The organism is Ruminococcus sp. AM43-6 (genome assembly GCF_003461785.1).
Classification (GTDB): Bacteria; Bacillota; Clostridia; order Oscillospirales; family Ruminococcaceae; genus Hominimerdicola; species Hominimerdicola aceti.
The window spans coordinates 98,859-184,572 of sequence record NZ_QTXU01000003.1; the positions used below are offsets into that span (position 1 = coordinate 98,859).

Sequence of the window (85,714 nt, forward strand, 5' to 3'; positions counted from 1 at the left end):
GCGCCGCTCCCCTACATGGTTGTTGCGTTGCCGTAAGATTGTGGTTTTGTACGATTTTTATTCAATTTTCAAGCTTCAAACAAGGTGCAGGAAGTGCTTTTCTGTGCGATCAGAACCTCTCATCGTGTTCACCTAACTCACGTTGACAAAATGTTTCCTCATACACTGCTACCTTGCAGGATATTCGATTTGGGATAATACCCTTATACTTATCCCGAAAAAGGGGTGCTTTGTTGCATAAAAAATGCAACAATTGCAGAAATGTTGCCAAATTAAAACATAAATCATTTGTTTGCACAATTTGTTAAGTGATTTTTTGTTGGATATGACAAGTAAATCGGATTTATTATGTAATGGCAGACAAGTTGGTGCAGATAGTGATGAAATAAAGGGTAGGTCAGGGCGGAGGTAATGAGGCGGGGGGTGATAAAAGCAGGTGAGTAAACGAAAAATTTACGATTTGATAACACATTGGTAATAGTAGAAGTTTCTGCGTCGAATTGTGCGATTTTTGTTCAAATCGGAGAAAATGGGAAAATCGGTGAGATGTGTAAGCTAAAATGCTTGACAAGGGCTTGCTAATATTATATAATAGTATACTGTATCATAATGGAGTTTTCCACCTATTTCATGCGTTTTTGAGTGCAGAAAATCATGGAAAACACCGCCAAAACCACTGGCGAATACGATTGTTATATAGTATTATATAAATGTATTTTCCAAATAAATTAAGGAGTGATTGAGCCTATGGTGAATGTCAAGGACGTAAAACTTGGTAAGAACACGAGAAAGAGCTTTGCCAAGATCAATGAGGTTCTGGAGATGCCTAACCTTATTGAAGTGCAGAAGAACTCTTATCAGTGGTTCCTCGATGAAGGTCTGAAGGAGGTCTTCAGAGATGTTTCAGCTATTACTGATTATAATGGTACGCTGGAGCTGACTTTTGTTGGATACCATTTCGACGAAGAGGCTAAGTATTCTGTTGCAGAGTGCAAGGCGAGAGATGTAACTTATGCAGTGCCACTGAGAGTTACTGCAAGACTTAACAATACCGAGACCGGCGAGATCAAGGAGTCCGAGGTATTTATGGGTGACTTCCCTAAAATGACCGACAGCGGAACTTTTGTTATCAACGGTGCAGAGCGTGTTATCGTTTCTCAGTTGGTGCGTTCACCAGGTGTTTATTACGCTTTTGATAAGGACAAGACCGGTAAGGATCTTTTCAAGACAACTGTTATCCCTAACAGAGGCGCTTGGCTTGAATATGAAATGGATTCTAACGACGTGGTTTATGTCAGAATCGATAAAAACAGAAAGATCCCTCTTACTACTTTCCTGAGATCGCTCGGTATTGGTACTAACGAGGAGATCGAGGAAGTTTTCGGTCCTGATGAAAGACTTACTCAGACTATCATGCAGAAGGATCAGACTGCTAACAGAGAGGAAGCTCTTCTTGAAGTTTACAAGAAGCTTCGTCCGGGCGAGCCTCCTACAGTAGATTCTGCAGTTACTCACCTGAACAACTTGTTCTTTGACGCTAAGAGATACGATCTTTCAAGATTTGGCAGATATAAGTACAACAAGAAGCTTGGCGTTGGTTCAAGACTTTCAGGCCACAGACTTTCAAGACCTGTTGTAAATCCTATGACAGGCGAGGTAATGGCTGAGGCTGGCGATCTTATCAGCTTTGATAAGGCTATGGAGATCGAGACCGCAGGTGTTATGGAGGCTTACGTTGACGTTGAGGTAAAGGAGCATCTTACTTCCGCAACAGGCGAGGCTGTTACAAAGCTTGAAGAGTGCGAAGTTAAGATCATAGGCAACGGCATGGTAGACATCAACGCTTATGTTGATTTTGACTGCACTGAGCTTGGCATCAACGAAAAGGTATCTTTCAAGGCTCTCAAGGAAATTCTTGAAGATTCTGAGAATGAGGAAGAGCTTAAGGAGAACATCAGACTTAAGGCTGACGACCTCGTTCCAAAGCACATCACTATCGATGATATTATCGCTACGGTTTCTTACTTCCTCAACCTTTGCGAGGGCGTTGGTACTGTTGACGATATCGACCATCTTGGCAACAGAAGAATCCGTTCAGTAGGCGAGCTTCTTCAGAACCAGTTCAGGATCGGTTTCACAAGAATGGAAAGAGTTATCCGTGAGAGAATGAACATTCAGTCACAGGGCACTGAGGTCGTTACTCCTACAGCTCTTATCAATATAAGACCTATCACTGCGGCTATCAGAGAGTTCTTCGGTTCTTCTCCACTGTCACAGTTCATGGATCAGAACAACCCTCTGGCTGAGCTTACTCATAAGAGAAGACTTTCAGCCCTCGGCCCTGGCGGTCTTTCAAGAGACCGTGCCGGATTTGAGGTCCGTGACGTTCACTATACTCACTACGGCAGAATGTGTCCTATCGAGACGCCTGAAGGTCCTAACATCGGACTTATCTCTTACCTTGCTTCTTTCGCAAGGATAAACGAGTACGGCTTTATCGAAGCTCCTTACAGACGTGTTGACAAGGAAACAGGCGTTGTAACTGACGAAGTTGTTTATATGACGGCTGACGTTGAAGATAACTACATGGTCGCTCAGGCAAACGAGCCTCTTACTGAGGATAACAAGTTTGCCAGACCTAAGGTAAACGGCAGATACAGAGATCAGATCCTCGAGATAGAGAGAGAGAAGATCGACTTCATGGACGTTTCACCTAAAATGGTAGTTTCTGTGGCTACTGCTTGTATCCCATTCCTTGAGAACGATGACGCTAACCGTGCGCTCATGGGTTCAAACATGCAGAGACAGGCTGTGCCGCTGCTCAAGACTGAGTCTCCTATCGTTGGTACCGGTATGGAGTACAAGGCTTGTCTTGATTCAGGCGTTGCTGTTGTTTCTAAGAACGCAGGTGTTGTTGAGAGCGTTGACGCTGACAAGATCGTTATCCGTGAGGACAGCGGTATGCTCAGAACTTATGAGCTGACTAAGTTCAAGCGTTCAAACGCAGGTACTTGCACAAACCAGAGACCTATCGTCAATAAGGGCGAGAGAATTGAAGCTAATCAGATAATCGGTGACGGCCCTGCTACCTCAAACGGTGAGCTTTCACTTGGTAAGAACGCTCTTATCGGCTTCATGACTTGGGAAGGTTACAACTACGAGGACGCCGTTCTTCTGAACGAAAACCTTGTAAAGCAGGATAAGTACACTTCTATCCATATTGAAGAATATGAGACAGAAGCCAGAGATACAAAGCTCGGACCTGAGGAGATCACAAGAGATATCCCTAACGTTGGCGAGGACGCTCTTAAGGATCTGGACGAGAACGGTATCATCAGAATAGGCGCAGAGGTTCGCTCAGGAGATATACTTGTTGGTAAGGTAACACCTAAGGGTGAAACTGAGCTGACAGCTGAGGAAAGACTTCTGAGAGCTATCTTCGGCGAAAAGGCTAGAGAAGTCAGAGATAATTCTCTTAAGGTACCTCACGGCGAGGCCGGTACTATCATTGATGTTAAGATATTCACAAGAGAGAACTGCGACGAGCTTTCTCCTGGAGTAAATATGCTCGTTAGATGCTACATCGCACAGAAGAGAAAGATCTCTGTGGGCGATAAAATGGCGGGTCGTCACGGTAACAAGGGTGTCGTTTCAAGAATACTCCCACAGGAGGATATGCCATTCCTTGAGGACGGTACTCCGCTTGATATCTGTCTTAACCCATTGGGCGTACCTTCTCGTATGAACATTGGTCAGGTGCTTGAGGTTCATCTTGGTATGGCGGCAAAGGCTCTTGGCTGGAAGATAATGACCCCTGTATTCGACGGTGCTCACGAGGCAGACATCAGAGAATGCTTCAAAATGGCTCAGCAGAATTATCTGGAGCATAAGGACGATGAGTTCACTCTCCACACAATGGACGAGGTCATCAACCCTAACGCTCTGAGCATGAGCGAGGACGGCAAGTTCACTGTTTATGACGGAAGAACAGGCGAGAAGTTCGATAACAGAGTTACAGTCGGTTATATGTACTACCTGAAGCTCCACCACCTCGTAGACGATAAGATACACGCACGTTCAGTTGGTCCTTACTCACTGGTAACACAGCAGCCACTCGGCGGTAAGGCTCAGTTCGGTGGTCAGAGATTCGGAGAAATGGAAGTTTGGGCGCTCGAAGCTTACGGTGCTGCTTACACACTTCAGGAGATCCTTACAGTTAAGTCTGACGATACTGTGGGAAGAGTCAAGACATACGAGGCTATCGTTAAGGGACAGAATGTTCCTAAGCCTGGTGTTCCTGAGGCGTTCAAGGTACTTGTTAAGGAGCTTCAGTCACTTGGTCTGGATCTCAAGGTACTCAACATCAATAACGAGGAAATAGATCTTAAGCAGTCGTTTGACGAGGACGAGGAGCTTGTTCCACAGCCTGCTATCGAAGATCATATCGATTTCGGCGTTGACGAGGGCGATCTCGACGAGGGCTTCATGGCTGAAGACGAGAACGGCACTTCCGAACTGGAGGGCAGCGCAGCTTCCGACGAGTCTGATCTGTTCCTTAATGACGGTGAATAATTTTGCACAGTAACTAAATAAGCTGAGGTCAAAGGGCGGAAGGCTCCGCCCTTGCGACCGTTTCATATAGAAGTCGGCTGTTGCCGTGCTTCAAACTAAACAGGAAGAGGGTACTGCTGTTGGAATTCAATGAGTTTGCATCAATCAAGATCGGTCTTGCATCGCCTCAGAAGATCCGTGAGTGGTCTTACGGCGTTGTTACCAGACCTGAAACAATAAACTATCGTACTCAGAAGCCGGAAAAGGACGGATTGTTCTGCGAAAAGATATTCGGACCTTCAAAGGACTGGGAGTGTCACTGCGGTAAATATAAGAAAATTCGCTTTAAAGGCAAAGTCTGCGAGCGCTGCGGCGTTGAGGTAACAAGAGCCAAGGTTCGTAGAGAGAGAATGGGTCACATCGAGCTTGCTGCACCTGTTTCTCACATTTGGTATTTCAAGGGAACTCCGTCAAGAATAGGACAGATGCTTGAAATATCACAGAAAAGACTTGAAGAAGTTCTTTACTTCACAAAATACATCGTTATAGATCCAGGTAACACTGAGCTTATCAAGGGTCAGCTCCTTACTGAAAAGGATTATAGCGAAATGCAGGAAAAGTATGACGAGGACGAGTTCAGAGCCGGCATGGGCGCTGAGGCTATCAAGGAGCTTCTTGAAGAGATCGACCTCGATAAGCTTTCAGAAGAGCTTAAAACTGAGCTGAAGGATCTTCCTGCGGGTCAGAAGCGTATCAAGCTTCTGAAAAGACTTGAGATCGTTGAGGCTTTCAGAACATCAGGCAACAGACCTGAGTGGATGATACTGGAGGCTATACCTGTTATACCACCTGATATCAGACCTATGGTACTGCTGGACGGCGGAAGATACGCAACCAGTGACCTTAATGACCTTTACAGACGTGTTATCAACAGAAATAACCGTCTTAAGAAAATGCTGGAGCTTGAAGCACCTGACATCATCGTTAGAAACGAAAAGAGAATGCTTCAGGAAGCTGTTGACGCACTTATCGACAACGGCAGACACGGCAGACCTGTTACAGGTCCTAACAACAGAGCATACAAGTCACTTTCAGATATGCTCAAAGGTAAGCAGGGACGTTTCAGACAGAACCTTCTTGGTAAGCGTGTTGACTATTCAGGACGTTCTGTTATTGTCGTAGGTCCTGAGCTTAAGATGTATCAGTGCGGTCTGCCAAAGGAAATGGCTCTTGAGCTGTTCAAGCCTTTCGTTATGAAAAGACTTGTTGACACCAATCCTACTATCAATATCAAGTCTGCAAGGAAAAAGGTAGACAGAGCTGAGCCAGAGGTTTGGGACGCACTTGAAAATGTTATTCAGGGTCACCCTGTAATGCTCAACCGTGCGCCTACACTTCACAGACTTGGTATTCAGGCATTCGAGCCTATCCTTGTAGAGGGCAGAGCTATCAAGCTTCACCCACTGGTTTGTACAGCGTTCAACGCTGACTTCGACGGCGACCAGATGGCTGTTCACCTGCCGATCTCAGCAGAGGCTCAGGCTGAGGCAAGATTCCTTATGCTGGCTGCCAACAACCTGTTGAAGCCTTCAGACGGACGCCCTGTTGCAGTTCCTACACAGGATATGATACTTGGTTCTTACTACCTGACACTGAAGAAGGACGGCGAGCCTGGCGAGGGCAAGGTGTTCAGAGATGTGAACGAGGCTCTTATGGCTTACGATCAGCACATCGTTTCACTTCACGCTGCTATTAAGGTAAGGATAACCAAGCAGATAGGCGACAAGCAGGTATCAAAGGTGATAGACGCTACAGTCGGAAGACTTATCTTCAACTCTATCATTCCTCAGAACCTTGGCTTTGTTGACAGAACAAATTCAGAAAAGCAGTTCGATCTTGAGATAAGCTTCCTTGTAAAGAAAAAGCAGCTTTCTGATATCATTGATAAATGTATCCAGAAGCACGGTACTACTACTACTTCCGAAGTTCTCGACAACATCAAGAGCCTTGGTTATAAGTATTCTACAAAGTCTGCTATCACAGTTGCTGTTTGCGACGCTTCTATCCCTGAGGCTAAGAAGGATATCCTTGCAAAGGCTGACGGACTTGTTGACAAGATAGACAAGCAGTATAAGAGAGGTTATATCTCAAGAGAAGAGAAGTCAAAGAAGTTCATCGAGATCTGGAACAACGCTACAGACGAAGTTACAGAGGCTCTGAAAGCTAACCTTGACCCATACAACCCAATCAACATGATGGCTGACTCAGGTGCCCGTGGTTCTATCAACCAGATCAGACAGCTGGCAGGTATGCGTGGACTTATCGCCAACACATCAGGTTCAACTATCGAGATGCCTATCAGAGCTAACTACCGTGAAGGTCTTAACATTCTGGAATACTTCATTTCTTCCAGAGGTGCGAGAAAGGGACTTGCCGATACTGCTCTGCGTACTGCTGACTCAGGTTACCTTACAAGACGTCTTGTTGACGTTTCTCAGGACGTTATCATTCGTCAGGAGGATTGCGGTACTCACGTTGGTATCGAGATATTCGACATTAAGAACGGAAACGAAATGATCGAGCCTCTCAGCGAGAGACTTGTGGGCAGATACCTTGTTGAGGACCTCAAGGATCCTAAGACAGGCGAGATGATATGCTCAAGAAACAAGCTCATAAACGTTCATGACGCTGAAAGAATAGTTGCTGCACTCGAAGCTGAGGGCAGGGATTCTATCTCTATCAGATCAGTTCTTCAGTGTCAGGCTAAGCATGGCGTTTGTGCTAAGTGCTACGGTGCCAACCTTGCAAACGGAAATATCGTTCAGGTCGGCGAGGCTGTCGGCGTAATCTCCGCTCAGTCTATCGGTGAGCCTGGTACACAGCTTACAATGAGAACCTTCCACACAGGTGGTATCGCATCTGCGGAAGATATCACACAGGGTCTTCCTAGAGTCGAGGAACTGTTTGAGAGCAGACGTCCAAAGGGTGCTGCTATCATCACAAGGATCGACGGCGTAGTTAGGATCGAGGAGGTCAAGAAGACCAAGCAGATCACTGTTACAAGTGAGGACACTGAAAATCCTGAGCAGGAGTCTTATGCTATCCCATACGGCTACAAGATAAGAGTTCGTGAGGGACAGGCTGTTACAGCCGGTGAGCCACTCACAGAGGGTTCTATCAACCCAGCTGATATCCTTGCAGTTAATGGTCCTAAGGCTGTTCAGAACTACATCATCACCGAAGTTCAGAAGGTTTACCGTCTGCAGGGTGTTGATATCAACGATAAGCATATCGAAGTTATCGTTCGTCAGATGATGAGAAAGGTCAAGATCGACGACTCCGGTTCAAGCTATCTGCTCCCTGGTTCACTTATTGACAGAGGAGAGGTCGCAAGACTCAACGAGGAGATACAGGCTCAGATCGACGCTGGCGACGAGAACGCAAGACTTATCACAACTGTTCCTGTTCTTCAGGGTATCACAAAGGCTTCAAGCTACTCGGATTCATTCCTGTCGGCTGCTTCATTCCAGGAGACAACTAAGGCTCTTACAGACGCAGCTATCAGAGGCAAGACCGATAAGCTCATGGGTCTTAAGGAAAATGTTATTATCGGTAAGCTCATTCCTGCCGGCACCGGTATGGACGTTTACAACAACGTTCAGGTGGTCAAGAATGAGAGTGCGGCTAACCATAACACCGCAGAAACACCGTTGTACTAATGACTTTTATATCAGCCTGCATGGTTCATTCATGCGGGCTGATTTTTTTATTTTGTATGAAACCTTTTTGCCTGCCACGGCGTTTTAGTATATGAAGGGAAGTGAAAGCATGAAGAATATGACCGAAAGCAAATACCGCCAACTTGTAGAGGAGTATTCGGATATGGTAACAAGGCTTTGCGTGGTGCACACGGGAAATTTTTCCGACGCTGAGGACTGCTATCAGAACGTGTTCTTCAAGCTTTTCAAGCAGATGAAAAAAGGCAGTCTGCCAAACCCGAAAGCGTGGCTCATCAGAGTGGCTCTCAACGAATGCCGGAGTGTTTTGCGGTATCGTTTGAGGAAAAACACAGTCGATCTGAACAGCATAACGTCTTTCTCAAAGGACGGCAGCGACATAGAGATACTTGACCTTATTTTCAGACTTCCCCCGAAATATCGGGATAGTATTTATCTTTATTACTTTGAGGAGCTGTCAGTGCAGGAGATCGCTGAGCTGACAAATATCAAGGAAAACACGATAAAAACACATCTCAAACGTGGAAGAGAACAACTGAAGGATATGATAATGTTGTGAACTATATAAATGTCAATAAAAAACTAGGGCATTGGGACGTCGCATTTCTGTGAAACAGAAATTGAGCCGCTCCCCTACAAAAGAGGTAAAAACTATTATGTAGGGGCTGGACTTTCATCATAACATTGACTAAAGGTATAGTTTGCAATGAGGATATCACAGAAAGGAGCAGCAAATGAAAAAGATAAATGCTTTTTACTGTATAAAAACTCCTTCGGATTGGAAGGAGAGTGTGCTTATGTATGACAAGCCTACAGAGAAAAAGAAAACAAAACTTACAGGCTTTCAGCTTGCAGGTGCGGTGCTTGCGGCTTTGCTTCTGGTGGTGGGCGGTGCGCTGACGCTTTATCGCAGCGGTGATGAGCATAAGATCAATGTCGGTATGCAGCAGCCAAGTATAGACAGTTCGGAAAGCCTTGACAGCACTGAGCTTACGGCTGATTTAGAACAGGCACAAAATGCGCTTAAGCAGGTCGTTAAAGACAAAGAGATAACGGCGGTCGGAACGTATGCAGGCTGCGGCTCGGACGGAACGGGATATCTTTTTGTCGATAAGATATATGTTGAGAAATACACTGTTAAAAAGGGCGAATTGATCGACTATGTTACTGTGAATGAATATGAATACCTGAAATACCACTCTTACGCTGCGTTTAAACTTGATTTCAGAGCGAAAAATGTTACCACAGGGAAGTTTGCTTATATTGACGAACTGAAAGTGGGCGAAAAAATCGCAGTCGGCACAAACTGCGATAATCTGAGTAATTGGAACTCGGATGAGATCGCAACAGGTCTTGACGAAACGGTCGGTGGCGACAGCTTTGGAACAGACTTCTATTATTCACTGAGATCATCAATAGCCTATGCTTATGATATCGATACCACAAAAGACACCGGTATTGAAAAGCTTGATAAGCTTGTGCTTGACAGCGTGCAGCATATGTACGAAGATATGATACTGCAAGCTGACGACTTCAGCATTGTGCTAAATCCTGTTGAAAAGGACTGGGGATTTAAAATTGATACGCTGGTAAATTCTGTTAAGCATATCAATTATGATGCTGACAATTACGAAAGGGATATTATCTATCCGCTGATAATAACACCAATTCAAAAGGGTAAAGCCATAAACGTTTCCACAGCAGGAGGGTCAAAGGAAGGCATAATTATCAAGGTGGACGGAAGATATTTCAGTATAACTTCCAATTATAAGGATATTGTGGAGCAGGATGATACTAAAAATGAATGGTACGGTTCCGAAAGTGCGACGGTAAAGAACAACAGAAATTACTTCTTTGATGAAAATGAATGGCTCGTTGCAATTAAATTCGCAACGGGTGCAAACACCTATTTTAGTGATGATCTGAAACTTTATATCAATGAAGTACAAAACGATATAACCTATTCGGACAAGACTGACGACAGCGATTGTGTTATAACTTATCATAGATTCAGCGAGACAGAGGTCGAAGTGGCGGATAAAGGAGAAATTTTAGATACAGACAGCAAGACGGAATGAGGGAATATATTTGCAGGGCAGGGCGTGAAAAGCCGCTGCCCTGTGCTTTTTATAGCTTTTGACAGAAAATTTAACTGAAATTTTCAAAAAGTTAAAAAAGTCAAGAAAAAGTGCTTGACAAGCGACGGAGAATGGTGTATAATATCAAGGTATGCTGATGTATTGTATATCGGCGTATAGTATCAAATCTATGAAAGGAGAGAAAATATGCCAACCTTTAACCAGTTAGTAAGAAAAGGAAGAAATGTCCTTGCAGACAAGTCTACAGCTCCTGCTCTTCAGAAGGGTTTCAACTCAAAGAAGAAGGTAGTTATCGATCAGAGCTGCCCACAGAAGCGTGGCGTTTGCACAGTAGTAAGAACTGCTACACCTAAAAAGCCAAACTCAGCTATGAGAAAGGTTGCCAGAGTTAAGCTCACAAACGGAAACGAAGTTACAGCTTACATTCCTGGTATCGGACACAATCTTCAGGAGCACTCCGTTGTTCTTATCAGAGGCGGACGTGTTAAGGACCTCCCTGGTGTAAGATATCACATCATCAGAGGCACTCTCGACGCTCAGGGCGTTGCTAAGAGAATGCAGGCGAGATCCAAGTACGGTGCTAAGAGACCAAAGGCAGGAGCAGCCAAGTAATCAAAAACTGAAAAGCTCATTTTAGTAACAAGGTAATAACTCATTGTCGCATATTGCGAAGACCACAGTTTATGTGGAGTGATTAATATATATTAGTTGACTCTACAAGGAACTGACGGGGCTGTAAAACGGCTGTGCGCCGTGGTTACAGAGCGAGTACCTGTGAATTCATTATTTGTGAAGGAGGGAATTAAAGTGCCAAGAAGAGGTAGAGTTACAAAGAGAGACGTGCTTCAGGATCCAGTATACAATTCTAAGCTTGTTACACGTCTTGTAAACAACATCATGCTCGACGGTAAGAAGGGTGTTGCCCAGAAGATCGTTTACGGAGCATTTGAAATTGTCGAAGAAAAGACAGGCAGACCTGCTCTTGAAGTATTCCAGGAGGCTATGGATAACATCATGCCTGAGCTGGAGGTCAAGGCTCGCCGTGTAGGCGGTGCGACTTACCAGGTACCAATGGAGGTTCGTCCTGACAGAAGACAGACACTTGGTCTGAGATGGATAACAAAGTATTCTCGTGAGAGAAACGAGGACACAATGAGAGAGAGACTCGCAGCAGAGATCCTTGACGCTCTTAACGGCGTTGGCGGCTCATGCAAGAAGCGTGACGAAACTCATAAGATGGCTGAAGCTAACAAGGCTTTTGCTCATTACAGATGGTAAGAGGTATAAAGGAGGATATATATGGCAAGAGAATGTAAATTGCAGGATTACCGTAATATCGGTATCATGGCACACATCGACGCCGGCAAGACTACTACTACAGAGCGTATCCTGTTTTATACCGGTGTAAACTATAAGATCGGTGAAACACACGACGGTGCATCTACAATGGACTGGATGGCACAGGAGAAGGAGAGAGGTATCACAATTACTTCTGCTGCTACTACTTGCTACTGGAAGGGTCACAGACTCAACATTATAGATACTCCAGGCCACGTTGACTTTACAGTTGAGGTTGAGCGTTCACTTCGTGTACTCGACGGTTCTGTAACAGTTCTTTGTGCTAAGGGTGGTGTTGAGCCTCAGACTGAAACAGTTTGGAGACAGGCTGACAACTATCAGGTACCAAGAATGGTATATGTCAACAAGATGGATATCATGGGCGCAGACTTCTACAACGTTTTGAATATGCTCCATGAAAGACTTCATTGTAATGCCGTTCCTATCCAGCTCCCTATCGGTGCTGAGGACGACTTCAAGGGTATCGTCGATCTGCTTGAAATGAAGGCTTATGTATACTATGATGACCTTGGAAAGGATATCCGTCAGGAAGAGATCCCTGAGGACCTCAAGGAAAAGGCTGAACAGTATCATGCTGACCTTATCGAGCATCTTGCAGAAGTTGATGACGATCTCGCTGAGAAGTATTTCGCAGACGAAGAGATCACTATCGACGAGATGAAGAAGGTAATCAGAAAGAGTACTATCGCTAACACAATGGTACCTGTTACCTGCGGAACTTCATACAGAAACAAGGGCGTTCAGAAGCTTCTTGACGCTATTGTAGATTATATGCCTTCACCTATCGACGTACCACACATCAAGGGTACTGACGTAAATACAGGTGAGGAAGTTGAGAGAATTTCAGGCGACGATCAGCCATTCGCTGCTCTCGCATTCAAGATCGCTACAGACCCATTCGTTGGTAAGCTCTGCTACTTCAGAGTTTATTCAGGTGTTCTGACAGCCGGTTCTACAGTTTATAACTCCACTAAGGACAAGGACGAAAGAATCGGAAGAATCGTTCAGATGCACTCTAACGCTAGAAAGGATATCGATACTATCTACGCTGGTGATATCGGTGCCGCTATCGGTCTGAAGAACACAACAACAGGTGACACTCTTTGTGATGAAGAGCATCCTGTACTTCTTGAGTCAATGGAATTCCCTGAGCCTGTTATCCAGCTCGCTATCGAGCCTAAGACTAAGGCAGGTCAGGAAAAGATGGGTATAGCTCTTGCAAAGCTTGCTGAAGAGGACCCAACATTCAGAACTTATACTTCTGAGGAAACAGGTCAGACAATTATCGCCGGAATGGGCGAGCTGCACCTTGAGATCATCGTAGACAGACTTCTCCGTGAGTTCAAGGTAGAGGCTAATGTCGGCGCTCCTCAGGTTTCATATAAGGAAACAATCACTGCTCCTGCAAGCGTTGATTACAAGTACGCTAAGCAGTCAGGTGGTAAGGGTCAGTACGGTCACGTTAAGATCAACGTTGAGCCAAACGAGTCCGGTAAGGGCTATGAGTTCATCAACAAGGTTGTCGGCGGTGCTATTCCTAAGGAATACATCCCAGCAGTTGATGCAGGTATCAGGGGTGCTATGGAGAATGGTGTTCTCGCAGGCTTCCAGGTAGTTGACGTTAAGGTCGAGCTGTACGATGGATCTTACCACGAAGTCGACTCTTCTGAAATGGCATTTAAGATCGCCGGTTCTATGGCGTTCAAGGAGGCTATGAGAAAGGCTTCACCAATCATTCTTGAGCCTATCATGAAGGTTTGCGTTATCGCTCCTGATGATTATCTCGGAACAGTTATAGGCGACCTCAACTCCCGTCGTGGACAGATCCTCGGTCAGGAGCAGAGAACCGGTGCTGTTCAGGTAGACGCTCTCGTTCCACTGTCTGAAATGTTTGGTTACTCAAATGACCTGCGTTCTAAGACACAGGGTCGTGGACAGTACACAATGGAGCCTGACAGCTACATTCAGGTACCAAAGTCTATCTCTGAGAAGATCATGGCTTCAAGAAACAAGGACTAATAAATTTGCGGAAAATTTTCTGCTTTTTCTATTGCAAATTTGCTTTTTATTTGATATAATTATACTACGGTATGTTAAATCGGAAACTATTAAATTTTAAGGAGGAAAATTCCTATGGCAAAGGCACATTTCGAAAGAACCAAACCACACGTTAACATTGGTACAATCGGTCACGTTGACCACGGTAAGACAACTCTTACTGCTGCTATCACAAAGACTCTTGCTCTTGAAGGTCTTGCTGAGAAGAAGGATTACAACAACATCGACTCAGCTCCAGAGGAGAGAGAGAGAGGAATTACAATTAACACAGCTCACGTTGAGTATGAGACAAAGAACCGTCACTATGCTCACGTTGACTGCCCAGGCCACGCTGACTATGTAAAGAACATGATCACTGGTGCTGCTCAGATGGACGGCGCTATCCTCGTAGTTGCTGCTTCTGACGGTCCTATGGCTCAGACAAGAGAGCACCTTCTCCTTGCTAGACAGGTAGGCGTTCCAGCTATCGTTGTTTTCATGAACAAGGCTGACCAGGTTGACGATGAAGAGCTTCTCGATCTCGTTGAGATGGATATTAGAGAGCTCCTCGACAAGTATGATTTCCCTGGCGATGAGACTCCAATCATCAAGGGTTCAGCTCTTGCAGCTCTTGAGGCTCCAGATGATCTTTCAGATCCAGCTTACAAGCCAATCCTTGACCTTATGGACGCTGTTGACTCATTCATTCCAACACCAGACAGAAAGTCTGATCTTCCATTCCTGATGCCTGTTGAGGACGTATTCACAATCACAGGCCGTGGTACAGTTGCTACTGGTAGAGTTGAAAGAGGTCAGCTCAAGACTGGTGACGAAGTTGAGATCCTCGGACTTTCAACTGAGAGACCAAAGACTGTTGTAACAGGTATCGAGATGTTCAGAAAGATCCTTGACTACGCTGAGGCAGGCGACAACATCGGTGCACTTCTCCGTGGTATCCAGAGATCTGACATTCAGAGAGGCCAGGTTCTTTGTAAGCCAGGTTCCATTCACCCATACACAAAGTTCTCAGGTCAGGTTTACGTTCTGAAGAAGGAAGAGGGCGGCCGTCATACTCCATTCTTCAACAACTACAGACCACAGTTCTATTTCAGAACAACAGACGTTACTGGCGTTATCACACTTCCTGCTGACAAGGAAATGTGCATGCCTGGCGATAACGTAGAGATGGATGTTGAGCTTATCACTCCAATCGCTATCGAAGAGGGACTTCGTTTCGCTATCCGTGAGGGTGGTAGAACAGTAGGTTCTGGCGTCGTTACAGCTGTTAGAGACTAATTTTTAGTTCGCTATATAAAGATCGGGTACAATATGTATCCGATCTTTTTTTTGTCTTAAAATATTATGAATAATAAGTTAAATGATATTTGCATGCTTTAAAAAAGTACGGTGATATGCTATAATTAGTATATCGGAGGTGAGAATTTGAACGATACAAATACTAAAGATTATATGATTGACGTTGCCCAGGATACCACTTATCAAAATCAGAGTGATGATTATAAGAAGTCGTTTGCAAAGTGGCGTTCAAATCCTCAGAATTCTTTTGGATTCCAGTTTATACATGATACAAGAGAACACTCATACATTGATGGCGAGGGTTTTGTGCCTCATAAGGCAGAGGTAGCAGAGAGGATCTCTATGCTAAAATGTTGTAGTTTGTTGGGCATTTGTCTTGTGGTAATGCTTGCTATTGATTTTCTTAACTATTTTATAGTGAATAAATACGCGCCGGATACAACTGGTACATTTGTGTATTTTTCTCAAACAGATGGCGGATATGGCAGATATGGTGTTGGAATGACTTTTATTTTAGGTCTGTTGTTTGCCGCAAAGTTTGTTGTGCCTGGTCTTATTTTTAAGATCGTTACTAAGATCCCTAATAAAGTCGTTTTTGCAAATTCAAAGGGCTACGAAAAAATGCGTGGAACTGCTGTGGTAATTATGATGGTCATAATCGTTGTGGGCAGAGTTGGACAATATATCCTTAGTCTGCTGTTTTCAGCTGTGCATTTAGATGGGATATATTCTATTTTTGTATTCTCTGAAGATCCTGTTGTAGCTCTTGTTTCTTTTGCTTTCTTTGCGATCATTGTTCCTATAATGCAAGAGATAGTATTTCGAGGAGTTTTTTTGCAGACTTTTCGTCAATTTGGCGACACCTTCGCTATTATGATCACTGCTGTTGTGAACGGTTTATGCTACTACGATATTACATATCTGCCTTTTGTTGTATGCTGTACTGCGGTTCTTGGACTTTTTACTATACGAACAGGCTCGGTTTTTACTGCAATTTTAATGAGTATTTGCGCCCATATCACGAATTTTGTATTAAGTTACATTGTTCTCTATGATCTTCCTTATGCCAAAATAGCAGAAGTCATAATCTGTACAGTGATCGTTGGTGTATCACTTGTGATGTACTCAAAGCTTACAAGCTTTGGTGACTGGACATTCAACATTGAAAATGATAGTTCTTTTATGACGATGTCAAAGCGAGTTAAATCTTTCATTGCAACTAACTCGATCGCAGTGTGGATAGCCGCAATTCTTGTGACCATGTTTGTGTGTGCGAGGATAATATGACGAGAGATGAGCTTTACATGAAAAAAGCGTTGGAGCTTGCGGAAATTGCCGCAGAGCAGGGGGAAGTACCTGTGGGTGCGATAGTTGTGAAGCGTTCCAGCGGTGAAATAATCGGCAGGGGATTCAATCGTCGTGAGTATGGGCGTTCCCCTTTGACTCATGCCGAACTTGTGGCTATTGAGGAAGCAAGTCGCAATCTTGGGGGTTGGCGGCTTATGGGTTGTGAGCTTTTTGTTACTCTCGAGCCTTGTCCTATGTGTACGGGTGCGATAATAAATTCTCGAATTGAGCGTGTTGTTTTTGGTGCGTATGACAAAAAGGCTGGTTCTTGCGGGTCGGTGGTAAATCTTTTTGAGCTACCCTATAATCACAGACCTCTTTGCACAGGCGGTATACTGCAAGAGCGATGTGCTGATACACTGACGGAATTTTTCAAAAATCTTAGACGTAAAAAAAACCTCTCCGAATAGTTCGGGGAGGTTTTTTCTTATATTTCGTTTCGATTTTCCAAAGCCTTATAAAGCGTCACTTCATCAGCATATTCAAGCACTCCGCCAACGGGTAGGCCGAACGCCAAACGTGTGACCTTTACACCAAGGGGCTTCAGCAGCCTTGAAATGTAAATTGCCGTAGCTTCGCCATTAACTGTAGGATTAGTAGCCATAATGACTTCTTTAACATTCTCAGGCTCTATCCTCGCAAGCAGTTCTTTTATTTTAAGCTTGTCAGGGGAAATGTCGTCCATAGGGGAGAGAAGTCCATGCAAAACATGGTAAACGCCTTTGTACTCCTTAGTACGCTCGAAAGCGGCTATATCCTTTGGGTCTTCTACTACGCAGACCGTTGTGTGGTCACGTCTTGGGTCGGCACAGATAGGACACTTTGGCTTGTCAGTAAAGTTTTGGCAAACGCTGCAAAGATGAACGCTTTTGTGGGCATTAGTGATAGCCGCTGCAAAAGCCGATGCTTCCTCGTCTGTCATGGACATAACATAGTAGGCAAGGCGCTGTGCGGACTTCATGCCTATACCGGGGAGCTTTGCAAATTGCTCTGCCAGAAGTACCAAAGGCAGTGCGTTTGACTCAGCCATTAAAACAGACCTGGGAATGATACTCCGCCTGTGAGTTTCTGCATTTCAGTGTCGCTTACTTCATCGAGGTTAGCAACAGCCTGATTGAAAGCTGCCATAACGAGGTCCTGAAGTGTTTCAACGTCCTCTGGATCAACTACCTCAGGCTTGATATCAAGCTTAAGGACGTTTCTCTTGCCGTTGATAGTTACCTCAACAACTCCGCCGCCTGCTGTACCTGTGAACTCTCTCTGCTCAAGGTCTGCCTGAAGAGCTGTGATCTCGTCCTGCATTTTCTGAGCCTGCTTGAGCATCTGATTCATGTTATTGGAAGGACCTTTGCCCATTCCCTGTGGAAGTCTTGCTTTCATTTTAAAAACTCCTTATATTCAAAATTATTTTTTTATATCAACTTCAATATCAAGTTTTTTCGCCTTGTCAAGCAACTGATTTATAGGATTTTCCGTATCCTCAGGTGCGACATTTTTGGCTGATTTGACTTTGATAGTGAAGTTTTGTCCGAAATTATTTTTCAGTATCTCATTAAGCACCGTAGCATCGCCGCTTGCTTTGAACTTTTTGAGATAAAAGTCATTGTGTACTATCATAAGCAACACATTCTGACACATATAAGCCTTTGAATTGACTAAGAAACAGCCTATGGCAGGATTTGTCTGCTTGACCTGCTCCACAATGTTGTCCCAAGTCTGCACAAGCTTGAAGTCGCTTGCTTTCATTTTCTTGAAATCCGGGTCAAAAGGCTTTGGTGGTGGAGCTTGTTCCTGCTGAACCGGTGTGGCGATCTGCGGTTGAGTTTGCAAAACGGCACCATTTTTTAGTGCATTCTCAAGCTGAGTTATTCTGTTAAGAAGCACTGTGATCTCAGCATTGCCTGATACAGCCTGCACAGTTGCACCTGCTTTTTGAGCAGCTCCGCACAGCTTTATGATACACATTTCAAGCTCGATACGCTTTGATGTGCTTTTTGCAAAACGCTCACTGCACTCCTGCAAAGTATTTATATCCCCGAGTATCTCGTCCAGCTTCATGCGTTCTGCAAGGGCTTTAAGTCTTTCATACTCGTCAGGCAGACAAGTTATAAGATCCTTGTTGTTGTCGATAGTTTTGATTATCATGACATTTCTCATCTGAGCGAGCAGTTCACCTGCCAAGACTTTCAGATCTTTTGACATATCATAAAGCTTGTCAACGACCCTGAGTGCGCCTGCGGCGTCCTTTTCGGCTATCTTTTCGAGAATATCAAAAAGATAATCACGTCCTGCAATGCCGGAAGCTGAGGACACAACGTCAAGGGTGATGTCATTTTCATAGGCAACGCACTGGTCTAAAAGAGAAAGAGCGTCACGCATACCACCGTCAGAAAGCCTTGCTATCATGCCTGCGGCATCTTCGTGGAGGGTAAAGCCCTCCTGAGAAGCAATATACATAAGCCTTGAAACGATGTCCTCGTTTCTTATCCTGTGAAAGTCGAAATGCTGGCATCTCGACACGATAGTTGCAGGAACTTTATGTATCTCCGTAGTGGCAAGAATAAACTTGACATGCGGAGGAGGTTCTTCCATAGTTTTCAGCAGGGCGTTGAATGCGCCCGCGGAAAGCATATGCACCTCGTCTATGATATATACCTTATATTTACATCTTTCAGGAGTATAGACAACGCCTTCACGCAGTTCTCTGATATCGTCTACTTTAGAATTTGAAGCAGCGTCAATCTCGATAATATCGGAAAGAGTGCCGTTGTCAGCGTCTTTGCATATCTCACATTCAAGGCATGGCTCACCGTCATGTGGGTCAAGGCAATTGATAGCCTTTGCAAAAATTCTTGCGCAGGTGGTCTTTCCCGTACCTCTCGAGCCTGTGAAAAGATAGGCATGAGCGGTCTTGCCGCTTTTTATCTGATTTTTGAGAGTAGTTGTAATATGCGGTTGTGAAACAACATCGTCAAATGACATTGGACGCCATTTTCTGTACAATGCCTGATACAAAACTCTCACTCCAATCAAGAAAATAAAAAAATCAATCCGACATATGGGCGTGCGGGCGGAACTGTGACACACGAAACAAACCGCTTAATGCTGCTCGGTTCCCCGCCTGACATGGTTCACAGCGTTTCATTGCACAGGACCCGCACACCTATATCTCGGATTGATGAGGAACAATAACTGAATCATATCAATCTAACTTTTGTTACCTTACTATTATAACATACTTCCAATGAAATTTCAAGTGTTTTTGAAAAAAAGTTATAAAAAAGGCAAAGAACATCAACGCCGCTGAACAAAGCTGGACAGCGGCGGATATTATGTGCTTGTAAAATTATATCAGGTGGCAATGATGAAATTCAGCTTGCCAAACGGATAGTTCACAGGGATACAGAATGCAGTGCCTGACAGGGCAAGCTCACCATTTTCCAAAAATTCCTGCGGTGTGAGTGTAAGCTCAACGCCGTGCTCGTTTGACTCATTTACAACGAACAGACCGTCGTTTACGTTCAGAAATTCGCCTGCTGTAGCGTTTACAAAGTCATCGACCTCCGTGAAACTCTCTTTGGCAAACCTCTCAGCGAAAGCCATATATGTCTTTGAATCTGTGGCAATGCAAGCCTCAGCGTTATATTTTCCATTTATTTTTTGGATAACGATATGTTCTGCTGCAAAATTCTTTATAACTGACGCTTCCATAGGAGTGAAATCGTCACCGATAAATCTGATAAGATTTTTGAAAAGCAAAGTAACATAATCAGTACAGATACGAGCATTTTCATCATTGTCAAAATGATAGAACTCATTGATAAGGTTATGTAGAGTTTCTGTTTGATTGTCTGAAATATCGTCGGTTATCTGATTTTCAGCCTTATAGTCTTTAAGTGCCTTTTCAAATTCAGCATTGGTAAGAGCACCGTTATTAACAAGGGTCTGACCCAGGAGCAGGTAATCTGTAGGCTGCTGAGCGAGAAGCTTCTCAACGTCGTCAGCGGTAACATAGCCAAGCTCCACGGCAAGGTCGCCAAAACGTTTATCGACACTCTGCTGAGTGATATTGACGTGCTCCACCTGCTCGGCTGTCATAAGACCAGCGTTTATAGCGAGAACGCCAAGGCGAAGTCTTGTATGCTTTTTAGCCTCGAAGGCCTGAGTAAGATCCTCAGCGGTACAAAGCTTATGGTTAAAGAGGTAGCCTCCAAAAAACTGCGCAAACATTTACAGTACCCCCTTTGCAACGTTCTCAAGGACTTTAAGAGCGTCATTATCAGCTATAGGTTTCTGCAAAAAGTCCACAGCTCCCGACTTAAGAGCGTCTTTCAAATGGCTCTGAGTACCAACAGAAGAAGCCATTATCACCTTAGCGTCAGGGTCTTCTGCTATTATCTGTTTGAGTGCTTCAATACCTGTTACCTTTGGCATGATGATATCCATGAAAACCACGTCAGGCTTGAACTCCTTATATTTGCTAACAGCCTCTTTACCGTCGGCTGCTTCATAAACGGCTTTTACTCCAAATCCAGAAATAGACATACTGAGCTTTTTGCGAGCGAACATAGAATCGTCGCATATAAGCACTGTCATTTCATTTATATTCACGATAGATCCCTCCCGATTATTTTGCGGCAGCAGTTCCGTAATTGCCGATGACGGAGAAAATAATTTCTTTACTGCCTTGTTTTTAATTATATCATAAAATTCTCCAAAAGTCAAGAGTCGTCTAATATGTTTTATGTTGAAAATATACAAAGGAGTAAATGCAGAATTTACTTGCAGTTTGCTTGACAAAATGAAAAAAGTATGCTATAATCATAATGTTATGTGCCGGTGTGATGGAATTGGCAGACGTGTCGGACTCAAAATCCGATGGTAGCGATACCGTACCGGTTCGACCCCGGTCACCGGCACCAGGAGAACAGGTTCTTGTATCAAGAGCCTGTTTTTTTATTAGAGTCCTCATTCTCTTCTGTCTCTGCTTCACCACCAAGAGCATTGGCGATGACCTCGGCTTGACAGTGCTCTCAGACAAACTGAAACGCCCCTCAGAGCCGTCAGAGCCTGCGGAGCGGAAAACTAACCGCCTGAAAAGAAAAGACCTGAGAAGTGCTTGTGTGAGCAAATCTCAGTTCTTTGTGAGTTATTCAGCTTCAAAAAGGGTATGCTGTCATTGTGGCGCGCCATAATGATGATATGGACTTGTGCGGAACAGATTATAGGTGCGCCATTGGACTACAGGCAAGCAGCACACATCAATATTGTGCCTTAACGAAATCTTAACACAGTAACCGTAATCTTAACAGCACTTTAACCGCTCATGTGATATAATAAAGCTATAATTTAAACGAGAGGTGTACGATGTTACATAAAAATAGAGTAAAAAACAGAACTCATATGACTTCATTTCAGGTCATCATTATCAGCTTCTTTTGCCTAATTCTGGTAGGTTCATTGCTTCTGATGCTGCCGATCTCATCAAGGCAGCGGGGTGTGACTTCATTCCCTGATGCAATGTTCACAGCCGTTTCAGCTACCTGTGTGACCGGGCTTGTTGTAAAGGATACTGCTACATACTGGTCTCTGTTCGGGCAGGCGGTCATTCTGATGCTAATTCAGATCGGAGGTATGGGCGTTATCACCGTTGGGCTTGCGATCATTAGAGCATCAGGGCGGAAAATCGGTCTGTGGCAGCGCAGTACGATGCAGGAATCCATCTCCGCACCGCAGGTAGGCGGTATTGTGAAGCTGACAGGCTTTATCCTTAAAACATCACTTATCATAGAGATGATCGGTGCGGCTTTGCTTGCACCCGTTTTCTGCAATGATCTTGGTATCGCTAAGGGACTGTGGTATTCCTTGTTTCACAGCATATCGGCTTTTTGCAATGCAGGCTTTGATCTGTTCGGCATAAAAGAACCATTCTCATCGCTGACCTTTTACCACAGCAACATCTATCTCAATATCATCATTATGCTGCTAATTATTACGGGAGGCATCGGCTTTCTCGTCTGGGGCGATATCGGAACACACAAACACAGGATCAGGCGCTTCTCTCTGCAAAGCAAGGTCGTACTGATGACATCTGCTTTCTTGATCGTTCTGCCTGCGCTGTATTTCTTTTTTTGTGAATATGACCATGAGACTATCCATGACAGGACGATCCATTCACTGTTTCAGTCTGTCACAACACGAACCGCAGGCTTTAACACAACTGATCTCGCTGCTATGGATGAATCAGGTACAGCCATTATGATCATTCTTATGCTTATAGGCGGTTCTCCAGGTTCCACCGCAGGCGGTATGAAAACAGCGACTTTTGCTGTTCTGTTCCTTTCTGCGATCACAGTGTTTAGCCGCAGAAATGATGTGCAGTGCTTCAAAAGAAGAATATCAGACGAAACTGTCCGCAGTGCAGGCGCTGTTTTGTTTATGTATCTTGTATTGTTCTTTACAAGCGGTGTTATTATCAGCAGAGTGGAAGATCTACCGCTGCTGACCTGTCTGTTTGAAACAAGCTCAGCTATCGGTACTGTAGGGCTGTCACTCGGCATTACAAGCGGTCTGTCTGCTGTATCCCGTGTGATACTGATGATACTTATGTTTTTCGGGAGAGTCGGCGGACTGACACTCATTTATGCAGCTCTGCCGTCGGCGGACAGTCAGAATTCACGCTTACCGCTTGAAAAAATATCCGTAGGATAAGGAGTTTTATATATGAAAACAGTTTTAATTATCGGAGTAGGTCAATTCGGCAGTCATATTGCCAGACGCATGGAGGAGCTTCGGTGTGAGGTCATGGCAGTAGATGAAAATGAGAAGCATATCAACGATATACTGCCTTATGTGACCAACGCAAGGATCGGTGACAGCACCAATGAGGAATTTCTCCGTTCGCTTGGTGTAGGAAACTATGATGTTTGTATCGTTGCCCTCGGCAGCCGGTTTCAGTCCTCTTTGGAAACAACGTCTTTGCTCAAGGAGCTGGGGGCAAAGAAAGTCATATCCCGTGCGACAAATGATGTACAAATGAAATTCCTGCTTAAAAACGGAGCCGATGAGGTTGTCTATCCTGAGAAGCAGATGGCACTTCGCATTGCTACAAAATATGCATCAGACAGCATACTCGACTTTATTCATCTGGATAACAATTACTCGATCTACGAACTGAAAGTACCTAAGGACTGGTTCGGAAAGTCGCTTTCACAGATCGATATACGAAAGAAATTCAAGATCAATATTCTGACGATCAAACGTGGAGAAGAGGTATTTATCCCTGCACCGGACACTGTAATTGAAACTGATGACATCGCATTTGTCATAGGTGAGGTTCGGGATATCCAGAAATGTTTCAGAATCTAGGAGATGATCGTGTGAGAGATGTTCTGCTTGCACTGTCTGTAGGAGCAATGTTTCTCTACGGCTTTTATATTATGAAAAAAGTAGATGAATTCATCGAGGAGATACAAAAGAGCAGACGTGGACACGACCTGTCAGAAGATGATGTTGACGAACACAAAAGTGATATGTTATAATAACAAGGGTGATCCTTATGACTGCTAATTCTATAAAAAGCTCTAAAGCATTTTCTGTGTTCAAAGACTCCGCTATATGTATTGTGGTGCTGACAGCCGCAACACTTGCCGGATACGCATTCAAAGCCTTTCAACTTGCCGATGCGGACATTATCATGCTGTATATTATTGCTGTGCTTGTGATATCCATTTTTACATCAAAGATGTATTTCTGCCTGATATCATCATTAGTAGGAGTAATGCTTTTCAACTGCTTCTTCACCTATCCTGAGTTTTCTCTTTCAGTTCACGATGCAGGCTATCTTGTCACATTTGTGACGATGTTTATTACAGCGTTCATTGCAGGAACGCTTGCCAATAAGCTGAAACGCAATATCCTGATCGCCGAGCAGAATGCCCGTGAAAAGGAGGAGGCGGCACTTCTGGCGCAGAATGAACAGCTTAGAGCTGATATGCTCCGTTCCATATCCCATGATCTCAGAACACCACTGACCTCCATATCAGGCAATGCCAGTACGCTCATTTCCGGCGGCGATACGCTTGATGAATCAGCACGTCAGCAGATATACACGGATATTTATTCCGAATCAATGTGGCTTATCGAAATGGTGGAAAATCTTTTATACGCTACACGAATTGAGGACGGCAGAATGCAGCTCAATATCTCGGTAGAGATACTTGATGACATTGTTCAGGAGGCTGTCAGACACACCAAACGCACTCACCCAAAGCGAAATATCATCGTTGATATGTATGACGAGATAATCCCCGTTATGGCAGATGCGAACCTTATCGTACAGGTCATAGTCAATCTTATGGATAATGCTGTCAAGTACAGTGATGAAGATTCTGATGTTACCGTCAGTGTGCGCCGAGAAAATGCGCATACTGTTGTGATATCCGTGTCCGATCACGGCACTGGTATCTCTGATGAAGAAAAAGAAAAGGTATTTGATATGTTCTATACGGGCGGCAGCCGTTCCTCAGACAGCAGAAGAAGTCTGGGACTGGGGCTTGCACTGTGCAGGTCAATTATTACTTCACACGGCGGTACTATATCTGTCAGCGACAACATACCAAACGGTACAGTTGTCAGCTTTACTCTGCCAATAGGAGAGGTCGATCTAAATGAATGAATATCTTGTTCTGGTGGTGGAGGACGACAAGCCTATCAGAAATCTTATTACAACTACTCTTAAAATGAACGACTATCGCTTTATTACTGCTGTCAGGGGCAACGAAGCGATCATGCTCAGCGCTTCGCATAAGCCTGATATTATCATACTTGACCTTGGACTGCCTGATATTGACGGCGTTGAGGTGATAGAGCATATACGCACTTGGAGCGATGTTCCTATCATCATAGTCAGTGCAAGGAGCGAGGAAAGGGACAAGATAACAGCCCTTGACAAAGGTGCAGATGATTACCTGACAAAGCCTTTCTCTGTTGATGAACTTTTCGCAAGGCTCAGGGTGATACAAAGGCGGCTTATGAAGTCCGAAAACATCTCGGTCACGGAGTTTGTCAATGGCAGACTACGGATAGACTATGTTTCGGGCTGTGTTCACCTTGATGATGAAGAAATTCACCTGACACCGATAGAATATAAGCTGCTTTGCCTGCTTGCCAAGAATGTCGGCAAGGTGCTGACGCATAAGTACATTATCCAAAGTGTATGGGGAACTCCTGCGGATAACAGCGAAGCCTCCCTGCGTGTATTTATGGCTACCCTGCGAAAAAAGCTGAGTGACAGCAGTCAGGCGCTGATACAAACACATATCGGTATTGGGTATCGTATGATGAAATTATAGTTTTAGGGAGCAGTACAAAGCAGACACTTTATTTGATGATCTGTACCGCCTTCAATGGCTGCAAGAACAATTGAACTGATTTTTTCTAAAGGAAAAAAGGGCAATGCCTTCCACTCACGGAGGACATTGCCCTTTTCCTTATGCTGTGATCATATCAGTCCTGAATCTCCTGCATCATAGTTGCGATCCTGTATAATAAAACTTGACACATACACAACAATCAAAGTATAATAAAAACAAAGGAGTGTGTCATCAATGGGAACAGGAAAACAATATGATGAAGAGTTTAAAAAGCAGGCAATAAAGCTCGCAAAGGAGGTTGGCACCTAGCTTTATGCCGCTGGGTGTATTTTTATTTGTATTGTGTATTATTTTACAGTTCACCTGCCCTAATTTGACAAAAGTACGTCAATGGAGTATAATGTAACCAGCGTTACGCAAATTAATTATAGGCAATACCACACAAGACAAGCCTATACCTATTATTATAGAAACGAGGTCATGAAAATGAGCGAGGAAAGAATACCTAAGAGAAGTGAAGTGCCTGAACAGTTCAAGTGGGCACTGGAGGATATTTATGCCACTGACGAAAAGTGGGCGGAGGACTTGCAGAAGCTTAAGGCTATGCCTGAGAGGATAGCGGCGTTCAAGGGCAGGCTTAGCGAGAGTGCTGACACGCTTTATGATTTTATGCAGCTTTCAGACGATATATCTGTGCTTTGTGACAGCCTTGGCAACTATGCTCAAAGACGTTCTGACGAGGACACTGCAAATGCAAAGTATCAGGGCTTTATCGGTCAGCTTATGAACGCTTATGTTGCAGTAAACTCAGCAGGAAGCTTTGAAACACCTGAGATAATTTCTATCGAGGAGGATAAGCTTCAGAAATTCTATGAGGATAAGCCTGAGTTGAAGATTTATAAGCGTGCGCTGGATAAGCTGCGTCGTAAAAAGGCTCATATCCTCTCTGAGGCTGAGGAGAAGATACTTGCCCTGACCGGTGAAATGGGTCAGTCCCCTGAGAATATCTACTCTATGTTTTCTGACGCAGACCTGCGTTTCCCTGACGCTGTGGATAAGGATGGCAAGGCTCATCAGGTCACACACGGAAGCTATATACCACTGGTGCAGAGCGATGACAGAGTGCTGAGAAAGTCGGCTTTCGAGTCTATGTACGGCACATTTGACAAATTCAAGAACACCTGTGCGGCAACACTGTCGGCACAGATAAAAGCGGTGAACTTCTATGCAAAGGCAAGAAGATATGATTCAAGTCTTGAAGCCGCTTTGGACGGAACAGAAGTACCTGTTTCAGTGTACAAAAATCTTATCGAGGCTGTTCATGACAATATGCACTATATGTACGATTATGTTGCTCTGAGAAAGAAGATTTTGGGCGTTGATGAGCTTCATTTCTATGATCTTTATACGCCTGTTGTTCCTGACGCAGATATGAAGATAACTTTTGAGGAGGCTAAGGAAACTGTCCTGAAAGCCCTTGCACCTATGGGAGAGGATTACCTTGCAATACTCAAAGAGGGCTTTGAAAACCGCTGGATAGACGTTTACGAGAACGAGGGCAAAACAAGTGGAGCATATTCCGCAGGTGCAAGAGTTCACCCCTATGTGCTACTCAATCATAAGGATACACTTAACTGTATGTTTACGCTGGCGCACGAAATGGGTCACGCTATACACTCGTATCTTTCAAATAAAAATCAGCCTGTGGTATATTCAGATTACGTTATCTTCGTGGCAGAGGTAGCCTCAACTTGCAATGAAGCGCTTCTTATGCAGTATCTGCTGAAAAATACCGAGGATAAAAAGCAGAGAGCGTATCTTATAAATTACTTTCTTGAACAGTTCCGCACCACACTTTACCGTCAGACAATGTTCGCAGAGTTTGAGCTGAAAATAAATGAAATGGCAGCTGCAGGGGAGAGTCTGACAGCCGAGGGGCTGAACGAGCTTTACGGCGAGCTAAACAAGCTTTATTTCGGTGACGGAATAGTGCTTGATGATGAGATAAAATTGGAGTGGGCTAGGATACCGCACTTCTATTATGACTATTATGTTTATCAGTATGCAACAGGATATTCTGCGGCTATTGCACTTTCACAGAGGATATTGAAGTATGGCGAACCTGCGGTAAAGGACTATATAGGCTTCCTGAAAGGCGGCTGCTCAACTGACCCTATCTCATTGCTTAAGGGTGCAGGTGTAGATATGGCAACAACTCAGCCTATCAATGAGGCACTTGCAATGTTCGGAGAGCTTGTAAAGGAAATGGAAGAAGCAATGGCGGAGTAAGTGAGGAGTTAGGTAAGTGAGGAGTGAGGAGTGAGGAATGAGCATAGCTGACCAGAGTTGTGCTCAAGCGGTGCAGAAAAGTAAAAAAGCACACAACAGTAAAAGAAATAATAAAGCGGTGTCGGAGAACAAATCTCTGCACCGCTTTTTCCTATCCCATTAAACAAAGTAAAACCCGCAAAGAGCGAAAGCGATTTTGCGGCACAACAAACCTGCCCGAATCATTTACCACTTCTTGTTTATATCCGCACAACGCATACCTATCTTCAACGCCCTCAGCTCAACATAACAGCCGCATAAAACGCACATTCCGTCCACAAGCTTTTCGCAGCCCTTGCAAAAATCCAACCGCCGACGATACTCTTCCTCTGATACCCTCTTGTCCGTAGGATATGCCTCAATGTGCGAACGCATATCACGGAGAAAATCATTCTCGTCCATGTCCTCAAGCAGGCACTTGCGGCACTTTATCTTCACAGCATTGTCCATACTTCCTCCATAAAAAAGCGGACAGCTCAATGCCGTCCGCCTTGTTATCTTATTCTACAGAAATGATGTAGTAGTAAACAGGCTGACCGCCGTTTATAAGGTTTACATCAAGATTTGAGAACTTCGCAGCTACCTGCTTTTGCAGTGCCTCAGCCGCCTCGTCTGTAACGTCTGAGCCGTAAAGGATAGTGATGAATGAGCTGTCACCCTTAACAAGCTTCTTTGTGAGCTTGTATGCCGCCTTTGAAACGTCTTTTTCAACAAAGCTCAGCTTGCCGTTTTCAATGCAGAGTATCTCGCCCTGCTTGATAGCGTGACCCTCATAGTCAGAATCTCTTGCCGCAAATGTTACCTGACCTGTGGCAACTCTTTCAAGTGCATTGGTCATCTCAATGCGGTTCGTATTGAAATCAGCGTCAGGGTCAAATGCCAGCATTGCTGACATTCCCTGCGGTATAGTCCTTGTCTGAAGCACGCATACCTTTCTGTCTGCAAGCTTAACAGCCTGCTCGGCCGCCATGATGATGTTCTTGTTGTTTGGCAGAACGAAAACCGTTTCAGCGGGGCATGACATTATTGCCGCAAGTATATCCTCAGTAGAAGGGTTCATGGTCTGTCCGCCCTTAACGATGCAGTCAACACCGATATCTCTGAACATTGACTCAATGCCGTTTCCTGCCGCAACCGCAACAAAGCCGTACTGCTTTTCAGGCTTTGCAGGAACGAACTCCTGTTTTGCTTCTTTTTGTCTGGCCTTGTGCTGGAGCTTCATATTTTCTATCTTTGGCAGATTGATGTAGCCAAATTCAAGACCCTTCTGGATAGCCTTACCAGGGTCGTTGGTATGAACGTGTACCTTTATTATCTCATCGTCCTCGACAACTACAACGCAGTCACCTATAGTTTCAAGATAAGCTCTCAGCTTTGATGAATCGTCAGCGTCAGCTTTCTTTGTGATTATCATTTCAGTGCAGTATGTGAAGTGTATCTCACAGTCATACTGACCAACAGTAGCCGCAAATGTGTCGACTGTTACCTGCTGTTTCTGTGCAGGAGCATCAGCCTTTACTATTTCGCCACCCTTGAATACATCTCTCATTGCTTCAAAGATAATGAGAAGTCCCTTGCCGCCTGCGTCAACAACGCCTGCCTTGGCAAGTGCAGGGAGAAGCTTTGGTGTTTCGTTCAGTGAAAGTTCAGCCTGTTTGCAAACTTCCTCCATTATAATAATAGGATCGTTTGTGGAGTGGAGCATTTCTCTTGCTTTCTCCGCAGACTCTCTTGCAACTGTCAGGATAGTTCCCTCTGTAGGCTTCATTACGCTCTTGTATGCTCCTGAAACGCCCTGCTCCAGTGATTCAACAAGTTCGTTCGCACCCATTTCCTTTTTGCCTGCAAGTCCTTTTGCAAAGCCTCTGAAAATAAGCGAAAGTATAACGCCTGAGTTTCCTCTTGCACCTCTAAGAAGTGCAGAAGCTGTTGTGCTTGCCACAACTGAGCAGTCTGTATCATCGCTGAGATTTTCAAGCTCTGCTACGGAATTTGTTATAGTCATTGACATATTAGTTCCTGTATCTCCGTCAGGTACTGGGAACACGTTAAGCTCGTCAACTGATTTTTTCTTGTTAGATATGCTGTGTGCGGCACTTATGACAGCGTCACGCAGCAAGCCTCCGTTTATCACTATAGTTTTCCTCCTATACTGTTATCAATATCCTCAGGCGGAACGTCAGCCCGTCATTTCGTCAACGTAAACGTTCACAGACTTCACATTGACTCCTGCCTGCTCTGTCAGAACATAATTGACCTTGTGAATGATACTGTCAACGATAGCACCAACGTTGATACCGTAATTCACAGTGATATGCAGGTCAACGATAAGCTCGTCGCCGTCCTGACGAATGATAACGCCCTTTGTGGTATTCTCTTTTTTTAGCATTGCAGAAACGCCCTGTTTTGCACCATAGGCGTTAAGTCCTGCCACGCCGAAACAGCTTTCGGCAGTATCCGAGATAAGCTGTCTGAGATATCCAGTGGATATACCTATAGTTCCAATGTGGTTGCGAAACTTTATCACAGAAAACAACTCCTCTTGATCGTGGCAGGATCACAAGCTTATTTCTTATGCCGCCACATAATAATTTATTTTATTATATCATAAACATTTGACTTTTGCAATAGGTTTTCGCTCTTTTGTACACCTGTCAAATTTATCCCAGAAGCCATTTTGCGGCTTCCAGAGGCGTTTCGGCTATATACACCGCACCTGCCTTCGAAAGCTCCTCTCTTGTGCCGTAGCCGTAAAGCATACCGATACAATCTATACCAAGAGCTTTTGCACCAAGCACGTCATGATGCCTGTCGCCTGCCATTATCACCTGCGAGCGGTCATTAACTCCGCAGTTTTTCAAAGTGTGCACGATAACGTCCGCCTTTACGCTCCTGGAGCCGTCAAGCTCCGCACCGCCTATGTAGTCAAAATACTGTGCAAGGTGAAAATGCTCCAGTATCTTTACCGCAAATACCTGCGGCTTTGAAGTCGCCACCGCAAGGTGAAGCCCAGCCTCTGACAGCTTTTTAAGACATTCCTCAACGCCGTCATAAACACGGTTCTCGAAAATGCCCTTGGTGGTGTAATATTCACGGTAGTATTTAACAGCCTGCTCGCATTTTTCACCATCAAAGCCGTAAAAATCCCTGAAAGAGTCTTTCAGCGGTGGACCGAGAAACTTTGTCATGGTGCTCATCTCAGGCTCTATGCCGAACTTTTTCAGTGCGTATACAGCCGAATTTATTATGCCCTCGCCCGACTCAGTAAGCGTGCCGTCAAGGTCAAAAAGAACATATCTGTAATTTTTCATGTCGTTACCTCACATAATACAATATATCAATTGCTATTATAACGCAAAATGGCTTTTTTGTCAAAGAAAATGGGCAATTACGCACAAAAAATCCTGCTGAAATACGGCATTTAGCTCATTGACAAAAATATTGTTATAAGTTAAAATTAAAAAGGTGGTTTGTGTCGGAAAAGCCGCCGAAAAGAAGTATTTTTCCTTTTGTATGGGAAAAGAATAAATATGAATGAGGTGTTATTTTGAAACTTATTTTTGATGTTTCAGACAAGCCAAAGGCTGGTCAACTGGTAGTGTTCGCACTTCAGCAGATGTTGGCTATCCTTGCGGCGACCATTGCTGTGCCGCTTATTATCGGCAACGGTCTTACTCCTGCGGCTGCAATGTTTGGTGCAGGTGTGGGAACTATAGTTTATATCCTTTTTACAAAAAGAAAAAGCCCTGTGTTCCTCGGTTCGTCATTTGCCTTTTTAGGCTCTATGGCAGCGGCCTTTGCAGGCGGCGTTTCAATGCAGCTTGGCATGCTTGGACTTATCGTTGGTGCATTCCTTGCAGGACTTGTATATGTCGTTATCGCAATAGTAGTAAAATTTGTTGGAGTAGGCTGGCTCAATAAGCTCATGCCTGCGGTGGTAATAGGACCGACCGTTGCTATAATCGGACTTTCCCTTGCAGGAAACGCTATCGGCGACCTCGTCAAAGGCGACGTAACAAAGCAGGTAACAGAGTATGCAGTCTCCACCGACAGCGGCACACCTGAGATTATAAAAACTGTATCCAATGTGCCTGTTGGTTCATCATATGTGGCTTTTGTTTGTGGACTTATTACCCTCGCAGTGGTAATGCTTTGCTCAACATATGGCAAGAAAACACCCAGACTTATACCTTTTATAATCGGTATCCTTGCAGGCTATGCAGCCGCAGCAATCTTCACTGTTATCGGCAATATATGTGATATTGACGCACTTAAAATAGTAGATTTCAGCGTTTTCAGCAGCTATATGCTCACAGACGGCAGCGTTTCACTGAAAACATTTGTTAGCCTGCCTGACTTTGCGTTCGTTTCAGGTCTGAAAGGTCTTAAGGAGTTCGACTTCACATATTTTGCTACTATATTTGTAGCCTATGTGCCGGTTGCACTTGTTGTTTTTGCAGAACACGTTGCTGACCATAAAAACCTTTCTTCTATTATCGATCATGACCTCCTTGAAGAGCCTGGTCTTACAAGAACGCTTCTCGGCGACGGTGTTGGTTCTATTGCAGGCGCACTGTTCGGTGGCTGTCCGAACACAACATACGGCGAGTCCGTTGCCTGCGTTGCTATCACAGGAAATGCTTCTGTTGTAACTATCTTTGCGGCAGCAATAGGCTGTATGCTGTTTTCATTTATCACTCCGCTTGTTGCGTTCGTTGATTCTATCCCTGCCTGCGTAATGGGTGGCGTTTGTATCGCTCTTTACGGCTTTATCGCAGTTTCAGGTCTTAAAATGATACAGGACGCAAACCTTGACGATAACAGAAATCTCTTTGTTGTGTCCGTTATCCTCATTGCAGGTATCGGCGGTCTGACACTCACATTCGGTGATATAACACTCACAGAAGTAGCGGCAGCACTTATCCTTGGCATTCTTACAAACGTTATGCTCTCAAAGAAAAAAGGCAACGCAGCCAAGAAATAATTATAACAAAATTGCAGAGGCGAACAGTGTTCGCACGTTACTGCACACAAAAAAATGCGAATTTATAAATCATTACGAAAGGAAATGGGAAAATGGGAAACGTAAATATCATCAATCACCCGCTTGTAAAGCACAAAATAACGCTTATGCGTGACGAAAAGACCGGAACAAGAGAGTTCCGTATACTTGTGGAAGAGGTAGCAATGCTCATGGGTTATGAGGCTATGAGAGATCTTCCAACAGAGGACGTTGAGGTGAAAACACCTATCACCACAAGAAAGCTCCCTATGCTTTGCGGCAAAAAGCTCGCTATCGTGCCTATCCTGAGGGCAGGTCTTGGCATGGTAAGCGGACTTCTTGCACTCGTTCCGTCTGCAAAGGTAGGACATATCGGTCTTTATCGTGACGAGGTCACACACGAGCCACATGAGTATTACTGCAAGCTCCCTGATAGAATAAACGAGCGACTTGTTATTGTCTGCGACCCAATGCTTGCGACAGGCGGATCTGCGATACAGGCTGTTGACTTTTTGAAAGACAAGGGCTGCAAGAACATCAAGTTCATGTGCATAATCGCTGCTCCTGAGGGTCTTGACGCTCTGAGAACGGCTCACCCTGATATCGACATTTATGTAGGCAACCTTGATGAAAAGCTCAACGAGGACGCTTATATCGTTCCTGGTCTTGGCGATGCAGGTGACAGAATCTTCGGCACAAAATAATGGTCTTATACTAATACTCGCTGCTCTGTATTTTGCAACAGAGCGGCAATTTTTTTGTTTTCTTCACTAAAAAAACTAAAAAAAATTCCTTCAATTTCAGTTGTTAAAATAATTGAAACTTATTTCCGTTGATGATATAATTTAAATGTAGAAATATAGAACAAAATAAAAAAACAGGGCGAACTCATGTAAAAAATATATTATGAGGATACACCCTAATAAGGAGCTAAAAATGTTTGTGAAGAAAACTGACCGATTTTTTGCGGTCACAAGCATGATCGTGTGCTGCTGTTGCACTGCAACTGTGTTTATCTCATACATAAAACGCAGTAACATACAAATGCTTTATCTTGGACCATTTTTCCTTGCGGCGGCGATAGTGTTGTATATTGCTCTGAAACGCTGTGAAAAGAAGCTTACCAAAAAGCGTGTCAGACTTATATTTGCTTTTTTCTGCCTGATTTTGCTTGCATTGCAGATATTGTTTGTGCGTTATCTTTATTACAATTACGAAATGGTTGACCCAAAAATAACAGGGGAGTTCGCAAAACGCTTTGTCATGGGTGAAGACCTGGGGAGCATCAAAGAAAGCTATCGTATTTATGCTGCAAAATACCCTAACACATGGGGCATGATATATTTGCAGATACCATTTTTCGCCTTATGGAAGCTTTTCACCGGCGGCGTGAGCATCTATGCGGGGCAGACCTTTAACGTAATTCTTATTCAACTTAGCGTAATAATGAACTTTCTCACAGGGGAGAGGATATTCAAACTTAACAGCCAAAGGCTTTTTTGCGGCATTATTTCGGCACTTATGCCTGTTATGCTTCTGTATACGCCGTTTTTTCATTCTGACACAGCAGGCATGATATTTGTAAGCTGTACCCTTTATTTTCTGACCCTTGCGGTGAAAGAAAAAAGCAAAACCAAAAGCGTTGTCTATGCTCTTATAGCAAGCCTTTTTATCGCACTTGGAAACACTGTCAAGGGAAGCATTGCAGTAATGCTGATTTCAGTGATGATATTTTTTGTGCTGAAAATGGGTGTAAAAAAGGGAGCTATCCTGAGCCTTGCGGCTGTTATGCTGTTTATTGGTGTGTCAAAGGCGGCATACTATGGCGGTCTTGCTATGGGTATCTCTGATGAAAAAATGGTAGACAGATATCGTTTCCCTGTTACACACTGGATAATGATGAGCCTTAACAGCGAATACAAGACCCACGTTGACGAGGACGTTGACTTCACAATGTCATTTGATACATATGACGCCAAAAAGCAGGCGAATATCCGGGAAATAAAAGCCCGCCTTGAAAACATAAGCACCCCTTATGAAGCCTGCAAAATGGCTTATCACAAAGTCGCCAGAACGTGGGACAGCGGTGGTTTTTCCTATGGCAAATATCTCTCACGCTCTGAACCCACAGGAGGTTTGCGAGAGGTATTGAACAGCCGCTTGCTTGGTAGCTATGTAGACGGCTATCACAGTGCAATGCTCATAGCAATGGCGTTTGGTGCAGTTTATGCCGCTGGCAAGCGTCGCCACTCTGTTTTGTTTTTCAGCATAGTGACTCTCACGGGAGTTATACTCTTTTTCCTTATATGGGAAAATCCACCTAGATATATCGTCACATTTATCCCCGTGATAATGCTTCTTTGCACTGCAGGAACAAGATTTATCACAGCGATCATTTCACGGCTTTGTAAGCGTTTGAGAGCTTCAAAATAAGATAAAAAAAGGCCTCTTATGGTTTTCCATAAGAGGTCGATTTTTTTATTGTGTAACATCAAGATAGAACGCAGGGTTCAATATATAACCCTGATAGCGTATCTCAATGTGCAGGTGGTCGCCTGTTGAAAAGCCGGTCGAACCCATTTTGCCGATAACGTCGCCTTTTTTCACCTCGTCGCCTATCTCTACATCTACCTCCGTGAGATGTCCGTAAAGAGTGATGAACTCGTTGCCGTGGTCGATAATAACATAGTTTCCATAACCGCCGCCGCAGCCGCAGGACTCCTCCTTGCCGTAGTCATGAGTGCAGGTGGTGTTTATCTTTATGACCTTGCCGCTGCATGAAGCGTGAATAGGCGTGCCGTGAGCCGCAGGAATATCAAGACCCGTGTGATATGAGCCCCATCGTGCGCCCACGCCTGATGATACGGAGTAAGCCCCCGGAACAGGCCATGCGAAGTAGTAATCAGGCTCGGTATCTCCAAGCTTTTCGCCCTTGTCAAGGCGGTCATTTATCTCCTTGTGAAGCTCCTCAAGCTTCACATCTGCAAGCGCCATTGTGGCGGAAACTTCGTTATCTCTTGCTGTTCCGCCTGAGCCTGACGATTTCAGTATGCCGGAAAGGCTGCCCTCAAACTGCTCACGCTCCGCCTCATAGGCTTCGTTCTGCTCTCTGAGCTTTTTCTGCTTAGCTTTAAGCTCTTGCTGTGTTTTTGTACTGGAGCGGTAAAGCTGACTAAGCATATCCTTCTGCTGTGTATACTGCGTATACTGAGCGTCATACTCGGCTTTCTGCTTGTCAAGGGTCTTTTGCATATCCTCATATTCAGTTTTGAGTTTTATAAGGTTATCAATGATAGTGTCATCATGGTGTGCTACACGCTTTATAAGCTCTAATCTCATGAGTATGTCATAAAAGCTGTCTGATTCCAAAAGCATTGTGGTGTAGCTGTCCGACCCTGCGATATACATTGCCCTTAATCTTTGCTTGAAGTCCTCTATACCCTTGTTTATCTCAGCCTGCTTCTTCTCGATATTTCGCTGATTGGTGTTTATCTGAAGCTCCAGTGCGGTCATGTAAGAGTTGAGAACGTCTATCTCGTCATTTATAGAATCTATCTTTTCTTTCAGAAGCTTCTGCTTTTTCTCACTTTTCTCAATGTCCTCATCATATTGGTCGAGCTGTTCGTTTATTTCCGTCTGCTTTTTTGATAGCTCTCTTAGCTGTTCTGCATACTGTGTGATGTCAAAACCTGTTGACTCCTCTTGAGAATTATCGTCATTTTCTGTTTGTTCATCGCTTTGCTGACCTCCATCAGCCACAGATTCAGTATAGCTATAGTCCTCCCCCTGTGAGCTTTCAGTGTCCGCTGAGGTTATCTTCAAAGAAGAATTGTAGCTGCTTCCTGCAATACCAGCGGTAACAGCGAATGCGATAATGAAAGTGAGAATACGTTTTAAGCTGTAAAGCCTGTTCATGAAATAAAAGACTCCTTTGGTTGTGGGGCAAGACCCTTCGTCATTGCCTGTTTATACATAATTTGACGGATTCTGAGCCACGCCGTTCAAGCGCACCTCAAAGTGCAGGTGGTCGCCCGTTGAATATCCTGTTGAGCCGACAATACCCAGAACGTCGCCCTTGTTGACGTGCTGACCCTGTGTTACGCTCATATACTGTGAGTGACCGTAAAGGGTCCAGTAGCCGTTGCCGTGGTCGATTATGCAGTAGTTTCCATAACCGCCGCCGCAGCCGCATGAGCCGTTCTTGCCATAATCGTGTGTGCAGGTGTTGCTGACCAGTATAACAGTACCCTCAGCGGCAGCGCATATCTTTGCGCCTCTTATTCCGGGAGACCAGATGTCGATACCCTTGTGATAAGCGCCCCAGCGCCAACCCACGCCGTAGGAAATATGATAATAACCCGGTACCGGCCATGTAAACTGGCTCTTGTCGGTATAATTGTAGTCACCGTTATTGGTAGAAGATTGACCGCTGTTAGAGGTGTTGCCGTTTGCATTAGAAGGTGAAGAATTGCCGTTATTATTCTGCTGTTGTCTACGTTCTTCTTCCTCTCTTCTCTTACGTTCTTCCTCTTCTTTTTTCTTACGTTCCTCTTCTTCCTTCTTTTTGATCTGCTCCTGCTCCTTGTAAAGCTTCTGGAGCTGTGTCTCGAAGTCTTCCTGCTCCTTGTTTATCTGCTCCTTATTGGCTTCATAAGCCGCCTTATCTTCCTCAAGCTGGTCGATAACAGCCTGACTTTTTGCATAAAGGTCGTCAAGCTTTTTCTTCTGCTCAGTGTGATAGGTCTTTTGCTCTTCAAGGGTAGCTTTGTTAGTTTCAAGTTCAGTCTTGTTGGCTTCAAGCTCTGCTTCCTGAGATTCATACTCGCCTTTAAGCTCAACAAGTCCGTCGATCATGGTGTTGTCATGGTCAGCCACTCTTTTGACAAGCTCTATTTTCATAAGCATATCATAAAAGTCCGTCGAACCAATAAGAATATCGGTGTATGAACTATTTCCGGCAACATACATTGCTCTAAGACGCTGTTTGAAGTCAACAACGCCATTTTCTATCTCAGTTCTCTTGTTTTTTATTTTTATTTCGCTCTTTGCGATAGCCTCTTCAAGGTCGGCTATCTCAGTTTCAAGGTCAGTGATAGAATCCTCAAGGGTCAGTATAGTTTCCTGAACAGTTTCTATCTGCTCTTGGATAGCTTTCTGATTTTCTTCCTCCTTGGAGATATCGTCCTTTGTGCTGTTTATCTGCTTGTCAAGGTCAGCCTGCTTTTGTTCAAGCTCGCTTATTTTATCCTTGGCAGAGGATATTTTTTTCTTGTTGTTCTTTATTGCCTGACTTTCTGCAGAAGCGTTCTGCGCTGTCATGACCGGCTGTGTGCCGCCTGCAAGCATTGTCATGGAAGCGACTACGGCGATAGTGAAAGCCAATACTCGCTTCATTGTGAATATACCTGTTTTCATACCTGTCCTCCGTCTTAAAAAAGACCATTTTTACACGTTTTTATCTTTCTCTAATGCATTATCCCGCACGTTCTTTCTTTTTTATCTCATGTCAGGATATGCTTTAAACTGCAACAAAAGGCAGTCTAAAAACCCCGTTGGATCATAGCCTGCCTTATGTCTATATTTGGCAAATGTATTATACTTTAAGATGCTTGCCTGTGCTTATAGAAGTACCCACCGCACCGATAACAGCGCCTGCGATAAGATAAGATGCTGCAACAGGGAGCAAGAGGGATTTGAACGAATACAAATTCTGAACACCGAGAATGCTCCAGAGCTTGAAGTCATCATTGAAGATGTTGTAAATTCCCTCGTAGGCAAACTTTGTGAGCAGCAGTGCGCCTGCTGCTGCAAGCAGACCAACTATCATACCCTCGATAAAGAAAGGTATCCTGATAAAGCTGTTGGTAGCGCCTACATATTTCATGATGTTGATCTCTTTACGTCTTGCGAAAACGCTTGCTCTGGTGGTATTTGAAATGATTATCAGACAAACCACAACAAGTGCCACAATGACCGCAAAGGCAACTATCGTAAATACTCTTCTGATACTGATAAGGATATCAGCAAATGCTGTAGGGGACTTTGTTGAGTCAACATTGTCAAAGGTCTCTATCTGAGTGGTTGTTTCGCTCATCTTCTCGATATCCTTGACCGTTACCTTGTATGTGTCCGGCAATGGGTTATCGTCAGCATACTGGAAGAAATCCTTTTCCTCGTCAGTCATGCCCTTGAGCATATTTTTCCACGCTTCGTCCTTTGAATAAAGGCTCACAGTGTTGATATTTCCGACCTCTTTGAGCTTGTTCTCAAGGGTCTGCATATCAGCCTGACTTGTGCCGTCCTTAACGATAACGATGACTTCGCTCTTGTCCTCGATACCGCCGATTATTCTTGTAAGGTTAATGGAAACCAGCACCGAAGTGCCAACCATAAGCAGGGAAACGAGCAGGATACAGAAAGAAGCGAACGTCATCATTCTGTTTTTCCAAATGCCCTTGAAGCCCTGATTTATAAGATATCTAAAACTACTTGCTTTCATTGGAGCCTCCTATCACTTCGTCAAAGGCGATCTGACCTTTGTTGATGTTGATAATTCTGCCTCCGAAATAGCGCACAAGGTCATGCTCGTGGGTAACCATAAGAATGGTAGTGCCGCACTCGTTTATGCCTTTGAGAAGTTCCACTATCTCATATGAAAGCGCAGGGTCGATATTACCTGTCGGCTCGTCGGCAATGATGAGCTGTGGGTCGTTTACAAGGGCTCTTGCAAGTGCCACACGCTGCTGCTCACCGCCTGAAAGCTCGGTCGGATAGCTTTTCGCCTTATCGGAAAGTCCCACAAGGCTTATAACATACGGAACACGGCTTCTTATGTACTTTGCAGGAGCGTCGATCACTCTCAGCACGAACGCCACGTTCTCATAAACTGTCATTGTAGGGATAAGTCTGAAATCCTGAAAAACAACTCCGATAGTTCTGCGAAGGGCAGGTATCTTTCTTCTTCTCAGCTTTTTCAGATTGAAGCCGTTTACCATTACTGTACCGCTGGTCGCATCTATTTCTTTAAGCACCAGCTTGATAAGTGTTGATTTTCCGGCGCCTGAAGGACCTACCACGAAAGCGAAGTCGCCGTCGTTTATCTTCAGGTTTACTTTGTTCAGAGCGTCCACACCGCTTGAATAGGTAACGGACACGTCTTTAAACTCTACCAAAATTTACACCGCCTTAGTTTTACAGAGGCAAGCAAGCCTCTTTTTCGCTCGTAGGACTTAGAACTTGACAGGGTTAGCGGAGAGATATTTCTTTACCATAAGAGCTATCTTGAAGATAATAGCATGGTCGAACTCTCTCAGGTCAAGACCCGTGAGCTTTTTGATCTTTTCAAGTCTGTACACAAGAGTATTTCTGTGAACAAACAGTTTTCTTGAAGTTTCAGAAACGTTCAGGTTGTTTTCAAAGAACTTCTGGATAGTGAAAAGTGTTTCATGATCCAGTGACTCGATAGAGCCTTTCTTGAAAACTTCCTTGAGGAATGTTTCGCAAAGTGTTGTAGGCAGGTGATAGATAAGTCTTGCGATACCAAGATTGTCATAAGAAACGATATTCTTGTCAGTATCGAACACCTTTCCTACCTCGAGAGCTATCTGTGCTTCCTTGAAGCTTCTTGCCAGATCCTTTACGCCCTCTACTACTGTTCCTATACCTACAGTGACTCTTGTATAGAATTCACTTGAAAGGGTATCGGAAATAGAACGTGCCAGCTTTTCAAGATCCTTTGACTCAACGCCGTTTGCCACTTCCTTAACAAGCACGATATCGCTCTCAGTGATGTTGAAAACGAAGTCCTTGGACTTGTCAGGGAAAAGGTTCTGGATAACATCGTAAGCTGAAACGTCATTTGTGGAGAGTATTCTGATAAGCAGCACGACTCTTGAAATGTCAGCGCTGAAATGCAGTTCTCTAGCTTTAACATGAACGTCGCCCGGCAGCACGTTGTCAAGCACTACGTTCTTGATGAAATTGTTTCTGTCGTATTTTTCGTCATAATACTGCTTTATGCTGGAAAGAGTAATGGCAAGTATGCTTGCATACTTTGCTGCCACCTCGTCTGTTCCCTCAACGAAAACAGCATAGTCAGGTTTCATATGAGCACCGAATGGCTTATAGGTATAACCGTCTCTAACAAAAATGTCGTGTGAATCGCCCAGATCTAACGAAACGAATTCGTTAGTCGTTCCGACCTGTGAAAGCTCAGAGCAGGCAATGATAGTTGCGTTCTCATCTATTACGCCTATGACGCAGTCGATAGTGTCACGCATCTGATGAACAACGCTCTGAAATAATCTGTTTGACATAAGTTATTCCCCTCTACTTGCAAAAATTTTCGACCTAAGTTCTGCCATGGGCATAATTACCCCATAAGGGCAGATGTCTGCACATTGTTATTATAACAAAAAACGATATGTTTTGCAAGTGTTTTATAGTGAAAATATGCAAAAAAACTTTTATACCGCAGTTTCAAGCACTGGTCTGCGGTCTGATATATTACAAATTGTAACACATTTTGCTCTCTTATGTGTGAATTTTTTGTTAAATCACAGGTTTTCATGGTGATTTTGTACAAAAGAGGGGCGTAAAGTTCGTTTTGAGTAACCGAATTGTAATTAATAAACTTTTTGTAAATATCCTGAGCTATGTGCATAACAGCGTAGTTAAAGCGTTGCAAAGGGTAAAAAAATATGTTACAATCTATAAAAAGAAAGCTGTAAGATTTGTTATCGGGAGGTAATCAAAATGGACGTAAAAAAATATCTTGAAGCTGGAAAGATAGTATCGGTGTTCGGCATAAAGGGCGAGATAAAAGTACAGCCATGGTGTGATGGACCTGAATTTCTCTGCGGATTTGACACACTATATTATAAGAGCGGTACTCCTGTGGAGATAGAGCGTTCGAGAGTTGCAAAGAATATCGTTGTAATGAAAGTCAAGGGCGTTGACACTGTGGAGGAGGCTCAGAAGCTTCGCAACAGGGTGCTTTATATCGACCGTGACGATGTGGAGCTTGATGAGGGCTGCTATTTTGTTCAGGATCTTATAGGTCTTGAAGTGGTCGACGCTGACAGCGGTGAAAGCTACGGCAAGATAACAGACGTAAGTCAGACAGGCGCAAACGATGTTTATCACATCACTGATGAAAAGGGAAACGTTAAGCTTATCCCTGCGATACCTGAAGTTGTGGCTGAAACTGATATCGAGGGTGGCGTGATGAAGATAACTCCGCTGGAGGGGCTTTTTGATTAATGAAGTTCTGCAAATACGAGGACTTAGAAAGGCTTGTCAGAGATTATTCTGACGGAATGTTCAGCCTGATATTTCCAAAGCTCAACAGCCGTGAAAAGTCGCTGAAATGTATCGAGAGAGTTTTTACAGCATACATAGATGAAAGCCCAAGGCTGAGAAGTCCCAGGGCTGAGGAAAAATGGCTTATAAAAAGGCTGAGAAAAGAGAGCGGATTCAACAGGCTTGCCAACACATATAAGGGCGAGGGGCTGAGCTTTATGGAGCTTGACAATATGCTCACAAGTCTGAGGGTATACTATAATAACGAGGGCAACAAGCCGAAGAAGCGCAGGTCTGCTTTGTGGAGTTTATTTGTGGTGATAATAATCGCTATTGTGGTGACTATCGGTGTTGTGCAGGGCATAGGATACTATGAAAAAAGCGGCGGCTCTGTGCAGGAGCATTTGAACAGTGCTTCGGAAAACTGGGCTTACCAGCCTTTTGACATGATATGGAGGAATTGATTTGAACATAGATATTGCAACGCTTTTTCCTGAAATGCTTGAGAATTATCTTTCTGAAAGCGTAGTAGGCAGGGCAAGGGCTAAGAATATTTTCACGGTAACGTGTCATAATATCAGGGACTACACTCAGGACAAGCACCGCAGAGTAGACGATACCCCTTACAGTGAAAGACAGGGTATGCTCATGCAGTGCGAGCCTATTTACAACTGCTACAAGTCGGTAACAGCTGGAAAGGCAAAGCCCCACGTTATCTATATGTCCCCACAGGGAAAAACGCTGACCCAGAAGCGTGCAAAGGAACTTTCTCGGCTTGACAGCATATTTATATTATGCGGTCATTATGAGGGAGTGGACAGCAGGGTCATCGACGAGATAGTCGATGAAGAAATATCCGTGGGGGATTATGTGCTTACCGGCGGAGAGCTTCCTGCACTGGTGCTGGTGGACTGCGTTGTGAGAATGCTGGAGGGAACGCTTTCGCAGGCGGATTGCTATGAGGACGAGAGCCATTATAATGGTCTGCTGGAATATCCACAGTACACACGTCCTGAGGTGTGGCACGGCAGGGAAGTGCCTAAAGTGCTTCTATCGGGCAATCATGCTGAGATAGCGAAATGGCGCCGTGAGGAGGCTGTAAAAGCCACCTATTTGAAGCGTCCTGAGCTGTTGGAAAGAAGTCCGCTGACGGAAAAAGATTTGGCTATTATACACAAATTAGAAGAAAAAGAGAATAAAAAGTGATATTGGTTTTCAACACTTTTCACATAATTGTTAAATGAATTTGTACAAAGTGATATAATGTAAAAATCTGTGTTGTGGATATATCACAAGTTTAATCGCAAAAGTTGCAAAGTTTAGAGCATTGTGCTGAAAATTGAGGGTTTTTCGCTTGTTTGTCTAAAATTTGCGTTGACTAAGGCAGACTTGTCGAGTATAATAAATATATCAAATAACCTGAGGGTATCTTGAAAAAGTCCCTTAATTAGGGAGTTTAACAGCATTATAATGAATGGGAGAGATCAGTATGTTCGTAAAAGACGTAGTAGTACAGAATCAGGTAGGACTTCACGCACGCCCTGCAACATTTTTCATCCAGAAGGCAAATGAATTCAAGTCATCTATCTGGGTAGAGAAAGAGGAGAGAAGAGTAAACGCAAAGAGCCTTCTTGGAATCCTTTCACTTGGCATCGTAGGCGGCACAACTATCAGGATCATTGCAGACGGTCCAGATGAGGAAGCAGCAGTAAAGGGTCTTGTTGATCTTGTTGACAGCGGCTTTGCTGAGGGTGCAAGATAATCGCTCCCTGAATATAACTAAATAGAATAGTTTGATTTAAGCGGAATGTCCTGTGTGGGGCGTTCCGCTTTTTTTGCGTTGCTTAGATTTCCATTTATTGAATATGTTTTGTTGCAAAAAAATAACTGATATGATATAATTAAAAAAAATCAAAACTTTTTAAGGTGAACTAAATGCCACTGACAATAGCAATATGCGACGATAACGAAAATCAAATAAAAGAAATGCGTCGGCTTCTCGCAGAATGGTCTGCCGACAAGCCTTTTGCGCTTGATATTGACGAATACATAAGTGCAGAAAGCTTCTTGTTTTCATATCCCGACAAGCCTTGCGACCTTATCCTGCTGGATATTGAAATGGATAGGCTCAATGGTATGGAGCTTGCCAAGCACCTTCGTTCTAATGGGGATATGCTCCCGATAGTGTTCATTACGGGCTATTCCGATTACATTGCTGAGGGGTATGACGTTGAAGCCCTGCATTACTTGCTAAAGCCCGTAGCTAAGGAAAAGCTGTTCGCTGTTCTCGATAAATATGTAGAGAAACGTTCCGACAAAGCTGACGAGCTGATTATTGAAACCACCAACGGAGCGACACATATATCAGCCGACAGAATAACTTACATTGAAGCTTTCGGCAGAAAAACAGCAGTTCACTTATCAGACGATAGGATAATAGACTGCATGGTGAGTATAAGCAGATTTTTTGCAATGAGGCTGAATGGATTTGTGAGTCCTCACCGCTCGTACATCGTAAATCTGCGGTTTATGCGGAGTATCGGCAAGACGGAAATTGCTCTTGATAACGGTACGATTATTCCGCTTTCTCGGCGACTTTATAAAGATGTAAATGAGAAATTTATTCAGTTCTATACGAAAGGATAAAGTTATGGAAAACGCAATAACAGATATAAATATAGTCGAAAGAAAATTATTAGCTAATATTAAACGACGTCCTGGTATGTATATTGGTAAAATGTCATTGGAGTTCTTACAAAACTTTTTCAACGGTTACAACTGTGCAGCTAAATTGCATTTCAATGATGAAAAACACCATATTTTGCCTGAGGGCTTTAACGATTTTGTTGCTGTCAAGTTGCTTGGTCATAACAAGACCGTATTGAATTATTGTTCATTGATTTACGAAACTGAAGGTGACGAAGATAAAGCTGTTAATATGTTTTTTGAACTACTTAATGAATGTCTAATAAGTCAAGGGTTTGAACCTATAAGTGATTGTGAGGACTAATATGAAAATAGCAATCATAATAGGTGCGGTAATCTTATTTTCAGCACTCTGCGTTGTAGGATTATTCCTAATCCGCCGCACCCTATATAACATGATAGACTGCCGAATAGAGCGCTTTCAGAGCGAGCTTATCGAAAAGCAGGTGCGTGAGATACAGAATATGTATCGTCAGGTGCGTGGCTGGCGGCACGATTACCGCAACCATATCAACAATATGAAAATTCAGCTCTCAGAGGGCAATTATGATAAGCTGTCTGACTATCTCAACGAGCTTGCGGACGATCTTGACACTGTGGATACTGTAATAAAGACGGGCAATGTTATGGCGGATGCTATCCTCAACAGCAAGCTGAATGTTGCGGAGAAAATGAACATAAAGCTTAACGTAAAAGCGAATGTTCCCGACAAACTGCCTATGAGCGATGTTGAGCTTTGTTCTATGCTTGGAAATATACTGGATAACGCAGTCGAAGCCTGTGGCACGCTTCCTGAAGAGGAACGATTTATGCGTGTGTATATCGGCAAGCTGAAAGGACAGTTGTATCTTTCTGTGCAGAACTCCGCAGGCAAAGTGCGCAAGTCGAAAAATACATATCTCTCCACCAAAGAGGGTGAACACGGCTACGGCTTATTCCGAATCGACAGAGTTGCGAAAAGGTACGGCGGATATGTTAATCGTCAGAATGAAGAGGGCGTGTTTGCCACCGAAATAATGGTGCCGCTCAATAGTTAATAGTTGATGGTGAATAGTTAATAGTTATGAGGTGACATATGAAAGCATCAGTTCCGATTGCATCGAGCTAATAAAGATACTCACATCAATAATAAAATCAACAAAATCCAACTACTAACTACTCACTATTCACTATTAACCATAAACTGTAAACTATATTGCCATTCGTGCCGTATTTTGACCGTTCGTGCAGAAATCAACACGGGCGGTCTTTTTGCTGTATGATGAATGTGAGGTGAGAATATGAAACGTGTAAAAATTGCAAAGTATACAAAAGAAAAACGCCAGAAAGCGCGTGACGAGTACAACAAAGAGCAAAGCAAGATAAAGTACAAGACCTTTGAAAATATGCGGTATACCCTTTATGAGCTTTGGAAAAGCCAGCCGATAATGCTGATGTTGATCGTATTGCATATATTTTCAAACGTTGCCGCCACGCTTTTTGATACGTTCACAAGCAAATATGTTGTTGAGCTTGCTCTGGGAACATCATCACGCATAAGGCTTGCTGTCATATGTCTGCTGCTTATAGTCGGCGAATTTATGTCAAAGTACATTGAAAATGAAACGAAAGATTACCGTGGATATGTGGGCTACTTTAAGTTTGTTCACCATATGACGAGAAAAATGCTCCGCAAGCATATGTCAACTGATTATGAAAACAACGAAAGTTGTGATAACAACAACCTAATGCAAAAAGCTCGGACAGGTTCAGACTACATAACCTATCAGACGGTTGATACTATTGAAGGCTTTCTTATGGCGCTGATACAGCTCGCAGCATATGGCGGTATACTTTCAATGCTTGACCCTATAATGATACTTATCGTTGGCGTTCCTGCCATTACGGTCTATTATCTTGAACGTCACAAAATGATGTGGGTATGGAATATGGCAGATAATTGGCAGCAGTATGACCGTGAGCTTAATTATATCGGCGACGCAGGCAGAGATTTTTCTTCGGCAAAAGATGTACGCATTTTCGGAATGGACAAATGGTTTACAAAGATCTTTGACCGCTCATATGCAAACCGCTTGAATTGGTATGAACAGCAGGACGAATGGACATTTCGCCACAATGTGGTGTCAACTATCATCTTGCAGCTTGCAGATCTTGCCGCCTATGCTTATGTTATTTATATGGTAGTTAAAGGCAATATCGGCGCAGGCGACTTTGTGCTGTATTTCAATTCCTTATGGAATTTCGGTCATTCTGTCAGAGTTGCTTTTGACAAGTTCTCAGGTTTCAAATGGCTATCAAACAATACTTCCTATGCAAGACAATATCTCGATATGCCCGATAAAACAAATCGTGGCAAGGGCGAAAAACTTCCGACAGGGGAGTGCGAGCTTGAATTTAGGAACGTCAGCTACAAATATTCAGGCGCTGAAAAGCCGACTATCCAAAATATTTCATTTATTTTGCATAAGGGCGAAAAGCTTGCACTTGTGGGACTTAACGGCGCAGGAAAGACCACGCTTATAAAGCTTATGTGCGGACTTTATGACCCTACAGAGGGCGAGATACTTCTTAACGGAAAGCCTGTGAACAGCTATAATCGTGATGAATATTTCACACTTTTCGGCGCTGTTTTTCAGGATATCGCCCTGCTTGCGGTGACTATCGCTGAAAATATCGCAGGTGCAGATGCAGATAATTTTGACCGTGAAAGAGTTTATGACTGCCTAAAAAAGGCAGGGCTTTACGATAAAGTTATGAGCCTGCCCGAAAAGGAAAACACACGGCTTGTGAAGTCAGTTTTTGAAAATGCCACAGAGCTTTCAGGCGGTCAGACGCAAAAACTTGCTCTTGCAAGGGCATTGTATAAGGACGCACCGATACTTCTTCTTGACGAGCCCACCGCCGCCCTTGACCCTATCGCAGAGCAGGAGATGTATTTGAAATACGCCGATTTCACTAAAGGCAAATCAAGCGTTTTTATATCACACCGCCTTGCCTCAACAAGGTTCTGCGACAGGATAATAATGATAGAAAACGGCACTTTAACAGAAACAGGCACTCACGCTCAGCTTATGGCGCAGGGCGGAAAATACGCCGAGCTTTTTGAACTTCAAAGTTCCTATTATAATGATAAGGGGGGTGCAGATAAATGAGTAAAAATAATAATAACAACGAAGAAAAGCTTTCCGCAAAGGAAAAACGTGAGATAATAAAGCGAACGCTGAAAGCAGTAAGGGTCGCCGACAGCGGTTATCTCATTAGAGTTACTATTGAGTATGTGCTGGGGCTTGCCACGGAATTTGTCTTTATATATCTGTCTGCCCTTGTTATCGACGGGATTACGCAGTCAAAACCTGTTGGAACGCTGCTTTCTTATGCGGCGATAGTTGTTGGCGTGCAGGCTGTGATATTTATGACAAAGATGTTTCTTTTTAGGCGTTCAAGTTCTCAGACTTTTGCCAGAAGTACCAATCTGCATAAAAATCTTTGGCAGAAAGTAATGACAATGGATTTTGTCCGCCTTGAAAATACAGACACACAAAACAGATTTTCAAACGCAGATAATCAGGTCGAGAATAATAACGCAGGCATACCGGCATTGTGCAAATATGTCATATATTCTATCGGCGGACTATTTTTGATAATCACAGGTGTTATACTTATCATACCAATGGTTTTTGTAAAGCCTGTCACCACAGCAGGCTTCAGCGGTTTCATTCAGTCTATATGGGGCTTTCTTGCGGTAGTTATAATAACTGTTTTGCTTGAAATGCTCAAATCTTTGGTCATAAACCCTAAAGCGATACTTGGTTTTGAAAAGGTACAAAATGACAAAAAGGTCATTCAGGCAAACCGTGCAGATGGCTTTTTCAGTAATTACATTCTCCGCAATTATCGAAACGGCAAAGAGATAAGAATATATTCCCAGCAAAATCTTATTGATAAAGAGCTTGATAAAGCACGAGATGAGATAGCAGAGGGTTGGTTCAAAGCTTATAAGTCAGCTATGCTGCCGAATTTTCTTTGTCAGGTGGTCAATATCCTCACAAAGGCACTTATGTACGGCTTTGCGGTCATGAGGGCGGCAAGCGGAATGTTATCTCCAGGCGAGGTGATAGCTTTTGCACTGTACTTTGAAAAGATATCCGCAGGCGTTTCAGATCTTTCAGACTTTTACGGACTGCTGAAAATAACGCCGACTTTCTGCAAGAAATATTTTGACTTTCTTGATATTCCCGACGAAAAGTACAAGGGCACTATCCCTACGGAAAAGCGTGATGATAACGAATATGAATTTGAGTTCAAGCATGTCTGGTTCAAATATCCCGACAGCGAGGAATATACTCTTAAAGACATAAATCTGAAATGGCGAATTGGCGAGAAAATGGCTCTTGTGGGCAAGAACGGCTGCGGAAAATCGACGCTTGTTAAGCTGCTTTGCAGGCTGTACGATCCCACCGAGGGCGAGATAACGCTCAACGGAATTGATATCAGAAAATATAAATACGAAGAGTATATGGAGCTTTTCTCGGTGGTGTTTCAGGACAGCAAGCTGTTTTCGTTCAGCCTTGCGGAGAATGTTGCTGCCGATACGGAATATGACCCCGAGCGTGTGACAGACTGTGTTATCCGTGCTGGTCTTGGCGACCGTCTTAAAACTATGGAGAACGGCATTGAAACCTGTCTTTACAAGGATTTTGATGAGAACGGTGTGGAAATTTCGGGCGGAGAGGCACAGAAGCTATGTCTTGCAAGGGCGATATACAAAGGCTCGCCGTTTATAGTCCTTGACGAACCCACCGCAGCACTCGACCCTATATCTGAATATGACATCTACACAAAATTTAACAGCATTGTTGGAACAAGAACGGCTATCTACATTTCACATCGTCTGTCCTCCTGCCGTTTCTGCGATGATATAACAGTTCTTGACAATGGCCACATAATAGAGCGTGGCAGCCATGAAAAGCTTATCGCCAAAGGCGGAATATATACAGCAATGTGGGCGGCACAGGCGGAGTATTATAAAGATACGGCAGGGGAACTGTTTGCGTAATTTGGTTGAAAAGCCAATGCAAAGTAAAAGGCTCACCGAGCGAAGCGAGCAAAAGGTCCAGGGGTGAAACCCATTGCAGGGTCTAGGGACAGAGTCCCTAGCGGAGTAAATTTCTTGTTCGACTTCGCTCACAAGAAATGGGCAGAGCCTCAATAGGCGCAAGCCTACTAAGCGGCGTAGAAAGCAATAGAAGAATTGCAAATGAAAAATCAATCACAAAGCGGTGTCGGAGTGTAAATTCTGCACCGCTTTTGTAGTTTGTTTTACAAACTTTTCCTGCGATATCCTCGACAGGACAAAAAAACACCCACAGAAAACTGTGGGTGCCAAAAAATAAAAAATTATAGGGGAGAAGCTAGTAGAAATTAATCTACAAGCTGTATATATGAAGGCTTGGGGTAAAAGCCTACATACCAAAGTTATTCATCGCCTTCGGAACTTTCCTCGGTGGGTCTTGTCCCTTGCGACAAATATATAATACCCTGCCCGTATGTACTGCGTATGAAAGTTTTGTGTTAGTTATGTGAACTTTGTTGAACAATTTTTGAAGGTGTGGTATACTATACCAAGAAGCGACGGAGGCGTCGTGAAAGTGCGTAAAATCGTGATTTGAGATTGGAGGACAGTGCTTGACACTGGTTGGGAATATGCCTAGATTTTTTGTTGACAGCGTATCGGGGAATACGATTTCTATCAGGGGTAATGATGCTTATCATATCGGCAGAAGTTTGCGTATGAGAATTGGAGATATCATCACTGTTTGTGCGGACAGGGTGGAATACAGGGCAAAAATTCTGTCCATTTCTGATAAGGAAGTGGTTTGCGATGTGCTTTCTGCTGAGAAAAGCGAAAACGAGCCTACTGTGAATGTGGTGCTTTATCAGGCGTTGCCTAAGTCTGATAAAATGGATCTTATAGTGCAAAAGGCTGTGGAACTTGGAGTGTACAAGATAGTGCCTGTTATTACGGCGAGGTGCGTTTCAAGACCTGCAAAAAGCGGCTACGAAAAGCGTGTGGAGAGATACAATAAGATAGCTTTGGAAGCGGCGAAACAGTCGGGCAGGGGTTATGTGCCTGAGGTGACGAATTTTATTAGCTTTGAGGAGTGCCTTGGTGAACTTAAAGAGTGCGACGAGAGCTTTATGTGTTACGAAAAGGGCGGTGTGAGCCTTAGTAAGACAGGCATTGCCCCTGTCAGTGAGGGCGAGGAAAAGACTATTGGCTTGTTTATCGGCTGTGAGGGCGGTTTCGAGAGCCATGAGGCGGAGAGTTGTAGTCAGGCAGGGGTCACTGTGGTGAGTCTAGGACCTAGGATACTGCGGTGCGAGACAGCTCCACTGGCGGCTCTTAGCGTGATAATGAGCCTTACGGGAAATATGTAGCAGTGGGCAATTTGTCAAAGCTTACTGAGATTTTTTGAGCAGGTTGTATAAAAAATCAGTATTTTTTGTAAACGTCTTGATTTTTTATAACAAATATGCTATACTGTAGATAGTCTGAACGCAGTTCAGAGTGGAATATTCAAAAAAGGAGCGTTTTATTATGGCAAGCGGATTGAAAGTTATAGCTGCACTCGGTGCGATCGCTGCAGGAGCTGCTGCTATTTTTGCATTTAAAAAGCACAAGGAGCTTGAAAACTACGATTACGAAGATCTCGACGAGGATTTCGACGATTGCTGCGGCTGCGACGAGTGTTCTGACGAGGCTGATGAAGCTGACAAGGCAGAGGACGCTGAGAAGTCTGAGGAAAAGGCTGAAGAGCCTGCTGAGGACGAGGCTGCAACTGAGGAGGACGCTGACGTTGAAGTTCAGCTCGATGCTATCGAGGAGCCTGTTGAGGACGTTGACAAGGAATAATCGAGTATCATTTATGAAAATAAAAGGACAAGCCACTGTGGTTTGTCCTTTTTTATTTGCCAATATTATTTGTGCCATTTGTATGTATTTAGGCTTTGCTCAGGCGGGTTTCTATAAAGTCGAAGACCTCGTCTTGGGATATGCCCAGGACGGCTGAAAACTCGTCAAAGAGCAGATTTTCCGCATTCTTGAAAAAACGTTCGTCCAATGAATGGAGATGTCTGCCCTTCGCAATAAGATGTTTCTGTCTGAGATACAATGTTCTTACAAGCTGTGCAAGTCGCTTTCTGTCGCCGCTTTCAAGTATCTGTGAATATAGCTCGGCACGCTCGCTGCTGCTTTCTTTCCAAAGGGAGCTCTCCTCGGGCATTTCTTTTATGATCTCCTCTATCTCATCGCCTGTGAGCAGAGGTTTGAACTTTGTTTTAAGCTCGTCATTATCTACCGGCACATACAAGGTGGAATTGATTTGGTGGACAGGCTTTAGAACTATGTAGCGCTTTTTCTGACCCTTGACGGTCTGTTCGCACTCGCCCTCGACTTTGCACACTCCGGTCGTACCATATGATATGACGTCGCCTTTTTTTAGCATTTTTAACGCTCCTTCCACATTAAATCGTGAATACAACTTTATTTTGTTTCTTATATACATTATAACACTTTTTTTCTAAAAATGTCATAGGCAATTTTAACAAATCCTGCATGGAAGAGGATTGTATAAATGTGTATGAAATGGGTTGCAAAAAAGCGGAAAGAGATGTTCTTTCCGCTTTACATATCTTTATAGTAGGTCTTGTTTTTGGTTAGTCCCAGAAGATAGTCTACATTTGTTTTGTGATATTCAGCTAGGGCTATGAGGATATCCGTGGGAATATCACGCTGTCCTAGTTCGTAGTTGCTGTAAGCTTGCTGTGAGCAATGGAGTATTTTTGCCATATCGTTTTGTTTAAGGTCTGCGTCTTCTCGCATATCTCGTATTCTTTGAAAAACCATGCGGCACTCCATTCCTTTCTGATAGTATATATTTAATATATCATACAACATTATGTTGTGCTTTTCTTACTACATTATGTTGTAAAAACACTATGGCTGTTTGTGGGTATTTAACAAAATATTTATAAATGTCGAAAATTTTGTTGACTTGCATAGGAGAATGTTGTAAAATAAATTTATTAAAGAAATATGGAGGTAACATTATGAAAAAAATATCTGCTCTTTTATTGGCAGTGGTAATGGCTTTTGGCATGGCAGGCTGTTCTGACAGCGGGTCTTCCGACAGTGATAAGGAAAGTTCGGCTGCGGCTGTGCAGACGGAAAGCAGTGCCGCTGACTCTTCGGAAGATACAACAGAAACAACGACGACCACCACAACTGCTCCTGCGGTAACGGAATCGTCACAGGCTGAGGCGGTTGACACAAGCACTGCTGACGAAAACAAGCCTGCAAGCGTTGACAGCAACGATATTGCGGCTAGTGCTATAGAGCCGTCTGAAACAAGCGAGGAAAATCTTGCACCTATCGGTCAGTGGATAAAGACTACCAGATACTGCGCTACAGACAAGATCTACCACACTATCTATACAAGGATAACAAAGGTAGTTAGCAAAAGTGAGGATGCAGATTATGTAAACAAGGCTATCGAGCTCAACAACTCTGTTGGCAGTGATTTTTCTAAGATAGACGAGAGCGAGCTGAAAATACCTGATGACTGCGAGCTTTGCGTTATGGAATATGAGGTATATGTTCCGGAGGATTTCCCTAGCAATGATTGGGGCATAATCTCTCCTGATGTAAACTATTCTGCTTCTAACAAGGGCGGCGGAGGAATACCTTCTGCTGACGGAGCTTCTACTTATATCGGCATGGGCGGAACTACTGAGCTTCTTACACAGAAAAAGAACGAATATTTTGTTGGAAATACATACAAGTATGTAAACCTTTTCCTTATGGTAAAGGGCTACAAGGATTACAAGTTCACATTCAGCTCTTATCCAGAGGGAACAACTTCTGACAGCTCTGATGACGCTGTAACGGCATATATCAGCGCAGAATAATATGTATTTTGGGGCAGGCACGTTGTGTCTGCCTTTTTTATTTGCGGAGAAATTGACAATGTGGGGCAAGCGTGTTATAATAAAGTATTATGGAAAAGTATACTTGTCTGAGAGAGGAAAATCAGTAAATGAACGAAAATAATATACGAAATTTTTGCATTATAGCTCATATAGACCACGGCAAATCTACTCTTGCCGACAGAATTTTGGAGCTTACCGATACTGTGAAGCTGAGAGATATGGAAAATCAGCTTCTCGATAATATGGATATCGAGCGTGAAAGAGGTATCACTATCAAAGCTCGTGCGGTGCGCCTGAATTATCACGCTGACGACGGGCAGGACTATGTTTTCAACCTTATTGACACCCCAGGTCACGTTGACTTCAACTATGAGGTGTCACGTTCTCTTGCCGCCTGCGAGGGTGCATTGCTTATCGTTGACGCTTCTCAGGGCATAGAAGCGCAGACCCTTGCAAACACTTATCTTGCTATCGAACATGACCTCGAGGTAGTGCCTGTTATAAACAAGATAGACCTGCCGTCTGCTGACCCTGAAAGGGCTTGCACAGAGGTAGAGAACGTTATCGGCATTCCTGCTATGGACGCTCCGAGGATATCCGCTAAAATGGGTACGAACGTCAAGGAAGTGCTTGAACGTGTTGTAAAGGATATACCATGCCCAAAGGGCGACGAGAACGCTCCGCTTAAGGCTCTTATTTTCGACAGCTATTATGACCAGTACAAGGGAGTTATAATATACTGTCGTGTGAAAGAGGGGCATATCAAGGCTGGGGATACCATCAGGCTTATGGCTACAGGGGCTGAATTTCAGACGGTGGAGATAGGCTATATGGGAGCAACTGACCTTGTGCCTGTGGGCGAGCTTCATGCAGGCGAGGTAGGATATATCGCTGCTTCTATCAAGGATATTGGCGATACCCGTGTGGGCGATACTGTGACAAATGCGGCTGAGCCTTGCGCTGAGGCACTCCCTGGATATAAGAAAGTAAACCCTATGGTATACTGTGGAATCTATCCTGCGGACGGAGCAAAATATCCTGACCTTCGTGACGCTTTGGAAAAGCTTATGCTCAATGACGCTTCACTGTCCTTCGAGCCTGAAACTTCAATTGCACTGGGCTTTGGTTTTAGATGTGGCTTCCTCGGACTTCTGCACATGGAGATAATCCAGGAGCGTTTGGAGAGAGAATATAATCTCGACCTTATCACAACTGCACCGTCGGTTATTTATAAGGTAAATCTGACTAACGGCGAAACTGTGTTCATTGATAACCCGACAAATTATCCTGATGTGGCAAATATCGCTTCGGCAGAAGAACCGATAGTTAATGCACATATTTATACGCCGTCTGAATATGTTGGAAATATAATGGAGCTTTGTCAGGACAGACGTGGCGTATACAAGGATATGAAATATATAGACGAAACTAGAGTTGACCTGCATTATCAGCTTCCACTCAACGAGATAGTTTATGACTTCTTTGACGCATTGAAATCACGCACAAAGGGCTATGCTTCATTTGACTATGAGATGATGGGCTATGCGAAGTCTAAGCTTGTGAAGCTTGATATACTCCTTAACGGCGAGGTGGTGGACGCACTTTCATTCATTGTACACGAGGATAAGGCTTATTCAAGGGGCAGAAGACTGACGGAGAAGCTTAAAGAGAATATACCAAGACAGCTCTTTGAAATACCTGTGCAGGCGGCTATCGGCGGAAAGATAATTGCCAGAGAAACTATCAAGGCTATGAGAAAAGACGTTCTTGCTAAGTGTTATGGCGGAGATATCACAAGAAAGAAGAAGCTGTTGGAGAAGCAAAAAGAAGGAAAGAAGCGAATGAGACAGCTTGGATCTGTGTCAGTGCCACAGGAAGCGTTTATGTCGGTGCTGAAGCTGGACGAGTAGAGAGTTTCAGTGAGGAGTGAGGAATGGCGGAGCCATGCCGAGCAAATCACCAATACAAAGTAGAGAAAACACCGAGCGGAGTAATTTTGGCGTAGGGGCTGGCGCCCTCGACAGCCCGTTCGGAGAGTGGATAGGTTTTGGTTTATACAAATATATCAACATTTTTTTGAAAGGAGCAGCTATGCCTGATATACAAAAGTCTATGAAATTGTCGCTGGCTTTCGGGCTGAGCGGTGCGGTGATATTGCCTGTGCTTTATGAGGTGTATGCCAATATCTCTGCGGCGGCTGGGCTTGTGCTTATCGCTGTGTGGGCGGTGTGTGCAGGAGCTAAATTCTCGGCACTTAAATTCAAGGAAGCTTTTATGGGCATGGTATGCACACTTGCTTATGCAGGTATTCTTGGCGTTATCTGCTATATCGTTATCCACCCCAAAGTTTCCGATATGCTAAACAGGCGGTCGGTGTATTTTCAGCTCAGTTTGAAACAGCAGGCTTATTTTGTGCTTTATGCGGTGCTTATAAGTCTTTGTATGTTCCTTGTGTGGGGCGGTATATTTGGCGTGAAAAAGGCGATAGAGAGATTTCGGCTCAACCGTGAAAAAACAGGAGAGTATATCGACAAGGCTTTTGATGATGACGAGGATATGCTATGACAGGAATTTATATCCATGTGCCTTTCTGTAAAAGAAAATGCCCTTACTGTGACTTCTATTCCGTTTGCAGGCCTGAGCTTTATGAGGACTACACGCAGGCTGTGTGCCGCAATATAGAGGCTTTCAAGGGCAGGGACATAAAATGCGATACTATCTACTTCGGTGGCGGTACGCCCTCTGTGCTGTCGGCTGAACAGGTTGACAGGATAATAGATACGGCAGGAAAGTGCTTTGATCTTTGCCAGCCTGAAATAACCTTGGAGGCTAATCCCAGCTCTGTGGACAGGGAGAAGATGTCAGGGTGGAGAAAATCAGGGGTAACAAGGCTTTCTTTTGGCGTTCAATCGGCTAATGACAGGGAGCTTGGCTTCTTGGGCAGGCTTCATGACTTTTCTCAGGCAAAGTCGGCTGTGGAAACGGCGGCTCAGGTGGGATTTAGGCACATCTCATGCGATATCATGCTCGGGGTAAAGGGTCAGAACCTTGAAAGCCTTTGGGATAGCATAGAAAGCCTTACGGCACTCCCTGTCGATCATATTTCGGCTTATATGCTGAAAATAGAAAAGGGTACGGCTTTTGATTGTGATGAGATGAGAAACGCTGTAGCTGATGACGATATGCTGTGCGATATGTATTTGCAAACTGTGGGACAGCTTGCAAGCAAGGGCTTCTTACAGTATGAGATATCAAATTTTGCCAAAGAGGGCGGAAGATCACGGCACAATCTTAAATATTGGCACGGGGAAGAATATATAGGCATTGGCCCGTCGGCACATTCTTTCTTTGATAATGAGAGATATTACTGCAAGAGCGATGTTGAGGAGTTTATTTCTGACAAGGTGCAGAGCATGGTGGTGCTTGAGGACGACCCTGACAAGGCAGAGGAGTATGTCATGCTGGGGTTAAGGCTCACGGAGGGCATTGACATAGGTAAAGCCGAGGAGCTTGGCGGTAAAGAGCTTGGGGAGAATATCCGCAAGAAGGCGGCTTTGTTTCAGAAGCAAGGGCTTTGCGTGGTCGAAAAGGGTATTTTAAGGCTTACGCCTGCGGGGTTTCTGGCTTCAAACTCTATTATCGGTGAACTGCTGTGGTAAACCTGTATAAATATAGGCAGACAGTGTTGTGCAGTTATACAATAGATATACGATATGTAGGGGATAAGCTTGAAAAATGACGGAAAATGTGGTATAATTCACTGCGGCGGAGTGTGTCCGCAGTTTTATATTACCGAGAGGGCTTTTTTATGAAAAGTATAAGATTTATTGCTTTGATCTCAGCAGCGGCAATGTGTTTCGGACTTTGCGCCTGCGGAAAGTCGGAGAAAAAAGACGAGATAGCTGTGCCTATTCTTGAAACTAAGGATATAACATATAAGACGGTAAAAGCTGAGATCGGAGATATATCTCAGGAGTATCATCAGGAGGGTGTTTATGATTACCCTTACAGTGAAACTGTCACCTTTAAGGCAAGCGGTCAGATAAAGTCTATAGATGTGGAGTCGCCTTGTGATGTGAAAAAGGGTGACCTGCTTTGCACACTTTATTCAGACGATGTGGACGAACAGATAGAAGAGGAAGAAATAAGGCTCAATCAGGCGAAGCAGACGGTCGCTACATTGCAGGCGAACGATGCTGACTACAGTGAGATACAGCTTTCTCAGTATGATTTACAGATAGAACAGCTCAAATATGACAGTCTTGTGGCGTCCTTGGAGGATTATAAGGTTTACGCTCCATGCGACGGACAGTTTGATCTTGCAGACAGACGTGGTCAGGAGCTGACAGCGTTCATGCCGGTGAATAAGGGCGAGGTGCTTGGGTATACTTCCGATAAATCACAAAAGGCTCTGTGCGTGTCTGTGTTTGATAACGCGCTCACAAACGTCAATTTTGGCACTGCAGTGCAGATAGTACAGGGTGCCAATACGATGGGCGGCACTGTGACGGATATAATCTACAATGAGAGCGGAGATTTCTCGGCATATGTTTATGTTATAACCCCTGACGAGGAGAACGATATGCTGGATCTTGGCGGCATAGAGGTTGTCTTTGACGTGTATTCAAGGCTTGATACTGTGATAGTTCCGCAGAAGGCGGTGAAGAAACTTGACGGACGCAACTATGTGAACCTGCTTGTGGACGGCGTAAAGATAGAGCAGGATGTAGAGCTTGGCATCGAGGACAACGACAACGTTGAGATACTTTCGGGACTCAGCGGCGGTGAAGAGATAATACTAAATTGACAGCGTTCAGCCAATTAAATACCATTTGATATGTCTGATTTGTGTTTTAAGAAAAAATAAAGAAATAAAGCACTTGATTTTTTGCGTAATTTCGTGTAAAATAAAAGAACAGAGTGTCTAGGGAGGACTAAAAATGAAGGATTTTTTATCTAACGTATGGGTGAAGCGAGCGGTGTCAGTTTTCAATGTCGCTTACTTTGCTGTAATAACTCTGCTCACTTATGCAACGTTCCTGTATGATCTGGAGTTTGCGGCAGGCAGAGAAAAGTCGTTTTTCACAGTGTATGTGGTGATTAACGTAGTTTTTATGGGACTTATGCTCTTTTCAAGACGTGAGCTTGTGACGGAGATACTGAGCATACTCATGCTTCCGGTCGTGTTCTGCATGATACTTTTCAACATGGGCGACTGGATATTGATAGTTCCGCCGTTCATTGTTGCTATCATAATGTTCTTTGCAGCAGGCACGAACGAAACTGTAAAGGTTATAATGGGTACGATATACCTGCTTATGTATGTTCTTGGAATAGTTGCTTACTTTGTGCTTAATATCCTTTTCGGCGGAACGTCTGTTGAAACTGTGCTAAATTCAGATCTTGACACATCGTCAAGTGTTTATGCTCTCTACAGAGATAACTTCAAGAAGCTCACTGAAGTAACGTCAGAATCAAATACCATATCGCCTGACGGTCAGTATCAGATAATACTTTACGATGTAAAGGACAGCGACAAGGGTGCTGTTAAGATATGCGTAGTGCCATACAATCAGGATATCGAGCTTAAATTCTTTACTCTTAAGCAGAAAGGTATCAAAAAGACAATTTCCAACAAGGGCATAAGAGGAACAGTTCCTGATGTTGGCTGGGTAGAGGAGGACGGAGTTCTCAAGGTGCAGTACAGACTTTCGGAGGCTGACGATCTGAGAGCCACTTCTGTCACAACAATGCCGGATAAGCAGTATTTCCAGTTCCTTGGTATTCAATAAGATCGCAAGACCGTCTGAGAAGGCGGTCTTTTTTTGTTAAAAATGGCTGTCAATAAGAGTTTATTCATAAAAAGCGTGTGGCTATTTTGGTGAAAACGCTTAGTTTGTATTACAAAACAGTTACATTATATGAAAAATTGTATGGTACGCTTGACAGTTTTGTTAAAAAGGTGTAAAATATTAATAGTGTTTTATAGCGTTTCGATACTTGTGTGAACGGCTATGAAAGCGTTTACATATAATAGTATCAAGGGAGGATAAGAATTAAGATGAGATCAAAGAGAATACTTGGCATGGTATCAGCGATAATGATGCTTGGCGTTTGTGCTGTGCCTGCTTATGCCGACAGTGAGGCTGAAATACCTGAATATAGTGCCGACAAGAGTATCCTTACAACAGATACTTCAGCGCCGTCCTTGTCGTTTGATATGAAGGATTGGGAGAGATATATCAAGGTGACTCCTGACGGAGAGAAGATATCAGTGGGAGCATCCCAGGAAAAGACCTATGCTTATCAGGGTGCAAGCCTTAAGATAACAGCAACGCAGCCTAATGACATAAGCGATTATTGTACTTATGCTTCGCTTATAAGAGATGACGATAAGAATTTGGTTTATCCCGGCTCTGAATCTGAAGATGCGCCTTATATAACGATGGGCGTTGAGATCGACGCCAAGGATTTTGGCATGACTTGTTTTGACGGCTGTATGATCTCTTTCAAGTATAGGATAAATCAGGACGCTCAGGGCAAGCTTATGGGAGATTCTGTGTTTGCTTTTCCTTGTACTGAGGAATACAAAAAGGTGACCAGCAATAGTGTTCAGCTTGAAATAAATACAGATGCAAGCAATAATGTTACTCAGTATGCGACAGCGCTTATACCGGTACCTGACGAGTGCGGAGCAACAAAGTTCATTTTTGAAATACCGGTTATCAAGAAAATGGATAAGACAGATGTGCTTTATATTGATAATCTTGTAATAGATACTCCGCTGCAAAAAAATGGTGAAGATCTTCAGGTAATGAATCTCGATGGCTACAATAAAAGTGCAAAGGCACAGGAGATCGTGCAGGGCTTAAAGGTACAGCCTAAGTCAAACGGACTGAGCAGCACTTCGTCATCTGAGGCTGAATCTTCAAAGGGTATCGGAGTAGTAGGCATTGTAGTTATTGTGGTCGTTGCGGCGGTTATTGTAGGTGCTGTTATTTTCGTTATCAAGAAAAAGAGATCGCAGTTCTATTGATTTTTTGATCTGACAGAGAGATGGGCATTTGGCTCATCTCTTTTTTGTTTTTTATGAATATATCTTCATCTCCGAGAAATAATAGCATTAGCCTGAAATGGCATATCTTATACTGAAAGGAACTTAATTATGAAAAAATTGATAGCTATGCTAACTTGCCTTGGCCTTTGCGGCGTTATGCTCGCAGGCTGTTCAAGAAATGACGATAACTCAGGTTCGACATCTTCCGGCGTTACTGCGACCACAACTTCCAAAAATGAGGTCACAAGCAGACGTGATGACAGCGACACTCTTGTGAGCCGTGTCGGCGATGGTATCAAGGACACAGTAAGCGGTGGTGCGGATATTATTGATGATACTGTAAGCACTGCAGAAAGCGTTGTTGACGATATCCTCAGATAAGCCGCACATATGCTTGCGGACTGCTCAGCCGTGATATTATATCGGCTTGTGGCAGTCCGTTTTTTATTGTAGAATAGTATGATAAAACTCAAACAATATCAAAAATCAAAGATTGACTATTGATAAATTATTAACGCTGAATTATAATTAACTAATTATTTGACTAACTATGAACGAAATGTAAAGCCCATGTAAAATAAATGTTTAAGTTTGCGGTTTGCTCTTTAAAAATGTAGGGCTGTGTGGTATAATGAAATACATCAGGCAGATATTTTCTGCTGTTAAGAAAATGTAAAGATTTATGGTGGATTTCTTTATGAAAATCGGAGAAAATAAGTGAAAAATATAGGCTCTGAGCTTGGCGGCTTGCTGAAAAAAATATGCTTATGGGGCGGTGTTATGGCTGCCGTATGCTGGGCATTTACTTTGCTGTGGGGCTTTGACATCACACAGCTTGCGGGCTTTGCATTGGGCTGGGGCTATATGTGCCTTTGTATGTACTACCTTGGTGTGACCTGCGAAAAGGCTGTGGAGCTTGAGGGCAAAAAGGCTAAGCGGACAATGCTTGGGTGTTACATGACTAGGTATGGAGTGCTTTTTGTGCTTTGTGCGGGGGCTATGCTCACAAAGGCGGTGAGTGCGGTGGGGATACTTCTGCCGCAGTTTTATCCGAGGATGATTCTGTATGTCATACAGATAAGAGAAAGAAGGGATAAATAAATGACGGGTATAGGAAACGGCCCTAAGATAGTGTTTGAGATAGGCAGTCTGAGGTTCACCGAAACGGTGGTGATGGGCTGGCTTATTATAGTTGCGGTGCTTATACTGTGCTTGTGGCTCACACACGATTTGAAAAAAGTGCCTGAGAAAAAGCGTCAGGTAGTTGTTGAGATGTTTGTGAACTTCGTCAACAACATGGTCAAAGAGAACATGGGCGTTAAGATGATGAAGTATGCCCCTTATATTGCTACGCTGCTTATTTATGCGGTGTTTGGCGCTCTTATCAGTATGATAGGTCTGAGGTCTATGACTGCGGACATCAATGTTACGGCAACGTGGGCTCTTATGACATTCGTGCTTATCACATACAACAAGATAAAGGCGAACGGTTTCAAGGGCTATCTTAAAAGCTTTGCTCAGCCTGTGGCTTTCATTTTGCCGCTTAATATCATCAGCGAGGTGGCTACGCCTGCATCTATGGCGTTCCGTCTGTTCGGAAACGTTGCAGGCGGCATGGTAATAACAGGACTGCTTTATGGTGCGCTCGGCTCACTGTCATCAGCGCTTGGACTGACTTTTGAGGCAGGCTCATGGGCGTTTAGTGTATTTCAGGTAGGTATACCTGCGGTGCTTAGCGTGTATTTCGACCTGTTCTCAGGGTGTATACAGGCTTATATCTTCTCCATGCTCACCATGGTAAACGTTGGTGCGGCTGCGGAAACAGAGTAAATTACCGCTTTTGCGGAAAAGTATAAAAATGTAAATAACGGAGGTTTATCATTATGGAAAAGGCTATTCTTCTTGGCTGTTCAGCAATCGGTGCAGGACTTGCAATGATCGCAGGTATCGGACCTGGTATCGGTGAGGGCTACGCAGTAGGAAAGACTATTGAGGCTATCGCAAGACAGCCTGAGGCTAAGGGCGACTGCACAAGAACAATGTTCATAGGCGTTGCTATGGCTGAGTCAACAGGTATCTACGCATTCGTAGTTGCACTTATCCTGCTATTTGCTAACCCATTTATCGGAAAGCTTTAATAAAAAGCTTCAAACAAGATTTGCTCTGCATGGATGCGGAGGGGAGGTTGGATAAATGGTATTGGCAGCAGGCGATGTGACAGAGTTTCTGTCAATAGATCTGACAACGATAATTGCGACTTTGCTCAATACGCTCATACTGTTTTTGGTGCTCAAGCATTTTCTGTTCGATAAGGTGAACAAGGTCATCGAGGACAGGAAAAATGATGTTAAGGAAACTTACAGGCAGGCTGACGAGGCAAAAGAAAATGCCGAGAAGCTTGAAGCTGAGTATACAAGCAGATTAGAGGGTGCAAAGGAAGAGTCTGCACAGATTATACAGACGGCAACAAGAAAGGCTCAACAGCGTTCTGACGAGATAATCAGCGAAGCGAGAACTGAGGCAAAGGGTCTTGTGGACAACGCTTCAAGAGAGATCGAAAGAGAAAAGAAGATCGCTGTCAACCAGATCAAGAACGAGATCACCGATATTGCTTTCTCGGCTGCGGCGGCAGTTGTGGAAAAGGATATGACAGGCGAGGACAACGAACGTCTTATCGAGAAGTTCATTGACAATGTGGGTGAGATGTAATGGCAGACAGTATCGGGAATATTTACGGCAACGCACTTTTCGAGGTGTGCTGCGAGGAAAACTGCCTTGATGAAGTCTATGGTGAGCTTGGGAGCATAAGGGATATACTTTTCTCTCAGGGTCAGGAGGAATATGTGGAGCTTCTTGCGTCACCGCTGGTGACGGAGAACGAAAAAAGGGCGGCACTGGAAAAGGTGTTTATGGGCAGGATACAGCCTGTTACGCTTAATTTTCTTTGCCTTGTGAGCGAAAAGGGCAGGATAAGGTTTCTGCCTGAGATATGCGCAAAGTTCAAGGAGCTTTATGAAAAGCATAATAATATCATAGAGGTCACTGCGGTGACGGCTATGCCTCTGTCTGAAAGGCTCAGGGACAAGCTTGTGGCTAAGCTGGAGGCTGTTTCGGGGGCAAAGATAGTGCTTGTGGAAAAGGTGGACAAAAGCCTTATGGGCGGTATCGTGCTGAGATATTCAGACACAGAAATAGACGGCAGCGTCAGAACTAAGCTTGATGATATCAAGGCTCAGATCGACGGGGTCATTGCATAGGAAAGGAACGGTATTTTAACATGAAATTACGTCCTGATGAAATAACAGGCTTGATAAAACAGCAGATCAAGGACTACCGCAGCAAGCTTGAGCTTGACGATGTGGGGACGGTCTGCACTGTTGGCGACGGAATTTCAAGAGTTCATGGACTTGACAAGTGTATGTCGGGCGAACTTCTTGAATTTTCTAACGGAACATACGGCATGGCAATGAACTTGGAGCAGGATTTTGTAGGCTGTGTACTTCTCGGCTCTGAGGACGGAATAAAAGAGGGCTCTGGAGTAAAGAGAACAGGCAGGATAGTTTCTGTGCCTGTGGGAGATGCGCTTCTTGGACGAGTTGTGAACGCTCTCGGTGCGCCTATTGACGGCAGGGGCGCTGTGCTTACAACAGAAACAAGACCTGTGGAAAGCCCTGCTTTCGGAATAATTACAAGACAATCAGTAAACAGACCATTGCAGACAGGTATCAAAGCTATCGACTCTATGATACCTATAGGAAGAGGTCAGCGAGAGCTTATTATAGGCGACAGACAGACAGGTAAAACTTCTATAGCACTTGACACTATCATAAATCAGAAAGGCAAGGACGTTATCTGTATCTATGTGGCGATAGGTCAGAAGCAGTCTACTGTGGCAAACGTGGTGGATACCCTTTCTAAGCATGGGGCTATGGATTATTCTATAGTTGTATCGGCAACGGCTTCTGAAATGGCGCCTTTGCAGTATATAGCACCATATGCAGGCGTTGCAATGGCAGAATATTTCATGCTTCAGGGCAAGGACGTGCTGTGCGTTTATGACGACCTTTCGAAGCACGCTGTGGCGTACAGAACTATGTCACTTCTGCTTCAAAGACCGACAGGACGTGAGGCTTATCCGGGAGATGTATTCTATCTCCATTCAAGACTTTTGGAGAGAGCCTGCTGTCTTAACAAGGACTACGGCGGAGGCTCTATAACCGCTCTGCCTATTATTGAAACTCAGGCAGGCGATGTTTCGGCTTATATCCCAACAAACGTTATATCTATCACTGACGGACAGATATTCCTTGAATCTGAGCTGTTCTTCTCAGGCGTCAGACCTGCGGTAAACCCTGGTATATCAGTATCCCGTGTAGGCGGTTCGGCACAGATAAAGGCTATGAAAAAGGTTTCAGGCTCGCTGAAACTGCTTTATTCTCAGTATAGAGAATTGCAGTCATTCTCGCAGTTCGGCTCTGACCTTGACAAAGACACTAAGGAAAGACTTGCACAGGGCGAACGTATCGTGGAGGTGCTCAAACAGGGCAAGACCTCGCCACTGGACGTTGAGAAGCAGGTGGTCATAATCTATGCGGTGGTAAACAACTATCTGAAAAATATCGGAGTTGAGGATATCGCTGAATTTGAGAAAGACCTTTTTGTGTATATAGATGAAACTCACCCTGATATTTTCTCATCAATAAGAGAAACAGGAGAGCTTACAAAAGAGAATGAACAGGCAATAAAGGACGTGCTTGCGGAGTATTCACAGAAGTTTCTTCAAAGCAGATAAGGAGCGCTGAGCAATGGCAACAGCTAATATGAAAGACGTCAAAAGACGTATCAAAAGCGTTGAAAGCACCATGCAGATAACAAAAGCCATGCAGCTTGTGGCGGCTTCTAAGCTCAGACGTGCCAAGGATAAGGCGGTGGCAGTTCAGCCGTTCTTTGAAACGCTTTTTAAGACAATGTGCGATATATCCTGCGACAGTGCGTTCAAGTCGGTGTATACAAAGAAGAAGTTTCTTAATTCCACACTGCTTATAGTGGTGGCAGGCGACAGGGGACTTGCAGGAGGATTTAACTCCAACGTGCTGAAAATGGCTAAGGCAAAGGCTGACGATGTGCTGTCATCAGGCGGTCAGCTTCGTGTTATGGCTGTGGGAAAAAAGGCTGTTGAGTTCTTTGAGAAGCGTGATTATGACCTTGTGTGGAAATATCCGCAGATAGCGGAGAGCATTGACGCTGACACTGTTATGGACATTGCGGAGGATATTATCGCAGGCTTCAGACATGGGGATTATGACAAGGTAGAGCTTGTGTATACCACATTCGTGTCGGCTCTGACACAAGAGCCTTGCAGCTTGCAGATACTTCCCGTGGAGGATCTTGACAAGCTTGGGGGAAGAAAGCACCCGTCAACTATCTATGACCCGTCCCCTGAGGAGGTCTTTGACGGCATGATACCGCAGTATATAGGCGGTATGCTTTATTCTGCGATAGTGGATTCTTACGCTTCTGAGCAGGCGGCAAGACGTACTGCAATGGAGTCTGCAACGGACAATGCAGGAGAAATGATAGACAACCTGTCGCTTCTTTACAACAGAGCAAGACAGGCGCAGATAACTCAGGAGCTTACGGAGATAAGCTCGGCAACTATCGGAAGATAGTATTTAAAAGACGTGACGGCTATGATGATAGCTTATATCCCTTTTTGAAAGGTGGTAAATAAATGGAAAGCAAAAACATAGGCAAGGTAGTCCAGATAGTTGGTGCGGTAGTCGATATCCGTTTTGAAAAGGACAGCCTGCCTGATCTGCTCAATGCCATTGAGATAGACAACAAGGGCGAAAAGCTCGTTGTTGAGGTGGCTCAGCATATAGGCGACGATATAGTAAGATGTATCGCCATGGGCTCTACGGACGGTCTTGTGAGAGGTATCGACGCTGTTGATACCGGCAAGGCTATTTCCGTTCCGGTGGGCAAGGAAACTCTTTCGAGAATGTTCAATCTTCTCGGCGAGCCTGTTGACAATCTGCCTGCCCCTGAAACTAAGGAGCGTTGGGAGATACACAGAGAGCCTCCGACATATGAGGAGCAGTCCGGCTCAAATGAGATACTTGAAACAGGTATCAAGGTAATCGACCTTATCGCACCATATCTGAAAGGCGGAAAGATAGGTCTTTTCGGTGGTGCAGGAGTAGGCAAGACGGTGCTTATTCAGGAGCTTATAAATAACGTTGCCAATCAGCACGGCGGTATCTCGGTATTCACAGGCGTTGGAGAGCGTACCCGTGAAGGCAACGACCTTTATTATGAAATGAAAGAGTCGGGTGTTATTGACAAGACCGTGCTTGTGTATGGTCAGATGAACGAGCCGCCTGGAGCTAGAATGAGAGTTGCACTTTCAGGTCTGACAATGGCGGAGTATTTCAGAGATGTTGAGCATCAGGACGTGCTGCTTTTTATCGACAACATATTCAGATTCACTCAGGCAGGCTCTGAGGTTTCGGCACTTCTTGGAAGAATGCCGTCAGCCGTTGGTTATCAGCCTACCCTTGCAACTGAAATGGGTCAGTTACAGGAGCGTATCACTTCAACAACAAAAGGCTCTATCACTTCCGTTCAGGCAGTTTATGTGCCTGCGGACGATTTGACAGACCCTGCGCCTGCAACTACGTTTGCTCACCTTGACGCAACAACTGTGCTTTCAAGAAGCATTTCATCACTTGGTATCTATCCTGCGGTTGACCCGTTGGAGTCAAACTCCAGGATACTTTCGCCTGAGATAGTGGGAAATGAGCATTATCAGGTAGCAAGACAGGTCCAGTCTATCTTGCAGAGGTATGTGGAGCTTCAGGATATCATCGCTATCATGGGTATGGACGAGCTTTCTGACGAGGATAAGCTCACTGTATCAAGAGCAAGAAAGATACAGCGTTTTCTGTCACAGCCGTTCTCTGTTGCGGAGCAGTTCACGGGCATGAAGGGCAAATATGTGCCTATCAAGGAAACTATCAGAGGCTTCAAGGAGATTATCGAGGGCAAGCATGACGATCTGCCTGAATCTGCTTTTCTGTTCGTGGGAACTATCGACGAGGCTGTTGAAAAGGGCAGACAGATCGCAGAAAGTGAACAGTAGTAACAGAACGTTTAAAGAAAAATACTTGACAAGAGTCGGATTATAGTATATAGTGAATGTATGTGGCAATTTTGTGCCGCATACGCTGATTTGTAAAAACTTATGGAGAAAGATTATGACGCCTTTTGATCTTAAGATAATAACCCCTGAAAAAACTTTTTTTGAGGGGAATACTGAGCAGATCATTGTGAGGACCGTATCAGGTGATATTGGTATACTTGCAGGTCATGCGCCATATGTGGCAAATATCGTTTCTTCTCCTTTCCGTATCAAAATAGAAGGTGAGTTCAGAACAGCCGCTATTTCGGGAGGGCTTATAAAGGTGTCTGCTGACGGTGTGACAGTGGTGACATCTGCTATCGAATGGGCTGATGAGATAGACGTTGCAAGAGCCGAAAAGGCAAAGGCGGCGGCAGAGAACAAGCTCAGAGAAAATGCTGGCCAGAAAGAGTTTGAAAGGGCGGAGCAGAAGCTGCGACGTGCCATGAACAGACTTGTGGTGGCAGGAAAGAAATAATTATCAAAGTCAGAGCCTTGCGGGATATCCGTGCAGGCTTTGGCTTTGTTTTATTTATTAAGTAAAATCGGCGTAAAGGTAAGGTAAGTAATGGGGTGCGCAGGGGCGTGCTCGGACGTTGTGCAGTGGAAAAAACAAGAAAAGGAATGAATTGATTTGAGTATCTTTAACATTATCGGAATGGCGGGCGGACTTGGTCTGTTTTTGTACGGAATGACCATATTGAGTTCGGGACTTGAAAAGGCTTCGGGCGGACTTATGGAGAAGGTCCTTGCGAAAATGACGGGAAACGTGTTCTCAGGAATACTTTTCGGTGCATTGGTAACAGCAGCGGTGCAGTCATCATCGGCAACTACTGTTATCGTGGTGGGACTTGTAAACGCAGGCCTTTTGAAGCTTAAGGGCGCAGTTGGAATAATCATGGGCGCAAATATCGGTACTACCATGACAACTCAGATACTGAGGCTCACAAACCTTGAGGGCGACAGCAGCGGTCCTGCTATATTACAGCTTTGCAAGCCGTCGAATTTTTCGTCTATACTTATCGTTATCGGTCTTATCATCATAATGGTGGGCAAGAAGAACAAGACAAAGAACGTGGGCGAGATAATGATGGGCATAGGTATCCTCTTTACCGGAATGATACTTATGCAGGAGAAGATCGCTCCGCTGGCAGAGCTTCCGCAGTTCGAGCAGCTTTTTGCAGTGCTTAAAAACCCTGTTCTGGGCGTATTGGTGGGTGCGATATTCACGGCTATCATACAGTCATCAGCCGCTTCTATAGGCATTTTGCAGGCGCTTTCAGTGTCAGGCGCTATCACATTCGCTTCTGCATTTCCTATCATAATGGGTACTAACATCGGTACTTGTGCTACACCTCTTATTTCAAGTATAGGTGCTTCAAAGAACGCTAAGAGAGCCGCTATGATACACTTCTATTTCAATCTTATCGGTACTATAATCTTTCTTATCGGCGTTTATATCATTCAGTATACAATAGGACTTCCGTTTTGGAATAAGAGCTTTACAACGGGAAGCATCGCAAACTTCCATACTATCTTCAATGTTGTGGTAACTATAATCTTTCTGCCGTTCTATACAGTGCTTGAAAAGCTTGCCGAATGGACTATCAGAGATAAGAAGAACGCTGAGGACGATGATACTTTCACTAAGGAGGATCTTCTTGACGACAGATTTCTTGTTACTCCAAACGTTGCTATCGCACAGGCTACAGAGGCAGTTGTTCAAATGGGCGTGCTGGCACAGAAGAATTTCATATCGGTAAGAGAGCTTTATGACAAGTATGACCTTAAGTCTATCGACAAGATAAAAGAGCGTGAGGAACTTATCGACAGGCTTGAGGACAGAGTAGGTTCATATCTTATAAAGCTTAATGACTGCGGTCTGAACGAGGATGAGTCGAGAACTGTTACAGCGCTTTTCCACCTTATCTCAGAGTATGAGAGAATAGGCGACTATACTATAAACATCTATGAAACTGCGGATGTTCTTTATGAAAAGGAGATCGGTTTTTCTGAGCAGGCGAAGCACGAGCTTGACGTTGTGTGCAACGCCATTCAGGAGATAATCGGGCTTGCTATCGAAGCCACAAAGACAGGGGATATGAACGTTCTCAAGGAGATCGAGCCACTTGAAGAAGTAGTAGACAGACTTGTTGAGGAGCTTAAGGCTGTTCATATCGACAGGTCTAAGAATGGTCTTTGCAACATCGAGGTGGGTGTGAACTTCCTTGATATACTCACAAATGTGGAGAGAATATCAGACCACTGCTCAAATATTGCGGTCTATCTTATCGCAAACCAAGAGAAATACAACAGCCTTAAAAAGCATGAATATCTTGATAAGCTTCATAGAAACGGTCCTGACTATTACGAGAAGCTGTTGGCTGAATATTCAGAAAAGTTTGCGCTTTAGTTCAGGTTTTTGCACCTGTGGCGTGATATAATATTGTAAAACAGCAAGGAGGGACATTAGTCCCTCTTGTTATAAGCTGAAAGGGAGAGAGCAAAATGGACAAATTCAATTACACTATGCTGTGCGATTTTTATGAGCTGACAATGGGAAACGGCTACTTTGTAAGCGGTATGCAGGAAAAGATATCTTATTTTGATCTGTTTTTCAGACAGATACCTGACGGCGGCGGATTCGCCATTGCCTGCGGTCTGGAGCAGGTCATAGACTATATCGAAAATCTGCATTTTGACGAAGAGGACATAGAGTTCCTGCGCTCAAAGGGCATTTTTGACGAAGGCTTCCTTGAATATCTTAAGGATTTCCGCTTCACAGGAGATATATTTGCTGTGCCGGAGGGTACGGTGGTGTTTCCTAACGAGCCTATCATCACGGTGAGAGCACCTGCGGTGCAGGCTCAGCTTGTGGAAACTTATCTTCTGCTTTGCATAAATCATCAGACACTTATTGCAACAAAGGCTAACCGTATTGTAAGGGCGGCTCAGGGCAGGGCGGTATCTGAGTTTGGTTCAAGACGTGCTCATGGTGCAGACGCTGCCATACTCGGTGCAAGAGCCGCAGGCATAGGCGGTTGCTCAGGCACAGCCTGCACTATCACAGACCAGCTTTTCGGCTTTAATGCAACAGGCACAATGGCACATTCATGGGTGCAGATGTTTGACAGCGAGCTTGAAGCTTTCAAGACTTACTGTAAGTGCTATCCTAATGGCACTGTTCTGCTTGTGGACACTTATAATGTGATGAAAAGCGGTGTGCCTAACGCAATAAAGGCTTTTGACGAGGTGCTGAAGCCTATGGGCTGCCGACCTGTGGGAATAAGGATAGACTCGGGAGATATAACTTATCTTTCCAAGAAAGCAAGAAAAATGCTTGACGAGGCAGGCTATCCTGATTGCAAAATATGTGCTTCAAACGCCCTTGACGAGTATCTTATAAGAGATATGATATATCAGGGCGCAAAGGTGGATATGTTCGGCGTGGGCGAAAGACTTATCACCGCAAAGAGCGAGCCTGTTTTCGGAGGAGTTTACAAGCTTGCGGCTGTGGAGGACGATGATGGCAATATTCAGCCTAAGATAAAGATTTCTGAAAACGTGGCGAAGATAACGACTCCGCACTTCAAAAAGCTTTACAGAATTTATGATAAGGACAATCACAAGGCTGTGGCTGACCTGCTGTGTATTCATGACGAGGTGATAGATGAAAGCAGACCCCTTACGCTTTTTGACCCGCAGTTTACATGGAAGAAAAAGGTCATCACAAACTTTGAGGCAAAGCCTATTCAACAGCAGATATTCAAGGACGGCAAGTGCGTATACAAGAAGCCTGCGTATGAGGATATCGTAAAGTATGCGGCGGCTGAGATAGACACTCTTTGGGACGAGATCACAAGATTTGAAAATCCGCACACTTATTATGTTGACCTTTCTCAGAAGCTTTGGGAAGTGAAGAATTTTCTTCTTGCGGAGAACAACAGACAAACGGCAGATTAAAATTTACATTATTGACTTGAAAAAAGCTATAGGCTGTGTTACAATAAGCGTGGTTAGCAAGTTCTAACCTATTAAGCATTGGAGGGTCAGAAATGGAAAAGATAACAGTAAAAATAGACGGAATGATGTGCGGAATGTGTGAATCGCATATGAATGACACTTTCAGGCAGAATTTCAAGGTGAAAAAGGTAAGCTCTTCCCATGCAAAGGGCGAAACTGTGGCTATAGTTGATGAAGATATCCCTGATGAAAAGCTTAAAGAAGCAGTTGAGAAAACAGGCTACACTTTTATTTCCGCTGAAAGAGAGCCTTATGAGAAAAAAGGATTTTTTGCAAAATTCAAGTAAATAGCTATGCACAAAGCCGTGGCAGATGAAAAAAGTCTGTCACGGCTTTTTTGTTTGCTTGACAAAACATATTTTCTGTGATATAATAAATACCAGTTAGTACACATTAACCGGTATTCTATGCTTTTGATACTGCACGAGAAGGGTGCGGCTAAGTTTGCAAAAAGCTTTTTGTGAAAAGGCATTTTGTTTTGATAGTCTTAGCTTCGTGGCGTGCAGTAATTTTATAGGTGCAAGTTAGCTATAGCTAACAAAGAAAGGGGCATACAAATGGGAAACATTCACACGTCTGGGGAGGACTATCTGGAGACGATACTCGTTTTATGGAACAAGCAAAACGGCGAGGTGAGGAGCATTGATGTTGCAAGGGAACTGAATGTTACAAAACCCAGCGTATCAAACGCTATGAAGATACTTCGTGAGGGAAAGTTCATCACAATGGACGAAAACGGCTTCATTACTCTCACTGACGACGGCAGATATGTTGCGGAAAAGATCTACGAAAAGCACCTTGTATTGACAGAGTGGCTTGTAAGTCTTGGTGTTGACAGAAAAATATCTGAACATGACGCCTGCAAGATAGAACACGTTTTGTCTGACGAGAGCTTTGCGGCATTGAAGAAGCATATCAGTGAAGAACAATGAGCATGACTATTTTTAAAGGCATTCTGATACCGTTTTTGGGTACATCTCTTGGTGCGGCGTGTGTGCTTTTCATGAAGAAAAATCTGCATTATCTTGTCCAGCGAGCCTTGACAGGCTTTGCGGCAGGAGTAATGGTGGCGGCAGGCGTGTGGAGCTTGCTAATACCCTCTATGGAGCAATCAGCGAAAATGGGTAGACTGAGGTTTGTTCCTGCGGCGGTGGGTTTTCTTCTTGGCATATTCTTTCTTCTGATACTGGACAGAGTTATACCGCATCTTCACATGAATGCCATTGAACCGGAGGGTGCAAAAAGCAGTTTTCAGCGCACAACGATGCTTGTGCTTGCGGTGACGCTTCACAATATCCCCGAAGGAATGGCTGTTGGCGTTGTATATGCAGGCTGGGCGGCTGACCATTATGCTATAAGCGCCGCTGGTGCGTTGGCATTATCCCTCGGTATCGCAATACAGAACTTTCCAGAGGGTGCGATAATATCCATGCCACTGCGTTCGGAGGGTATGGGAAAGGGAAAAGCCTTTGTTTACGGCGTTTTATCGGGAGTTGTCGAGCCTGTTGGGGCTGTGCTGACGATACTATTGGCACAGTTTATAATCCCTGTTTTGCCGTATCTTCTAAGCTTTGCGGCAGGTGCTATGATTTATGTCGTGGTGGAGGAGCTTATACCTGAAATGTCGGAAAAGCCACACTCCAATATTGGAACTATAGTTTTTGCGCTGGGCTTTGTGCTTATGATGATACTTGATGTGGCACTTGGATAGGTGTTTTTTATGTTTACATAGGGATCATCTTTATGCATAGTAGGTGTATTGAATATCTTTTTGTATAGCCGGGCATATCATTTTGAAATGATATGCCCGGCTTTGTTTTGTGTGTAAATTGCATTTGTTAATTTGTTTATCTTAAACGTTTGATGTTAATATGAAATGTAAACGTTTTTTAACTATTGTTTTCTTTGGCGATGAAAGATAAAAATAATATAAAATGATGATTACTTATAGCATAATTCACTAAGTTTGTGCTTCTTTATTTGTCAAAAACATTGATTTTTAAAAACTTGCTTGCTTAATCGTTTTAAGAGATTGACATTAAATTAAGTTTGTGATAAAGTAAAAACGCAATAATTATGTAAGCTAAATTAATCAAAATTAGCTAAAGTGATGAAAAAAGGAGTATGGTTATGACAGGAGTAATGAGAAGATTTTCTGCGGCTCTGGCGGCTGCTGCAATGGCTGTTAGCATTGTGCCTTTCGCAGATATCAGCGCATATGCGGAGTATGCGGCGACACACCCAGAGGGATTTGTTTATGCTGACGGCTCAAAGTTTATGTGTGACGGAAGCCCTTACTATTACGGCGGCACGAACTGCTATTATCTCACCTATAAGTCAAAGAGTGAGGTAAAGAATGTTTTCGATGACGCTTCAAAAATGGGGCTTAAAGTAATAAGAATTTGGGGAAATCTTGACGTTGGTAAGAAAACAGGCGAGATCGACTCGCAGTCTGGTCATGAGACCTTTGAGGGCAATAATGACGGAACGGGCGAAAAGGACGGAGTTTACTTCCAGTATTGTGACGATGAGGCTGGCAAGCCTATTGTGAATGAGGGCGAGGACGGCCTGAGACATCTTGATTATATTATCAAGCAGGCTGAAGAACATGATATGAAGCTTGTTATCACTTTCACGAACTATTGGGAAGCGTTCGGCGGAATGGGTCAGTATGTAAAGTGGTATCAGATGTCACAGGGCAAGAGCGTTGGCAATAGCAAAGTGGACGAAAAGGACACCTGCGATTTTTACACTAATGAAACTATCAAGGGGTGGTATAAGGATTATATCAAGACTTTGTTAAATCACACCAACTACTACACAGGCGAGAAGCTTATGGATTCTGAAGCTGTTTTTTCTTGGGAGCTTTCAAACGAGCCGAGATGTACTGTTGACGAGTTCTGCAAGGACGATATTCTTTATAACTGGGCAAAGGAAATGTCAGCATATGTAAAGTCTATCGACCCTTATCACATGGTATCTGTTGGCGACGAGGGCTTTTATAACCTTGGCTATCAGGAAGCTGCAAGGCAAGATCTTCCGTCTTCCGCATATTCAGGCTACTACGGTGTTGACTTTGACAAGCTTATGACTATCGACACTGTAGACTTTGGCACACCTCATATGTACGTTGATCAGTGGGGCTTTGACCTTGGCGATGATGACCTCGAATGGATAAAGCGCCATGCCCAGACCACATCTTCCGCTGACAAGCCTATTATCTTTGAGGAATTCGGTCTTACAGACAAAACAAAGCGTGACGCCGCTTATTCCGATTGGCTGGATATTGTAACAGGGGATTACTATGAGGGTGTCGAATATCAGGGCTTCAACTACTGGATGATAGCTTCCTATCTTGATGACGGCACTCTTTATCAGGACTATGACGGCTACACCGTTTACGGCCCTGAGGGTATCGAAAAGACGGACAGCACAAGAACTCTTATGATGAACGGTGCTGCAAAAATGGAAAAGAAGAACATTGTAAACACCACTGACAAGTCTACATACAGTTTTGACAGAAGCAAGTCAGGTAACGTTGTGGTGAATGTTTCTATGAAAGAGGGCAGCATAAGCGGTGTTGAGGTCGGCGGAAAGAAACTCTCGTCAGACGATTACACCATAAGTGGCAACGCTGTTACTATCAAGGCTTCTTATCTTAAAAGGCAGGAGCTTGCAAAGTATTCGTGCAGGATACTCACAACAGGCGGCAATCAGCCTAAGTTCAATCTGACGGTGAGCGACAGCTCTATCCCTAAGCCGATTATCTCACCTGAGATAATCTCTGTTGACGTAAACCCTAAGAAGTGCAGTGATGTTGATATCACCATGGATCGCAAGACAAGCGAGTTCAGAGGCATTGTTGCTGATGGAAAAGCACTCGAAGAGGGTTCAGATTACACTACTTCGGGCGACACTGTGACCCTTAAAAGTGCATATCTCAAGACGCTTTCAGCAGGCATTGTGACGCTTAAGTTCGATTTCTATGAGGGCGAGGATAGGGAGCTTACAATAAATGTTTCCGACACCACAGGCCTTGATGAGCTTGACACATTTGAGAGCTATTCAAATGATAAGGCACTTTGGTCGTCTTATTCAAGAAACACAAGCGGCAATGAAGTTTCACTTTCTCTTGCTGCAAAGAACGGTTCAAAGGCACTTGCTTTCGGATATGATATCGGCTCGCCAAACGGCTACTGCGGAGTAAACCACCCTATTGCAGTAAGAAATGCTTCATCATTTGCAGGCGTTGAGCTTTGGGTAGAGGGGGACGGCACAGGCAACAGCCTTACTGTTCAGCTTAGAGATGCAAACGACAATTATTTTGAAGCACAGATAGCACTTGATTTCGCAGGCGGAAAAACTATCAAGATACCATTCGCTGACTTTAAAGCGCCAAGCTGGCAGTCGGGCGGAAATCTTGATACATCAAAGCTTAACCAGTTCTCGTTCTATATGGGCGGAGATACTGCTCAAAAGACAGGTACAGTTTACATAGACGATGTTAATTTCTACGAGGACGGACAGACCGAGAAGCCACACCTTTCCACAAAGTCAGGCATATTTGACGCTGATGCTCCAAGCGGTGTGAGAACAGACCTTGTGCTTTATGGAAAGAGCGTTGAGTCTATCATAGTAAACGGCAAGAAGCTTACAGGCGGCTTAGATTATTCTACAAACGGAAGTCAGATAATGCTCAACGAAAGCTGGCTCAAGACGCTTACAAATGGTAATTACACACTTACTTACACATTCTCAGACGGAAGCACAGATACATTTGCACTCACTGTCAAGAATGTTAAGTCATCACACACTCACAGCTACACCGCAAAGGTAACAAAAGGAGCTACTTGCACAACAGATGGCGAGAGAATTTACACTTGTACTTGCGGAGACAAGTACACTGAAACTATCCCTGCAAAGGGTCACAGCTGGGTAAAGGGCGAGACAGTTGCTCCTACAGAGAACGAAAAGGGCTATACTATCTACATCTGCGCTTCCTGCGGCGAAACAAAGAAGGACGATTACACCGACCCTATCGGTCACAGGCACAGCTATACCCTCACATCAACAAAGGCTGCAACTTGCGAATCTGACGGCGAAAAGGTATACACTTGCTCATGCGGTGAAAAGTACACTGAAACTATCCCTGCGACAGGTCACAGCGAAAGCGCATGGATAATCGACAAGGCGGCTACTGCGACAGAAAATGGCTCAAAGCACACTGGGTGTACAACTTGCGGCAAGGTGATAAAGACAGAGGTTATCCCTGCAACTGGTGAGGTAAGTGACAAAAAGGAAACTGTTATCTTCACAGGCTCGGCAAAGACATCAGGCTGGGGTCAGGCTATCACACTTTCCACAACTAAGGAAGGCGGCAGCTTTGACAGCTCAGTTATCGAAAAGGACGGATATTTTGAAGTTCAGTTCAAGGGCGGCACAGACAAGGCGGAGATCATTCTCCAGAGTTGGTCAGGGGGTGCAGACTGGGCGAGAAATTCACCAACTGAGGTAACAGAAAATGACGGCATTGTATACGCAAAGTACAGCTACGACGATGTTGCGGCGGCGTTCGGAACAACAGATTTCTCTAAAGTAGACCGCTTCCATGTTGGTGCGGCTAACGGAGATATCGAAGTTCTTAGTGTTAAGTATATTGTCGAGAAGTCAACAGAGCCGGTTGATCCGGTAGATCCTGTTGACCCTGATAAGCCGGAGCAGGATCCATATGTATCTATTTTCTGGGGCGCAAAATCATGTGGCTCATGGGGTCAGGCAGTTTCAGTTATGACTTCAAAAAATTATGGTAGTTTTGATGTTTCGTATCTTTCTTCAAATGGCTATTTCTATGTTGAGTATTCTGGTGCAGAGAACGAGCTTGAGCTTATTCTCCAGAGCTGGTCAGGAGGAGCAAGCTGGGCAAGAGTTCAGCCTAGCGAAACAGGCAGAGCGAATGATCATTACTATGCTAAGTTTACATATGCAGACTGTGTAAAGGAGCTTGGTGCAGGTTTTGATAAGCTGGATCAGCTTCATGCTGCGGCAAAAAACGGTGATATCACAGTTTATTCTATTTGCTACTGTACACCTGCTAGGTAATTTAAGAAAAAAGCGTTACATTTATCAAGATGCAAAAAGAGCGAATGACGTTACGATCATTCGCTCTTTATATTTTGTTTACTTGTTTTTCTTTTTGCGCTTTTTATCCTCTAAAGGAGTCATGCTCTTTGCACAGATCGCCATTGTTGAAGCGTTGTGCAGAAGCGCTGAGGCTGACGGCTGTAAAAGCCCGAAAGCTCCTGACAGCAGAAGCACTGAATTGAACAGCAGTATAAATCTGTAGTTACTGTTTATTCGGTGTATTAGCTTTTCGCTAAGCTGTCTTATAGCCGCAAGCTGTGTAAGGTCTGCACCACGAACTGTGATATCGGCAGTTTCCTTTGCTATATCGGAAGCATCGCTCATTGCAACAGAAACGTTCGCCGCCGCAAGGGCTGGAGCGTCGTTTATTCCGTCGCCTACCATTATTACTCTGTGTCCATGCTCTTTGAGCTGTTGAACATATCCGTGCTTGTCCTCAGGAAGAACCTGCGCCCTGAAATCTGATATGCCAAGCTTCTGTGCAGTTATCTCGGCAGCCTTTGCGCTGTCACCTGTGAGCATAATGATATTTGTTATGCCTGCTTCTTTGAGCTGTTTAACGGCTTCCTCAGCTTCAGGTCTAGGCGGGTCGCTTATGCAAAGCGCACCTGTGAGCTTGTTGCCTACAGCAAGATAAACCACGGAGCAAGCTCCCGACTTTTCGTCGATCTCAGCCTGCTGTTCGTCTGTTATCTCTATGCCTTCGTCCTCGCAGACAAAATGCCTGCTTCCTATGATAGCACGTTTGCCGTGAAGCGTTGTTGAAATTCCGTGGGCAACTATATACTGCACTTCGGCGTGTTCCTCGGCATGGTCGATATCTCTATCGGCCGCACCCTTTACTATAGCTCTCGCTACGCTGTGAGGGAAGTGCTCTTCAAGGCAAGCCGCAATTTTCAGCGTTTCCGCCTCGGAGTAATCCCCAAGGGCTATTACCTTTTCAAGCACAGGCTCAGCGTTTGTAAGAGTGCCGGTCTTGTCAAAAACGATAGAATCGGCAAGTGCGTATTCTTCAAGATATTTTCCGCCCTTTACCGTAACGTCATCATCAGCGGCTTCTTTAATAGCGGATATAACGGCTATAGGCGTTGAAAGCTTGATAGCGCAGGAATAGTCCACCATAAGAACGGAAACTGCTTTTGTGACATTTCTAGTAAACAGCAGTGTAAGACCAAAGGCAAGAAAGCTGTACGGCACGATAGAGTCCGCAAGACGCTCCGCTTTGCTCTGCACCCCTGCTTTAAGGTTTTCTGAGTTGTCGATAAGCTCGATTATCTTGCTTATCTTTGTGTCGGAAGAAAGCTTGCGAACTTTTATCACAACTGAGCCTTCCTCGACAACTGTTCCCGCAAATACGCTTGCTCCTGCGCTCTTCATGACCGCAAGAGGCTCGCCTGTCATGGAAGCTTCATTTATGTAAGCTTCGCCCTCGGTTATCTGACCGTCAACAGGAATAACGCTTCCTGTGCGAACTCTTATGCAATCGTCCACCTGAAGCTGTGACATTGGTATAAGAGTATCAGCGTCCTTGCCTGCCAGCCATACCTGATCTGCCTTTATCGCCAAGCTGTCGGTAAGAGCGGCTCTTGTTCTCGCTCTTGTGTAATCCTCCAGCAAGCCTGATACAGAAAGCAAGAACATGACAGTGCCAGCAGTATTGTAATTTTTCTGGATAAGACAAGCGCTTATTGACGCTCCGTCAAGCACCTCAACTGTAAGCTTGCCGTCAAACAGTGCGCTTACGCCCTTTGCTATGTATTTAAGTCCGCTGTACACGATAAGTGCTGCGCCTATAGGTGCAGGCAGAATAGCTTTTCTTATATATCTTTGCATCACAAGCTTTGCAAGGTCAGATTTGAATGTTCTGTCTATCTCCTCGGTGTCATACTGATTGTCGCTGACAGGTGCTAGGTCGCTTCCTCTGAGCTTTCTTACAAGTTCGACAGCTTCGGCTCTGTGACCCTCTTTATAGCGTATAAGTATTCCGCCGTTCTCATAGTGAGCCTCGCAGGCGATCGCCCACGGGTTTGACATAACAAGCTTATGTATCGACCGTTCAAGTTCTTTTGTGAAAGCGTTGCTGCCACAGCGAAAACGTATGCGGCAGGGCTTGTCATAAACGATCTGAGCTTTCATTATTCAGTTACTTCTTCCTCGTCATCTATCCCTGCCTCGACCTTAGCGTCATAGCAGATGTCAGATGCTTCGTCCTTCATGCTTCTCAATGCTGACTGAGCGTCGCTCTTGAGCTTCATTCCCTTTGCAAGACCTGTAACGGCAAGCTCTCTTGTCTTTTTAGCCTTTACGACCTTCTTGCCTAGAATAACTGCGGCTGCTCCGCCTACTGCACACCAGAATTTTTCGTCTTTAAAACATTTTAACATAATTATTACCTCCTGTTTTGTTTTTAGATATTAGTAAGAACTAATTATTTCGGCATATACAGAAACTCTGCCAACATACGAGCATATAACAAGTCCTCTGACAGGATCTTTACCGTGATTTCAGTATAACTCTATATTGTTTATTAGTCAAGTCAAAACGACAAATTTAAAAATTATTTAAAACTATATATAATCTTTTGCCGCAAGTTAAATTATCATCGTTTTTCTAACTTTTCATTTTCGGGTGAAGCTTTTGGATAATGTTAAAAAGTTAATGGTATCTGATCTGTAAACCGCACGAATGAACGTTACCACTAACAGATAATAATTGACAAAACCCATAAATTCGGACTTTTATTTATATATGTAAGTTATGCACACAACCAAAAATATTATAACTTTTTGTTAAATCGGTTGAAGCCATAACAGAGTTATGTTAAAATATTATCATAACAATACGGGGAGGTCTGCGTTGTGGGTTATATTATCCATTATGATATATGTGCCCTTGTGATATATGCTATCACAGGAGTTGTATTCTATTTCAAAAAGCGTATTCCGTGCAATAAGAATAAGGTCTTTGGCATTCTCGTGGGCGACTCGGCTTTGTCAACTGTGTTGGATATTTTAAGTGTGTTTTCTACCGGCGAATGGGGCATAGGGCTTAAAATCTTCTTCCATACGGCTTATTATTTTACACATAATCTTATTCCGTTTCTATTTGTGATATATATACTTTTCCTGACGGACGGCTATAAAGAGATGTCTGCTCTTTTCAAAAGCTTTTTATATACACCGATGATCGTTGACCTTTTGCTCGTGATTACGACGCCTGCAACACATTTTATCATCTATGTGGATAGTCAAGGTGGTTATCATCGTGGCACTCTTCAGCCATTTACATACATTGTGGCGATTTATTATCTTATATTTGGCATCGTTTACGCAATGGGTAATAGAAGTATGCTATCAAGACAGGTGGTCACTTCTATAACAGCCTTTATCTCAATGACTGTAGTGGCGGTAATTGTTCAGATGATCAATAAACTCCTTCTTGTGGAGTGCTTTGCGGCATCTGTATGTATGCTTCTAATAATGTTCACTTTGCAAAGTCAGGACGATATGATAGACCAAGGAACGAAAATGCTCAACTGGAGCAGCTTTGTCAATAGGTGTTCCATAAAATATGCCTCAGCTTCTGATTTTACATTATTGCTCATAAGGATACCGGATTTCAAAATGTTTATGAAAACCTTTGGCGGACGTTTTTCCAACTCTCTGTTAAGAAGCTTTTCCGACTATCTTTATAACTTTGTTAATCTGGGCGATGGATTTTATTTGGAGGACGAATGCTTTGCTCTTATGTTTCCGAAGGATTCTGAAAAGGTGGGGGAAACGTATCGTGCAATAAGGAAAAAGCTGTCTGAAAACTGGAATATAGGTACTGTTGATACTTTGATAACAGCCTGCTTTATGCGTATCGACTGCCCTGAGGACGTTGACAATGCAGATATGCTGGTGGACTTTATCGAGCAGTTCAAGCATCGTGAACCTGAAACCGAAAGACTTCTTCATGCAACTGACATAAACTTTTATGACAGCAAACGTCGAAGCGAGGTAGAGAATGCTATAGACAAGGCTCTGGATAATCGTGGCTTTGAGGTATACTATCAGCCGATATATTCAAGTTCAAGAAACAAGATAGTTTCCTGTGAAGCCCTTGTTAGGCTTAAGGATGAAAAGCTTGGTTTTATCCCTCCACAGGAATTTATTCCTATAGCTGAGGAAAACGGCAAGATACTCAAAATAGGCAAATATGTTTTCGAGGAAGCCTGCCGATTTATAAAGAAAGGCGTGGGAACTTCACTTGGTATCGAATATGTGCAGGTAAACCTATCGGTAGTCCAGTGTATGCAATCTGACCTTGTAGAGCAGCTTCTCAGCATTATGGACAGATACAAGGTAGACCCATCGTCTATTTGTCTTGAAGTAACGGAAACTGCGGCGGTGTATACTCCGCACATTATGGAGAAAAACATCAAGACCCTTTCCGACTATGGTGTGAAGTTTGCACTTGACGATTATGGTACGGGATATTCAAATATGACATATCTTCTCAGCCTGCCTTTCAGGTTTATCAAGCTTGAAAAGGAAATAGTCTGGGAATGTTTCAAGAGCGAAAAGGCGCATATCGCCATTGAGAGTACAGTGGCGATGATAAAGAAGCTCAATATGCAGATAGTTGCCGAGGGTATCGAGGACAAGCATCAGCTCGACACGCTTCTTGGCATGGGCTGTGATTTCATTCAGGGATACTACTTCTCAAAGCCTGTTCCTGAAAAAGATTTTATTGAGGTGCTTAAAAAGAATAATACTCAGGCTGTGACGGTTTAAGCAGTCTGATGAAAAAAAGCCCTGACTTCGGTCGGGGCTTTTTTTCACATAGTTTTCACTTTGCGTTAAGGTCTGTTTAAGTAAGGAACGCTATAATGTAGTCATAACAAAACCGAGACGGGAGGCGTTCTTGTGAACGTAAGTAATATGGCTATTCTTATTATTGCGGCTGTGCTGCTTTCTTTGCCGCTTGTTTTATCTGCTGCATTTTGTGTTGAAGAACGCTGGGGTTTTCTTTCACGAAAACATGATAAGTGTATAGACGAACATTACAGATAATAGGCAGACAGATAAGTATGAGTTGTCCACCATACAAATACAAGCGTATTTCACAAACATACATCGAAAAAACTATAAAAATTAGTCCATTTATACATTGACTTAATCACGCAAATTCGGTATACTATTTATTGTAACGTCAGCGTGGGAAAAGTACGCAGACAGGAATAATTCTATAGTTTATAAGGGGTTTGTGAAATGACAAAGGTTGTAAAATTCGGCGGAAGCTCTCTTGCAAGTGCTGAGCAGTTCAAAAAGGTAAAGGAGATAATCACAGCGGAAAGCTCAAGAAGATTTGTTGTGCCGTCTGCTCCTGGTAAAAGATTTTCAAACGATACAAAGGTAACTGATATGCTTTACGGCTGCTATGATCTTGCTGCAAAGGGCAAGGATTTCAGCAGCGAGTTCGACGCTATCAAGGAAAGATATTACGGCATAATCAATGATCTGGGTCTTGACCTTTCTCTTGAAAAGGAGTTTGAAACTATCAAGGCTTGCTTTATCGGCAAGGCAGGACGTGACTATGCGGCTTCTCGTGGCGAGTATCTTAACGGTATCGTTCTTGCTAAATATCTTGGATATAACTTTGTTGACGCTGCCGATGTTATCTATTTTAACGATCAGGGTCAGTTTGATTCTGCAAGAACAAACGAGGTGCTTCCTCAAAGACTTGCTACACTTGACAATGCGGTAATACCTGGTTTCTACGGCTCAATGCCAAACGATACTATCAAGACATTTTCAAGAGGCGGTTCTGACGTAACAGGTTCTATCGTTGCCGCAGCAGTAAACGCTGATCTTTATGAGAACTGGACAGACGTATCAGGCTTCCTGGTATGCGACCCTAGAATTATCGACAACCCACAGCCTATCACTACCATAACATATAAGGAACTGAGAGAGCTTTCTTACATGGGTGCAGGCGTACTTCATGAGGACGCTATTTTCCCTGTAAGAAAAGCAGGTATCCCAATAAACATCAAGAACACAAACAAGCCTGAGGATATGGGTACAATGATCGTTGAGTCCACATCTCAGAAGCCTGCATTCACGATCACAGGTATAGCAGGAAAGAAGGGCTTTACTGTAGTTAATATCGAAAAGGATATGATGAACGCAGAGCTTGGTTTCGGCAGAAGAGTGCTTGAAGTATTCGAGAAGAATGGTATCTGCTTTGAGCATATGCCATCAGGTATCGACACAATGTCTGTCGTTGTTCATCAGGCAGAGTTTGCTCCAAAGGAGCAGGAGATAATGTCAGGTCTGCACAGAAACTGTCACCCTGATACAATTGATATTGAAACAGACCTTGCGCTTATTGCAGTTGTGGGACGTGCAATGAAGTCAAACAGAGGTACAGCAGGCAGAATATTCTCAGCCCTTGCACACGCTCATGTAAACGTAAAGATGATAGATCAGGGCTCTAGCGAGCTTAACATCATCATCGGTGTAAACGAGGCTGATTTTGAATCTGCAATGAAGGCTATCTATACAATTTTTGTTGATACACAGCTTTAATACAATATAAAAAATATGGCGGACGGCTTCGGTCGGTACTAATATAGAAGCTTTTCAACAAATATTATGAAAGACCTATACAGCAGGCTATAACTAAGAAATAAGAAAGACAGATACTTCATTTGACTGAGGTATCTGTCTTTTTGCGTTATATATCAAAACTTATTTGAAAATGTTATCCGGTTTATTTTCCAATGTCCCATTCTTAGCCAACGGCAAAGCCTCGCATTGACGCAGATGATGTTTTTTTGATCAGCTTACCCCTTGATCTCACTTATCACTCCCTTATCCATTTCATGCACAGTATCGCACAGCACGGAGATGTCCTCCGCCGAATGAGAGCAGATAAGGATAGTCTTACCCTGCTCTTTGTAGCTGAGCAGGTACTCACGCATTTCCTTTACTCCGTCCTTGTCAAGACCGTTAAACGGCTCGTCGAGAACGAGTATCTTTGGGTTTTCCATGATAGCCTGTGCAAGTCCCAAACGCTGCCGCATACCTAGACTGTATTTGCGGACGTGACGCTTTAGGTCAGGATCAAGTCCCACCTGTTTCATACTGCTTTTTATCTCCTCTTTGCCGATCTTGTTGTT

Annotated in this window: 75 protein-coding genes, 1 tRNA gene and 1 other RNA gene; 57 read left to right on the forward strand and 20 right to left on the reverse strand. The window is 43.9% G+C overall.

Translation table 11 applies throughout. The features are described 5' to 3' along the window. Positions 1-747 precede the first annotated feature (747 nt). From rpoB to tadA, 10 genes are all read left to right on the forward strand, one after another. Entirely contained in the window at positions 748-4,572 is a 3,825-nt protein-coding gene (rpoB, locus tag DW938_RS03700) for a DNA-directed RNA polymerase subunit beta (protein WP_022288668.1), read from the forward strand. A 119-nt stretch (positions 4,573-4,691) separates the two neighbouring features. Beyond that, a complete protein-coding gene (gene rpoC, locus DW938_RS03705) occupies positions 4,692-8,270 on the forward strand; it encodes a DNA-directed RNA polymerase subunit beta' (RefSeq protein ID WP_118123927.1) in 3,579 nt (1,192 codons plus the stop codon). A 91-nt stretch (positions 8,271-8,361) separates the two neighbouring features. Then, positions 8,362-8,847 carry an RNA polymerase sigma factor gene (locus DW938_RS03710; protein ID WP_118123928.1) on the forward strand — a complete coding sequence of 162 codons (486 nt, stop codon included), beginning with the start codon at positions 8,362-8,364 and terminating at the stop codon, positions 8,845-8,847. Positions 8,848-9,022: 175 nt separating this feature from the next. Beyond that, positions 9,023-10,366 carry a hypothetical protein gene (locus DW938_RS03715; RefSeq protein WP_118123929.1) on the forward strand — a complete coding sequence of 448 codons (1,344 nt, stop codon included), beginning with the start codon at positions 9,023-9,025 and terminating at the stop codon, positions 10,364-10,366. A gap of 207 nt (positions 10,367-10,573) precedes the next feature. Next, entirely contained in the window at positions 10,574-10,999 is a 426-nt protein-coding gene (rpsL, locus tag DW938_RS03720; protein WP_117863570.1) for a 30S ribosomal protein S12, read from the forward strand. 195 nt (positions 11,000-11,194) lie between these two features. After that, on the forward strand, positions 11,195-11,665 hold the full coding sequence (rpsG, locus tag DW938_RS03725) for a 30S ribosomal protein S7 (RefSeq protein WP_022288663.1): 471 nt from the start codon (positions 11,195-11,197) through the stop codon (positions 11,663-11,665). 21 nt (positions 11,666-11,686) lie between these two features. Further along, positions 11,687-13,765: an elongation factor G gene (gene fusA, locus DW938_RS03730; RefSeq protein WP_022288662.1), complete on the forward strand. Its 2,079-nt coding sequence runs from the start codon at positions 11,687-11,689 to the stop codon at positions 13,763-13,765. A 114-nt stretch (positions 13,766-13,879) separates the two neighbouring features. Continuing rightward, on the forward strand, positions 13,880-15,079 hold the full coding sequence (gene tuf, locus DW938_RS03735) for an elongation factor Tu (protein WP_117877670.1): 1,200 nt from the start codon (positions 13,880-13,882) through the stop codon (positions 15,077-15,079). A gap of 147 nt (positions 15,080-15,226) precedes the next feature. Then, positions 15,227-16,387, forward strand: coding sequence for a CPBP family intramembrane glutamic endopeptidase (locus tag DW938_RS03740; RefSeq protein WP_118123930.1), 1,161 nt, complete (start codon positions 15,227-15,229; stop codon positions 16,385-16,387). Further along, entirely contained in the window at positions 16,384-16,857 is a 474-nt protein-coding gene (gene tadA, locus DW938_RS03745; protein WP_118123931.1) for a tRNA adenosine(34) deaminase TadA, read from the forward strand. Before DW938_RS03740 ends, tadA begins: the two co-directional genes overlap by 4 nt. A 17-nt stretch (positions 16,858-16,874) precedes the next feature. On the opposite strand, the gene recR is transcribed toward tadA, so the two are convergent. The 6 genes from recR to DW938_RS03775 form a co-directional block, all read right to left on the reverse strand. Continuing rightward, positions 16,875-17,477, reverse strand: a complete 603-nt coding sequence (gene recR / locus DW938_RS03750) for a recombination mediator RecR (RefSeq protein WP_118123932.1) — start codon at positions 17,475-17,477, stop codon at positions 16,875-16,877. After that, on the reverse strand, positions 17,477-17,827 hold the full coding sequence (locus tag DW938_RS03755) for a YbaB/EbfC family nucleoid-associated protein (protein ID WP_022288657.1): 351 nt from the start codon (positions 17,825-17,827) through the stop codon (positions 17,477-17,479). The genes recR and DW938_RS03755 overlap by 1 nt, the downstream gene beginning before the upstream one ends. A gap of 24 nt (positions 17,828-17,851) precedes the next feature. Then, entirely contained in the window at positions 17,852-19,471 is a 1,620-nt protein-coding gene (gene dnaX / locus DW938_RS03760) for a DNA polymerase III subunit gamma/tau (RefSeq protein ID WP_242992363.1), read from the reverse strand. Positions 19,472-19,508: 37 nt separating this feature from the next. Continuing rightward, positions 19,509-19,608: signal recognition particle sRNA small type (gene ffs, locus DW938_RS03765), an RNA gene on the reverse strand. 190 nt (positions 19,609-19,798) lie between these two features. Next, on the reverse strand, positions 19,799-20,677 hold the full coding sequence (locus tag DW938_RS03770; RefSeq protein WP_022288655.1) for a chemotaxis protein CheX: 879 nt from the start codon (positions 20,675-20,677) through the stop codon (positions 19,799-19,801). Further along, positions 20,678-21,058: a response regulator gene (locus DW938_RS03775; protein WP_118123933.1), complete on the reverse strand. Its 381-nt coding sequence runs from the start codon at positions 21,056-21,058 to the stop codon at positions 20,678-20,680. 224 nt (positions 21,059-21,282) lie between these two features. Between DW938_RS03775 and DW938_RS03780 the strand changes: the two genes are divergently transcribed. The 7 genes from DW938_RS03780 to pepF all read left to right on the forward strand — a co-directional run bounded on the left by DW938_RS03780 (position 21,283) and on the right by pepF (position 28,110). Next, positions 21,283-21,369, forward strand: a tRNA-Leu gene (locus tag DW938_RS03780). Between the two features lie 445 nt (positions 21,370-21,814). After that, the gene (locus tag DW938_RS03785) at positions 21,815-23,158 is read left to right on the forward strand and encodes a potassium transporter TrkG (protein WP_118123934.1); all 1,344 of its coding nucleotides are present in this window, start codon (positions 21,815-21,817) and stop codon (positions 23,156-23,158) included. A gap of 12 nt (positions 23,159-23,170) precedes the next feature. Continuing rightward, complete coding sequence (locus DW938_RS03790; protein ID WP_117858509.1) at positions 23,171-23,815, forward strand: TrkA family potassium uptake protein; 645 nt, start codon at positions 23,171-23,173, stop codon at positions 23,813-23,815. Next, positions 23,800-23,988, forward strand: coding sequence for a hypothetical protein (locus DW938_RS14640; protein WP_147337886.1), 189 nt, complete (start codon positions 23,800-23,802; stop codon positions 23,986-23,988). The genes DW938_RS03790 and DW938_RS14640 overlap by 16 nt, the downstream gene beginning before the upstream one ends. A 17-nt stretch (positions 23,989-24,005) precedes the next feature. After that, positions 24,006-25,124: an ATP-binding protein gene (locus DW938_RS03795; protein WP_117858512.1), complete on the forward strand. Its 1,119-nt coding sequence runs from the start codon at positions 24,006-24,008 to the stop codon at positions 25,122-25,124. Continuing rightward, positions 25,117-25,800, forward strand: coding sequence for a response regulator transcription factor (locus DW938_RS03800; protein WP_118123935.1), 684 nt, complete (start codon positions 25,117-25,119; stop codon positions 25,798-25,800). The genes DW938_RS03795 and DW938_RS03800 overlap by 8 nt, the downstream gene beginning before the upstream one ends. 507 nt (positions 25,801-26,307) lie before the next feature. Beyond that, positions 26,308-28,110, forward strand: a complete 1,803-nt coding sequence (gene pepF / locus DW938_RS03805; RefSeq protein WP_118123936.1) for an oligoendopeptidase F — start codon at positions 26,308-26,310, stop codon at positions 28,108-28,110. Positions 28,111-28,335: 225 nt separating this feature from the next. Here pepF and DW938_RS03810 read toward each other — a convergent pair whose 3' ends face one another. From DW938_RS03810 to DW938_RS03825, 4 genes are all read right to left on the reverse strand, one after another. Further along, positions 28,336-28,599, reverse strand: coding sequence for a DUF6171 family protein (locus DW938_RS03810; protein WP_242992358.1), 264 nt, complete (start codon positions 28,597-28,599; stop codon positions 28,336-28,338). Positions 28,600-28,648: 49 nt separating this feature from the next. Beyond that, positions 28,649-30,283 carry a DAK2 domain-containing protein gene (locus DW938_RS03815; protein ID WP_022288647.1) on the reverse strand — a complete coding sequence of 545 codons (1,635 nt, stop codon included), beginning with the start codon at positions 30,281-30,283 and terminating at the stop codon, positions 28,649-28,651. Between the two features lie 45 nt (positions 30,284-30,328). After that, the gene (locus DW938_RS03820; RefSeq protein ID WP_117938430.1) at positions 30,329-30,676 is read right to left on the reverse strand and encodes an Asp23/Gls24 family envelope stress response protein; all 348 of its coding nucleotides are present in this window, start codon (positions 30,674-30,676) and stop codon (positions 30,329-30,331) included. A 133-nt stretch (positions 30,677-30,809) separates the two neighbouring features. Beyond that, positions 30,810-31,460, reverse strand: a complete 651-nt coding sequence (locus DW938_RS03825) for an HAD family hydrolase (protein ID WP_118123937.1) — start codon at positions 31,458-31,460, stop codon at positions 30,810-30,812. Between the two features lie 236 nt (positions 31,461-31,696). On the opposite strand from DW938_RS03825, the gene DW938_RS03830 reads away from it, so the two are divergent. The 3 genes from DW938_RS03830 to DW938_RS03840 all read left to right on the forward strand — a co-directional run bounded on the left by DW938_RS03830 (position 31,697) and on the right by DW938_RS03840 (position 35,584). After that, positions 31,697-33,133, forward strand: coding sequence for a solute carrier family 23 protein (locus DW938_RS03830; RefSeq protein ID WP_118123938.1), 1,437 nt, complete (start codon positions 31,697-31,699; stop codon positions 33,131-33,133). A gap of 92 nt (positions 33,134-33,225) precedes the next feature. Next, positions 33,226-33,855, forward strand: a complete 630-nt coding sequence (upp, locus tag DW938_RS03835; protein WP_038671163.1) for a uracil phosphoribosyltransferase — start codon at positions 33,226-33,228, stop codon at positions 33,853-33,855. Positions 33,856-34,087: 232 nt separating this feature from the next. After that, positions 34,088-35,584 (forward strand): glycosyltransferase family 39 protein, encoded by a 1,497-nt coding sequence (locus tag DW938_RS03840; RefSeq protein ID WP_181984362.1) that lies wholly within the window; start codon positions 34,088-34,090, stop codon positions 35,582-35,584. Positions 35,585-35,629: 45 nt separating this feature from the next. Here DW938_RS03840 and DW938_RS15240 read toward each other — a convergent pair whose 3' ends face one another. The 5 genes from DW938_RS15240 to DW938_RS03865 form a co-directional block, all read right to left on the reverse strand. Continuing rightward, the gene (locus DW938_RS15240) at positions 35,630-37,066 is read right to left on the reverse strand and encodes a M23 family metallopeptidase (RefSeq protein WP_118123940.1); all 1,437 of its coding nucleotides are present in this window, start codon (positions 37,064-37,066) and stop codon (positions 35,630-35,632) included. Between the two features lie 51 nt (positions 37,067-37,117). Continuing rightward, entirely contained in the window at positions 37,118-38,566 is a 1,449-nt protein-coding gene (locus DW938_RS03850) for a M23 family metallopeptidase (protein WP_242992359.1), read from the reverse strand. Positions 38,567-38,744: 178 nt separating this feature from the next. Next, positions 38,745-39,650, reverse strand: a complete 906-nt coding sequence (gene ftsX, locus DW938_RS03855) for a permease-like cell division protein FtsX (protein ID WP_022288639.1) — start codon at positions 39,648-39,650, stop codon at positions 38,745-38,747. Then, the gene (gene ftsE, locus DW938_RS03860) at positions 39,637-40,323 is read right to left on the reverse strand and encodes a cell division ATP-binding protein FtsE (RefSeq protein WP_022288638.1); all 687 of its coding nucleotides are present in this window, start codon (positions 40,321-40,323) and stop codon (positions 39,637-39,639) included. The genes ftsX and ftsE overlap by 14 nt, the downstream gene beginning before the upstream one ends. A 57-nt stretch (positions 40,324-40,380) precedes the next feature. Beyond that, a complete protein-coding gene (locus DW938_RS03865; protein WP_022288637.1) occupies positions 40,381-41,466 on the reverse strand; it encodes a helix-turn-helix domain-containing protein in 1,086 nt (361 codons plus the stop codon). A 439-nt stretch (positions 41,467-41,905) separates the two neighbouring features. Here DW938_RS03865 and rimM point away from each other — a divergent pair, with 439 nt between their 5' ends. The 11 genes from rimM to DW938_RS03920 all read left to right on the forward strand — a co-directional run bounded on the left by rimM (position 41,906) and on the right by DW938_RS03920 (position 52,070). After that, positions 41,906-42,412 carry a ribosome maturation factor RimM gene (rimM, locus tag DW938_RS03870; RefSeq protein ID WP_117923151.1) on the forward strand — a complete coding sequence of 169 codons (507 nt, stop codon included), beginning with the start codon at positions 41,906-41,908 and terminating at the stop codon, positions 42,410-42,412. Continuing rightward, complete coding sequence (locus DW938_RS03875; RefSeq protein WP_118123941.1) at positions 42,412-42,915, forward strand: hypothetical protein; 504 nt, start codon at positions 42,412-42,414, stop codon at positions 42,913-42,915. Before rimM ends, DW938_RS03875 begins: the two co-directional genes overlap by 1 nt. A 1-nt stretch (position 42,916) precedes the next feature. Beyond that, positions 42,917-43,657, forward strand: coding sequence for a tRNA (guanosine(37)-N1)-methyltransferase TrmD (gene trmD / locus DW938_RS03880; RefSeq protein ID WP_118123942.1), 741 nt, complete (start codon positions 42,917-42,919; stop codon positions 43,655-43,657). Between the two features lie 283 nt (positions 43,658-43,940). Beyond that, the gene (locus DW938_RS03885; RefSeq protein WP_022288633.1) at positions 43,941-44,213 is read left to right on the forward strand and encodes an HPr family phosphocarrier protein; all 273 of its coding nucleotides are present in this window, start codon (positions 43,941-43,943) and stop codon (positions 44,211-44,213) included. 173 nt (positions 44,214-44,386) lie between these two features. After that, positions 44,387-45,097: a LytTR family DNA-binding domain-containing protein gene (locus tag DW938_RS03890; RefSeq protein ID WP_117877654.1), complete on the forward strand. Its 711-nt coding sequence runs from the start codon at positions 44,387-44,389 to the stop codon at positions 45,095-45,097. A 4-nt stretch (positions 45,098-45,101) separates the two neighbouring features. After that, positions 45,102-45,461, forward strand: a complete 360-nt coding sequence (locus tag DW938_RS03895) for a hypothetical protein (RefSeq protein WP_117877653.1) — start codon at positions 45,102-45,104, stop codon at positions 45,459-45,461. 1 nt (position 45,462) lies between these two features. Then, entirely contained in the window at positions 45,463-46,194 is a 732-nt protein-coding gene (locus tag DW938_RS03900) for an ATP-binding protein (RefSeq protein WP_242992361.1), read from the forward strand. A 243-nt stretch (positions 46,195-46,437) separates the two neighbouring features. Next, positions 46,438-48,309 carry an ABC transporter ATP-binding protein gene (locus DW938_RS03905; RefSeq protein WP_118123944.1) on the forward strand — a complete coding sequence of 624 codons (1,872 nt, stop codon included), beginning with the start codon at positions 46,438-46,440 and terminating at the stop codon, positions 48,307-48,309. Continuing rightward, positions 48,306-50,213 (forward strand): ABC transporter ATP-binding protein, encoded by a 1,908-nt coding sequence (locus tag DW938_RS15085; RefSeq protein WP_118123945.1) that lies wholly within the window; start codon positions 48,306-48,308, stop codon positions 50,211-50,213. Before DW938_RS03905 ends, DW938_RS15085 begins: the two co-directional genes overlap by 4 nt. Before the next feature lie 629 nt (positions 50,214-50,842). Continuing rightward, positions 50,843-51,595, forward strand: coding sequence for a 16S rRNA (uracil(1498)-N(3))-methyltransferase (locus DW938_RS03915; RefSeq protein ID WP_242989025.1), 753 nt, complete (start codon positions 50,843-50,845; stop codon positions 51,593-51,595). A gap of 160 nt (positions 51,596-51,755) precedes the next feature. After that, positions 51,756-52,070: a hypothetical protein gene (locus DW938_RS03920; RefSeq protein WP_022288631.1), complete on the forward strand. Its 315-nt coding sequence runs from the start codon at positions 51,756-51,758 to the stop codon at positions 52,068-52,070. Between the two features lie 88 nt (positions 52,071-52,158). Here the strand turns inward: DW938_RS03920 and DW938_RS03925 are convergent, their stop codons facing one another. Together DW938_RS03925 and DW938_RS03930 are read right to left on the reverse strand one after the other, a co-directional pair. Further along, positions 52,159-52,662, reverse strand: a complete 504-nt coding sequence (locus DW938_RS03925) for a CarD family transcriptional regulator (RefSeq protein WP_181979770.1) — start codon at positions 52,660-52,662, stop codon at positions 52,159-52,161. Positions 52,663-52,841: 179 nt separating this feature from the next. After that, positions 52,842-53,063, reverse strand: coding sequence for a helix-turn-helix transcriptional regulator (locus DW938_RS03930; protein WP_022288629.1), 222 nt, complete (start codon positions 53,061-53,063; stop codon positions 52,842-52,844). Positions 53,064-53,266: 203 nt separating this feature from the next. Between DW938_RS03930 and DW938_RS03935 the strand changes: the two genes are divergently transcribed. The 23 genes from DW938_RS03935 (at position 53,267) to DW938_RS04045 (ending at position 78,504) form a co-directional block, all read left to right on the forward strand. Then, a complete protein-coding gene (locus tag DW938_RS03935; protein ID WP_118123947.1) occupies positions 53,267-54,124 on the forward strand; it encodes a hypothetical protein in 858 nt (285 codons plus the stop codon). Positions 54,125-54,252: 128 nt separating this feature from the next. Continuing rightward, positions 54,253-56,055: a translation elongation factor 4 gene (lepA, locus tag DW938_RS03940; RefSeq protein WP_117858531.1), complete on the forward strand. Its 1,803-nt coding sequence runs from the start codon at positions 54,253-54,255 to the stop codon at positions 56,053-56,055. Positions 56,056-56,236: 181 nt separating this feature from the next. Then, on the forward strand, positions 56,237-56,710 hold the full coding sequence (locus DW938_RS03945) for a hypothetical protein (protein ID WP_022288626.1): 474 nt from the start codon (positions 56,237-56,239) through the stop codon (positions 56,708-56,710). Further along, entirely contained in the window at positions 56,707-57,804 is a 1,098-nt protein-coding gene (hemW, locus tag DW938_RS03950) for a radical SAM family heme chaperone HemW (RefSeq protein ID WP_118123948.1), read from the forward strand. The genes DW938_RS03945 and hemW overlap by 4 nt, the downstream gene beginning before the upstream one ends. 149 nt (positions 57,805-57,953) lie before the next feature. Further along, positions 57,954-58,952, forward strand: coding sequence for an efflux RND transporter periplasmic adaptor subunit (locus tag DW938_RS03955; protein ID WP_118123949.1), 999 nt, complete (start codon positions 57,954-57,956; stop codon positions 58,950-58,952). A 133-nt stretch (positions 58,953-59,085) separates the two neighbouring features. After that, positions 59,086-59,937 carry a hypothetical protein gene (locus tag DW938_RS03960; RefSeq protein WP_117958052.1) on the forward strand — a complete coding sequence of 284 codons (852 nt, stop codon included), beginning with the start codon at positions 59,086-59,088 and terminating at the stop codon, positions 59,935-59,937. 269 nt (positions 59,938-60,206) lie between these two features. Continuing rightward, the gene (locus DW938_RS03965) at positions 60,207-61,181 is read left to right on the forward strand and encodes a hypothetical protein (protein ID WP_118123950.1); all 975 of its coding nucleotides are present in this window, start codon (positions 60,207-60,209) and stop codon (positions 61,179-61,181) included. Between the two features lie 129 nt (positions 61,182-61,310). After that, entirely contained in the window at positions 61,311-61,583 is a 273-nt protein-coding gene (locus tag DW938_RS03970) for a hypothetical protein (RefSeq protein ID WP_118123951.1), read from the forward strand. Between the two features lie 336 nt (positions 61,584-61,919). Then, complete coding sequence (locus DW938_RS03975; RefSeq protein ID WP_117877642.1) at positions 61,920-62,303, forward strand: hypothetical protein; 384 nt, start codon at positions 61,920-61,922, stop codon at positions 62,301-62,303. Then, complete coding sequence (gene atpB, locus DW938_RS03980; protein ID WP_118123952.1) at positions 62,304-63,032, forward strand: F0F1 ATP synthase subunit A; 729 nt, start codon at positions 62,304-62,306, stop codon at positions 63,030-63,032. It begins immediately after the preceding gene. 53 nt (positions 63,033-63,085) lie between these two features. Then, entirely contained in the window at positions 63,086-63,340 is a 255-nt protein-coding gene (gene atpE / locus DW938_RS03985) for an ATP synthase F0 subunit C (protein WP_022288618.1), read from the forward strand. Between the two features lie 55 nt (positions 63,341-63,395). Further along, positions 63,396-63,911, forward strand: a complete 516-nt coding sequence (atpF, locus tag DW938_RS03990; protein ID WP_038671185.1) for a F0F1 ATP synthase subunit B — start codon at positions 63,396-63,398, stop codon at positions 63,909-63,911. Beyond that, positions 63,911-64,459, forward strand: a complete 549-nt coding sequence (gene atpH / locus DW938_RS03995; protein WP_117877640.1) for an ATP synthase F1 subunit delta — start codon at positions 63,911-63,913, stop codon at positions 64,457-64,459. The genes atpF and atpH overlap by 1 nt, the downstream gene beginning before the upstream one ends. A 20-nt stretch (positions 64,460-64,479) precedes the next feature. Then, complete coding sequence (atpA, locus tag DW938_RS04000; protein ID WP_118123953.1) at positions 64,480-65,994, forward strand: F0F1 ATP synthase subunit alpha; 1,515 nt, start codon at positions 64,480-64,482, stop codon at positions 65,992-65,994. 13 nt (positions 65,995-66,007) lie between these two features. Then, positions 66,008-66,871, forward strand: coding sequence for an ATP synthase F1 subunit gamma (gene atpG, locus DW938_RS04005; RefSeq protein WP_117928036.1), 864 nt, complete (start codon positions 66,008-66,010; stop codon positions 66,869-66,871). 62 nt (positions 66,872-66,933) lie between these two features. Then, on the forward strand, positions 66,934-68,343 hold the full coding sequence (atpD, locus tag DW938_RS04010; RefSeq protein WP_117896479.1) for a F0F1 ATP synthase subunit beta: 1,410 nt from the start codon (positions 66,934-66,936) through the stop codon (positions 68,341-68,343). 115 nt (positions 68,344-68,458) lie between these two features. Then, on the forward strand, positions 68,459-68,860 hold the full coding sequence (atpC, locus tag DW938_RS04015; protein WP_117858550.1) for an ATP synthase F1 subunit epsilon: 402 nt from the start codon (positions 68,459-68,461) through the stop codon (positions 68,858-68,860). Positions 68,861-69,016: 156 nt separating this feature from the next. Then, complete coding sequence (locus tag DW938_RS04020; RefSeq protein ID WP_022288611.1) at positions 69,017-70,795, forward strand: Na/Pi cotransporter family protein; 1,779 nt, start codon at positions 69,017-69,019, stop codon at positions 70,793-70,795. A 95-nt stretch (positions 70,796-70,890) separates the two neighbouring features. After that, a complete protein-coding gene (locus DW938_RS04025; protein WP_118123954.1) occupies positions 70,891-72,345 on the forward strand; it encodes a nicotinate phosphoribosyltransferase in 1,455 nt (484 codons plus the stop codon). A gap of 92 nt (positions 72,346-72,437) precedes the next feature. Then, positions 72,438-72,692: a heavy-metal-associated domain-containing protein gene (locus DW938_RS04030; RefSeq protein WP_118123955.1), complete on the forward strand. Its 255-nt coding sequence runs from the start codon at positions 72,438-72,440 to the stop codon at positions 72,690-72,692. Between the two features lie 270 nt (positions 72,693-72,962). Beyond that, on the forward strand, positions 72,963-73,337 hold the full coding sequence (locus DW938_RS04035; protein ID WP_118123956.1) for a metal-dependent transcriptional regulator: 375 nt from the start codon (positions 72,963-72,965) through the stop codon (positions 73,335-73,337). Continuing rightward, entirely contained in the window at positions 73,334-74,116 is a 783-nt protein-coding gene (locus DW938_RS04040) for a ZIP family metal transporter (RefSeq protein WP_118123957.1), read from the forward strand. The genes DW938_RS04035 and DW938_RS04040 overlap by 4 nt, the downstream gene beginning before the upstream one ends. 419 nt (positions 74,117-74,535) lie before the next feature. Next, a complete protein-coding gene (locus DW938_RS04045) occupies positions 74,536-78,504 on the forward strand; it encodes a X2-like carbohydrate binding domain-containing protein (RefSeq protein ID WP_181984363.1) in 3,969 nt (1,322 codons plus the stop codon). A 78-nt stretch (positions 78,505-78,582) separates the two neighbouring features. Here the strand turns inward: DW938_RS04045 and DW938_RS04050 are convergent, their stop codons facing one another. Together DW938_RS04050 and DW938_RS04055 are read right to left on the reverse strand one after the other, a co-directional pair. After that, complete coding sequence (locus tag DW938_RS04050; protein WP_118123959.1) at positions 78,583-80,682, reverse strand: heavy metal translocating P-type ATPase; 2,100 nt, start codon at positions 80,680-80,682, stop codon at positions 78,583-78,585. Then, the gene (locus DW938_RS04055; RefSeq protein WP_022288604.1) at positions 80,682-80,930 is read right to left on the reverse strand and encodes a hypothetical protein; all 249 of its coding nucleotides are present in this window, start codon (positions 80,928-80,930) and stop codon (positions 80,682-80,684) included. The genes DW938_RS04050 and DW938_RS04055 overlap by 1 nt, the downstream gene beginning before the upstream one ends. A 474-nt stretch (positions 80,931-81,404) precedes the next feature. On the opposite strand from DW938_RS04055, the gene DW938_RS04060 reads away from it, so the two are divergent. The 3 genes from DW938_RS04060 to DW938_RS04065 all read left to right on the forward strand — a co-directional run bounded on the left by DW938_RS04060 (position 81,405) and on the right by DW938_RS04065 (position 85,121). Next, on the forward strand, positions 81,405-83,324 hold the full coding sequence (locus tag DW938_RS04060; protein ID WP_117958062.1) for a bifunctional diguanylate cyclase/phosphodiesterase: 1,920 nt from the start codon (positions 81,405-81,407) through the stop codon (positions 83,322-83,324). Between the two features lie 132 nt (positions 83,325-83,456). Beyond that, on the forward strand, positions 83,457-83,603 hold the full coding sequence (locus DW938_RS14720) for a hypothetical protein (protein WP_181984364.1): 147 nt from the start codon (positions 83,457-83,459) through the stop codon (positions 83,601-83,603). A gap of 198 nt (positions 83,604-83,801) precedes the next feature. After that, a complete protein-coding gene (locus tag DW938_RS04065) occupies positions 83,802-85,121 on the forward strand; it encodes an aspartate kinase (protein WP_022288602.1) in 1,320 nt (439 codons plus the stop codon). A gap of 257 nt (positions 85,122-85,378) precedes the next feature. Here DW938_RS04065 and DW938_RS04070 read toward each other — a convergent pair. Then, a partial coding sequence (locus DW938_RS04070; protein ID WP_118123960.1) for an ATP-binding cassette domain-containing protein occupies positions 85,379-85,714 on the reverse strand: 336 nt, incomplete at its 5' end.

Coding starts and splice junctions, on each gene's coding strand:
- DW938_RS03960 (WP_117958052.1), top strand. CDS start 59,086: ATGAAGGATTTTTTATCTAACGTATGGGTGAAGCGAGCGGTGTCAGTT.
- DW938_RS03925 (WP_181979770.1), bottom strand. CDS start 52,662: ATGCTAAAAAAAGGCGACGTCATATCATATGGTACGACCGGAGTGTGC.
- tuf (WP_117877670.1), top strand. CDS start 13,880: ATGGCAAAGGCACATTTCGAAAGAACCAAACCACACGTTAACATTGGT.
- DW938_RS15240 (WP_118123940.1), bottom strand. CDS start 37,066: ATGAACAGGCTTTACAGCTTAAAACGTATTCTCACTTTCATTATCGCA.
- DW938_RS03905 (WP_118123944.1), top strand. CDS start 46,438: ATGAAACGTGTAAAAATTGCAAAGTATACAAAAGAAAAACGCCAGAAA.
- rimM (WP_117923151.1), top strand. CDS start 41,906: ATGGACGTAAAAAAATATCTTGAAGCTGGAAAGATAGTATCGGTGTTC.
- DW938_RS03930 (WP_022288629.1), bottom strand. CDS start 53,063: ATGGTTTTTCAAAGAATACGAGATATGCGAGAAGACGCAGACCTTAAA.
- DW938_RS03810 (WP_242992358.1), bottom strand. CDS start 28,599: ATGGACAATGCTGTGAAGATAAAGTGCCGCAAGTGCCTGCTTGAGGAC.
- DW938_RS04025 (WP_118123954.1), top strand. CDS start 70,891: ATGGACAAATTCAATTACACTATGCTGTGCGATTTTTATGAGCTGACA.
- atpG (WP_117928036.1), top strand. CDS start 66,008: ATGGCAACAGCTAATATGAAAGACGTCAAAAGACGTATCAAAAGCGTT.
- DW938_RS03935 (WP_118123947.1), top strand. CDS start 53,267: ATGAAAAAAATATCTGCTCTTTTATTGGCAGTGGTAATGGCTTTTGGC.
- DW938_RS03715 (WP_118123929.1), top strand. CDS start 9,023: ATGAAAAAGATAAATGCTTTTTACTGTATAAAAACTCCTTCGGATTGG.
- DW938_RS04065 (WP_022288602.1), top strand. CDS start 83,802: ATGACAAAGGTTGTAAAATTCGGCGGAAGCTCTCTTGCAAGTGCTGAG.
- DW938_RS03850 (WP_242992359.1), bottom strand. CDS start 38,566: ATGAAAACAGGTATATTCACAATGAAGCGAGTATTGGCTTTCACTATC.
- lepA (WP_117858531.1), top strand. CDS start 54,253: ATGAACGAAAATAATATACGAAATTTTTGCATTATAGCTCATATAGAC.
- DW938_RS03755 (WP_022288657.1), bottom strand. CDS start 17,827: ATGAAAGCAAGACTTCCACAGGGAATGGGCAAAGGTCCTTCCAATAAC.
- atpH (WP_117877640.1), top strand. CDS start 63,911: ATGGCAGACAGTATCGGGAATATTTACGGCAACGCACTTTTCGAGGTG.
- DW938_RS03875 (WP_118123941.1), top strand. CDS start 42,412: ATGAAGTTCTGCAAATACGAGGACTTAGAAAGGCTTGTCAGAGATTAT.
- rpoB (WP_022288668.1), top strand. CDS start 748: ATGGTGAATGTCAAGGACGTAAAACTTGGTAAGAACACGAGAAAGAGC.
- DW938_RS03965 (WP_118123950.1), top strand. CDS start 60,207: ATGAGATCAAAGAGAATACTTGGCATGGTATCAGCGATAATGATGCTT.
- DW938_RS03770 (WP_022288655.1), bottom strand. CDS start 20,677: ATGTTTGCGCAGTTTTTTGGAGGCTACCTCTTTAACCATAAGCTTTGT.
- fusA (WP_022288662.1), top strand. CDS start 11,687: ATGGCAAGAGAATGTAAATTGCAGGATTACCGTAATATCGGTATCATG.
- DW938_RS03825 (WP_118123937.1), bottom strand. CDS start 31,460: ATGAAAAATTACAGATATGTTCTTTTTGACCTTGACGGCACGCTTACT.
- DW938_RS04055 (WP_022288604.1), bottom strand. CDS start 80,930: ATGTTAAAATGTTTTAAAGACGAAAAATTCTGGTGTGCAGTAGGCGGA.
- DW938_RS04030 (WP_118123955.1), top strand. CDS start 72,438: ATGGAAAAGATAACAGTAAAAATAGACGGAATGATGTGCGGAATGTGT.
- DW938_RS03785 (WP_118123934.1), top strand. CDS start 21,815: ATGTTACATAAAAATAGAGTAAAAAACAGAACTCATATGACTTCATTT.
- recR (WP_118123932.1), bottom strand. CDS start 17,477: ATGGCTGAGTCAAACGCACTGCCTTTGGTACTTCTGGCAGAGCAATTT.
- atpD (WP_117896479.1), top strand. CDS start 66,934: ATGGAAAGCAAAAACATAGGCAAGGTAGTCCAGATAGTTGGTGCGGTA.
- atpC (WP_117858550.1), top strand. CDS start 68,459: ATGACGCCTTTTGATCTTAAGATAATAACCCCTGAAAAAACTTTTTTT.
- DW938_RS03895 (WP_117877653.1), top strand. CDS start 45,102: ATGGAAAACGCAATAACAGATATAAATATAGTCGAAAGAAAATTATTA.
- atpB (WP_118123952.1), top strand. CDS start 62,304: ATGACGGGTATAGGAAACGGCCCTAAGATAGTGTTTGAGATAGGCAGT.
- upp (WP_038671163.1), top strand. CDS start 33,226: ATGGGAAACGTAAATATCATCAATCACCCGCTTGTAAAGCACAAAATA.
- DW938_RS03970 (WP_118123951.1), top strand. CDS start 61,311: ATGAAAAAATTGATAGCTATGCTAACTTGCCTTGGCCTTTGCGGCGTT.
- DW938_RS03955 (WP_118123949.1), top strand. CDS start 57,954: ATGAAAAGTATAAGATTTATTGCTTTGATCTCAGCAGCGGCAATGTGT.
- DW938_RS03900 (WP_242992361.1), top strand. CDS start 45,463: ATGAAAATAGCAATCATAATAGGTGCGGTAATCTTATTTTCAGCACTC.
- DW938_RS03945 (WP_022288626.1), top strand. CDS start 56,237: ATGCCTGATATACAAAAGTCTATGAAATTGTCGCTGGCTTTCGGGCTG.
- DW938_RS03885 (WP_022288633.1), top strand. CDS start 43,941: ATGTTCGTAAAAGACGTAGTAGTACAGAATCAGGTAGGACTTCACGCA.
- DW938_RS03795 (WP_117858512.1), top strand. CDS start 24,006: ATGACTGCTAATTCTATAAAAAGCTCTAAAGCATTTTCTGTGTTCAAA.
- hemW (WP_118123948.1), top strand. CDS start 56,707: ATGACAGGAATTTATATCCATGTGCCTTTCTGTAAAAGAAAATGCCCT.
- ftsX (WP_022288639.1), bottom strand. CDS start 39,650: ATGAAAGCAAGTAGTTTTAGATATCTTATAAATCAGGGCTTCAAGGGC.
- tadA (WP_118123931.1), top strand. CDS start 16,384: ATGACGAGAGATGAGCTTTACATGAAAAAAGCGTTGGAGCTTGCGGAA.
- DW938_RS04050 (WP_118123959.1), bottom strand. CDS start 80,682: ATGAAAGCTCAGATCGTTTATGACAAGCCCTGCCGCATACGTTTTCGC.
- atpE (WP_022288618.1), top strand. CDS start 63,086: ATGGAAAAGGCTATTCTTCTTGGCTGTTCAGCAATCGGTGCAGGACTT.
- atpA (WP_118123953.1), top strand. CDS start 64,480: ATGAAATTACGTCCTGATGAAATAACAGGCTTGATAAAACAGCAGATC.
- rpsL (WP_117863570.1), top strand. CDS start 10,574: ATGCCAACCTTTAACCAGTTAGTAAGAAAAGGAAGAAATGTCCTTGCA.
- DW938_RS03865 (WP_022288637.1), bottom strand. CDS start 41,466: ATGTCAAACAGATTATTTCAGAGCGTTGTTCATCAGATGCGTGACACT.
- DW938_RS04045 (WP_181984363.1), top strand. CDS start 74,536: ATGACAGGAGTAATGAGAAGATTTTCTGCGGCTCTGGCGGCTGCTGCA.
- atpF (WP_038671185.1), top strand. CDS start 63,396: ATGGTATTGGCAGCAGGCGATGTGACAGAGTTTCTGTCAATAGATCTG.
- DW938_RS03790 (WP_117858509.1), top strand. CDS start 23,171: ATGAAAACAGTTTTAATTATCGGAGTAGGTCAATTCGGCAGTCATATT.
- DW938_RS15085 (WP_118123945.1), top strand. CDS start 48,306: ATGAGTAAAAATAATAATAACAACGAAGAAAAGCTTTCCGCAAAGGAA.
- DW938_RS03890 (WP_117877654.1), top strand. CDS start 44,387: ATGCCACTGACAATAGCAATATGCGACGATAACGAAAATCAAATAAAA.
- DW938_RS04040 (WP_118123957.1), top strand. CDS start 73,334: ATGAGCATGACTATTTTTAAAGGCATTCTGATACCGTTTTTGGGTACA.
- DW938_RS04035 (WP_118123956.1), top strand. CDS start 72,963: ATGGGAAACATTCACACGTCTGGGGAGGACTATCTGGAGACGATACTC.
- pepF (WP_118123936.1), top strand. CDS start 26,308: ATGAGCGAGGAAAGAATACCTAAGAGAAGTGAAGTGCCTGAACAGTTC.
- DW938_RS03710 (WP_118123928.1), top strand. CDS start 8,362: ATGAAGGGAAGTGAAAGCATGAAGAATATGACCGAAAGCAAATACCGC.
- DW938_RS03920 (WP_022288631.1), top strand. CDS start 51,756: ATGGCAAGCGGATTGAAAGTTATAGCTGCACTCGGTGCGATCGCTGCA.
- DW938_RS14640 (WP_147337886.1), top strand. CDS start 23,800: ATGTTTCAGAATCTAGGAGATGATCGTGTGAGAGATGTTCTGCTTGCA.
- DW938_RS03800 (WP_118123935.1), top strand. CDS start 25,117: ATGAATGAATATCTTGTTCTGGTGGTGGAGGACGACAAGCCTATCAGA.
- DW938_RS03840 (WP_181984362.1), top strand. CDS start 34,088: ATGTTTGTGAAGAAAACTGACCGATTTTTTGCGGTCACAAGCATGATC.